The 113545-nt window shown below is 56.8% G+C and carries 104 protein-coding genes (2 of these 104 only partly in view); 52 read left to right on the top strand and 52 right to left on the bottom strand.

Going from position 1 to position 113545, the window contains the following annotated elements; genetic code table 11:
* A protein-coding gene (locus IEX74_RS23295; RefSeq protein ID WP_229755391.1) for an SDR family NAD(P)-dependent oxidoreductase crosses the window boundary here: on the bottom strand, nt 1-42 show its start. It extends 582 nt beyond the left edge of the window; only the first 42 of its 624 coding nucleotides appear in the window; the start codon lies at nt 40-42; its stop codon lies beyond the left edge, outside the window.
* A 335-nt stretch (nt 43-377) separates the two neighbouring features.
* On the opposite strand from IEX74_RS23295, the gene IEX74_RS20195 reads away from it, so the two are divergent.
* From IEX74_RS20195 to IEX74_RS20185, 3 genes are all read left to right on the top strand, one after another.
* Entirely contained in the window at nt 378-1079 is a 702-nt protein-coding gene (locus tag IEX74_RS20195; protein WP_188815850.1) for a hypothetical protein, read from the top strand.
* Nucleotides 1080-1197: 118 nt separating this feature from the next.
* Nucleotides 1198-2286, top strand: coding sequence for a sensor histidine kinase (locus IEX74_RS20190; protein ID WP_188815849.1), 1089 nt, complete (start codon nt 1198-1200; stop codon nt 2284-2286).
* A gap of 251 nt (nt 2287-2537) precedes the next feature.
* On the top strand, nt 2538-3323 hold the full coding sequence (locus tag IEX74_RS20185; protein WP_188815848.1) for a LytR/AlgR family response regulator transcription factor: 786 nt from the start codon (nt 2538-2540) through the stop codon (nt 3321-3323).
* A 7-nt stretch (nt 3324-3330) separates the two neighbouring features.
* Here IEX74_RS20185 and IEX74_RS20180 read toward each other — a convergent pair whose 3' ends face one another.
* The 3 genes from IEX74_RS20180 to IEX74_RS20170 form a co-directional block, all read right to left on the bottom strand.
* Entirely contained in the window at nt 3331-4104 is a 774-nt protein-coding gene (locus IEX74_RS20180) for a LytR/AlgR family response regulator transcription factor (RefSeq protein ID WP_188815847.1), read from the bottom strand.
* A 112-nt stretch (nt 4105-4216) separates the two neighbouring features.
* Entirely contained in the window at nt 4217-5242 is a 1026-nt protein-coding gene (locus tag IEX74_RS20175) for a sensor histidine kinase (protein ID WP_188815846.1), read from the bottom strand.
* Nucleotides 5243-5273: 31 nt separating this feature from the next.
* Nucleotides 5274-5927 carry a hypothetical protein gene (locus IEX74_RS20170; RefSeq protein WP_188815845.1) on the bottom strand — a complete coding sequence of 218 codons (654 nt, stop codon included), beginning with the start codon at nt 5925-5927 and terminating at the stop codon, nt 5274-5276.
* A 441-nt stretch (nt 5928-6368) separates the two neighbouring features.
* Here IEX74_RS20170 and IEX74_RS20165 point away from each other — a divergent pair, with 441 nt between their 5' ends.
* The 19 genes from IEX74_RS20165 to IEX74_RS20075 all read left to right on the top strand — a co-directional run bounded on the left by IEX74_RS20165 (nt 6369) and on the right by IEX74_RS20075 (nt 32391).
* On the top strand, nt 6369-6956 hold the full coding sequence (locus IEX74_RS20165; protein WP_188815844.1) for a Pvc16 family protein: 588 nt from the start codon (nt 6369-6371) through the stop codon (nt 6954-6956).
* Between the two features lie 5 nt (nt 6957-6961).
* Nucleotides 6962-7738: a hypothetical protein gene (locus IEX74_RS20160; RefSeq protein ID WP_188815843.1), complete on the top strand. Its 777-nt coding sequence runs from the start codon at nt 6962-6964 to the stop codon at nt 7736-7738.
* Between the two features lie 24 nt (nt 7739-7762).
* Complete coding sequence (locus IEX74_RS20155) at nt 7763-9553, top strand: phage tail sheath family protein (protein ID WP_188815842.1); 1791 nt, start codon at nt 7763-7765, stop codon at nt 9551-9553.
* A gap of 250 nt (nt 9554-9803) precedes the next feature.
* Nucleotides 9804-10238, top strand: coding sequence for a phage tail protein (locus IEX74_RS20150; protein WP_188815841.1), 435 nt, complete (start codon nt 9804-9806; stop codon nt 10236-10238).
* Between the two features lie 3 nt (nt 10239-10241).
* A complete protein-coding gene (locus IEX74_RS20145; RefSeq protein WP_188815840.1) occupies nt 10242-10691 on the top strand; it encodes a phage tail protein in 450 nt (149 codons plus the stop codon).
* Between the two features lie 3 nt (nt 10692-10694).
* Nucleotides 10695-10859, top strand: a complete 165-nt coding sequence (locus tag IEX74_RS20140; protein WP_188815839.1) for a DUF5908 family protein — start codon at nt 10695-10697, stop codon at nt 10857-10859.
* A 208-nt stretch (nt 10860-11067) separates the two neighbouring features.
* Nucleotides 11068-11784 carry a CIS tube protein gene (locus IEX74_RS20135; RefSeq protein ID WP_188815838.1) on the top strand — a complete coding sequence of 239 codons (717 nt, stop codon included), beginning with the start codon at nt 11068-11070 and terminating at the stop codon, nt 11782-11784.
* Nucleotides 11785-11944: 160 nt separating this feature from the next.
* On the top strand, nt 11945-13702 hold the full coding sequence (gene vgrG, locus IEX74_RS20130; RefSeq protein WP_188815837.1) for a type VI secretion system tip protein VgrG: 1758 nt from the start codon (nt 11945-11947) through the stop codon (nt 13700-13702).
* A 20-nt stretch (nt 13703-13722) separates the two neighbouring features.
* Nucleotides 13723-14019, top strand: a complete 297-nt coding sequence (locus IEX74_RS20125; RefSeq protein ID WP_188815836.1) for a PAAR domain-containing protein — start codon at nt 13723-13725, stop codon at nt 14017-14019.
* A gap of 1 nt (nt 14020) precedes the next feature.
* The gene (locus tag IEX74_RS20120) at nt 14021-14482 is read left to right on the top strand and encodes a GPW/gp25 family protein (protein ID WP_188815835.1); all 462 of its coding nucleotides are present in this window, start codon (nt 14021-14023) and stop codon (nt 14480-14482) included.
* Between the two features lie 20 nt (nt 14483-14502).
* Nucleotides 14503-17622, top strand: a complete 3120-nt coding sequence (locus IEX74_RS20115) for a baseplate J/gp47 family protein (protein WP_188815834.1) — start codon at nt 14503-14505, stop codon at nt 17620-17622.
* Nucleotides 17619-20318 carry a baseplate wedge protein gene (locus IEX74_RS20110; RefSeq protein WP_188815833.1) on the top strand — a complete coding sequence of 900 codons (2700 nt, stop codon included), beginning with the start codon at nt 17619-17621 and terminating at the stop codon, nt 20316-20318. Before IEX74_RS20115 ends, IEX74_RS20110 begins: the two co-directional genes overlap by 4 nt.
* A gap of 199 nt (nt 20319-20517) precedes the next feature.
* Complete coding sequence (locus IEX74_RS20105; protein WP_188815832.1) at nt 20518-23541, top strand: PKD domain-containing protein; 3024 nt, start codon at nt 20518-20520, stop codon at nt 23539-23541.
* Nucleotides 23542-23566: 25 nt separating this feature from the next.
* Nucleotides 23567-24949, top strand: coding sequence for a contractile injection system tape measure protein (locus IEX74_RS20100; protein WP_188815831.1), 1383 nt, complete (start codon nt 23567-23569; stop codon nt 24947-24949).
* Nucleotides 24950-24960: 11 nt separating this feature from the next.
* Nucleotides 24961-28344: an eCIS core domain-containing protein gene (locus IEX74_RS20095; protein ID WP_188815830.1), complete on the top strand. Its 3384-nt coding sequence runs from the start codon at nt 24961-24963 to the stop codon at nt 28342-28344.
* 39 nt (nt 28345-28383) lie between these two features.
* The gene (locus IEX74_RS20090) at nt 28384-29706 is read left to right on the top strand and encodes an ATP-binding protein (protein ID WP_188815829.1); all 1323 of its coding nucleotides are present in this window, start codon (nt 28384-28386) and stop codon (nt 29704-29706) included.
* Nucleotides 29707-29919: 213 nt separating this feature from the next.
* Nucleotides 29920-30408: an ankyrin repeat domain-containing protein gene (locus IEX74_RS20085; RefSeq protein ID WP_188815828.1), complete on the top strand. Its 489-nt coding sequence runs from the start codon at nt 29920-29922 to the stop codon at nt 30406-30408.
* Between the two features lie 72 nt (nt 30409-30480).
* Nucleotides 30481-30945, top strand: a complete 465-nt coding sequence (locus tag IEX74_RS20080; RefSeq protein WP_188815827.1) for a hypothetical protein — start codon at nt 30481-30483, stop codon at nt 30943-30945.
* Nucleotides 30946-31071: 126 nt separating this feature from the next.
* The gene (locus IEX74_RS20075) at nt 31072-32391 is read left to right on the top strand and encodes a family 1 glycosylhydrolase (RefSeq protein WP_188815826.1); all 1320 of its coding nucleotides are present in this window, start codon (nt 31072-31074) and stop codon (nt 32389-32391) included.
* 142 nt (nt 32392-32533) lie between these two features.
* On the opposite strand, the gene IEX74_RS20070 is transcribed toward IEX74_RS20075, so the two are convergent.
* Both IEX74_RS20070 and IEX74_RS20065 read right to left on the bottom strand, forming a co-directional pair.
* Entirely contained in the window at nt 32534-33394 is an 861-nt protein-coding gene (locus IEX74_RS20070) for a hypothetical protein (protein ID WP_188815825.1), read from the bottom strand.
* Nucleotides 33395-33438: 44 nt separating this feature from the next.
* The gene (locus IEX74_RS20065) at nt 33439-33885 is read right to left on the bottom strand and encodes an ABA4-like family protein (RefSeq protein ID WP_188815824.1); all 447 of its coding nucleotides are present in this window, start codon (nt 33883-33885) and stop codon (nt 33439-33441) included.
* A gap of 63 nt (nt 33886-33948) precedes the next feature.
* Here IEX74_RS20065 and IEX74_RS20060 point away from each other — a divergent pair, with 63 nt between their 5' ends.
* On the top strand, nt 33949-34785 hold the full coding sequence (locus tag IEX74_RS20060; RefSeq protein ID WP_188815823.1) for a hypothetical protein: 837 nt from the start codon (nt 33949-33951) through the stop codon (nt 34783-34785).
* A gap of 66 nt (nt 34786-34851) precedes the next feature.
* Here the strand turns inward: IEX74_RS20060 and IEX74_RS20055 are convergent, their stop codons facing one another.
* Nucleotides 34852-35994: an AMP-binding protein gene (locus IEX74_RS20055; protein WP_188815822.1), complete on the bottom strand. Its 1143-nt coding sequence runs from the start codon at nt 35992-35994 to the stop codon at nt 34852-34854.
* Nucleotides 35995-36162: 168 nt separating this feature from the next.
* Between IEX74_RS20055 and IEX74_RS20050 the strand changes: the two genes are divergently transcribed.
* Nucleotides 36163-36360: a hypothetical protein gene (locus IEX74_RS20050; RefSeq protein ID WP_188815821.1), complete on the top strand. Its 198-nt coding sequence runs from the start codon at nt 36163-36165 to the stop codon at nt 36358-36360.
* A gap of 363 nt (nt 36361-36723) precedes the next feature.
* On the opposite strand, the gene IEX74_RS20045 is transcribed toward IEX74_RS20050, so the two are convergent.
* From IEX74_RS20045 to IEX74_RS20000, 10 genes are all read right to left on the bottom strand, one after another.
* Entirely contained in the window at nt 36724-37146 is a 423-nt protein-coding gene (locus tag IEX74_RS20045) for a hypothetical protein (protein ID WP_188815820.1), read from the bottom strand.
* Nucleotides 37147-37333: 187 nt separating this feature from the next.
* Nucleotides 37334-38887, bottom strand: a complete 1554-nt coding sequence (locus tag IEX74_RS20040) for a lipase maturation factor family protein (RefSeq protein ID WP_188815819.1) — start codon at nt 38885-38887, stop codon at nt 37334-37336.
* 260 nt (nt 38888-39147) lie between these two features.
* The gene (locus tag IEX74_RS20035; protein ID WP_188815818.1) at nt 39148-39702 is read right to left on the bottom strand and encodes a hypothetical protein; all 555 of its coding nucleotides are present in this window, start codon (nt 39700-39702) and stop codon (nt 39148-39150) included.
* A 294-nt stretch (nt 39703-39996) separates the two neighbouring features.
* Entirely contained in the window at nt 39997-40365 is a 369-nt protein-coding gene (locus IEX74_RS20030) for a hypothetical protein (protein WP_188815817.1), read from the bottom strand.
* Between the two features lie 130 nt (nt 40366-40495).
* The gene (locus IEX74_RS20025; RefSeq protein ID WP_229755390.1) at nt 40496-41581 is read right to left on the bottom strand and encodes a tyrosine-type recombinase/integrase; all 1086 of its coding nucleotides are present in this window, start codon (nt 41579-41581) and stop codon (nt 40496-40498) included.
* Complete coding sequence (locus IEX74_RS20020; RefSeq protein WP_188815816.1) at nt 41578-41943, bottom strand: single-stranded DNA-binding protein; 366 nt, start codon at nt 41941-41943, stop codon at nt 41578-41580. The genes IEX74_RS20025 and IEX74_RS20020 overlap by 4 nt, the downstream gene beginning before the upstream one ends.
* Nucleotides 41944-42025: 82 nt before the next feature.
* Entirely contained in the window at nt 42026-42850 is an 825-nt protein-coding gene (menB, locus tag IEX74_RS20015) for a 1,4-dihydroxy-2-naphthoyl-CoA synthase (protein ID WP_188815815.1), read from the bottom strand.
* A 126-nt stretch (nt 42851-42976) separates the two neighbouring features.
* Nucleotides 42977-44812 carry a 2-succinyl-5-enolpyruvyl-6-hydroxy-3-cyclohexene-1-carboxylic-acid synthase gene (gene menD / locus IEX74_RS20010; protein ID WP_188815814.1) on the bottom strand — a complete coding sequence of 612 codons (1836 nt, stop codon included), beginning with the start codon at nt 44810-44812 and terminating at the stop codon, nt 42977-42979.
* A 248-nt stretch (nt 44813-45060) separates the two neighbouring features.
* Nucleotides 45061-46320 carry a chorismate-binding protein gene (locus IEX74_RS20005; protein ID WP_188815813.1) on the bottom strand — a complete coding sequence of 420 codons (1260 nt, stop codon included), beginning with the start codon at nt 46318-46320 and terminating at the stop codon, nt 45061-45063.
* Nucleotides 46317-46760 carry a hotdog fold thioesterase gene (locus IEX74_RS20000; RefSeq protein ID WP_188815812.1) on the bottom strand — a complete coding sequence of 148 codons (444 nt, stop codon included), beginning with the start codon at nt 46758-46760 and terminating at the stop codon, nt 46317-46319. The genes IEX74_RS20005 and IEX74_RS20000 overlap by 4 nt, the downstream gene beginning before the upstream one ends.
* 80 nt (nt 46761-46840) lie before the next feature.
* Here IEX74_RS20000 and IEX74_RS19995 point away from each other — a divergent pair, with 80 nt between their 5' ends.
* The 5 genes from IEX74_RS19995 to IEX74_RS19975 all read left to right on the top strand — a co-directional run bounded on the left by IEX74_RS19995 (nt 46841) and on the right by IEX74_RS19975 (nt 53974).
* Nucleotides 46841-47461 carry a histidine phosphatase family protein gene (locus IEX74_RS19995; protein ID WP_188815811.1) on the top strand — a complete coding sequence of 207 codons (621 nt, stop codon included), beginning with the start codon at nt 46841-46843 and terminating at the stop codon, nt 47459-47461.
* 204 nt (nt 47462-47665) lie between these two features.
* The gene (locus IEX74_RS19990) at nt 47666-49357 is read left to right on the top strand and encodes a pyruvate dehydrogenase complex dihydrolipoamide acetyltransferase (RefSeq protein WP_188815810.1); all 1692 of its coding nucleotides are present in this window, start codon (nt 47666-47668) and stop codon (nt 49355-49357) included.
* Nucleotides 49358-49598: 241 nt separating this feature from the next.
* Nucleotides 49599-52175: a TonB-dependent receptor gene (locus IEX74_RS19985; RefSeq protein WP_188815809.1), complete on the top strand. Its 2577-nt coding sequence runs from the start codon at nt 49599-49601 to the stop codon at nt 52173-52175.
* A 155-nt stretch (nt 52176-52330) separates the two neighbouring features.
* On the top strand, nt 52331-52870 hold the full coding sequence (gene hslV / locus IEX74_RS19980) for an ATP-dependent protease subunit HslV (protein WP_188815808.1): 540 nt from the start codon (nt 52331-52333) through the stop codon (nt 52868-52870).
* A gap of 132 nt (nt 52871-53002) precedes the next feature.
* Nucleotides 53003-53974: a deoxyhypusine synthase family protein gene (locus tag IEX74_RS19975; RefSeq protein ID WP_188815807.1), complete on the top strand. Its 972-nt coding sequence runs from the start codon at nt 53003-53005 to the stop codon at nt 53972-53974.
* A gap of 90 nt (nt 53975-54064) precedes the next feature.
* Here the strand turns inward: IEX74_RS19975 and IEX74_RS19970 are convergent, their stop codons facing one another.
* The 4 genes from IEX74_RS19970 to IEX74_RS19955 form a co-directional block, all read right to left on the bottom strand.
* Complete coding sequence (locus IEX74_RS19970; protein ID WP_188815806.1) at nt 54065-54901, bottom strand: oxidoreductase; 837 nt, start codon at nt 54899-54901, stop codon at nt 54065-54067.
* 130 nt (nt 54902-55031) lie between these two features.
* The gene (locus tag IEX74_RS19965; RefSeq protein WP_188815805.1) at nt 55032-55880 is read right to left on the bottom strand and encodes an SDR family oxidoreductase; all 849 of its coding nucleotides are present in this window, start codon (nt 55878-55880) and stop codon (nt 55032-55034) included.
* 280 nt (nt 55881-56160) lie between these two features.
* Nucleotides 56161-57000 carry an SDR family oxidoreductase gene (locus IEX74_RS19960; protein WP_188815804.1) on the bottom strand — a complete coding sequence of 280 codons (840 nt, stop codon included), beginning with the start codon at nt 56998-57000 and terminating at the stop codon, nt 56161-56163.
* 81 nt (nt 57001-57081) lie between these two features.
* Nucleotides 57082-57984 carry a helix-turn-helix domain-containing protein gene (locus IEX74_RS19955; protein WP_188815803.1) on the bottom strand — a complete coding sequence of 301 codons (903 nt, stop codon included), beginning with the start codon at nt 57982-57984 and terminating at the stop codon, nt 57082-57084.
* A gap of 119 nt (nt 57985-58103) precedes the next feature.
* On the opposite strand from IEX74_RS19955, the gene IEX74_RS19950 reads away from it, so the two are divergent.
* The 3 genes from IEX74_RS19950 (at nt 58104) to IEX74_RS19940 (ending at nt 59841) form a co-directional block, all read left to right on the top strand.
* Complete coding sequence (locus tag IEX74_RS19950; RefSeq protein WP_188815802.1) at nt 58104-58574, top strand: hypothetical protein; 471 nt, start codon at nt 58104-58106, stop codon at nt 58572-58574.
* A gap of 13 nt (nt 58575-58587) precedes the next feature.
* Nucleotides 58588-59013, top strand: a complete 426-nt coding sequence (locus IEX74_RS19945; protein ID WP_188815801.1) for a helix-turn-helix domain-containing protein — start codon at nt 58588-58590, stop codon at nt 59011-59013.
* Between the two features lie 66 nt (nt 59014-59079).
* Nucleotides 59080-59841 (top strand): SDR family oxidoreductase, encoded by a 762-nt coding sequence (locus IEX74_RS19940; RefSeq protein WP_188815800.1) that lies wholly within the window; start codon nt 59080-59082, stop codon nt 59839-59841.
* Between the two features lie 77 nt (nt 59842-59918).
* Here IEX74_RS19940 and IEX74_RS19935 read toward each other — a convergent pair whose 3' ends face one another.
* The 6 genes from IEX74_RS19935 to IEX74_RS19915 form a co-directional block, all read right to left on the bottom strand.
* Nucleotides 59919-61784, bottom strand: a complete 1866-nt coding sequence (locus IEX74_RS19935) for a tetratricopeptide repeat-containing sensor histidine kinase (protein WP_188815799.1) — start codon at nt 61782-61784, stop codon at nt 59919-59921.
* A 100-nt stretch (nt 61785-61884) separates the two neighbouring features.
* Entirely contained in the window at nt 61885-62688 is an 804-nt protein-coding gene (locus tag IEX74_RS19930; protein WP_188815798.1) for a response regulator, read from the bottom strand.
* A 538-nt stretch (nt 62689-63226) separates the two neighbouring features.
* The gene (locus IEX74_RS23395) at nt 63227-63352 is read right to left on the bottom strand and encodes a hypothetical protein (protein WP_262892048.1); all 126 of its coding nucleotides are present in this window, start codon (nt 63350-63352) and stop codon (nt 63227-63229) included.
* A 293-nt stretch (nt 63353-63645) separates the two neighbouring features.
* Nucleotides 63646-64107 (bottom strand): hypothetical protein, encoded by a 462-nt coding sequence (locus tag IEX74_RS19925; protein ID WP_188815797.1) that lies wholly within the window; start codon nt 64105-64107, stop codon nt 63646-63648.
* A 91-nt stretch (nt 64108-64198) separates the two neighbouring features.
* Complete coding sequence (locus IEX74_RS19920; RefSeq protein WP_188815796.1) at nt 64199-64735, bottom strand: 2'-5' RNA ligase family protein; 537 nt, start codon at nt 64733-64735, stop codon at nt 64199-64201.
* 24 nt (nt 64736-64759) lie between these two features.
* Complete coding sequence (locus IEX74_RS19915; RefSeq protein ID WP_188815795.1) at nt 64760-64954, bottom strand: DUF1572 family protein; 195 nt, start codon at nt 64952-64954, stop codon at nt 64760-64762.
* A gap of 171 nt (nt 64955-65125) precedes the next feature.
* Between IEX74_RS19915 and IEX74_RS19910 the strand changes: the two genes are divergently transcribed.
* Nucleotides 65126-67309: an AsmA family protein gene (locus IEX74_RS19910; RefSeq protein WP_188815794.1), complete on the top strand. Its 2184-nt coding sequence runs from the start codon at nt 65126-65128 to the stop codon at nt 67307-67309.
* 41 nt (nt 67310-67350) lie between these two features.
* On the opposite strand, the gene IEX74_RS19905 is transcribed toward IEX74_RS19910, so the two are convergent.
* Complete coding sequence (locus tag IEX74_RS19905) at nt 67351-68394, bottom strand: hypothetical protein (RefSeq protein ID WP_188815793.1); 1044 nt, start codon at nt 68392-68394, stop codon at nt 67351-67353.
* Nucleotides 68395-68649: 255 nt separating this feature from the next.
* Between IEX74_RS19905 and IEX74_RS19900 the strand changes: the two genes are divergently transcribed.
* From IEX74_RS19900 to abc-f, 4 genes are all read left to right on the top strand, one after another.
* Entirely contained in the window at nt 68650-70278 is a 1629-nt protein-coding gene (locus IEX74_RS19900; protein WP_188815792.1) for an amidase, read from the top strand.
* Nucleotides 70279-70439: 161 nt separating this feature from the next.
* A complete protein-coding gene (locus IEX74_RS19895; protein ID WP_188815791.1) occupies nt 70440-71564 on the top strand; it encodes a glycosyltransferase family 61 protein in 1125 nt (374 codons plus the stop codon).
* 284 nt (nt 71565-71848) lie between these two features.
* Nucleotides 71849-74821, top strand: coding sequence for a PAS domain S-box protein (locus IEX74_RS19890; protein ID WP_188815790.1), 2973 nt, complete (start codon nt 71849-71851; stop codon nt 74819-74821).
* Nucleotides 74822-75066: 245 nt separating this feature from the next.
* On the top strand, nt 75067-76959 hold the full coding sequence (abc-f, locus tag IEX74_RS19885; protein WP_188815789.1) for a ribosomal protection-like ABC-F family protein: 1893 nt from the start codon (nt 75067-75069) through the stop codon (nt 76957-76959).
* A 199-nt stretch (nt 76960-77158) separates the two neighbouring features.
* On the opposite strand, the gene IEX74_RS19880 is transcribed toward abc-f, so the two are convergent.
* Nucleotides 77159-77599, bottom strand: a complete 441-nt coding sequence (locus IEX74_RS19880) for a hypothetical protein (protein ID WP_188815788.1) — start codon at nt 77597-77599, stop codon at nt 77159-77161.
* Nucleotides 77600-77938: 339 nt separating this feature from the next.
* Nucleotides 77939-78433: a transposase gene (locus tag IEX74_RS19875; protein WP_188815787.1), complete on the bottom strand. Its 495-nt coding sequence runs from the start codon at nt 78431-78433 to the stop codon at nt 77939-77941.
* Nucleotides 78434-78692: 259 nt separating this feature from the next.
* Between IEX74_RS19875 and IEX74_RS19870 the strand changes: the two genes are divergently transcribed.
* Nucleotides 78693-80030: a type IX secretion system plug protein gene (locus IEX74_RS19870; RefSeq protein WP_188815786.1), complete on the top strand. Its 1338-nt coding sequence runs from the start codon at nt 78693-78695 to the stop codon at nt 80028-80030.
* A gap of 159 nt (nt 80031-80189) precedes the next feature.
* Here the strand turns inward: IEX74_RS19870 and IEX74_RS19865 are convergent, their stop codons facing one another.
* The 3 genes from IEX74_RS19865 to IEX74_RS19855 all read right to left on the bottom strand — a co-directional run bounded on the left by IEX74_RS19865 (nt 80190) and on the right by IEX74_RS19855 (nt 82512).
* Complete coding sequence (locus tag IEX74_RS19865; protein ID WP_188815785.1) at nt 80190-80732, bottom strand: hypothetical protein; 543 nt, start codon at nt 80730-80732, stop codon at nt 80190-80192.
* 73 nt (nt 80733-80805) lie between these two features.
* Nucleotides 80806-81906: a redox-regulated ATPase YchF gene (gene ychF / locus IEX74_RS19860; protein ID WP_188815784.1), complete on the bottom strand. Its 1101-nt coding sequence runs from the start codon at nt 81904-81906 to the stop codon at nt 80806-80808.
* A 264-nt stretch (nt 81907-82170) separates the two neighbouring features.
* On the bottom strand, nt 82171-82512 hold the full coding sequence (locus tag IEX74_RS19855) for a DUF3276 family protein (protein WP_188815783.1): 342 nt from the start codon (nt 82510-82512) through the stop codon (nt 82171-82173).
* 329 nt (nt 82513-82841) lie between these two features.
* On the opposite strand from IEX74_RS19855, the gene IEX74_RS19850 reads away from it, so the two are divergent.
* Entirely contained in the window at nt 82842-83756 is a 915-nt protein-coding gene (locus IEX74_RS19850) for a DUF58 domain-containing protein (protein WP_188815782.1), read from the top strand.
* A gap of 386 nt (nt 83757-84142) precedes the next feature.
* Here the strand turns inward: IEX74_RS19850 and IEX74_RS19845 are convergent, their stop codons facing one another.
* Both IEX74_RS19845 and IEX74_RS19840 read right to left on the bottom strand, forming a co-directional pair.
* Nucleotides 84143-84769 (bottom strand): DNA-3-methyladenine glycosylase family protein, encoded by a 627-nt coding sequence (locus IEX74_RS19845; RefSeq protein ID WP_188815781.1) that lies wholly within the window; start codon nt 84767-84769, stop codon nt 84143-84145.
* 18 nt (nt 84770-84787) lie between these two features.
* The gene (locus IEX74_RS19840; protein WP_188815780.1) at nt 84788-85441 is read right to left on the bottom strand and encodes a metallophosphoesterase family protein; all 654 of its coding nucleotides are present in this window, start codon (nt 85439-85441) and stop codon (nt 84788-84790) included.
* Nucleotides 85442-85873: 432 nt separating this feature from the next.
* On the opposite strand from IEX74_RS19840, the gene nhaA reads away from it, so the two are divergent.
* Nucleotides 85874-87016, top strand: coding sequence for a Na+/H+ antiporter NhaA (gene nhaA, locus IEX74_RS19835; RefSeq protein WP_188815779.1), 1143 nt, complete (start codon nt 85874-85876; stop codon nt 87014-87016).
* 38 nt (nt 87017-87054) lie between these two features.
* Here the strand turns inward: nhaA and IEX74_RS19830 are convergent, their stop codons facing one another.
* Entirely contained in the window at nt 87055-88095 is a 1041-nt protein-coding gene (locus IEX74_RS19830; RefSeq protein ID WP_188815778.1) for a threonine aldolase family protein, read from the bottom strand.
* A 107-nt stretch (nt 88096-88202) separates the two neighbouring features.
* On the opposite strand from IEX74_RS19830, the gene IEX74_RS19825 reads away from it, so the two are divergent.
* Nucleotides 88203-88664 carry a hypothetical protein gene (locus IEX74_RS19825; RefSeq protein WP_188815921.1) on the top strand — a complete coding sequence of 154 codons (462 nt, stop codon included), beginning with the start codon at nt 88203-88205 and terminating at the stop codon, nt 88662-88664.
* A gap of 87 nt (nt 88665-88751) precedes the next feature.
* On the opposite strand, the gene IEX74_RS19820 is transcribed toward IEX74_RS19825, so the two are convergent.
* Entirely contained in the window at nt 88752-89252 is a 501-nt protein-coding gene (locus tag IEX74_RS19820; RefSeq protein WP_188815777.1) for a metallophosphoesterase family protein, read from the bottom strand.
* A gap of 259 nt (nt 89253-89511) precedes the next feature.
* Here IEX74_RS19820 and IEX74_RS19815 point away from each other — a divergent pair, with 259 nt between their 5' ends.
* Both IEX74_RS19815 and IEX74_RS19810 read left to right on the top strand, forming a co-directional pair.
* Entirely contained in the window at nt 89512-90210 is a 699-nt protein-coding gene (locus IEX74_RS19815) for an NUDIX hydrolase (RefSeq protein ID WP_188815776.1), read from the top strand.
* 21 nt (nt 90211-90231) lie between these two features.
* Nucleotides 90232-90711, top strand: a complete 480-nt coding sequence (locus IEX74_RS19810) for a hypothetical protein (protein WP_188815775.1) — start codon at nt 90232-90234, stop codon at nt 90709-90711.
* Here the strand turns inward: IEX74_RS19810 and coaD are convergent.
* The 3 genes from coaD to IEX74_RS19795 form a co-directional block, all read right to left on the bottom strand.
* A complete protein-coding gene (gene coaD, locus IEX74_RS19805) occupies nt 90708-91175 on the bottom strand; it encodes a pantetheine-phosphate adenylyltransferase (RefSeq protein ID WP_188815774.1) in 468 nt (155 codons plus the stop codon). The two genes, IEX74_RS19810 and coaD, sit on opposite strands and share 4 nt — an antisense overlap.
* Before the next feature lie 61 nt (nt 91176-91236).
* The gene (locus tag IEX74_RS19800) at nt 91237-92118 is read right to left on the bottom strand and encodes a DUF3822 family protein (protein ID WP_188815773.1); all 882 of its coding nucleotides are present in this window, start codon (nt 92116-92118) and stop codon (nt 91237-91239) included.
* 266 nt (nt 92119-92384) lie between these two features.
* Complete coding sequence (locus IEX74_RS19795) at nt 92385-92885, bottom strand: NUDIX domain-containing protein (RefSeq protein WP_188815772.1); 501 nt, start codon at nt 92883-92885, stop codon at nt 92385-92387.
* A 200-nt stretch (nt 92886-93085) separates the two neighbouring features.
* Between IEX74_RS19795 and IEX74_RS19790 the strand changes: the two genes are divergently transcribed.
* The 4 genes from IEX74_RS19790 to IEX74_RS19775 all read left to right on the top strand — a co-directional run bounded on the left by IEX74_RS19790 (nt 93086) and on the right by IEX74_RS19775 (nt 96138).
* Nucleotides 93086-93445 carry a PaaI family thioesterase gene (locus IEX74_RS19790; protein ID WP_229755389.1) on the top strand — a complete coding sequence of 120 codons (360 nt, stop codon included), beginning with the start codon at nt 93086-93088 and terminating at the stop codon, nt 93443-93445.
* Between the two features lie 4 nt (nt 93446-93449).
* On the top strand, nt 93450-93983 hold the full coding sequence (locus IEX74_RS19785; RefSeq protein WP_188815770.1) for a hypothetical protein: 534 nt from the start codon (nt 93450-93452) through the stop codon (nt 93981-93983).
* A gap of 14 nt (nt 93984-93997) precedes the next feature.
* A complete protein-coding gene (locus IEX74_RS19780) occupies nt 93998-95413 on the top strand; it encodes an ATP-dependent DNA helicase (protein WP_188815769.1) in 1416 nt (471 codons plus the stop codon).
* A 197-nt stretch (nt 95414-95610) separates the two neighbouring features.
* Nucleotides 95611-96138 (top strand): DUF1573 domain-containing protein, encoded by a 528-nt coding sequence (locus IEX74_RS19775; RefSeq protein ID WP_188815768.1) that lies wholly within the window; start codon nt 95611-95613, stop codon nt 96136-96138.
* Between the two features lie 161 nt (nt 96139-96299).
* On the opposite strand, the gene IEX74_RS19770 is transcribed toward IEX74_RS19775, so the two are convergent.
* From IEX74_RS19770 to IEX74_RS19750, 5 genes are all read right to left on the bottom strand, one after another.
* Complete coding sequence (locus tag IEX74_RS19770; RefSeq protein WP_188815767.1) at nt 96300-96677, bottom strand: DUF423 domain-containing protein; 378 nt, start codon at nt 96675-96677, stop codon at nt 96300-96302.
* Between the two features lie 30 nt (nt 96678-96707).
* Nucleotides 96708-97397, bottom strand: coding sequence for a YggS family pyridoxal phosphate-dependent enzyme (locus IEX74_RS19765; protein ID WP_188815766.1), 690 nt, complete (start codon nt 97395-97397; stop codon nt 96708-96710).
* A 120-nt stretch (nt 97398-97517) separates the two neighbouring features.
* Entirely contained in the window at nt 97518-98570 is a 1053-nt protein-coding gene (locus IEX74_RS19760) for a vWA domain-containing protein (protein WP_188815765.1), read from the bottom strand.
* A gap of 83 nt (nt 98571-98653) precedes the next feature.
* Complete coding sequence (locus tag IEX74_RS19755) at nt 98654-99586, bottom strand: hypothetical protein (protein ID WP_229755388.1); 933 nt, start codon at nt 99584-99586, stop codon at nt 98654-98656.
* A 10-nt stretch (nt 99587-99596) separates the two neighbouring features.
* Nucleotides 99597-100499, bottom strand: coding sequence for a DUF58 domain-containing protein (locus IEX74_RS19750; RefSeq protein WP_188815763.1), 903 nt, complete (start codon nt 100497-100499; stop codon nt 99597-99599).
* Between the two features lie 37 nt (nt 100500-100536).
* Between IEX74_RS19750 and IEX74_RS19745 the strand changes: the two genes are divergently transcribed.
* Complete coding sequence (locus IEX74_RS19745) at nt 100537-100908, top strand: DUF4296 domain-containing protein (RefSeq protein WP_188815762.1); 372 nt, start codon at nt 100537-100539, stop codon at nt 100906-100908.
* An 11-nt stretch (nt 100909-100919) separates the two neighbouring features.
* Here IEX74_RS19745 and IEX74_RS19740 read toward each other — a convergent pair whose 3' ends face one another.
* The 6 genes from IEX74_RS19740 to egtB all read right to left on the bottom strand — a co-directional run bounded on the left by IEX74_RS19740 (nt 100920) and on the right by egtB (nt 107067).
* Entirely contained in the window at nt 100920-101270 is a 351-nt protein-coding gene (locus tag IEX74_RS19740) for a tRNA-binding protein (protein WP_188815761.1), read from the bottom strand.
* Nucleotides 101271-101393: 123 nt separating this feature from the next.
* Entirely contained in the window at nt 101394-101969 is a 576-nt protein-coding gene (locus tag IEX74_RS19735) for a DUF922 domain-containing protein (RefSeq protein ID WP_188815760.1), read from the bottom strand.
* A 67-nt stretch (nt 101970-102036) separates the two neighbouring features.
* The gene (locus IEX74_RS19730) at nt 102037-103407 is read right to left on the bottom strand and encodes an MATE family efflux transporter (protein ID WP_188815759.1); all 1371 of its coding nucleotides are present in this window, start codon (nt 103405-103407) and stop codon (nt 102037-102039) included.
* Nucleotides 103408-103490: 83 nt separating this feature from the next.
* A complete protein-coding gene (locus IEX74_RS19725) occupies nt 103491-104570 on the bottom strand; it encodes a pyridoxal phosphate-dependent aminotransferase (protein ID WP_188815758.1) in 1080 nt (359 codons plus the stop codon).
* 71 nt (nt 104571-104641) lie between these two features.
* Nucleotides 104642-105658 (bottom strand): L-histidine N(alpha)-methyltransferase, encoded by a 1017-nt coding sequence (gene egtD, locus IEX74_RS19720; protein ID WP_188815757.1) that lies wholly within the window; start codon nt 105656-105658, stop codon nt 104642-104644.
* Between the two features lie 107 nt (nt 105659-105765).
* Nucleotides 105766-107067, bottom strand: a complete 1302-nt coding sequence (egtB, locus tag IEX74_RS19715) for an ergothioneine biosynthesis protein EgtB (RefSeq protein ID WP_188815756.1) — start codon at nt 107065-107067, stop codon at nt 105766-105768.
* A 320-nt stretch (nt 107068-107387) separates the two neighbouring features.
* Between egtB and IEX74_RS19710 the strand changes: the two genes are divergently transcribed.
* The 3 genes from IEX74_RS19710 (at nt 107388) to IEX74_RS19700 (ending at nt 110267) form a co-directional block, all read left to right on the top strand.
* Nucleotides 107388-107684 (top strand): KGG domain-containing protein, encoded by a 297-nt coding sequence (locus IEX74_RS19710; RefSeq protein ID WP_188815755.1) that lies wholly within the window; start codon nt 107388-107390, stop codon nt 107682-107684.
* Between the two features lie 157 nt (nt 107685-107841).
* On the top strand, nt 107842-108912 hold the full coding sequence (gene menC, locus IEX74_RS19705; protein WP_188815754.1) for an o-succinylbenzoate synthase: 1071 nt from the start codon (nt 107842-107844) through the stop codon (nt 108910-108912).
* Between the two features lie 68 nt (nt 108913-108980).
* Entirely contained in the window at nt 108981-110267 is a 1287-nt protein-coding gene (locus tag IEX74_RS19700; protein ID WP_188815753.1) for an aspartyl protease family protein, read from the top strand.
* A 205-nt stretch (nt 110268-110472) separates the two neighbouring features.
* On the opposite strand, the gene IEX74_RS19695 is transcribed toward IEX74_RS19700, so the two are convergent.
* Nucleotides 110473-112209, bottom strand: coding sequence for a phospho-sugar mutase (locus tag IEX74_RS19695; RefSeq protein WP_188815752.1), 1737 nt, complete (start codon nt 112207-112209; stop codon nt 110473-110475).
* Nucleotides 112210-112658: 449 nt separating this feature from the next.
* On the opposite strand from IEX74_RS19695, the gene IEX74_RS19690 reads away from it, so the two are divergent.
* Nucleotides 112659-113545: the 5' portion of a Hint domain-containing protein gene (locus IEX74_RS19690; protein ID WP_188815751.1), read on the top strand. Its footprint extends 808 nt past the window's final position; the window shows 887 of its 1695 coding nt (coding positions 1-887); it begins with the start codon at nt 112659-112661; the stop codon falls past the right edge of the window.

Genomic DNA, 113545 nt, shown 5'->3' with positions numbered 1-113545 from the left:
CGTAATCACGACGACAGCATCTTGTAAAGAATCCGTTTTCATAGCAGGTAGGTTAGGGTGTGAGCCTGATTTAACGCTGAGCGGCGTGGGAGGTTAGCTGCGGCGCTTGGCGCTTATCTAATTAGGTGTCATTTCGACCAGCGAGAGTTCTCCCGCTAGTCGAAATGACGTTCTCTTGGTTGGCTTGGCCTAGCTAGATAGGCTTTTAGTTCTCCTGGCTGCGAACCTAGGTGCTTGCTTGCAAAGAAGCTAGGTGGCGAAATCAACGGTTCATCCGCCTTATCTGACGCTTCGGTAACTCAAAATTTCAGGGCGCGGCGGTGGGCTGCACCTTTGACTCAACAAAACGCCCTAACAAACCTAACCCGTTGAACGCCATGAAAAAGACCATCTTCCTGCTCGCCCTCGCCGCCGCTTCATTCTCCGCTTCGGCCCAAAAAAACAAAGCTGCTCAGGCAGCCACGACGCAAGTCGCACCCGCTGGCTACAACGATATGCTAGGGCCCACGATTAAAGAGCTGATGAGCACCGGCGACCCAGCCGAGCTAAAGAGCCTGGCTGGCAAAATGGAGCGCGCCGCTACCGTAGCGCCTGCCGATTGGCTGCCCCGCTACTACCAGGCCTATGCGCTGGTAATCAATGTTTTTCAGAGCAAGGAAGACGGCGACGTGAAAGACAAAACCCTCGACCAGGCCGAAGCTGCCCTGGCGCAGGCCCGCAAGCTAGGTGGCGAAGAATCGGAGCTGCTGGTGCTGCAAGCCTACATCTACCAGGCCCGGCTGGGTATTTCGCCCGTGCTGCGTTCTATGAAGTATTCCAGTATGGTAGAGGAAACGGTGGCTCAGGCCAAAAAGCTTAACCCCGCCAATCCGCGCGTGTACCTGGTGGAAGCCAACAACGCCTATTACACGCCCAAGATGTTCGGCGGGGGCGCCGAGGTAGCCAAGCCGTTGTATGAGAACGCCAAAGCTAGGTTTGCCGCCTTCAAACCTAGCAGCAACCTAGCGCCCAACTGGGGCGAGCGGCAGGTGCTAGGTCGGTTGAAAAGCTACGAAACGGCTTCGGCCGGCACAAACTGAAAACATCGAAACGAGGCGGAGCGCACGACCTAGGTCGTGCGCTCCTCTTTGTACTTCCGGCGAGATTGTCGCGGCGTCTAATTCTGGTTAACTTGTCCTTGTTCGTCTATCTAGCGCTATGGCCACGTCTCTATCTGCTCGCGACCGCGCGAACGAATCGACCTCACTTGGGAAGCATTATCCCCAAAATATCAAATGGTGGCGGAAGCTGGCGGGCATGACGCTGTTTGCCTTCGTGCTGACTTTCCTGTTTTGTCCGAAGTGCGGCATTTTCACCGAAGATTTTGTGGTGACGCTTGGCTATACGCTCTGCTACACCTATGGCTTATGGCTGGCGAATGAGTACCCCAATCGTCGGCTCAATCGCAATGCCGACTGGACTAAGAACCCTATCCGTAGTTTCCTGATTACGTTGGGCGCTTCCATGAGTGCCTCTCTGCTTGTCATTTCCTTGGTCAATGTTGCCTTTCTGGCTTTTTACCACCACCGCCCGGTAAGCGCTATTCGTTGGGAGAACTTTATCTTTCCCTTGCTGACTACGGTGGTTGTGTCGCTGTTTATGCACAGCCGCTCGTTTCTGCTAAGCTGGCGCGACGCCGCTATTCGGGCCGAGCGCATGGAGAAAGAATCGGCCGTGGCGCGCCTCGATTCGCTGCGCCGGCAGGTCGATCCTCATTTTCTGTTTAACTCCTTGAATGCCTTGACGTCGCTGGTGGAAGAAGACCCCACTCGCGCCGTGCGCTTCATCAGGCAGCTTTCCCAAGTGTACCGCTACGTGCTTGATAGCCAGGACCACGAAGTTGTGACGCTGGCTGAGGAACTGCGTTTCGCTGAGGCGTATCTGTACTTGCAGCGCACCCGCCTGGGCAACAGCCTGGAGGTGGAGCTGGACCTGCCGCCTACCGACGACCTGGAGAACTTCATGGTGCCGCCACTGGCCTTGCAGCTCTTGCTCGAAAACGCCATCAAGCACAACACGGCGCTGCAAAACCAGCCCTTGCGCATCCGCATCTACCTCGATGAGGCGAGCCATCAGCTTGTCGTAAGCAACACGCTGCGCCCGCGCCGGGTGGCGCCAGAAGAATCGACCGGCCTAGGTCTGAGGAACCTGGAATCGCGCTATGGTTTTCTCACGCAACACCCTGTGTCAGTGAAGAAAACAGACCATGAATTCATCGTGACGCTGCCAGTGCTAGAGTTGGTGTAGCGGAAAAAGCCAGGAATAATCGTCTGTCATCCTGACGAAGGAAGGACCTCCCTCTAAGGAAACCCAAAGCTTAAATCAACTCCTAAGCCCAAACCCACTGAGCAGGTAAAGGAATGGTTAGGCGAGAAGTGAGGGTTTATTGCTTATCAGAGGAAGGTCCTGCGCAAGCTCAGGATGACCGCTAGGTAGCCCTACGGCTTATCTTTACCACCCCTCTCAGACCTAGCTTTTACAAACCTATTTTGCTCCTTATGTCCCTAACGCTACGCGCTCTTATTGTTGAAGATGAACCACTTGCGGCCCGCCGCTTAACTGAGCTATTAAAAAAGCAGGAGTTGCCGGTGGAAGTCGTGGGCACGGCCGAGTCGGTGGCAGCGGCCGAGGCGTTTCTGCAAACGCTGCAACCTAGCCCCGATGTGCTGTTCCTGGATATTCACCTGGCCGATGGGCTGAGCTTCGAGCTGTTTGAGCGCCTGGAAGTGAAATGCCCCGTCATCTTCACCACGGCTTATGATCGTTACGCGCTGCGGGCTTTCAAGGTCAATAGCGTTGATTATCTACTCAAGCCAATTGACTCAGAGGAACTTACAGTGGCACTAGCCAAACTGCGCAGCTTGCGTCTCACGGCCACCGCACCAGCTTTCGATGCCTCATTGCTGGCCGAGGTGCTGCGCCAGGCGCAACCCAGCACCAGCTACAAAACCCGCTTCGTGGTGCGCGTGGGCGAACACCTGAAAGCCATTCCGACGGAGCAGATTGCCTACTTCTTCAGCCTCGAAAAAGCCACGCTGCTCCAGACCAAGGAAAACCGCCGCTACGTGGTGGATTACACCTTGGAGCAGCTCGAAAACCTGCTCGACCCGCGTCACTTCTTTCGCCTGAACCGCGCCTACCTAGCCCACGCCGACGCCATCCAGGACATTATCCACTACACCAACAGCCGCCTCCAAACCGTGCTGCGCCCCGTCAGCTCCGACGAAGCCGTACTCGTCAGCCGCGAGCGGGTGGCGGCCTTCAAAGCGTGGCTGGATCGGTGAACAGTAACTACCCTTCCAGCCAGCTTTTCAGCGCGTTGGCTTTCTCCCGACTCACCACCACTTCCTCACTGGGCGCCGGAGCCAGGTCTAGCTTGAGCTTGCCGTTGAAGTAGGGATGCAGACGTTGCACGGCTTGTAAGTGAGCGATAAACTGTCGGTTTAATCGAAAAAATTGCTGCGGGTCGAGCAACTTTTCGAGCTGCTCCAAGGTGTAATCCACCACGTAGCGGCGGCCGTCGGTGGCGGTTAGGGTTGTCACTTCGTTGCGGCTCTGACACCAAGCAATCTGCGAGGCGAGCAGGGGCAGAAGCTGCTCGCCGCTGCGCACCAGAAACCTAGCTTTATAGGCTTGATTCGGTCTGGGCAGGCTCTCGATTAGCCGTTCGAGCCGCTGGGCCGAATCGTCGGGAGCCGGAGCAGCCGGCGTGCGCCACTGGCGCAGTTTGGTGAGGGCCGTTTGCAATTCGGCTAGCTTCACCGGCTTCAGCAAATAGTCGACACTATTGGCCTTGAACGCTTGAATGGCATAGGCATCATAGGCCGTAGTGAAGATAACGGGGCTGCTAACGATGGCTTGCTCAAACACTTCCAGGCTCAAGCCATCGGCCAACTGAATATCCGAGAGAATAAGGTCGGGAGCAGGGTGTGCGGCGAGCCAGGTTAGGGTGCTGCTCACGCTGTCGAGCACGGCCACTACCTCAGCATCGGGGGCGGCTTGCTGAAGCAGGCGTTGCAGGCGCTCGGCGGCGGGGTATTCGTCTTCTAGCAGCAGGACGGTCATGGGGAAGTGATGGAGTTAAGCAGCAGAAGATTGTAGAGTAATAGAGAGACAGTTGTCGGTCAGTTAAGCACGAGCACTAAAATCCGGAAAAACTGCTCAGTTCCTCAGCCATTCACCCATTCTTTAAGAGGGGCAGGCGCACCCGAAACCAGCCTTCGTCCTTGCTGACTTCCACCGGTTGCGGCACTTGCAGCAGCTCGTAGCGGTGAATGACGTTTTGCAGGCCGATGCCCGTGCTTGAACCTAACCCCGCCGTGCGCGGACGCAATACGTTCTCCACCACCAAAAATGGCCCACTTGGCTCGTAACGGATAGCCAGGTGCAGCGGATGCTCCCGTGACGCCACGTTGTGCTTCAGGGCATTTTCGACCAGCAGCTGCACGCTCAAGGGCGCTACGTGCTGCGAAAGGGCTTCCGGGGGCACTTCCTGCTCCACCTGCAGGTTTTCCCGAAACCTGGCTTTTTGCAGGGCCACGTACGTCGCCACAAAAGCTAGCTCTTCGGATAGCGGCACGGTGGCTTTGTCGCGGCTGAGCAGCACGTAGCGGTACACGTCGGAGAGCTGCTCCACAAACTCCTGGGCGGGCGTGTTGTGCTCGTCGATCAGAGCCGAGAGCGTGTTGAGACTATTGAAGAGAAAGTGCGGATCGAGCTGACTTTGCAAGGCCTCCAACTGGCTCTGGACCCCGGCGCGGGTGAGCTGCTCGGTGCGCCGCACATTCTGCTCCCATTGCTGAAAAAAATACACGGCCTCGTAGACCGTGAGCACCACAACGGTAGGAATCAGGTTGAAGGTAGAAGCGCGCAGATTATCGGGCCAAAAAGCGGTGAAATACCTAGGTAGCAGCATCTGCAAAGGCAGGCGCAGCAGCATCGTGGCTAGGCTGGTAAAGAGCACCGACAACGCGGCTAGTACCCAGAGACGTTTGGCCGTTTGCTCTACATGCGGAAAACGGCTAAGAACCCACGCCCACAGCGTCCGGTTGCCGACCCACAGGAAAAAGGTGAAATACAGCGAGATACTCCAGTCAATAAGAAGCCATAGCGGCGACAGTGAGCCAAGCGCAGGCAGCGTGAACAGCGTGATAAGCAAGCTCAAGACGGGAATACCAATGAGGCGAAGACGACGGTCCTGCATGAAAGAGGGCTAAAGAAGCTGAAAGCCACGGCTAAGCTAAGAGCCTGACCAGGTGTCGTCGTTTGCGATACGCAGAAAACATGAAGGCCAAGGCTAGGCCCGAACACAGCAGCGAGGGCATAAACTGGCTATACGGCTTGTAGGCGGCCAGCACCGTACCTGTGAAGGCCGACAACAGCGCCGCGTAGGCGCTGGTCATCTTCCAAATGTGCTCGTAGAGCCAGGCGCCGCGCCGCCATTGCTGCTGCCAGCTAAAGCGGCTTAGGTCATAAATAGTCATGGTAATTAAGGTTCCCAAAGTGCTGTACATGACTACCGGTGACCACACCAGCTGAATGTGCGGCAACAACGCCAGAAAAGCGAGCCCACCCAACAGGAATACGCCCGAAAATAAGCCATCAGACAGCGTGGGGCCGGTGCTGCGGGTGCGTAGCGCACGAAAGCCGGAATAGGCCTGGTACACGCTTAGCAGCACAATCACGGTCAGAAAAGGCCGGAAGTTGAACACCGCCAGCCCCAGCACCGCCGTGGCGAGCACCACCGTCGTCAGCCCTATAAACCAGCGCCCAAAGCGTTGGTGCGCGGTGTTGCCTTTGGCCGTCAGGAGCGGCACCAGGCCGACCAGAAGCGCCAGCGTACCGAACAGCACATGTACTCCGATATTGAGGCGATGCAGGGTTTCCACGGGGCAGGGTTTGGCGTGTTCCTATTGTCAGGGCAAAATGACCTAGGTTTTGGAAGAGGGCACTTTAGCAAAGAAAATGGCCTTGTTACGAATCAAATTTCGGAAGGTAAAGCTCCTGGAACTACAGCAATTGGGGTGAAGCAGCAAGGCTAGCCGGCGAACCAGCCGGAGCGGAGGGGTGAGCCGAAGTTACAGCCGCCAATGATCATGCGCCGCGGTTTGCGCCAGCGTTGGCGGCACTAGGCCAGTCAGCTTGCAAGAGGGCCGTAGAAGCGCGAAACGCGGCTTCTGTCTATCGCAGTAAATCGAAGAGTATCACATGATTATGTGATTGTGCTGGGTAGAGGCTTGCTGTACTTTAGTCATACTATTCTTAGTGTGATACCTAGGTCGGCTGGTTGCCGGGTGAAGGGATACGGTCGATAGCTCAATTACAAACCGATGATCTACGAGGCATTAGCGATGATTTGCGCCGAGCTAAGAGCCTACGTCAAGGCCTTCGATGCAACGGCGAATGTAGACCTAGGTAGCATCTGCGCGCCCGGCGCCACCACCGATGCGCTGTTGCTGAGCCTCGTGAACGTGGAAGAGGAAAGCGCGCTAAAAAATAGCAGCCCGTACGTGCGCAACGCCACCGGCAGCTTCGATCTGGTAAACCCGCCGGTGTTCCTGAATCTGTTTGTGCTGATTGGCACCAGCTTCACTGACAATAGCACCTACGCCACAGCGCTGAAACGGCTGGCGTGGGCGGTGCAGTGCTTTCAGCGCAAAAAGGAGCTGAGCGTAGCCAATACGCCCACCGACAGTCTGCCGGACGAAGCGCTGCGGCTGCGTTTGTCGCTGGATTTGTACTCGCTTTCGTTTGAAAAAATCAACCAACTGTGGGGCACGCTCGGCGGCAAGCAGGTGCCGTTCGTGGTGTACAAGGTGCGGGTGGTGGAAGAGCAGGCCGAAAGCCAGTTTGGCAGCGGCGCGGCCATCACCACGATTGAGGGGCGAACCGAGATTATCAACCCCACCCTAAACTGACGGTTATGGCCATGCAACGCTTTGTGACGGGCTACGAAACGCTGTGCAGGGTACAGGTGATGCACCGCTACTTCCTGAACTTCGGCGCTACGCCTTTCGACCTAGCTAGCCCCACGCCCGCGCAGCAGAAAACCCTGGCCTTGGTGCGGGGCGACTACGATATCAGCAAGTTCTGGCGCATCGTGCCCGATGCGGCCACGCAGCTAGCCATGCGCAATGGCTGGATGGTGTTCAAAAACCTGCCCGACGGCTTTCGGGTGGGAATAATGGCGGCGGCTCATCAGTCCGTTGTGCCTTTGGCCGAGGGCCTTACGTTGATATTTGCCATTTACCAGGCTGACGCTTACTTCCCCCTGTACACCGACCTCGACCGCGCGGTGCTGGATGGCCTTGCCAAGCAAAACAGCGTGTTCCGTTGGCGCAACGTGCCGGGCAGCCTGCGCCTGAACGCCGACGAAACCATTCGGCCCGCCGACTTGGAGGCGCGACCCCCAACCACCGACCTAGGTAGCGGCCGCCCCATTGGCTTCATCGAGATTCAGCACCGGCCCGCCGACGGCAACAGCTTGCTGGATGAAGATGGGCACGTGCAAGACCTAACCTTCGAGGTGATTTTGCGCAACCGCTCCACGCAGTGGGAATACCGCGCCACCAACCTAGGTCAGTTTCCGCTGGTGCACTACGGGCGCATTGGCGTTGCCGCCGATTCCAAGCCCTTGCCTAATCCGACCCCCGCCACCACCACCGACCGGGGTACTCAGTTTGTCTCTACTATTTATTGACGCCTTCTAATCCCTTTCAAGCGTATGGCCAGCACCCTAAACCTAGCCTCCGTTAAGACGCCCGGCGTTTACATCGACGAGGTGTCGTTATTTCCGCCCTCGGTGGCGCAGGTCGAAACCGCCATTCCGGTGTTTATCGGCCCTACGCAAGACCACGTGAAGGATGGCCAGAGCATTCGCAACGTGCCCACGCGCATCAAGTCGATGGTCGAGTACCGACGCTACTTCGGCGGCAGCCCTGACCGGCAGGTGACGGTGCGGCTCGATGCTTTGAACAGCGTAAGCTCGGTCAACTTCGCCACGAGCCTCTATCTGCACGACAGCCTGATGATGTTCTTCGGCAACGGCGGGGAGAAGTGCTACATCATGTCGTTGGGCAAGTACACCGACGTGCTAACCCAAACGGAGTACATCAACGCCTTCGAGACACTCAAGAAGTTCGACGAGCCCACGCTCATCGTGCTGCCCGACGCGCTCAACCTGACGGCGGCCGGTGCGGTAGCCACGGTGCAGCAAGCCGCCATCGACCACTGCCAGTACATGCAGGATCGGTTTGCGGTGCTCGACGTGAAGGTGGCTGACCCAACGAAGATCGATCGGAACGACACCGACATTGACAACTTCCGCAACGGCGTTTCTAGTCACCTCAATTACGCTGCGGCCTACTATCCGTATCTGCGCACCTCGTTGCCGCTGACCATCAGCTTTGCCAACCTGACCATTAAAACCGGTCCTGACCCTGGCACGACCAAAACGCTCGATGAATTGCTGGACCCTGGCGCGGCCAAAGACCTAGCTACCGCCGCCAAGAACATCGTGACCGACCTAGGTGCCGTGACAGGTTTGTTGCCGGACATAACTGATTATCAAGCCGCCGCCAGTAAAGACGACAAGAAAACCTACCTGCTCGGTTTGCTGACGGCCTTCACCGGCGCCGCTGCCTTTACTGACCCGACAAACCAAACCGATTTCAACAACTATATCAAAGAAAGCGCCCCAGCTACCTCCGATGGTCTGAAGCTGACCGCCCTGCGTGATGCTACCAACGCCCTGCAAACCAGCAGCGGCAGCGAGTCGCCACAAGCCGCTTTCGACAAAACCTTTGAGCAGATCAGTACCTACATCAGCGGCTTTCTGACCAAAGTGCAGGCTAGGTTGCAAGCCAAGGAAGTAGAGATGAAATCGACGATTCCGCTGTACTCGGCCATGACCGCCGCAGCCGAAGCCATGGGCATCGTGCTGCCGCCAAGCGGCGCGGTGGTCGGCGCCTACGCCCGTACCGACAACGACCGGGGCGTGTGGAAAGCGCCCGCCAACGTGGGCCTCAACTACGTGCTAGGTCCCACCGTCCTGCTCACCGACAGCGAACAGGAAGACCTCAACGTGGACACCAACGCGGGCAAATCCATCAACGCCATTCGAGCCTTCACGGGCAAAGGCACGTTAATTTGGGGAGCCCGGACCCTCGCCGGCTCCAACAACGAATGGCGCTACGTGCCGGTGCGCCGCTTCTTCATCATGGTAGAAGAATCGGTGAAAAAAGCCTCCGCGCAGTTCGTGTTCGAGCCCAACGACGCCAACACCTGGGTGAAGATTCGGGCGATGATTGAGAACTTCCTAACGCTGCAATGGCGAGCTGGTGCCTTGGCCGGTATCAAAGCCGAGCACGCGTTTTTCGTGCGCGTCGGCCTAGGTCAAACCATGACTGCCCAAGACGTCCTCAACGGCTTCATGATCGTGGAAATCGGCATGGCCGTGGTGCGCCCCGCGGAGTTCATTATCCTGCGCTTCTCGCATAAAATGCAGGAGTCGTAGGAGCGTTCAGGCGGGGGCGCCTCACCCCCCGGCCCCCTCTCCGAAAAGGAGAGGGGGAGCCGAGAGGCAATGAGCAATGGACAATGTAGAATGAACAATTGATCATTGTTCACTGCTCATTGCAAATTGTCTAGCGTCTGGCTCCCCTCTCCTTTTTGGAGAGGGGCCGGGGGGTGAGGCGCCCCAGCAGAACGTCATAACTTTCATACCATCAGCCACTCACCAGCTCACTATTTCACCAACTCACCACATGGCAAGCTATCCATTACCGAAATTCCACTTTCAGGTGGAGTGGGGCGGCTCCAAGGTCAGCTTCACGGAAGTGACCGGGCTGAACGTCGAAACGGATGTGATTGAGTACCGCGACGGTGCCTCGCCGGAGTTCCACAAGATCAAGATGCCGGGCTTGCAGAAGTTTCCCAACGTGACGCTCAAGCGCGGCACCTTCCGCAGCGACAACGAATTCTTTAAGTGGTGGAACACGGTGGCGCTCAACACCATCGAACGCCGCGACCTGACCATCAGTCTGCTCAATGAGCGCCACGAGCCAGTAGTGGTTTGGAAGATCAAGCAGGCGTGGCCGTCCAAAGTCATGTCGGGCGATCTGAAGGCCGACGCCAACGAGGTGCTGATTGAAAGCATTGAGCTGGTGCACGAAGGTCTCAGCATCCAGAACGGCGACTAGCCTATGACTGGCCTGGTATATCCCCCAACTGGCTTTCACTTTCTGGTCGGTTTTGAGCTGTTTCCGCAGACGGTGCAAGATGTTCGCTTTCAGGAAGTGAGCGGCCTGAACGTGGAAATGCAGATGGAAAGCGTGAAAGAAGGCGGCGAAAACCGCTTTGAGCACCAGCTGCCGGTGCGTTCCAAGTACGCCGACCTCGTGCTGAAACGCGGCCTGCTGATCGGCTCGGGCGTGTACCAGTGGGCCAAAAACGCCTTCGAGGACTTCACCTTCCAGCCCGTGAACCTGATTGTCTCGCTCCTGAATGAGCAGCACGCGCCTTTGCTCTCGTGGCATGTGGTGCACGCGCTACCTAAGAAGTGGGACGTGTCGGCTTTCAACGCCGAGCAAAACACCATTGCCATCGAAACGCTCACACTTACCTACCGCTACTACAACACCATCAGAATCTGAAACATGCCTATTGTAATCAAGGAGTTAGTTATCACGGCGGTCGTTGATGGTAACGCGGATCAGCAAGCCACTTCGGCCGCCACGTCATCACCTGAAGCCCAGCAACAGATCATTCAAGCCTGCGTGGAGCAAGTGCTAGCTATTCTGGAAGAGAAGAAAGAGCGGTAAGACCTAGCAATACCTCGTGTCTCCTCTCTTGAACGTCATGCTAAGCCTGTCGAAGCATCTCTCCCGCTTCGTTGCAGTCGTCAGCACGCGAGATTTCTTCCGCTGATCGAAATGACGTTTAGTTGAAGTGGGAGAGATGCTTCGCTAGGCGGACGCCAGATGAGGCATGACAAACGGCCTTTTTGATAACCTGATTCACTAACCTCCCATGCTCGGCGAACTGAAAAAGATGACCCTGACGGGCTACCAGAACGACCGGTTCGACCAGCCGACGGGGGACGTGTACACGGCCGTTGTCAACCCAGAGACCTACACGCTCAACTACGAGATTCAGAGCAATCAGGAGCAGGCCAGCGGCACGAGCGCCAACCAACCGGCCTTCAACCGCATTGCGCCGCGCAAGCTGGAGTTTGAGTTTCTGTTCGATTCGACCGGCGCTTTGCAGCAAACGGGGCTAGCCCTGCCGCTCAGCGTAGGCACGAACCAAGGCGTGTGGGACCAGGTCGAGCAGTTCAAGAAGACGGTGTTCTATTACAACGGCAGCACGCACCAGCCGCCGTTCGTGATTCTGGAGTGGGGCAAGCTGCGCTTCAAGTGCAAGCTCGAAAAGGTGAGCGTCACCTATAAGCTGTTCAAGCCCGACGGCACGCCCATCCGGGCCGTGGCCAAAGCTAGCTTCGTCGAGACCACCAACGACGACCTGCGCGTGGCCCAGGAAAACGCCCGTTCCCCCGACCTAACCCACGTGCGCACCGTGCAAGCCGGCGACAATCTGCCGCTACTGTGCCACCGCATCTACGGCGACGCTACGCTGTACGGCGAGGTAGCTAGGGTCAACCACCTCATCAACTTCCGCACCCTCACGGTTGGTCAGCAGCTCTTTTTCCCACCAATTGAAAAGACGGTGAATAGTAAGTCAAAATAAAAGAACGGTCATGCTGAGCTTGTCGAAGCATCTCTACCGCTTCGTTGAGCTAGCATTAGAAATTACCACTGCACGCGAGATGCTTCGACAAGCTCAGCATGACAGCCTGATTATTCCCTACTTCTAGTTCACTCAGCCACTTCATCATTCAGCCACCCACATGCCCGAAAACCCGCGTACGCCTGACACCCCCGCCTCGCGCGACCTGCCCACCTTCACCGTGAAGGTTGAGGGCCAGGCCTTGGCGCGGGCTTATCAGGTGTTGGCGGTGCGGGTGCAGAAGGAAGCCAACCGTATCCCGACGGCGCATCTGGTGCTGAAAGATGGCAGCGCGGCCGCGGGCACGTTTCCGGCCAGCAACGCGGACCTGTTTGTGCCGGGCCGCAAGGTGGAAGTGTGGGCCGGCTATCACGAGAAAGAGCAGCTGATCTTCAAAGGCTTGGTTATCAAGCACGCCATTGAAGCCCGCACGACTGGCACCACCCGCCTGAACGTGACCTGCAAGGATGCTTTCGTGAAAACGACCCTAGCTCCCAAGCGCCGCTACTTCTTGGATAAGAAGGATAGCGAAGTAGCCGAGCAGATTGTGGAGGAGTACAGCGGCCTGACGCTGGATGCCACAGCCACCACCCCGAAGCACGAAGAACTGCTGCAATACGACGCCACCGACTGGGATTTCCTGGTGATGCGCGCCGAAGCCAACGGCATGCTGTGCCTGGTAGACGATGGCAAGCTGACCATCACCAAGCCCAAGCTAGATCAAGCGCCTGTCACCAAGCTGCAATTCGGTGCCACGGTGCTCGACTTCGACGCCGAAATCGACGCTCGCAACCAACTCAGTGGCCTCACCACAACGACCTGGGACTACAGCGAATCAGAGATGGCGAAAGCCGAAGCTGCCGAACCTAGCTTCAAGCAGCAAGGCAACCTCTCGACCGACGACCTAGCCGAGGCGCTCGGCACCAAGCTCACCCTGCAACACGGTGGCTACTTGCCAACTGGGGAACTGCAAGCCTGGGCCGATGCGACGCTGCTGAAACGGCGGCTAGCCAAAATCCGGGGACGCATCCGCTTCTACGGCAACGCCGACGTGAAGCCAGGCACGGTCATCAACCTAGCTGGCATGGGCGAGCGGTTCAACGGTGATGCCTACGTGACGGGTGTAAACCATCGTTTGGATAACGGCAACTGGACCACAGATGCGCAGTTTGGGCTCAACCCGCAGCCATTTGCGGCGGAAATAAACGTGAGTGCGCCCCCGGCTGGCGGCCTGCTGCCATCTATAGCCGGACTGCAAATTGGGGTGGTGACGGCGCTGGAAGGCGACGCGGCCGGGGAGGAGCGCATTGCGGTGCGGCTGCCGGTGCTTGATGCGGCGGGCAGTGGCAGTCGGGCTCGCGTGCTGAGCGTGGATGCCGGTAACCAGCGCGGCTTCTACTTCCGCCCAGAAGTGGGCGACGAGGTTGTGGTCGGTTTTCTCAACAACGATCCGCGGGAAGCCGTGGTGCTAGGTGGTTTGCACAGCAGCCACAATCCGATTCCTTCGCCCTTTAAAACCGCCGATGCGAATCCGAAGAAAGGCTACGTGTCGCGCAGCAAGCTGCAAGTGGTGTTCGACGACGAGAAAAAGAGCCTGACGCTGGAAACGCCGGCCGGTAACCTCTTCAAGCTAGATGATGAGGCGAAGAGTATTACGGTCCAAGATCAGCACGGCAATAAGATCGTGCTGAGCGACGCCGGCATTACGCTGGAAAGCATTAAAGACGTGATTATCAAAGCCGCAACGGATGTGAAAGTAACTGGCGTGAACGTGACGCACACGGCCCAAACCCAATTCAAAGCCAGCGGCTCGGGCACCGCCGAAGTGAGCAGCAGCGGCAACACGACGATAAAAGGGGCTATGGTTCAGATCAACTAACCTATTCAAGATCAACTACTATGGGACAGCTAGCCGCCCGCGCCAGTGATATGCATGTTTGCCCGATGGTAAATCCAGGCGGCGCACCCCACGTGGGTGGCCCGGTGCTGCCACCGGGCGCGACTAACGTGCTGATCGGAGGCATGCCCGCGGCCCGTGTCGGCGACCTGGTTACCTGCTCGGGTCCGCCAGATAGCATCATCAAAGGCTCGGCGACGGTCATGATTGGCGGTGCGCCGGCCGCCCGCCTCGGCGACACGACGGCGCATGGCGGAAGTATCGTAATCGGTTGTCCTACTGTGCTAATCGGCGGATGATATGGCAAACCTCGAAGCGAATTTCCTAGGTCGGGGCTGGAGCTTTCCACCCACGTTCAATCCCAATCTGCACCCGAAAGGCGTGGAGATGACGACGGGACTGGAAGACATTGAGCGGAGCTTGCAAATCCTATTGACGACGCGCCTGAATGAGCGCATCCTAGCCCCCGATTTCGGCTGCGACCTGCAAGATGCCGTGTTTCAGCCCCTGGATACGACCCTAGAAACCCGCCTCAAAGACCTCGTGAGCACGGCCATTCTGTACTACGAGGCGCGCATTGATCTGCTGAACGTGACGGCCACCGAACCCCCGCAACAACCTGGCTTGCTGCTGATTGAAGTCGAGTTCAAAGTGCGCGCCACGAACGCTCGGCACAACTTCGTCTACCCATTTTATAAGCAAGAAGGCACCGAACTCGCCCTCTCCAACGCTGGCCCTACGGCGACCCCTGTAGTCCGCTAACCTGACCCGTTTTCCGCCTCATGTCAACCAATTGCCCCGATACGAACCCGCTGCAACGGGAGGGCCTAAGCCAGCCACAACGCCGCCTTGCGGCGCTGCAACCGGCGTATGTCAGCCTCGACGAACGCTCGCTGGAGGACTTGTTGCAGTTTGCGAAGGCGTATGCGAAGGAGGCCAAAGTGCGGCTTTTTGACTTAGCGGGCACTCCGGACAATGGCGAAGCGTGGCGGGAGCTGATGAACTTCGAGAACTACGTGCAGCCCGCCGAGCTGGACAGCCGGAGCGACATCGAGCCGCATTTTGCGCTGTTTCTGACGTTCTTACAACTGTTTGGACACGCGCAGCAGCACCTCAACTCGCTCACCAAGCGCCACCTCGATTTCTACTACAAAGAGGTCTTGCAGCTCACCAACCAAGCACCCGTGCCCGACCGCGTGCACGTGGTGTTTGAGCTAGCCAAGAACGTGGCGGAGCAAATCGTGCCGGTCCAAACCGAGCTGGATGCCGGCCGCGACCCAAAGAAGCAGCCGCTGCTCTACGAGAGCACCGAAAACCGCACGGTCAATCAGGCCAAAATTGCTCACCTGCGCACCCTCTACGTGCACAGCGACCAGACGATTTACTACGCCCCCGCCGCCAACACCCAAGACGGCATTGCCAAGCCTCTCGACAAAGACGACCCCACTTGGAACGCCTTCGGGCCGAAGCGCAAGCCGCTCGTCAGCTGCGAGCCGTCCACGCCCGAAACCATTAATCTGCCGGAGGCGCAGCTAGGTTTTGCGCTGGCTTCGTCGATTTTACTATTGGCGGAAGGCGAGCGGACGATTACGGTAAAGCTAGCTTTAGCCCAGGCCGCGAGCTTACCCGCGGGAATCAAGTTGCGGACGCAACTGAGCGGGGCCAAAGCCTGGATTGAGGCTGGTGAGGTAGAACTGAAGAAAACCGGTAACGACCTCACGTTCACCGTCACGCTGCCCACCACCGAGAAGCAGGCCGTGGTGGCGTACAATGCGGCCTTGCTCGATGGCGGCTACGTCACGACGGCGCCGGTGCTGCGCTGCTACCTCAGCTGCTCCGCTGACTACGCCGCGCTACGGAACTTGACGCTGCAATCGGCTAAGATTGACGTGAGCGTGACGGGCTTAAAAAAGACCTTAGCGCTTGAAAACGACCTAGGTAGCGTCAATCCCGAAAAGCCGTTCATGCCCTTCGGTCCGACGCCGGTAGTCGGCTCGACGCTGTACGTGGGTAGCCCGGAAGCGGTAGCTAAGCCCTTAACTTCGGTGACGGTACACTTGCCCGAGTGGATCGGTAAACCTAGCTCTTGGAGCTCGTACTACAGCGCCTACGGCGGCAGCTACACGAATCAGTCGAATTGCACAGCTACGGCCACGCTGCAAAACAACAGCCTAACCGGCAGCCGCACGGCGGCGCTATTCAGCGCGTTTTCGAGCTTAAGTGTGCCAGACACCACGACCACGACTAGCGTGGGTTCGTCGTATCTGACAGGCTATTCGGGGTTCAGTCTCTACAAAGACTACGTGTTTTCGGGCGGCATCTTTCAGGCCGCGTCGCCGCAATTTTACCTTGCCAACAATCTTGCGCTGAGCGAGACTTCCGTCAGTGATAGTCTGCTGAAGATCAAGCTCAATCGCAGCTTCGGGCACAGGGCGTACCCGAAAAAGCTCACCCAAGCTATTCTCGCTGACCCGAAAGGCGACATTCCGAACCCGCCCTACACGCCAATGGTGAAGGAGCTGACGCTTGATTACCTAGCTTCCACCGGGGTCGTGCCGCTCACCTCCAAGAGTGCCGCTGACTTTACTGGCCGCGACCTTCAGCTATTTCATAACACGCCGTTTGGGCAAGCCGAGGAACACGCTTTCCTCAAGCAGAACCTAGCTTTTCTGGATAACACCTCGAAGAACAACGCCTTTCTGCTGCCCCAGTTAGCGCTAGGCGGTACGTTCCTCGTTGGTTTGCAGAACATTGGCGCTCTGGAAAGTGTCACCGTGCTCTTCCAAGTTGCCGAAGGCAGCGCCAACCCCGAGCGCGCCGTGGCAACAGTGAGTTGGAGCGTGCTGAGCCAGAATCAGTGGCGCCGCCTCACGGAAGAAGAGGTGCTGAGCGACGCCACCAATCACCTGCTGACTTCGGGCATCATCCAGTTTTACCTGCCTCCCGAAATCCGCGCCGACAACACGCTGCTCGAACCTGGCCTGGTCTGGCTCAAAGCCGAACTGCTGACCGCCGCCGGCAGCCCCGCGCCCATCGACAGCGTGAGCAACCTCGTGGCCCTGCACCCGCAAGCGAGCCTCGCCATCTTCCACGACCACGCCAACGACCCGAGCCACTACGACGCGGCACTGCCCGCTGACACCATCAGCAAAACGCGCCAGAGCCTGGCCGGGCTGAAGGCGGTGCACCAGCCGTACGCCTCGTTCGGTGGGCGCCCCGCTGAGCCGGATGCGGCCTTTTACACCCGCGTGAGCGAGCGGCTGCGACACAAGCAGCGCACCGTCACGATCTGGGACTACGAACACTTGATTTTGCAGTCCTTCCCCGGCGTGTATAAGGTGAAATGCCTGAATCACAGTCGGCTGGATGCTAGCTTTAAGCTGCACGAGCTAGCGCCAGGCTACGTGACGGTGGTGGTCGTGCCGGATCTGCGCATTGCGCATGCTATCAATCCGCTGGAGCCGAAAGTGGACCTGAATACGCTGGCGGCTATCCAGGATTTCTTACAGCATCATGCTGGTAAACTCGTTGGTATTCAAGTAGTCAACCCGGCTTATGAACGGGTGAAGCTGCACTTCAAAGTGGAGTTTCTGCGCGGCTATGCTTTTGCTACTTACCGCAAAAAGCTGCAACGAGATTTGCTCGCTTACCTCTCGCCCTGGGCCTTTGACACCAGCGCCGAAATTCCCTTTGGCGGCACGCTGACCAAGAGCGCGGTCATCAACTACATCGAGCGGCTGCACTACGTCGATTTTGTCACCGACCTGACCATGCAGCACTTCACCACCAACCCCACGGTGCGCGATGATAATGAGGTGATTACCGCCTCCGACGCCCGGGCGGTGCTCGTGTCCTGTAGCCAGCACGATATCCAACTCTTCACCGAGCCCTGCACGTCATGAGCGAAAGCATCACCATATCGACCGCGCCGCCGGAGTGGAAGGCCTCGGACTGGGAAGCGCTGCGCGAGGCGGGGCTAGCCTACATCGAGCAGTACGCCCACGCGCTCTGGACCGACTACAACCGCCATGACCCCGGCATCACCACGCTGGAGCTGCTGTGCTACGCCATTACCGACCTGAGCCAGCGTACGGCGCTCGATATCAAGAACTTGCTGGCTTCCTCCTACGGTAGCTCGGCCCAGATGCAAGCTAGCTTCCCGACGGTAGCGAAGGTGCTGCCCACGTGCCCCGTGTCGGAGCTGGACTACCGCAAGCTGCTGATCGATTTGAAAGGCGTGCGCAATGCCTGGCTGACGAAAGCCGCGCCGGCCCAAACCATTTATGTCAACGCAAAAGAGCCTGACCCGCACAAGCGCCTGAGTCGCACCCCGGTGCCGGGCAGTTCGCTTTCCTTCGATCTGAATGGATTGTACGACTTGAAGATTGACCTAGACCCGTACTTCATTGCGGCGAAAGTAGCTGCTGAAGTAGCAGCCGGCCACGCTGTCGATGAGGCGGCGGTCCGCAAAGCGGTGCTGGAGAAAGTCCGCAAAACGTACGTGGCGCACCGCAACTTGTGCGAAGACTACGTGCTGATTACGGAAGTGCCGGTGCAGAAAATCATGTTCTGCGCCGACATCGACCTAGCTCCTGAAGCCAACGTGAGCGAAGTCTACGCGCGGATTCTGCTGGCCGTGAACCAGTACCTAGCTCCGCCCGTGAAGCGCTACTCCCTGGCTGAAATGCAAGCCAAAACGGACGCCGACGGCAACCCGCTCACAATTGATCAGATCTTCGAAGGGCCGCTGCTAGAACACGGATTTATCCGGGATGAAGAACTGGAAGCTAGTGAACTGCGCCGCGTAGTGTACACCTCCGACCTCATCAACCTCATTATGGGGATAGAAGGGGTGAAAGGGCTGAAGAAGGTGCAGCTGAATGAGTTGATCGAAGAAGTGGACAAGCCTTGTTCGGAGTGGAAAACCAAGAATGCCGTGGGGCACCGGTGGTGCTTGCCGGTACGCGAAGGGTATCAGCCGCAGCTCTGTATGGAGCGAGTCGCCCTAGCTTTCTACAAAGACATTATTCCGGTCGGGAGCTTGGCGGATAAGAAGAAGGCGCTGCAAAAGCTCGCTGAGCTAGAGCAAGCCGCTTACCAAGCCAACCAAAAGCAGGTGAACGACTTGCCTGTGCCGGCCGGCGCCGTGTACGCCTTAAACGAGTACCGCTCCGTAGCCAATGACTTCCCGCAGAACTACGGCATCGGCCCCTACGGCTTGCCCGACTCAGCCTCGGTAGAGCGCCACAGCCAGGCCAAGCAGCTGAAGGCGTACCTGCTGTTTTTTGACCAAATATTAACCAACTACCTAGCTCAGCTGGCGAACCTGAAGAACTTCTTCGGGACGGATACTAAGATGCTGCAAACCTATTTCGGCCAAGTAGTTAGCACCCGAGACATGGTGGGCGTGGACGAGCTGTATGTGAACTATACCGATCTGCCCAACACGCTTGATGATGTGCTGGCCGAGCAGGAAGGTTACCGCGAAAACCCAGAACGCAAGAACCGTTTCCTGGATCATCTGCTGGCTAGGTTTGCCGAGAATTTCAATGAGTACGCGCTGCTCATGCACAGCCTGTACGGTGAGCGAAGCGGGCAGGAAACAGCTCAAGACAAAGCCGCGCTGCTCGAGGATTACCCCAACTTTTGCAGCGCCCGCGCCTACAACTACTGCGAGCCTGCCTGGGAAACCGACAACGTGGCCGGCGCTACGCGCCGCATTGCTAGGTTGGCAGGTATGCGCGACTTTCAAGCGCACGCCGCGGCCGCTCTCACGGTGCTGGAAGCAGTACCCGACACCACTGATCCAACGCAGTTTCGCTTCCAATTGCACGCGCCGGCATCGAGTGCGCCAAGCAAGGTCTATCTGGTTTCAGAGGAAGTGTTTGCCAGTAAAAAGCTAGCCGATAAGGCCATGCGTAAGGCCTTCAGCCCGGTGCCACGGCGGGAGCAGTTCTTGGTGGAAGGTGGTTCGGTGTGGCCCAACAACTACCTGCTGCGCGGCCTAGATGGTAACATCATTGCCGAGTGCCCACGTGTGTTCGTTGATGCCGAGGAAGCGTGGGCCGACATAGACGAAGCATTGGACGCGCTGGTGTACGGCGGCGAAGCGCTGTTTCTGATCGAGCACCTGCTGCTGCGCCCCGACCCGCTGAACCTAGCTGAAAGCTGGATGTCGGTGTGTGCGGAGCCTGATGGTACTTTTTGTGAACCACTCGACCCCTACAGCTTCCGCGTGAGCGTGATATTACCGGGCTATACGACCCGCTTCCGCAACGTGGACTACCGGCGCTACCTCGAAAAGATGATTCGGCTGGAACTGCCGGCGCACGTACTGGCCCGTATCTGCTGGGTGAGTCGGGAACACCTAGCCGAGTTCGAGCAGAAGCTACAGCAGTGGCTCGCACAGAAGGCTGCGGCCTGTGGCGTGAAGGACAACGCCGCTTACGCCACAGCTCTGAATGAGCTGATTAACATTCTAGAAAAGCTACACACCATTTATCCGCCCGGCGTGCTGCACAACTGCGACAATGCCGACGAGGAAAACCCCATCGTGCTGGGTCGCAGCACCCTAGGGTCAGTTGAAGAGGAAAAATGAACAGAGAATAAAATAAGAACGTCATGCTGAGCTTGCCGAAGCATCTCTACCGCAATAGTAATCCTGACGTGAGAGCGAAGCGGTAAAGATGCTTTGGTAAGCTCAGCATGACAGACGATTATAGCATGATAGCCGGCTTGGTTGCTTAGGTCTAAAACCTAGCTAACTATCTGCATTCCACCTCCAGCATTTCACCACCATGTTGAATCCATACCTATCCACCCTGCCCGCGCCTTTTGACCCGAGCAACTACGGGCTGACCGTGTTTCAGCCCGACATGGTGCTGACGGCCGACCAGCTCAACAAGCTCTTTGGCTTCTTGCTAGGCCAGGAGCAGCAAACCCGCACGCGGCTGATTGGGGTGGGCGTGGTGTGCGGCTTGCAAGCGGGGCTAGGGCAGGGGCGAGCGGGTGGCGTGACCGTGTCGGCGGGCTGCGGGGTGACGACGGAAGGCGACTTGCTCAGCATCGAAGCTAACACAACCTACACCCGCTTCGCACCTTATGACCTAAGCGCGCACCCCGTGTACGCGCCCTTTCAGGTAGTGCGCGGACTACAGCTCTGGGAAATCTTTCCGGAGTCAAAAGCTAGCCCGACACGTCCCGAGCCGGACACGAGCCCCTTAACCCAACTCGACCTAGCCGACAAAGTCGTGCTGCTGTACTTGGAAAGCGCCGTGAAAGCCGCCGACGAATGCACCGGCGTGGCCTGCGACAACAAAGGCGACGCCTACAACAACCGCCTGCATGTGCTGCTAGTGCGCCAAACCGATGCCGATGCCCTCATCGCCGCCGAGTACCGCGAGTTGGCGGCTGCCTACACGCGCCTGCCAGTGGTGGCTATGCCCCGCGTGCGCCTCGATGATCGGGGGTATGGGCCGTCGTTGCAGCGCTTCCAGAACTTCCTGAGTCGGGCGGCTACCACGTTTGGCAATGAGCTGAAGCAAGCGTATCAGTTGATCAAAGACGTGAGCGGTATTACCTCGCCGGCCGCATGGATCAAGCTGTTGCTCAGCAAAGTAAATAGTGTCAGCGAGGATGCGCGCAGCCAGTACGTGTACGACTGGCTCAAGGACCTACACGACGCGTATGAGGAGTTTCGGCAGGCTACGCGGCACTGGCTGGTGCTGTGCATGCCGCCCGAAACGGCTTTCCCCAAGCACCTGTTGCTAGGTGAGCTGGTGCTAGCTCCCAGCTTGTGTAAGCCGCAGTACCGGCACGCGTTCCGGCCTTCGCCCGCCGTGACGGAGGAGAAGGAAGCGCGCGAACGAGCCCTGGCTTTTTACCAGCGTATCGGCCAGCTGATTGAGAATTTTGAAGTGCCCGCCACGCGCACCACGCAGGCTTCGTTGAACGTGGCAGGCGCCCGCGCTGCGGTTTTTGCCACGCCGGCCCTCGGCATCACGCCCGATCAGTACCGCGCCGCGTTTATTGACAGGCGGGCTATGCCGTTCTACTACAAGCCCGAAACACGCACGTCTTGGAGCTACGCGCTAGCTAGGGTGTGCCGCACGCCGTGGGTGGCCTCGTATCATGCGCCGCTGGCTGGGGCGCCGCCGGAGGTGGTGCAGCCGTTTCGCTTTGGCATTGAGACTGTTCCGTTTTATCGGATTGAGGGTTTTCTCGAGGCGGGCTTGGTGCCAACCTTAACCAAGCTGCTGACCCTGCGGCAAGAGTACAACCTAGCTTTCGACGTGCTGGCCCTACGCGCCGACGCCAATCAGCGCTTGATAACCTTCGGTGAAACCTTCGACTTCGCCGACTTGCAAGCCGATTTCGACGATTTGCTGGCGCAGATTCATTGCCTGGAGAAAGAACTAAAAACGGCCGCACCTATTGCCTCGTTGAGTGTGGTGCTTCAGCTGCCGGAAGCTGCTTTCGCCAAAACGCTGGAGCCTTACAAGCGCATTCTGCTGACGATGAACAAGCAACAGCCACCGGCGCAGTGTATTCTGGATAAACTGCCGCTGCTGCAAAACCTGAATGCCGCTTACCACCGGCGGGGCACAGCCTTTGAAGATGCCCTGACGTTTGGGCCCTTTCTGCGCGCTAATCCGGGGCTGGAACACGGGGCCGGCGTGCCGCGGGGCGGCACGTTCGTGCTGGTCTACAAAGACAACGTCGGCAACGTACGAGGCGGCTCGCCGGCCGTAGTAGCCGATTTTTATCTTCCTTATATGCGGCCCGCCCGTGGCAACGGCGTGCAGTTTGTGCTACCCCAGCCGCCGCCCGGCATTGCGCTGCCCAAAACCGTCTTTTGCCTGAACGAAGAACCTAGCCTTATCGAAGTGGCGCCCCCCGGCGGCTCTTTCGATGACGCGCTGGTGACGCAAAAAGGCAGCAGCTTCTTCTTCAACCCTACGGTCGTCGGCACACACACACTGAAGTATCAAGCAACTGATAGTCAGACGGTTTCTATCGATGTGGAGGTGTTGCCGCTGCCGATACCTAGGTTCCGCTTTAGCGCACCGGCGCGGGCTGAAGTCGGGACCATTGCCTTCAATAACCTCAGCTCCGACGCCACGGAAGTAACCTGGGATTTTGGTGACGGCTCACCCACGGAAACCATCACGCTCAGCGACACCATTAATGGCAACACCCAGCACGTTTATCAGCTCAAGGAAGATGGCTCGGGCGAGTTCAACGCGACGCTGACGGCTTCCAACGGTGGCTGCAAAGCTAGGTCGGAGCCGCAAACCGTGACCTTCACGGCGCGACCCGTTATCAGGCTGGAGCTGAAGTCGCCGGTGATGTGCATGGGCGCCGACAACCAGGTGGCGGCGGACCCAAGAGGTGGGGAGTTTTCGTCGAAAACCTTGCAGGTCAGTGGCGAAGGGCAGTTCACGGCCACGCAGGAGGGCAAGCACACCATCACCTATAAGCTCGAGGGGGCCACCGCCAGCATCGATGTTTTTGTGCTGCCGGGCAGCTTCACCATCGAAAACACGCGCCTCAACCCCGACCAGCGCACCGTGCATTTCGAAGCCAACATCCTGACCCCGCCCGACGGCATTGCTTACGAATGGACGTTCAACAACAAGCCCATTACGCCCGCCGCAGTAGCCAAAATCGACAAGAACCGCAGTCGTTTCTCCTTCGACGCCGAAATAGCGCCCGTTTTCAGCACCAACATTCCGGTCGGCAATGGCCTGCTGGTGCTCACCATGAGGCAAGGCGAGGCAGCCCTTTGCGGGCCTGTTCGGGGGCAAGTGCAGGTAGGATAAGGTCAAAACAGATCAGCAAAAACGTATGTCTTCCACCAGTCCGCATATCATCTACCGCCTGGCCTTGCGCCTGCACCTCGTGGGCGCAGCGGATGGCCGTGCGGTGCAGCAGCGGGCCGAGCAGGAGCTGCAAAGCCGGCGTTTGCTGAATGCGCTTGACGAGGTGCTGTCGGAGGTAGGCCGGCCGGGCGAGTGGGTGGAGCTGGACCGGCTGGAAGTGGACCTAGGTACGCTGCAAAGCGCCGTGATGGAGCGCCAGCTCGCCGACCGCTTGCCCGCGCTGCTCCGCCTGAAGCTCCGGGAAGCTATTGCCGACGCCCGGTTGCAGGGCACGGCAGTTTGGACGGCGCAGATGAATGATTTTGAGCAGCTTATCTATTTTCTGACTAACGGCGTGCTGCCGTCTTCCGCCGCCGGGCTGCCTTCTATGCGGCAGTGGGAGCCGCAGCTCGTGGCGCTGGTGGGTGCGCTCAGCCCGGCGCAACAAGCTAGCTTACAGCAGACGCTCACGCTCCCAAGAGCCCGGCAGCGCCTGATCAATCAGTTTTCAGTTTTGCTGTGGCTGGCTATTGGAGCGGCCCTGGGAGCAGCGCCCCAGCTCCGACAGCTGGCAGAGCAGCTGCTGCAACTGCGGCAGCTGCCCTACGAAGACGCCGCGGAGCCGCTTGACAGCCTCATCTGGGAGCGGATTATACAACGGCTCAGCCATTCGGTGCCCATCGATTGGTCCGCGCTGCTAACCCAGCTGGCCGCCGTAAACGATGCTGCCGAATCCCGCAATCTGGACGCGGCCCGCAGCCTGCTGGCGGAGGTATTAGCGCCTGAAAACCTAGGAGATGCAAAGGCGGCTGCCACCGCACCACGCCGCGCCGCCAGTCCGGAAGACGCCTTATCCGACGCGGTGCAGTTCGTGGAGAATGCCGGCGTGGTGCTGCTGCATCCGTTTTTAGCAGCCTGTTTCGCAGCCTGTGGGTGGCTGGCAGACGATGAGTTTCGCAGCAAAACCGCGCAGATGCAGGCCGTGCGCCTCGTCCATTTTCTGGCTACTGGCAACAGTCAGGCCGCTGAGTATGAGCTGTTATTGCCCAAGCTGCTCTGCGGCGTGCCGGCGGCTGCGCCCCAGAACGCCCGCGTGCGGCTGCCCAGGCAGGCGCGGGAAGAAGGCACGGAACTGCTGAAGGCCGCCATCAACCATTGGCCGGCCCTGAAGAATACGTCGCCGACGGGGCTGCGTGAGGGCTTTTTGCAGCGCGAAGGCAAATTGGAGCACGCCCCCGACGGCAGCTGGACCCTCACCGTCGAGCAGAAAGCCCAGGACGTGCTCCTCGACCAGCTGCCTTATGGTTGGGGCCTGGGCGTGGTGCAACTGCCTTGGATGCCGAAGCGGCTGATGGTCAGCTGGGGCTAAACCGAACAGCCATGAGCAGCGCCTCGAAGCAACTCCAGCCGGCCCCCGCAGCAAAAGCGACGAATGCCGCCCCGGCCGCTACGCCGTTTTTTGCCCCAAGCGGCGGCGCAACGCTCCGGCGGCAGGCCACGGAAACGCCCTTTTTCAAGCCCTTTGTACAGCCAAAGCTAGCCGTCGGGCGCGCCGATGACGCCCACGAGCGCGAAGCCGAAGCCACCGCCGACCGCGTGATGCGCATGCCGCTGAACGGTGGCGCTAATGCGCGGACGCAAGCCCGACCTAGGTTGCAAGCCAAGGCCGAGGAAAAAGAGATTCGCCGGAAAGGCGAGGCCACTGCGCCGACTCCACCTAGGTCGTTTGAAACGCAGCTCGCGGCCAGCCAATCGGGAGGGCAGCCGCTCAGCCCCGTGGTGCGCCAGCAGCTGGAGCCGCGCTTCGGCGCCGACTTCTCGGCGGTGCGGGTGCACACCGATGCCCCGGCCGTGCAGATGAGCCAGCAGATTGGTGCTCAAGCTTTCACGTATCAGAATCACGTTTATTTCAATGCCGGCAAGTACGACACCGGCAGCTCCGGCGGCCAGCACCTGCTCGCCCACGAGCTTACGCACGTCGTGCAGCAGGGCGCGGCCGTGCAGCGGCAGGCTAGCTCGCCGGCCGTGTCGACGGCAGCGCCCGGTGTGCAGCGCCTGTTCGGCATCGATGTGGCGGGCCGCATCGATGGCTGGCTGGCGGCGCTGCCCGGCTGGCGCCTGCTCACGGTGCTGATCGGCTACAACCCCGTGCTGCAACGCAACGTGCCGCGCACCACCGCCAACCTCATCGAAGGCTTCCTGACCCTGGGTGGGCCCATCGGCTTGCTGCTGTTCAACAAGCTCCGCGATGAAGGCATCATCGCCCGCGCTGCCGACTGGATTGATGCGCAGGTGGCGTCACTCGGCATCTCGCTTTCCTATGTGCAGGGCCTGTTCAGTCAGGCGTGGGATGAAATGGGCATCAGCCTGGGTATCGACGGCAACATTGCCGTGGCGCATCGCGTGTTTGGGCCGCCGTTCAGCCGGATCACGGCGTTTGTGGGGCGCGTGGTGGCGCAGGTCGTCACGTTCCTGAAGGAAACCATCGTACGGCCCCTGAGCAACCGCGCGCGGCAGATGCGCGGCTTCCCGCTGCTCACCGTCATTATCGGCAAAGACCCGTTCACCGACGAAGTAGTGGACCGCAGCCCCGTCAACCTCGTGCGCGGCTTTATGAGCCTGATGGACAACGGCGAGGAACGCTTCCGGCACATGCAGGAATCGGGTGCCTTGCAACGCGCCTTCGATTGGTTTAATCAGGAAACCAGTAGCCGCAACCTGACCTGGGAGCGAATAAAAGGCACGTTCACGGCCGTGTGGGATACGCTCACGCCTGATGCCGTGCTGCACCCCCTGGAAACCATCGGCCGCATCGTGGGCCTGTTCACCGGCCTGGCCGCCGACATCCTAGGTTTCGCGGGCTCGGCTCTGATCAAGATGCTGGAACTCATCTTCGAGGCCGTGATGGGTGCCGGTGGGGCCAGGGTGCTGGCTATCTTGAAACGCTCCCGCAACACGTTCCTGGTCATCATCCGCGACCCGGTGCGGTTCGTGGGCAACCTCGTGCGGGCGGGGGTGCAGGGTTTTCGGCAATTTATGGGCAACGCCCTCACGCACTTGCAGCGCGGCGTAGTCGGCTGGCTGCTCGGGGCGCTGGAAGGTGCTGGCTTGCAGCTGCCGCGCGAGTTCAACCTGCAAGGCATCTTGTCGTTGGTGCTCCAGATCCTAGGTCTGACCTACCAGAACATCCGGGCCAAGCTGGTGCGCGCCACCAGCGAGCAGTTTGTGAGCCGGCTGGAACAGGTGTTTGATTTCCTGCGCATTCTCATCACCCAAGGACCCGCCGCAGCCTGGCAGAAAATCCTGGAATACCTGGGCAATCTGCGCGATATGGTGCTCGACGGCATTATCGGCTGGGTGCGCCAAACGGTTGTTGGCCAAGCTATTATCCGCATTGCCTCCATGCTGAACCCGGCCGGCGCGGTTATCCAGGCCATCATTGCCACTTATAATACGGTGATGTTCTTCATGGAGCGCATCAACCAGATCGGGGCCGTGGTCGAATCGTACGTCAACTCCATTGCCGCCATTGCGGCCGGCAACATCGGGGCGGCGGCCACGCGCGTCGAAGAAACAATGGGCCGCATGGTGCCCGTGATTATCAGCTTCTTAGCTAGGTTGCTGGGCCTAGGTGGCATTTCCAACACCATCCGCAACACCATTGCCCGCGTGCGGCAGCCCGTTGATCGGGCCCTGGATCGGGTGGTAACCTGGGTAGTGGCGCAGGGACGCAGATTGGTGGGCAGCGTAGCCGGCGGCAACACGCCGGGCGAGCGGGTCGATAATGCGCTGGCCGCGGCCGTGCCGATTGTAAACCGCTTTGCAGGCCGACCAGTCGCCAGTGCCGTGCTGATGCCGTTGCTAGCCGCAATTAAGTTGCGTTACCAACTAAGCTTATTGGAAGTAGTGCCCACCACCGAAGGCGTGTGGGCGGTGAAAGCCGCTGCCAGTCCGCCCAAGCAGCAGAACACGCAGGCGCAGGTGCAGGGTGCCGCGGGCGCGACGGCAACTGGGGTTGCTGTGCCCGTGGGGTCGTGGGTGGAGATTATCGCGACCAGCGCATTAGAGCAAGTAACTAATAGCAAAGCAATGGCTATCCGAAATCCGACAACAGGAGTAGAGCGGCTGGTAAACTTCACCACAGCTACCGCTAACGATGGAGTGAATACCTTGAAATATTCCAAAGAAGGAACCGTGTGGCGGCGTAGTGCCGCTTCCTTCAAGCACCCATCGAAGTACGTAGTACCGGTTGGAGGCGCAAAGTTCGAGCTGAAGCCTGCTTATCAGGGCAGCAGCAACATTCGCCCTTGGTTCTATCCAAGCATGAGCACACTGTACGCATCGCGACGCGACCCATTGCTGAATGGTAAATTCTTAGCAAGCGGCTTCACGGTTATTACCCCTGGTCCGCCCGTGCCCGAAGTAAGCGGTACAATCACGGGCAAGCTTGCCGATCCGCTAAAGCCAGCCGAACGCTTCATTAGTGAAGCAGCACACAGTGAGGAAAGATGGCATCCGAAGATTATCATCAACGGGCAAACCTATGCTTCCGTGCCCAAACGAGGGTCGGTCGACCATTTCCCCGATTCAATGGTATCGCACTGGAATAACGATGGGCGGCATCAAACACAGAACGAGCGTAAAAGCTGGTTCGACTCGGCAGCTGTGCGGCTCATTTCCGTTGAGCTGAATAGTAGCTTAGGTAACAAGGAGCCAGCGTACAAACCAGAAGTAGGGCAAAAGTTTAAAGGGAAAGATGAGTGAAAAGCGGAGTAAGCACCGACCGATTATCCGTCCAGCGGTATGACTGACCTGACCAAAACCTTCGAGTATCTGCATCAGCTGCTCGCCTGGCGACTAAGCCTTTTGGTGAACCCCGCAAACTCATCGCTGAATCGGCCCACGCCGCCGCTCTACGAAGCGGCTGCGGATGCGCCATTTGCTCAGTTCCTGGTGCAAACTCAGCCCAATGAGGAGGAGTTGGTTTATCTGAGCATGGCCCTGGTGCCGCATCTTCAACCCAGCTTCTTTGATGAGTTAATTGGGGAATATGCCCCGAACAGAGGCGAACTTCCTGAGTTTGGAGGTGTGCGGGGCACGAATCATCGTGGCCTCCTGCCTACAGGCGAAACCGTATTATTCGTGCTGGCCGGTACCAGCCTGACGCAGCGGCAACGCCTCTTGCCTTTGTTTAGCTCAGATCATCCGTTTGCTTATCATAAGATGCTCACCTTGGGAGAGGTGCCTGTCGGCGAGCCGCGCCTGAGCGGCCGGCTGATCCTCGACCCCGAGTACGTGGAGCTGTTCACCACCGGCCATGTTTCCACGCCGGCGCTCAGCCCTGGTTTTCCGGCCCAGCACTTACGCACCGAGCTGGCCTGGAGCGACCTAGTGCTGCCGCCCGGCACCCTGGCCCAGATCCGCGACCTGGAAAATTGGGTACACCACAACGAAACTCTGCGCGGCGAGTGGGGGCTAGGTGCCCGCCTGAAGCCCGGCTACCGGGCGCTATTCTACGGCCCGCCCGGCACCGGCAAAACCATGACCGCCAGCTTGCTAGGTAAGCACACGAGCCGCGACGTGTTCCGCATCGACCTCTCGCTGGTGGTGTCGAAGTACATCGGCGAGACGGAGAAGAACCTAGGTGGCTTGTTTGATAAAGCGCAGTCGAAGAACTGGATTCTGTTCTTTGATGAAGCCGATGCCTTGTTCAGCAAGCGCACCGACACCCGCGACGCCCACGACCGCTACGCCAATCAGGAAGTGGCCTTTCTGCTGCAAAAGATCGAAGAGTTTGACGGCCTCGTGATTCTCGCCTCCAACCTGAAAAGCAACCTCGACCCGGCCTTTGCTCGGCGCTTTCAGGCCATGATTCACTTCCCCATGCCCACGGCGGCCGAGCGGCTGGCGCTCTGGCAGAAAACCCTGCCGCCCAACGTGCCGCTCGCCGCCGATGTGGCCCTGGAAACGCTAGCCGCCCGCTACGAACTGTCGGGCGCGGCTATTCTGAACATCGTGCAGTTTGTAGCGCTGCGGGCGTTGGCGCGGCAGGCGCAGCTACTCACGCTCGAAGACGTGATGGACGGCATTCGCCTGGAATACCAAAAGGAAGGCAAGCTGCTGTAGTACGATGTAGCGCGAAGCTCCCGCTTCGCGTATCGTTGCACGAAATCGTTAGCTAAACCTAGGTTGTGCAGGCACAAGTCGTTCAACGATACGCGAAGCGGGAGCTTCGCGCTACATCGTGCTACATTGCTTGGCTGAATTGCCGGAACAAAGCCCGTCAATTTTGTTCTTGTTGCGTAATTGTATCAGAACCCCGAACCCCCGAACTCCAACATGTCTTTTTATTCCGCCCGACCTGAAGATCTGCTTTTTGACGCGGCCCGCAAGGGCGATGTGGCGTACCTCCAACACCTGCTCGAAGGCGGCATTGACGTGAACGTGCAGGATGGCCGCGGCTTCACCGCCCTGATTTTAGCCAGCTACGATGGCCACCTGGAAGCCACCAGGCTCCTGCTGGAAGCCGGCGCCGATCCTAAAATTCAGGATGTTAGCGGCAACTCTGCGCTGATGGGCATCTCTTTCAAAGGCTACCCCGAAATCGCTCAGCTGCTGATTCAGCACGGGGCCGACCTGAACGCCCGCAACGGCAACGACGGCACGGCCCTCATGTTTGCTACCCTGTTTGGGCGCAACAACCTGGTCAAGATCCTGGTCGAGGCTGGCGCCGACCAGACCCTGCGCGACCGGCGCGGCCTTTCTGCCCACGACCTAGCTATTCAGCAAGGCAACGAAGAAGCGTTGCAGTATCTTCAGGCAGAGTAACTGTCTGTAAGTAGGTTACTTACCTAGGTGCTTTGCCTCGTTTTTATTCCTTCACCTTCACCTCTGTCTGCTATGAAATCAACGTATCCGGCGCCGCGCGGCAACGTGCTCCTGCTCAGCTGCATGGACCTGCGCCTACTCGACGACATCGTGCGGTTTATGGACCGCGACAACCTCAACAACCGCTACGACCAGTTCATTCTGGCGGGCGCAGCCTTGGGTACGGACGTGAATGGACACTGGAACGACGCCTTCTTTGATCACCTGAAAGTGGCTTGTAAGCTACACAATATCAAGGATGTGTACATTATGGAGCACCGTAACTGCGGCGCTTACCGGGAGTTTTTAGGCGACGCCGGCGACTTCGACGATACCGACACGCGCCAGCACGACGAGCGCGAAGATCACCTGAAATACGCGCTCAAGCTGAAGGGAAAGATTCTGGCCTGGAGCACTGAAAACGACTACCCCCTGCAAGTGCGGTGCTTCCTGATGGATCTGCGCGGGCAGGTGGAGCTGCTGGAGCCCGCTGCCTAGCTTTAGGTACCTAGGTGCCGCTTCATGTTCGCTTAATCTAGGCTTCCTGCCTAGCCCGAAAAGAATACGAAGGTCGTTGCTGTGCTTGCTCGGCAACGGCCTTTTTCGTTTCCCTAATCGCCCCTTATGGTACCCCACTTCATCTTCGCCACCGGCATCGAAAACAGTTATCCAACCATTCAGGGCGGGAAAGTCCGGATGGATGAAATGGAGAAATGCGGCCACTACAGCTACTGGAAGCGCGATTTTGACCTGGTACAGGAGCTAGGTATCAGCTTCTTACGCTACGGGCCGCCCATTCATACCACCTGGCTGGGGCCGGGTCACTACGACTGGTCGTTTGCTGATGAAACCTTCCAGGACCTGCGCCGGCGCGACATTGTGCCCATCGTGGACTTGTGCCACTTCGGGGTGCCCGACTGGCTGGGTAATTTCCAGAACCCGGATTTTCCGGCGCTGTTTGCCCGCTACGCCCGCGATTTTGCCAAGCGTTTTCCGTGGGTGCAGCTCTACACGCCCGTGAATGAGATGTACATCTGCGCCGAGTTTTCGGCTCTGTTTGGCTGGTGGAACGAGCAGCTGACGAGTGACAAGGCGTTCGTCACGGCCCTCAAGTATATCGTGAAGGCCAATGTGCTGGCGATGCAGGCCATTGCCGGGGTGCGCCCCGATGCGCTGTTTGTCCAAAGCGAGTCGTCGGAGTACTTCCACGCCGAAAACCCCGCCGCCATCAAGCCCGCCGAGCTGATGAACGCCAAGCGGTTTCTGTCGCTCGATCTGAACTACGGCCGCCGCGTGGATTCGGAGATGTACGAATACCTGATGGACAACGGCATGACCCGCCGGGAATATCACTTCTTCCTGGAAAACAAGATGAAGCACCAGTGCATCATGGGCAATGACTACTACAAAACCAACGAGCACCGCGTGTCGGCCGACGGCAGCACCCGCGCGGCAGGCGAAATATTTGGCTACCATGTTATTACCAGCCAGTACCACGACCGCTACCGGCTGCCGGTGATGCACACCGAAACCAACCTCTGGCAGGGCCCCTGCGGCGACGAGGCCGTAAACTGGCTCTGGAAGGAGTGGGCCAACGTGCTGCGCGTGCGCAACGACGGCGTGCCCATTATCGGCTTCACCTGGTATTCGCTCACCGACCAGATGGACTGGGACACCGCCCTGCGGGAAAATAATAACAACGTGAACCCCCTAGGTCTCTACGACTTAGATCGGAATATCCGGCCCGTCGGGGAGGCCTACAAGCAGCTCATAGCTGATTGGGGTCAGGTGCTGCCCGCCCAAAGCGTGTGCCTGCAAGTGCCCATCGTGCTGCCCAGCGAAACCGACGAGCCCTGGGCCCAAAAGCAGCGGGAACAAGCTCGGCGCATCCGCACGAATCGCTCTACGGCTGACGCTAATACCGCGTCGGCAGCCTCCGTGTAGTGGTGAGATGGTGAAGTGGTGAGATGGTGATTTTTATAGATAATATTTTGATTAAGAAAGGCATAAATTGCTCACTGCTCACTGCTCACTGCTCACTGCTCACCACCTCACCACCTCACCACCTCACCACGTAGAGCGTTGGCTAACGTGCCCACAGCGGAATGCCTTGCAAGGCTTCCCAGAAGATAAAACCAGTCAGGGCGGCATACGTCAGGGCAAAAAGCCAGGTGCCCGCTACAGCACGGCGCGGCAGGTAGCGCCCGAGGAGCCAGCCAGCCAACGGCACCAATTGCAACGCGTGCAGCCCCAGGAAGTGCGCGATGCGCAGGTCGCCGGCGCGGGTGCTCCAACCTAGGCCCAGCAGGCCGGGGCCGCCGTCGGGCGTCCCGACGGTGTGCGCATTCTGGTGAATCATCATGCCGCCCATTGCGCTGCCAACCAGAAACAGCAGCACGCCTAGCCGCACGCCCCACACGTAAGCCACTGAACCGTGTGGCCGGTGCCGCCATACCAGAAATAAAGTCCAGATAATCAGGGCAGTATTCAGCATGATAAAGATGCCCATCAAACCAAATAGCAGCGCATTGAGCGGTGAGCTGATGTTATAGTGCGACGTAGTGCCGCGAACAGCCTGCACGTAGATAGCCGCAATTTCGACCATCAGCGCCGTCGCCACGCCCCAGCTGATGCGGCGCACGGCCCGCTGCGTAGCCGCCGGCAGATCGGCCAGCAGCCAACCTAGGGTCCAGAGGTAGATGGCGCCCGAAATAGCAAACTTCGCCGGCTTGATCCACGCGTTGGTGCCCGTTATTACCCGGTCATCGAAGGGCATGGCCAGCAGCGCAACCACCAACAATGCCACATGCAGCCAGGCTGGCCACGAAAGCACGGGGTTGCAGCGGTGCAGCACTACCAGCCAGCTGCCTAATTGCGCGAACGGAGCCGGCCAAGACTGAACTTGAGCAGAAGCGGAGGAGACAGTAGAAAATGTGAGCGTTTTCATAGGCAGTAGAGAGCGGAGAAAGGAGTGGAAAGGAACACGCAGAATTAATCGGCTGACGTAATCATAGCCGGGTACCAGCGGCGCACGATGTTGTACAGCAAAAAGCCAACGGGGCCGAACAGGAAGGTGAGCAGCAGCGCCGGCACCAGCAGCAGGTGCGGGACCCCGCGGCGTTGGGCGTCGCGGCTGGCCCAGGCGCCCACGGCCAGGTCGAAGCACAGGTAATGCACCCAGCCGGCCAGCAGCGCCCACGGATCATGGAACAGCGCTGCTACTTCCGCCAGTGAGCCAAACCCGCCTGCGTCGGCCTGCCCACCCAGGTAGTGGCTGAGAATGAGAACGGCGTAAACCACGGCCAGTCCCAGCGACCATGCGCCACTGATAATGAGGCGCTGCGTGACGCGCCAGCGCGGCGCAACGATCAGCAGAATCCACCCGAGTAGGGCGGCCTGGCTGGCATACGGAAACAGGCTTGCGGGCGTAAGTGTCATAACAGCAGAAGTTTGTTGCTGCTAAGCTACTCCGGCAACCTAGCTCGGGCACACTAAATCAAGGTGAAACGACACGGCGCAGGGGCGAAGTGCCGACCAGTATCGGGTGAAGCGCTGGGGGTGTTGGTTAACTTGCCGGCGCTGCCGTGCGTATTGCAGTGGCAGTTCCTTTCTATTGCCGTGCGTTATCTGTCGCTCAAATTCGTCCTGCTTGGCTTATTAGCCGGCTCACTCACGGCTACCGCGCAGGTAGCCGATTCGGTGGGACCGGGAGAAGCTCGCCACAACGGTATTGGGGTGCGACAGCGCCACCGCCGGATCGTGGCGCAATTCGATCAACGGTTTTCACCCCTGAACAGAAAGCTGGTCGGTATCAACGGATTCAAGCTAGGAGTAGAGTGGCGCGGCCGCCTGCGCGCCGGCCTTGGGGCATATTTGCTCAGCGGCGGCGTGCCCATCAGTGGTACCGTGCCGCTTGCTTTGCCGCCCGGAACGCAAGCGGAGCTGCGGTTTCGCTACGTGGCGGCGTATGGCGAATACGTGCTGATCGGCACGCCGCGTTGGGAGCTGAGCACGCCCACGCAGTTTGGCTTCGGGAGGGTGTTTGCCCGCTACCGTCTGCCCGATGGTAGTCAGCAGCAGTCCGCCATTGATCATATCTGGCTGGTTGAGCCATCGTTGGCCGGGCATATGCGCGTTTTCCGCTGGATAGGCGTTGGGGCCGGGGTCGGCTACCGTCAGATGCTTTTCCTGAATGGCAGCGAGGAGCGGGAGCTGAGCGGCTTTATCGTGCTGGGCCGGGTGAAGCTCTTCCTTGGCGACCTCTACAAGATTGCGCGCGGCCGGGAGCGGCTGCTGTCGCAGAAAGGCCTGCACCGCCGCAACTGGCGCGAGCGGTAGCGCTTTGGCTTCTGTTGCTCCGCCAGCAAGGCCGCACGATGATCGGCAACGAGCAGTAACCTAACCCTAGCTTTCCCGCGTCTTGTCGGGCTGCGATGCACCAGCCAAGGTGCGAATAGTTGTCAGCCGGTCGATCTTCCCGGAAGCCGTGGCCTGAAACTGCGGCACGTAGACGAAGGCGCGGGGGCGTTCGTAGCGGTCAAGTCGCTCAGCAAGTAGCTGTTGTAATGGCTGGTGCTCGGCTTCCGTCAGCGGCTCGCCTTCCAGAAAAGCGGTTACCTGCTCTCCCAAACGCTCATCGGCCCGGCCCGCCACGAAGGCCCGCCGGTTTGGCAAACCTAGCTCGGCCAGCGCTACTTCCAGCACTTGCTCCACTTTCTCGGCCTGCACCTTCACGCCACCCGAGTTAATCACGAAGTCGGCCCGGCCCAGCCACTCGAAAGTGTGCTCATCCACGAGGCGCACCCGGTCGTTGGTCGTAATCAGCTGGTCGTCCGTTACATCGGCGCGCACGGTAAGGCAGCCCCGCTCGTCCTGCGCCACCCGGATGCCGGGCAGCACCCGGTAATAAGGCGACGCCTCAGGCCCATTGATGCGGCGCAAGGCAATATGCGAGGCCGTTTCGGTCATGCCGTAGGTATGGTAAATCGGCACCGTGAGCTGTTGCAGCGCCTTTTCGAGCGTGCTTTCCACCGTGGCGCCCCCAACCAGAATGGCCTTCATTTGGTTGAGGCGCGGCGCGTAGCCGCGGTCCAGGAGCGTGCGCAGCTGCAAGGGCACAAATGAGGCAAAGTCAAACGCTGCCTCAGGCTCCACCAGCACCAGCGGGTTGGCATTCGGCTCCACGATGGTCAGGTGCATGTTCTGCTCCAGACCGCGCACCAGCATCATCAGGCCGCCCACCGTCTCGCAGTTCAGGCACACCAGCTCCCGGTCGCCGACCCCCAAACCTAGGTATTCGCAGGTGCGGCGCGCACTGGCTTCCAGCTGCCGCCGCCGCATCCGGATAAGCTGGGGCGTGCCCGTGGAGCCGGAGGTGCGCAGCTCAAACGCCAGGGCCCCGTTCAGCCACTCACGGCAGAAATCCAGCACCTTCGCCTCGTAGCCATTCAGGTCGGCCGGGGCGTCGAGCGGGTATTGTTGCAGGTCGGCGTAGCGGAATAGGCGGCCGTTGAGCACCAGAGAATCGGGCAGGAGGGGAGCAGGCATAAGCAGGACGGATGAGGAGGTAAATACGCGGCAATACAACCATAAGATTAGCTAATCTTCCCGCCTTGCCGTTAAGTTCAGCAAACGTTTGCATGAATTTAAAACGTTTGCGCTTGACTTTTTGAAACCAAATACTGTACATTAGGCCAGGATTAAATCACATTCGCCATGAATACTGCCAAGCAACTCCAAGCCGAATCAGTAGCGTCTGCTTCTGTTACTTCTTCATCTAAGCCAGCCGTTCTCTCGCAGGAAGCGGCGCAAAAAGCCCAGGCCAAAGCCTTGAAGAAGTGGCGCAAGAACGAACGGCTCCGATTCTTCTTTGGCTGGTGCTCCGGCTGTCAGGCCTACGGTTCCATTTTCTAGTACTAGCTCTTACCCGCAAAACCCACCCAGAGAAGCCCTGCTGCCAAGCGGGGCTTTTTGTTTTGCAGCGGTTGGTAGGAACGCGCCACGGCGCGTTCGTCGTTGAACGATGCCGCTTAGTACCTTCTGTGGGCACGTCGTCCGGACGAGAACGCGCCGTGGCGCGTTCCTACAGCCGCCTTTTTTAAGCCAGCTTACTACCAGCACGTCATGCTGAGCCTGTCGAAGCATCTCGCGTACAATGCTTGCTCCAATCGTTAAGGTTTACCATTGCACGCGAGATTCCTCCCGCTAGTCGGAATGACGTTCAACGTCAGCACGCGAGATTCCTCGTGCCTCGGAATGACGTTTAACGAGTTCTACTTACCGCAGCAGCCAGCGGCGGTATTTTTGCTCCGTCGGCACTGTCAGGAGGCAAAGGGCAAGCAGGAGCACGCCAAAAAATAGCGCATCCGGCCAGTTTCGACTGGTGTGATAGATCATCAGCGGCGGCAAACCTAGGATACCTAAAAAGCTGTTGCGCAGAATGATGCCGCTCAAATACAGCTTTCGATTTTGCTCCTCCGGCCGCCGAAGATTGGGCCGAATGCGTTTGGAAACCAGATACAGACACGCGCCCACCACAAGCAGCAGCAGGCTCAGGGCCAGAATAGCAGGCGCCGGGGAGGGCGCAGAACCTGTAACCCGCAAGCGGTGGCCCGTTGAAAAAACAAGTAGCACCATCAGCGCGGCCTGCACGGGGAACTGCGCAAAATGGATTCTCCGGATCCGTTGAATGGTGTTCATACTAAGCTGCTCCAGGCGCCAGGCATCATACCTAGGTGCTCAGGAAAGTAACTATTTCCTGGCTCAAAAAGGTGCTGAAATACGTAGCCCTGTAGCGTGGAAATCTGTTTCGCGACGAGTAGCGCAAGTGCCTAGGTATCAGAACTCGCGCTGCTCGTCGCGGAACAGATTTCCGCGCTACACTTCTTCACCGAATCCAGCCAGCGCCTTGCAGGTATTCCACCAGGCGCGGGTCCTGGGCCGATAAGGCCGGAATCCAGAGGCTAATCCGCTCCCGCTCCCACCAACGCCCCTGCGGATTGCCGGGCTTCGCGAAACGGTAGCGGTACAAAACGGCCCGAATGTAGCGCGGCGGCTTGCCAGGGAAAGGGTTATTGGCAAACAGACTTAACGTGCCCGCGTCGTTGTGCAGGAGCTTCCACACGAGGTTCAGCGTCCACGGATATTCATTAACCGACGCCATCGAGGCGAACCACATCTGCCAATCGAGCCGCAGCTGATACGGCGCGACTTGCGGCGACGGTTGGTCGAGCAGCACCGGCAGGCCTTTGTAACGGTAAGGCTGCCAGTGCGCCAGGTCATTGGGGTTCTCGTCCAGGGTGCCTTCAAACACTACATTCAGTCGCTCTTTTCCCACCGAACCAAACGCACCGTAGGTATTCACCAGATCCAGCGGGTCGAAGGACGTGTTCATGATCTGCCCCGGCGACACGATGTTCAGCGCGGGCTGAATGCTGAGAATGGCAATGACGGCCATGACGGCCCAGGCCGTCACCAGCATCGGCTTCGATTCTTCGGCTTGCTCAGCCGCGGCCTGCGCTTTTCGCACGAGCCGATTCGGGAGCAGCCTGGCCCAGAAGCCATCATCCAGACAAGCCAGCGCCGGCACGATGGTCAGCCAGTTCAGAAACGACAAGTTGCCGCTGAGAATGATGTTGAGCTGAAACAAGATCATCACCACGCCCGCAATGTGCCGCGCCAACCTAGGTCCGAAGGCAAACAGCGGCGCCACAATCTCGGCCAGCCAGTTGAACCACACCCCAACCTTCAGCATGATGCGCGGCAGGAAATGAAACCACCGGCTCAGCGGCCCCGGAATAGGTTGTGTTTCAAAATGATAGAAAAGCGCCGTGCTGTTGCGCCATACCTCATCCCCGCGCACCTTAATGAGGCCGGCACCTAGCATAATGCGGAAAGCCAGCCACCGGAATAGCACGATAATGGGCATGGGCGGCGCGTACCGCGGAAAGGGCCGCCCATCGAGCAGCGGGCAGAGGAAAATGGCCAGAAACCCGGTTTCAAGCAGCTGAATCTCCCAGCCGTAGCCGTACCATTCCTGCCCAACGTGCACAAGCGACATGTACAAAAACCAAAGCACCGCCAGCAGCAGCGCATTGGCAAAGCCCGCCGCCACCACGCAGGAAAGTACAAACCCAAGCCAGGCCACCGCCAGCAGCGCCCCATCCGAGTGTCCGAGCCAGAACACCGACGGCAGCCGCAGAAATCCCGCGCCGTCAGAACCTAGGGCGGCGCTCACCTGCTTCAGGAAAATGCCAACCGGCAGCAGCCCGTCGGCGCCGATCAGCGGCACAATCTGGTTCATGGCTACCAAAAAGGCCACCGCGTAGATAGCGCCCAGCAGGCGCAGAAGCACAAAGCGGGTGAGCCAGTAAGTAGGAGGGGCGCCTAGCTTTTGGGCAGTGCCCGGTGATACGCTGTCGGGTTGAGTTGTCACTTCCATTGCTTTTCTGCTAATGGAAGTTTATTACGTGCGTTGCTTTAGTAGTGGCGATTAGCGACGAGATATAATATAGCTGCTCTTAAAGCATAGTTCTGTTCACTCTATTAACGTTTTCGGGCTTTGCGTTCGGGCGGGTTTCGGAGCACAAACTGTCAAGTAAGCACTACACTTAAATAGAAGCACAACGCTCTAAGTTTGCACGTCACCCCGCCTGACGCAAAACCCGTGTTACCACCAGTGCTTCTTGTTTTCATAGTTTTTCAGTCTTTATAAATTGCAAGTCTTATTTGTCTGTATCCGTTGTTGTCGTTTCCAAACATAAATAAATACGCATTCATTCCGTCCGCTCGTTTAAATTTTAAGTCATCTCTAAAAGTCTCCTCCTTAATTTTTCCTTGTTCAATATTTTTTGAGATAGGTTCTCCAAATTCTTTAGTCAGTTTAGATGACAAATTATCAAAATTGTCCTGAAACGCTTTGAACTTTTTTGTATAATTTTCTTCTTTAAAAAAATCAGCATTCTTTTTTTGCAAGTCGTCCCATTGATAAAGGATTACTCTTACTAAACTGTCATTTACGGCATAAAAATATTCAGTTTCAAGTTTGAAATTCGGTCTCTCTTTGATTCCATAAATTTTTGGTGTCGCTAAAATATATTTGTTTTTGTTGGGGTAAATCCCTTCTTCAATTCCTATTAGATGGTCTGGTGTAATGTCTTTTGAGTGCTTTTGTCTTTCTAATTGTATTACCGTTTTAATGTCAAGTTTGCCAAATTCGTTAAACTCTTTGCTTTCAAATATTAGTCTGTTTGTCACACAGGAACTTAATACGAATAAGGTCAATATAACTATGTATTTTGTGTATTTCATTCTTTTCGTTGTCGTCTTAGCATTGGTGGTAACGTTAAAGTGTTTATGAAGTTGTGGTATTTAAAAAACGTCAGTTTCAATTAACCACAAAAGCAAAATAATGCTTAACGTCCCGCCACAATTTTATAAACGCACTGTTAGCGGCTGCCTTGCTCTCTCCCCTCGAAGCCTGACAAGAATAATATTGTTTCTCCTAAGCGGGACGAAACATTTATGAGAAGTTTCTTGACAAAGGTGATACTACCAATTTATCATTTTAATAAACTTATCAAATTTTTCAATTCCCATCTCGCCAGAATAAGTTCTTACAAATTCAGGGTCTTGAAATGGTAAAGCAAAATAATTAAACGTCCAACTGTTCTTGTCCAAATCGTAAGTTATATGTAATGCCTCTTTGCGATAGTCTATTGGATCGTATATGCTCACCACAAGTTTGTCCATTGAAGTTGAACCGAAAAGCCGTTCTGACAAACCTGATTTTCTAATATGCTTTACCAGTTCAATCAGTCTTAAATGCACTCCACTAAAATCCGTTGCAAAACGATTTTCTATATAGTCCCAACTTTGAGCTTTAGCATTCCAAGGATGATATTTATGTTTTGTCCACATAAGGTAGCCGCTAACATCTGTGTTTACGAAGGTTTATGGGTTTACGAAGGTTTGCAAACCTTCGTAAACCCATCTTAAAAGCGAAGTGAACCTTCGTTTACCGTACCAATATGGGATGGTAAACGAAGGTTTAGAGCCCCAAATTATCAAGTGGAGAAGCCGGGCGGGTGCGTTGGGCAACATGCGTATAAATCTCAGTGGTTTTGATACTGCTATGGCCAAGCAGGTCTTGGATAAGACGAATATCAGTGCCGGCTTCAAGCAAGTGAGTAGCATAGCTGTGGCGGAGCATGTGTAAGGTAACGGGTCGTTGAATGCCAGCCCGCTGGGCAGCTTGCTTTACTACTAACTGTAGGGCCCGGTCGCTGTAGCGCTCACCAACCTGCTGGCCTTCAAACAGGAATGTAAGTGGCCGGTATTGACGGTAGTAGTCGCGTAGCCAATGTAGCAATTGTTCAGATAAAGGCAACATACGGTCTTTTTTGCCTTTACCACCGCGTACATAAAGTACCATTCGGCTGGAGTGAATATCTTGTAAGGTCAGGTTTAGGACTTCGCTCAAGCGCAGTCCTAAACCGTAAGCTAGCATCAGCATACAGCGATGTTTGCTGTTTTCAGTGTGCAGTAGCAGGGCTTTTACCTCGTCTTTACCCAGCAGCTTGGGATTTAGTAAGGGGCGCTTTGGACGCGGAATTTCGTAGTATTGGCGAGGCTGACCTTCTACCTGCTCATAATAGAACTTGATAGCATTGATAAGCAGGTTCTGGTAAGCTTCAGAAATGCCGGTTGCGACCCGCTCAGCCATATAATCAAGAATTTGCTGGTGCGTGAGCGTGAGCGGTAGCCGGGGCGCGTGATAAACCAGGAAAGCCCGAAAAGCGGTATTGTAATTTCGCACCGTTTGGGAGCTATAACGCTTGAGCGCCAGCCGCTGTCCATAGCGCGCCAGCAGCTCGTTCTGCGGGGTAGGCGGTGGTAGCACTTGGGGAATAATGGGCAGCGGAGGCGCGGAGAGCGGGATACTCAACTGAGCGCAAGCTGCTTGCACCCGCTGCACCAACTCTGCTTCCATGGATAGCAGGTAGGCACGAGCCGTGGCATCGTAGCGCACCCCGGCTGCCAGCAGGGCGGCGCGTACCGGCGCATCGGCATACGGAAAGAATACCTGGTAATCGATGCCGGCGGAACGCACGCGTAAGGATACAGCCGTTTTCATGAAGCCACGGCGGATAGCGGCACGTCACCAGTTTTCTTATCGAGCATCAGCACCTGCTCCCCAATAACTTCCGTTACGTAGTGGCGGCGACCATCGGCATCGGCGTATTGGCGGGTCTTGAGCTTGCCTTCCACGTACACGAGGCTGCCCCGGCGCAGAAAGGCCTGCGCTAATTCAGCCAGGCCACGCCAAAGTACGATGCTGTGCCAGTCGGTGTGGGTGTGCAGCTGCCCGGCTTTGTCGCGAAAAGTTTCGGTAGTAGCCAGCGAAAACTTCGCTACGGCTATGTTGCCCTCCAATACCTGCACCTCGGGGTCCTTACCTAGGTTGCCGATAAGCGTTACTTTGTTTAATCCACGCATTCCTTTAAAATTCAAAAGGCTCCAGAGTCCTGCCTGACAGGAATATAGAGCCTTTTGAATTATTGCGCGAGCTACCAGCGGCCTACGGAAACTTCGGATACTTCGAGAAGTCGGGCGTGCGTTTTTCAAGGAAGGCGTTTTTGCCTTCTTTGGCTTCCTCGGAGAGGTAGTAGAGCAGCGTGGCGTTGCCGGCCAGCTCCTGAATACCGGCTTGGCCATCCAGCTCCGCGTTGAACGAAGACTTCAACATGCGCAAAGCTAGAGGGCTCTTCTCCAGAATTTTGTGGCACCACGCTACGGTAGTTTCTTCCAGCTTGTCGAGCGGCACTACTTTGTTCACTAAGCCCATATCCAGGGCTTCCTGGGCGTCGTATTGGTCGCAGAGGAACCAGATTTCGCGGGCTTTTTTCTGGCCCACGATGCGGGCCAGGTAGCTAGCTCCGAAACCGCCATCGAAGGAGCCGACTTTCGGGCCGGTCTGGCCAAAGCGGGCGTTTTCGGCGGCAATGGTCAGGTCGCAGACGACGTGCAGCACGTGGCCGCCGCCGATGGCCCAACCGGCCACCATGGCAATAACAGGCTTCGGAATGGAGCGAATCTGCTTTTGCAGGTCGAGCACGTTCAGGCGCGGCACTGTGTCCTCGCCCACGTAGCCGCCGTGGCCCCGCACGCTTTGGTCGCCGCCCGAGCAGAAGGCGCGGCCGCCTTCGCCGGTCAGGATGATGACGCCGATGTCGGTGCGGTTGCGGCAAATGTCCATTGCCTCAATCATTTCCTGCACCGTGAGGGGCGTGAAGGCGTTATGCACCTGCGGGCGGTTGATGCTGATTTTGGCGATGCCTCCGTGCTGGGTGAAGAGGATTTCGCGGAACTCCTTGATCGGGGTCCAGGTGATTTGTTCTGCCATATTGTTTGGCGTTTTAGAACTCTGCGAACCTCTGCGAAGCCTCTGCGGACCTCTGCGGGAACCCGTCGTTCAACGATGTTTCCCGCAGAGGTCCGCAGAGGTTCCGCAGAGGTTCGCAGAGTCGTTCTATGAATGTGAAGTACGAACTGCTGAGCGATAGTGCTCGAAAAACTCGGCGTTGGTGGCGCTGTCAGTGGTGATTTCCAACAAGGCCGCGCCGCCTTCGGCCGCAAAGAAAACAGGTAACGCCGATTCAAGTTCGGCGAAAGACGAAACCGTAAAATAACGCAGCCCAAAATCGCGGGCGGTATTCTCGGCGGTGAGCGGCTGGCGCGTCTCGAAGAACTCCTCTAGCTCCGGTTGCTGCCGCGGCCCGTCGATGATGCGGAAGATGCCGCCGCCGTGGTTGTTGAACAGCACCACGCGCAGGTTGGGCACGGGGTAGTTGTGCCAAAAGCCATTGCGGTCGTAGAAAAACGCCACGTCGCCGGTGAACAGCACCACCGGCCGCTCCGGCTGGGCCAGCGCTGACCCCACTGCGGTGCTGTTGCAACCATCAATGCCGCTGGTGCCGCGGTTGGCGAATACCTCCGTGTCGGGCTTGTTAGCCAAACCTAGGATGTTGGCGTAGCGCACCGCCATGCTGTTGGCCAAGTGAATCGCCGCCTGGCTCGGCACGAATTGCAAAGCCAAATGGAAGGCGCTGAACTCGTTGAACGGCTGCTTGGCAGCGTTGAAGAAGTTCGCCAGAAAATCGTCGGCCCAGCTTTCCGCCCGCTGCCAGGAAGCTAGGTAGGCGGGTGCAGCCGCGTGCGCCGCTGCGTCGGGAGGCGTGAGGAGCACGTTGGGGATAGGAACAGTTCGGTGCTGGGCCGAGCGCACGGCTGGGTTTGCCACGATTACCCTAGGTTCGCGGGCCGCAGGTTCGGCCAGCATCGCCTTGAAAAACGCCGCCGGCTCCATGCGAATGATACGGGTGAGCGACTTGAACGTATCGGCCACCGGACCGGCGGCCTGAATGTGCCAGTGCTGCTTCGGGGCGTATTCGCGCAAGTACAATTTAAGCGCCTTCGAGATGAGCGACTGCCCGAACGTAATCAGCAGCTCCGGCCGCAGGGCTTCTTTCTGCTCCTTGTCCGGCACGGCTAGAAACACATCCTGCCGCCCAATAGGGGCCAACTGCGCTTTCGACTCAGGCACCGCCGACAGGTAAATGTTGGCAATAACATCGCCCACAACCGGCACCTGATAATCCACGCCAAAGTGCCGCAACGCAGTCAGGAGCGCCGCATCATGCTGATACTGACCGGCAACTACTAAAGCCCGCGACGTTTGACCTAGCTCCTGGCGCAAGGCGGCTAGCTCCGTAGTAGGCAGCGTGGGCGCGCCCGGCTGCTCACGAATTACCTTCACTTCCTCAAAGTGAAACGCCTCCCCGGCTTTTGGGTAAAAAGGCTCCCGCAGCGGAATATTCACCTGCACGGGGCCAGCCGGAAACTGCTGAGCCAGGTTGATGGCTTCCGACACGATGCGGGCCGAGTGCCACTTGGCGTCGTGATGCGTGGTGTCGGCGGGGAAAGTGGCGGCGCCTTTGACGTGGTTGCCGTAGATATCCGTTTGGCGGATGGTCTGGCCGTCGAGCTGGTCGATCCACTCCGGCGGGCGGTCGGCGGTGAAAACGACGAGCGGAATCTGCTGGAAGAACGCCTCAGCCACGGCCGGCGCGTAGTTCAGGGCGGCCGTGCCGGAAGTGCATACCAAGGCTACCGCGCGCCGTTGCGCCTGCGCCAAACCTAGGCCGATGAAGGCGGCAGCCCGCTCATCGGGCACCGTGCGCACCCGCAACCTAGGGTGCCGCGCAAAAGCAATAGTAAGCGGCGCGCACCGTGAGCCCGGCGACAGCACCACATCCGTAATGCCATGCTGCGCACAGATTTCCGCAATGTTATAAACAGCCTGCATTTTCAGTTGATAATTATCAGTTACCATTTAACAGCTGAGTACTGCTGTTGGATGAGGAATAAACAAGAACGTCATTCCGAATAGAACGTCATGCTTCATCTGGCGTCCGCTTGTCGAAGCATCTCGCGTGCAATGCTAACTCTAATCGGCAGGTTTACCAGCGCAACTCAAGCACGCGAGATTCCGCGCTGGGCTCGGCATGACGTGCTTGAGTTGCCTTACGGAGTACTCAGATGCTCTACACGAAGTCACTCCGCCTTGCCGCCCAGCACTGCCCCGACGGTAGCTAGCTTCAGCTCCGTTTCGGTCCATTCGCGCAGCGGGTCGGAAAAGGCCGTTAGGCCAGTGCCGGCGTACAGAACCGCCTCATCTTCACGTAGCTGCAAGCAGCGCAGATTAACGAAAACCCGCGCCACGCCCGGCTGCGGCAGATTCACGGGGCCTAGGAAGCCGCTGTAGTACGCCCGATCATAGCTCTCGTGGGCTTGCAGAAAATCCAGGGCGGCCTGGCGCGGCATGCCGCCCACGGCCGAAGTCGGATGCAGCAGGCGGAGCATGTCGGTGGCGAGGGTAGGGTGGGGCACTTGGCGCAAGGGCACGGCAAAATCGGTGCGCAGATGCAGCAGCTGCCCCGCTGCCGCCGTGCGCGGACCAATCTCATCGTAGTCGCGTAGTCGCAACTGCTTGAAACAGCTCACGATATAGCGCGCTACCAAGGCTTGCTCCTCGATTTCCTTGCCCGTCCACATGGCTGTTTGCGGAGTGAGGTCAGGGGTGAGCGGCTGGGTGCCAGCCAGCGCCATTGTGCGGAACACACCTTCCTCATCCACTTCCACCAGCTTCTCGGGCGTGGCACCCAGCCACGTACCCGCCGAGGGCGTGCTCACCAGCGACACAAACGCCGACGGATAACGGCGGTGCAACTCTCCAAAAGCCACCAGCACGTCGAAACCCAGGGGCAGCACCCGCCGCGCCGCCCGCGACGATACTACTTTGCGAAGGTGACCTTGCTCGATGGTTGCTACGGCTTTGCGCACCAGCGCGGCGTATTCGGCCCGCGTGGCGGTGTGCGGCACCGGCTGCGGGCTCACATGCCAGGGCAGCGGCGTGGAAGAGGACGGTGGCGCGGTGCTCAGGAAGGAAAGTAGCGCCTCTACTTGCGCCTCGCCGGCTTCATCCAGGGAGGTACTTACGTGCAGCTCAGCGGGGTTGGCCGTGTCGAAAAAGACGTCGGCGGGCAGAAACAGCGCCGGGTTGTGGTCGGAGTCGCGGAAGGGGAAGAAAGCGAAGCCGGCCGGCGCCTTCGGCTCCAGAATGGGCGTGAGGCCCGCAAAGGCGGCCTCATCCGAAAAGCTCAGGCAAAGCTGGGCCTGCTGAGTATTAGGCAAGCGCCAGAGTGCCACGGGTAAGCTGTGTTGCAGCGCAAAAGCTAGGATTTGGCGCAGCTGAATGCGAAAGTCGGGTACTTCGCCCGGCCAAGCGACGGCGCGCAGTGGCGGCTTCTTCATGCCGCGGAGCTAGGTTTAGCGGGCAAGTCGATGACAGCCATCGTAATGCGGCTGAGGCACACCAGCGCGCCGGTTTCCTCGTGGGTGATGCGAATTTCCCAGATCTGCGTGCTGCGGCCGATATGCACGGCCGTCGCTCGCCCGACTACGTAGCCCGAGTGTACTCCTTTAATATGGTTGGCGTTGATTTCCAGGCCCACACACGCCTTTTTCGTTAGGTCGACTTGCAGCGCTGCGCCGATGCTACCCAGGGTTTCGGCCAGCGCCACCGACGCGCCGCCGTGCAGCAGGCCCATAGGCTGATGCGTGCGGCGGTCGACGGGCATGCGGCCGACCAGGTACTTGTCGCCTACTTCGGTAAGCTCGATGCCGAGGTGCTCACTGAGCGTATTGCGCGACCACTCATTGAGTTGGGCAAGATCGTGGGTGGGAAAATTCATGCTAAAAAAACAAGGCAACTAAGACTTTTCCAGCGTAAAACCGCTAGTTTGGAACCTTGTTCAGCAAAGCTAGCGGGAAAGTGAGCGTCAAAAAAATCTACCTTATCCGGCACGGACAAACGGACTTCAACGTGCGCGGTATCGTGCAGGGCAGCGGCGTCGACTCCAGCCTGAACGAGACCGGGCACCGGCAGGCCGCGCGTTTTTTCGCCGCTTATAAACATGTCAAGTTTGATAAAGTTTACACCTCCACGTTGCAGCGCACGCACCAGTCCGTGCAGGGCTTCCTGGACCTAGGTCTGCCGCACGAGCAGCACGCCGGTCTGAACGAGATTAGCTGGGGCGCCCGCGAAGGCACCCGCATCACGGCCGAGGAAGATGCTGAGTATCATGAAGTTTTGCAGGGCTGGAAGCAAGGCATCACCAACCTAGGTTTGCCCGGCGGCGAAAGCCCTGACCAAGTGGCCGCCCGTCAGCGCCTTTTCATCGAGCTGATGCTGTCGCGCCCCGAGGAAGAAACCATTCTGGTGTGCATGCATGGGCGGGCGATGCGCGTGCTGCTGTGTCAGCTGCTCAACTATCCGCTCAGCTGCATGGATTCGTTTGAGCACCGCAACCTGTGCCTGTACAAGCTGCACTACACGGGTTCCATGTTTGCGGTGCACAGCTTCATGGATACCATGCATTTACAGCCGACCTAGGTAAGGCTGAACGTGCTTTTGTAGTAGAACAACGACCTAGGTCCGGTAAATTGCGTTCATTGGGGCAAACGGCGCAGCCAACGAACGTGCCGTGGTGCATTCCAGCAAGCAGGGTAGGATTTGCCCCCTATCTACGTGTACTTTGGTTTGCTTGCCCGGAAATTCGGGCTAATTTTGACGCCTCAACTCCAACCCAAGAAGCAAATGGCCGAAATCATAAAAATGCCCAAAATGAGCGACACGATGACCGAAGGTGTCATCGCGGCGTGGCTCAAGAAGGTAGGTGACAAAGTGAAATCCGGTGATATCCTAGCCGAAGTCGAAACCGACAAAGCCACGATGGAGCTGGAAAATTATGAGGATGGCACCTTGCTTTATATCGGGCCGAAAGAGAAAGACTCGGTTCCGGTAGATGGCGTGCTAGCCATCGTGGGCAAAGAGGGAGAAGACATTTCCGGCCTGCTCGGTCAGGCAGGGGGTGGCGCTGCACCAGCGGCAGCTCCTGCTCCGCAAGCCGCGGCTCCTGCCCCCGCTCCGGCAGCTCCCGCGCCTGCACCAGCCCCGGCTGCTGCGTCCGCTCCGGTCGCCGCTGCTGGCAACGGTAAAAAAGCCACCGTCATTCGGATGCCCAAAATGAGCGACACGATGACCGAAGGCACCATTGCTGCGTGGCTCAAGAAAGTAGGCGATAAAGTGAAATCGGGCGACGTACTGGCCGAAGTCGAAACCGACAAAGCCACGATGGAGCTTGAGAACTACGAAGATGGCACCCTGCTCTACATCGGACCGAAGGACGGCGAAGCTGTTGCGGTAGATGGCGTGCTGGCTATCATCGGCGAAGAAGGCGCTGACGTGCAGGCCTTGCTCGGTGGCCAATCGGGTGGTGCTGCGCCGCAGGCTGCTCCGGCTGCTGAAGCCCAGGCTGCACCCGCGGCCGCCGCTGCTTCTGAAGCGGCTACCACGACGCAATCGGGTGGCCGTCTACTGGCTTCTCCGCTTGCCAAGAGCATTGCCAAAGAAAAAGGTATTGACCTGAGCCAGGTGAAAGGCACCGGCGAAAATGGCCGCATCGTGCAGCGCGACGTGGAGAGCTTCCAGCCCTCGGCTGCTCCCGCTGCCGCGCCGCAAGCTGCTCCTGCCGTAGCTCCGGCTACGCAGGCTGCTCCCGCTGCCGAGGCTCCCAAAGCTGCTACGCCAGCTCCCGCAGCCGCCGAAGGCACCTACACCGACACGCCGGTGTCGCAGATGCGCAAGGTCATTGCCCGCCGCTTGTCGGAGAGCCTGTTCACGGCTCCGCATTTCTATCTGACGATGGAAATCCTGATGGACAAGGCCATGGAGGTGCGCACGCAGCTGAATGCGCTGTCGCCCGTGAAGCTGTCCTTCAACGACTTGGTTATCAAAGCGTCGGCTGTTGCGCTGAAGCAGCACCCGGCCATCAACTCGTCGTGGCTCGGCGACAAGATCCGCCAGAACAAAGTGGTGAACATTGGCGTGGCTGTGGCTATCGAAGATGGTCTGCTGGTGCCGGTTATCCGCAACGCCGACGGCAAAGGCCTCTCGGCCATTGCTACGGAGGTGAAAGACCTGGCTGGCAAAGCCAAGTCAAAGAAGCTACAACCCTCGGAGTGGGAGGGTAGCACCTTCACCATCTCGAACCTAGGTATGTTCGGCATCGAGGAATTCACCGCCATCATCAACCCGCCGGATGCGTGCATCCTGGCCGTGGGGGGCATCAAGCAAACCGCCGTGGTGAAGAACGGCCAGCTAGCTATCGGCAACGTGATGAAAGTGACGCTCAGCTGCGACCACCGCGTAGTGGACGGCGCCAGCGGCGCTGCCTTCCTCCAAACGCTGAAAGCGCTGCTGGAAGATCCGATGCGCATGCTCATCTGAGCCTAGCTTCGAAAGGTGATTACAAAAAAAAGCCAGCCTGTAAGGGTTGGCTTTTTTGTTTGTCATGTACTTCTGAAAAGTCAAATCAGAGCTAGCTATTAAACCTGGCTCTAACCCAGACCTAGGTTTCTCCTGTGTAGTCTTTCTGATAACCCTGTGCTTTTATTGCTTTATTGGGAAATAATAGTGCTCTTGCTTATCGAAATCATAACAACTACGCCACTAACTATTCTTTGACACGATGAACAAACATTTACTACTAGCACCCTTGTGCTGCGTGATTAGCGTGGCTGCCTGGGGGCAAGGTCAGGTCTTAACCGGGCAAGTGCTTGACCCTACGGGCCGGCCGCTCGTCGGAGCGACGGTGGTGGAGAAAGGCACCAACAACGGCACCGGCACCGGCGGCGACGGCCGCTTCACGCTGAAAGCCCGTACCGCGCAACCTAGGTTGGTAGTCAGCTCTATTGGCTTCGCGCCGCAGGAAGTAAGCGCCAATGGCGGCTCGCTAACGGTGCGCTTGGCGGAGGCTAGCACCAGCCTCGGTGGTGTGGAAGTCGTAGGCTCGCGCAGCCAGAACCGCTCCATCACTGATTCGCCCTCGCCGGTTGACATCATCGACGTGCGTACCGTGACCACCAAAACCGGCCAGCTGGATGTGAATCAGCTGCTGCAATTCGTCGCGCCCTCGTTCAACTCCAACCGCCAAACGGGCTCCGACGGCGCCGACCACGTCGACCCGGCTAGCCTGCGCGGTCTAGGTCCGGACCAAACGCTGGTGCTCGTGAACGGCAAGCGCCAGCACCAATCGGCGCTGGTGAACCTGTTTGGCACGCGCGGCCGTGGCAACACCGGTACCGATCTGAACGTCATTCCGGCGGCGGCTATCGAACGCATTGAGATTCTGCGCGACGGGGCCTCGGCGCAATACGGCTCCGATGCCATTGCCGGCGTCATTAATATCGTGCTGAAACGCTCGGTGAAAGAGCTCACCGCCAACGTGAACTACGGCGCTTACGACGCCAAATACCGTTTCGATGATCGAGATTTTGACGGTGGGAACTTCAACGCCAATGTCAACTACGGCGGCGCGATAGGGGAGAAGGGGAGCTTCATCAATGCTACCCTTGACTACAACCGTCGCGAGCATACCCAGCGCGCCAACGTGCCCGCGCCCGACGGACGACTCCGCCGTGAGTACGGTGACCCACGCGTGACCAACACCTCGGCGTATGTGAACTCTAAGTTTGCGCTGAGCGATAAGGCGCACATTTATGTATTTGGCGGGGGTAATAAGCGCCACGGCGACGCTTACGCCTGGACGCGCTTTGCCGACGACGACCGCAATGTGCCGGCCATTTACCCCAATGGTTTTGACCCGATTATCACCAGCGACATTTGGGACGTGTCGGCAGTAGCCGGCGTGCGCGCAACCCTGGGCGGCTGGGACCTAGACCTGAGCAACGACTTCGGTTCCAACCGCTTTGACTACGGCGTGCGCAACTCCCTGAACAGGTCGCTTGGCGAAAGACCTAGGATCACAGAGTTTGATGCCGGCGGCTTTCAGTTGCAGCAGAACGTAGTAAACCTAGGTCTGACGCGCAACTACAAAACCGTATTAGAAGGTCTGAATCTGGCTGCCGGAGCCGAGTGGCGCCGCGAAAAGTATTCGTTGTTTGCGGGCGAGGAGACCTCCTACGCCAACTACGACCCTGCCGGAACACCCGATTCGCTGCGCCAGGCGGCTGGCGCGCAGGGTTTTCCAGGCTTCCAGCCTAGCGATGCCATCAAAGCCACGCGCGATAATATTGGCATCTACGCCGATGCGGAGCTGAACGTGACCGTGCGCTGGCTGCTGGGAGCTGCGTTGCGCTACGAGCACTACAGCGACTTCGGCAGCACCCTGAACTACAAGGTAGCCACGCGCTACAACCTGACCGATTTCCTGACGGTGCGCGGCACGTACAGCACCGGCTTCCGGGCGCCTTCCTTGGCGCAAATAAACTTCAACTCGACCGTCACCAACTTTATCGGCGGGCAGCCGGTGGAAGTACTACTGGCCCGCAACAATAGCCCCGTCACGCAGAAGCTAGGTATTCCGAGCCTAAAGCAGGAAACCTCGAACAACGCTAACATTGGCATCACGAGCCGCATCGGTTCCAACTTGAGCTTAACGCTTGATGGCTATTACATCAAAGTGAAAGACCGGGTGGTGCTTACCACGCAATTCTCGGCCGATGACCCGGTTATCGGCACCGATTTGCAGGCGTTGAATGTGGGCCAGGCGCAGTTCTTCGCCAATGCTGCCGACACCCGCTCGCTGGGCCTTGATGTGGTGCTGAGCCACACCGCGACCCTAGGTACGAGCCGCCTCAACTCGACACTGGCCGCCAACTTCAACAACTTGAAAATCGATCGGGTGCGGACTTCCGGCCGCTTGGCCGGGCGGGAAGAGGAGTTCTTTGGTGCCCGCGAACAGGCGTTTGTGAAAGCTTCAGCACCGCCATCGAAGATCAATCTGACCTTCGATTACCAGGTTGGGCACTTCGGAACATTGCTGCGCTTTGTGCGCTTCGATAAAGTGACGCTCATTGATTGGAATGGTGACCCCAATCAATACAAGACCCGCATCACAACAGACCTGACCCTGAACTACGCCATAACCAACAACTTACAATTCATCCTAGGTAGCTCCAACTTGTTCAACCGCTATCCTAGTTTCTTCAATCCGCAGTACACCGAAACGGGTGGCGCCTGGGATCCGGTGCAGATGGGATCGAACGGCCGATTTTACTTTGCTAAATTGCAGGCCCGATTCTGATCATTCAACATTTACCAGTTACCATTTATCAGTTAGCAACTGACCGTAAACAGGTGGTTGAGCTTGCCTTAGGGTTAGCTTGGTCACCTGTTAACCGTTAGAGGTTGATTTGTAAAGGCCACTTGATAGATGTTAAATGTTAACTGATAAATGAAATGATGAAAATACGCTCAACAACCGTTCTTGGCGTGCGCCACAACGGGGAAATTGCCCTCGGTGCCGACGGTCAGGCCACGATGGATAAGCATGTGGCCAAGAGCAATGTACGCAAAGTGCGCAAGCTGCAAAACGGCAAAGTCGTGACGGGTTTTGCCGGCTCCACAGCCGATGCCTTTATGCTGCTCGATAAGTTTGAGGAGAAGCTTTCCGGCTACGGCGGTCAGCTCCGGCGCGCGGCCATCGAGCTAGCCAAAGAGTGGCGCAAAGACCAATACCTGCGCAAGCTGGAAGCCATGATGGTGGTCTGCGACAAAGACGAGCTGCTCATCATTGCCGGCTCCGGCGACGTGCTCGAACCTGACTCCGACGTAGCCGCTATCGGTTCCGGCGCCATGTACGCCCAAGCCGCGGCCCTAGCCCTCAAAAAGCACGCGCCGCACCTCACGGCCCGCCAAATGGTGGAAGATGCCTTGCACATTGCGGCCGACATCTGCATCTACACCAATCACAACCTCATGATTGAGCAGCCGTCTTAACGAGCTGTTTGGTAAGCAACCTAGGCTGAATTGTTCATTATGCATAATCTCTAGTATAGAGAGCAAACAATGAACGATTTAGGGCTACTAATTGATTATAATCCGCACACCCATCAATAGAACAACGAGTCGATGCAAATCACGAACTTCCTGAAGCACCACTACCGCCACTTCAACGCCGCTGCCCTCATCGACGCGGCCGAAGGCTACAACAAGCACCTCGCGGAAGGTGGTAAAATGATGATTACCCTAGCCGGTGCCATGAGCACGGCCGAAATGGGTATTCAGCTGGCCGAGCTAATTCGTCAAGATAAAGTACATATCATCAGCTGCACGGGCGCTAACCTGGAAGAAGACATCTTCAACCTGGTGGCGCACGACTTCTACGAGCGAGTACCGAACTACCGCGACCTGACGCCCGCCGACGAGCACGCCCTGCTCAAGCGCCACATGAACCGCGTGACTGACACCTGCATTCCGGAAGAGGAAGCCATGCGTCGTATCGAGCACACGGTGCTGAAGTTCTGGGAGCAAGCCGACCAAGCCGGTGAAGCCTACTTTCCGCACGAATTCTTCTACCAGATCCTGAACTCGGGCGAGCTGGAGCAGTACTACCAGATTGATCCCAAGAACTCGTGGATGCTGGCTGCCGCTGAGAAAAACCTACCCATCGTGTGCCCCGGCTGGGAAGATTCCACGCTCGGCAACATATACGCGGGCCACGTAATCTCAGGCGACATCAAGAACGTGCACACCATGAAGACGGGCATCCAGTACATGATGTATCTGGCCGATTGGTACACCGAACAAGCCACGCACGACAGCACTGTGGGCTTCTTCCAGATTGGTGGCGGTATTGCCGGCGACTTCCCGATCTGCGTAGTGCCGATGTTGCACCAAGACCTAGGTCGTCACGGCGTACCGCTATGGGGCTACTTCGCCCAGATTTCGGATTCGACTACCAGCTACGGCAGCTACTCCGGCGCCGTGCCCAACGAGAAAATCACGTGGGGTAAGCTAGGGGAGAACACGCCGAAGTTCATCATCGAATCGGACGCCACGATTGTTGCGCCGCTGATTTTCGCGATAGTGCTTGGGCAATAAGTAGCCTAGGTTATATAACTAAAAAGCCCGCCGCTGAGTCTCAGCGGCGGGCTTTTCTTTTGTAGCGACTTAGAACCTCGAAAAGCAATTCTAAAAATCAGTCGGCTCGCCTAGGTAAGCGAAGTCGTCGATTTCTTTCAGCATGGCCTGGAGCTTCTGGCGAGTCATCTGGTAGGCGAAGCCACCGAGCAGCAAGCGCATGGGTGGATTGGGCAAGCGCACGAGCTGGTACATAGCTTCGGCGGCCTTCACCGGGTCGCCGGTCTGGTTTCCGCTGCGGCCCAGTGAGGCTTTCAAGCCTTCGCCCACAGTGCTGGCGTAGTCAGCAATCTTTGTATCGGTGTAGGTAGCCGAGGGACCCGCCCAATTGGTGCGGAACGGGCCGGGCTCCACGTTGGTGACGTGAATACCTAGAGGTTTGAGCTGCGCGGCCAGCGACTCGCCTAAGCCTTCCAGCGCAAATTTCGAGCTGTTGTAGATACCCGCGTGCGCCATGCCGATCAGCCCACCCACGGAGCTGATATTCAGAATATGGCCCGACTTCTGGGCCCGTAGGTGCGGCAGCACGGCCCGAACGAGACGCAGTGGCCCAAACACGTTCACGTCGAACTGACGCTGCGTTTCCTCTTCTGTAATTTCCTCAATGCTGCCTAGCGAACCGTAGCCCGCATTGTTCACTATCACGTCGAGGTGGCCAAAGGTGTCGAGCGCTTGCTGCACGGCAGCCGTTACGTGCTCGGCATTGGTGACGTCGGCCAGTACACCTAGGCTTTGTCCGGGGGCTTTTTGGGTGAAGGCAGCCACTTGCTCGGGCTGGCGGAAGGTAGCTACCACTTTGTCTCCTTTTTCGAGCAGCAGGGTAGCCAGGGCTTCGCCTAGGCCGGTTGAGGCGCCGGTTATAAACCAGATTTTTTGTGTTTCAGGCATGAGTAGGTCGTGTGAAATAATGCAGTAAGACGCCAAAACAGACCGAATGGTTTGGGGCTAGGTTTCGTTCTTCAGGACGTCAGAAAGCTGTGTCAGGCTACGGAAGGCGCTTTAATCGCCTAGGCCTAGGTTATGCTTCCACAAAGCCAGTAGCTGTAGCGGGTTCCTGCCACTGCTGCATCTCGTGCTGCACGGTCGCAATTTTTTGTTCGGCTGTCTGGTAGGCGTCCTCACCTAGGAACAAATGCACAGGTGGGTTTTCGGCTTCGCTTACCTGAATCAGAAGTGCAGCTGCTTTTTGCGGGTCGCCGGGCTGGTTGCCGTTGATCTGCTCTTCGTGCATCGCCTGCGAGTCGCGCACGGACTGGTAGGCGTCGATGGGTGCTTGAGGCTTGCCCATAGAGCCAGCCGACAGGAACTCGGTGCGGAAGTAGCCGGGGTACACCACCGTGGCATTCACGCCAAATGGTTTCACTTCAGCGGCATACGATTCCGTGAGGCCCGCCACGGCGAACTTGGTGGCGCAGTAGATGCCCCAGCCGGGGAATGCACCCGTGAAACCGCCAATGGAGGAGATGTTAAACACGTGCCCCGCGCCTTGTTGGCGCAGGTGCGGCGTCGCTTCACGTATCACGTTCAGCATACCGAACACATTCACCTCAAAGTTGTTGCGCGCTTCCTGGTTCGATAGTTCTTCCAGCGCACCAACCTGGCCGTAGCCAGCATTATTCACCACCACATCCAGCCCACCTAGGGTGCGGATGGTTGTTTCTAGGGCTTGCCGCACGCTGGCCTCGTTGCCGAGGTCCATGTGCAAGGGCAAGAATTGATTGGTGTTAAGCGGCACAGCGCGTTTTAGCTCCTCCACATTGCGAGAAGTAGCCGCTACTACGTAGCCGGCGGTTAGTAGCTGTTGAACCAGGGTCAGACCTAGGCCCTTGGAGGCGCCGGTCACGAACCAAATCTTCTTGGTAGTCATCGAATGAAAGATCTTGCGAGTAGGAAAGGGAGTCGCTTAGCGCTAGTTGGGCAAATAAATAGAGCATAATAGTTGAGGTAGAAGGTTGACGTATCGGGAGGGCGAGCAGATGCACTGCTGAGCTTATGGCTCGTTGAACGGCTGACGCAGCACACCATTTGATTGTGCCACGCTACTTAGTAGACGAACAACATAGGCATTTGCTTGATACCAACGCGTGAATTTTGTGTTACCTCCAACTACTTCTTCATAACCTCACCCCTAGATGCCCCACTGGGTTTTAAGCATCGAAGCCTGTAGAGGCCGTGAGCGGTTGCCAGGTTTGGAATTCTTGCTGGAGAGTGTCGAGTTTGTGTAAGGCGCGTTGGTAGGCGTCTTGGCCGAGGAGCAGATTAATAGGCGGGTTGGTTTCGGCAGCTAGCTGGATGATGGCCGCGGCGGCTTTGTCCGGGTCGCCGGCTTGGGTGCCGTTCATTTGCAGGTACTTCTCGTGCGAAGCCTGCACCGCTTGGTACGCCTCAATGGGCTGCTGAGCTAGGCTCAATGACTCAGTCGTTAGGAAATTAGTGCGGAAAGCGCCCGGCTCCACCACCGTGACCTTAATGCCGAAATTCGCCACATCGTGGGCTAGCACTTCCGAGAAGGCTATCATTGCAGATTTTGTAGCCGCGTAAATCGCCCAACCCGTCGCTCCTGCAATGCCCGCTATAGACGAAATGTTGATGATGTGGCCGGCACCAGCTTCACGTAAATGCGGTAGTACTTTCCGGATGACGTTCAGCGCCCCAAACACATTCACGTCAAAAGCTTGCCGGGTTTCGGCGTCAGTTAGCTCTTCGATGCTGCCGCCAATGCCGTAGCCAGCGTTGTTCACGACTACATCTAAGCGCCCGAAGGTGCTGATGGCTTGTTCGATGCCTTGCTGCACGCTCGCCTCATCAGCTAGGTCAACTTGCAGGGGCAGGAAAGCAGGAGAGGTGGTGTCGACGGCTTGCGCGAGGCTAGCTAGGTTGCGGGAGGTGGCGGCTACTTGGTGGCCTTCGCTCAGAAGGCGCTTTACCAACGAAAGCCCTAGGCCTTGAGAGGCACCAGTAATAAACCAGATTTTGGGGTTGTTCATCGTTGCTCTGTTTGTACAGTGCAAAACTAGAACCCATCAAAGGCTAGGAGCTTGCCCGGTTCAAACAGATACTTGCGAAAATCAAACAACGCGCATGGTGGAAGGCGCAGTGCCCGCGTGTTTCCTGAAGAAGTTGCTGAAGTGAGCCGGCTCTTCAAACCCCAGGGAGTAGCTAATTTCGGCCACGTTCCAGGCAGTGTGTTTGAGCAGGGCGTGGGCCTCCTGCACGAGCCGTTCTGCAATGAGCTGGGTGGTAGTTTTGCCGGTTACATCCTTCAGTGCCCGGTTCAGATGGTTGACGTGCACGGCGAGCTGGGCGGCAAAGGCATTAGCATTGCGCAGTTTTACTTGCTGGCCCGGCAGCTCAATCGGAAATTGGCGCTCTAGTAGTTCTGTGAATAGCGACGCAATGCGCGTAGCGGCGTTGCTATCGTGGTAAAGGGTGGAGGCGGGTTGCAGCTTTATAGCACCGTGTACCAGCTCAAAGACGTAGGCGCGTAGCAAGTCGTATTTGAAAGCGTAATCGGAATCTATTTCCGCAAAGATCTTTTCGAATAGCTGCTTCGTGGTAGCTAGCTGCTCATCGTTCAGGAAATAAACGGGCTGACCACCGGGCTTAAACACCGGCAGATCCTGGGGCAGCACCGTCATGTGTCGTTGCAGAAAGGCTTCGGTGAAGATGCAGAAGTACCCGGTTTGATTATCGTCGAGAGGCTCCCAATGATAAGGCACCAATGGGTTAGCAAACAGCAGCGCATTGCCGTTTATCTCTACCGTTTTGTCGGCGTAGTGGTACTTGTTGTGCCCGGTAACGAGGGTTATCTTGTAAAAGTCTTTGCGGCTGTAGGGCAGCGCGCAGGCGTTCGGTCCCACGTAGTCATCGAGCCGAAATACGTTGAAGTGCCCGATGTCCTGTTGAAGGTTTTCGGGCATCCAATGGATCTTGTGCTTGTAGAAGTCTTCGAGGGTCTGGGTCTTTGGCATAACCCGAAGTTATGTAAATCAAACGAGATAGGGCTAGGTTGCTTCAAGCTAGGTATGTGCTTTCACAGACCCTAGCTTTGCTGTACATTAGACCTAGCTATTGAAATTAATAATAAAGTATGGGTGTCTGGAGCTTCTTGTTTGGTGAAAACATCCGTGTAGAAGATGAGTATTTTGGAAGCTTGTTGCTTTTAGATGCAAAAAAACCTGAAGAGAGTTACTTTGAAGGCTGGCGAGTTTTTGCGCCGACTGGTCAAGAAATTGAGCTAGGTATTACTGGTAATCTACCAGGACCAACAACCGGGCAAAGAGAGTTCTACCGGCAGGTAGAAATGGAGTATCTTGTTCTCGTGCCTGCTATACAGAGCCTTATTACAGAACGAATTAGAAAGTATAAGCCTGATTTTACAATCCAAGATTTCACAAAAGAATTTTGGCCCGTTTACCTCTCAGTGCCTGCTCTTAATAACGAAGAACAGAGTGCAGAGTGGGAGTTAGGGTTTGAAACTGTCCACGACAAGAATCATATGTTTATAATATATATATCTGTGAAAGGCTTCTTGCCTTATGATATTTCTATGGAAGGTTAACTCAGTTCATCATATGCCCGCAACTACCATCCCCAAGAAAATTCTAGCCCGCCAGCACGAGATAACCGCCGATTTCACCCGCCTCGTGCACGCGCACGTGGATGATTTAGTAGCCGGCCGTGCCACGGAAGCCCTTGAAATCCGCGACTTTGCCAGTCAGCTTTGCATTCATCCTACGCACCTCAGCAACACGCTTAAGCTAACCACCGGCGAAGCGCCTTGTGCTATTTATGAGCGTAAACTAGTAGCAGTTTCCAAAGAGCTGCTGCTCGACTCGCGCTTGTCGATAGCAGAAGTAGCGGCGCGCCTCACCTACGATCCGTCCAACTTTACCAAGTTTTTCAAGCACTTCGTGGGTGTCACGCCCAAGCAGTTTCGGGAACAGACGTGGGCGGAACAGCGGGCCGCCGCATCGGAACTAGTCACCATTATTTCTTAACTACTCACCAGAACCTAGGTCAGCTCGTGCGCCATCTTTGCAGGGTTAACTTTAACACGCAAAACAATGAGCACAACCAAAATAGCATTAGTAACCGGTGGCAGCCGTGGCCTTGGCAAAAACATGGCCCTGAACCTAGCCCAAAAAGGCATCAGTGTAATTCTGACCTACCACACGAAGCAGGCCGAGGCTGAGGGTGTTGTGGCCGAAATCAAGAACCTAGGTCAGCAGGCTGTGGCCCTGCAACTCGACGCCTCCGACGTGAAGACCTTTGGTGGTTTCTTCGAGCAGGTAAAGACCGCCTTGCGCGACACTTTCAACGTCGACAAGTTCGACTTTCTCATCAACAACGCCGGTACCGGCCTGTACGCGCCCTTTGCTGATACCACTGAGGAACAGTTTGATCAGGCGCTGAACATTCACTTCAAAGGTCCGTTCTTCCTGACGCAGCAAGCCTTGCCCTTGCTCAACGACGGCGGCGGTATCATCAACATTTCGTCGGGCCTGACGCGCATCGTTTACCCCGGCTCGTCGACCTACGCCAGCATGAAGACGGCGATGGAAACCCTGACCAAGTACCAGGCGAAGGAGTTGGCCGACCGCCGCATCCGCGTAAATATTGTGGCTCCGGGCGCTATCGAAACCGACTTCGGCGGTGGCCGCACGCGCGACAACAAGGAGATTAACAGTCACATAGCCTCGCTCACGGCGATGGGTCGCGTGGGCCTGCCCGACGACATTGGCCCTGTAGTAGCCTTCCTCTGCACCGACGAAGCCCGCTGGATCGACGCCCAACGTCTCGAAGCCTCAGGCGGGCAGGCCATCTAAACCGGCAAGCTAGGTTTCGTGCGACCATTGCAACCCTGACAGGACTTCAAGCCCTGTCAGGGTTTTGCGTTATCAACCTAGGTGGCGGCGTGCGCTGGTACGTGTTGCGCGATATGCAGGCGAAACAGCGTGCCGGTGTCGTCGCTCAGCTCAAACGTGCCGCCGATCTGTTCGGTCAGGGAGTCAATCAGGCGCTTGCCAAACGAGCCGGTAGCCTGCTGCCATTGCCACTGCGTCAGGCCGGGGCCGTTGTCCTGCACTTCCAGCAGCAGCCCGCCGTAGCTAGCTTCCGGGTCATGACCTAGGTAGATGCGCAGGGCCGGCTGCGCCACCTTGTGGTAGGCATGCTTGAAAGCATTCGTTAATAGTTCATTCAGAATCAACCCCAGCGGCAAAGCTAGCTCTACGTCGAGCATCGCTTGTTCGACGCGTACCATCGAGTTGAACGTCTCTTTCTCACGCCCATAAGCCGTCATCAGGCTCTCGACCAAGTCCGTGATGTAGCGGCGCATGTCGACGGTTGTCACGTTGTCGGACTGGTAGAGGCGCTGGTGAATCAAGGACATGGCCTCCACGCGCTGTTGCCCTTCGCGCACGGCTTTGGTGGCCATCTCGTCGGCCAAACGGTTGGACTGCAACCGCAATAAGCTCGACACAATAGCCAGGTTGTTCTTCACGCGGTGGTGCAGCTCCTTCATCAGCATCGTCTGGCGAACGGCCTGCTCGCTCATGTGCCGGTTGTTTTCCAGAATGGTCTTGTTGGTAATCTGGAGCTGGGCATTGGTGTGCTGAATGGTGCGATACTGCCAGAGCATGACGCCGAGCAGTAAGCCAAGTATCAGAGCACCAATACTTAGCATTATTAACTGCCGCACCTTGTGGGCGTTGTCTTCGTCGAGGCGCAGAATCTGTGCTTCCTTCTTTTCGGAGGCATACGCGGCTTCGAGCTTGGCCACGGCCTGGGTCTTTTCCAGGTTCAGCAGCGAATCCTCGCGCATTTTCCATTCGGCCATCAGGTCCATGGCGTGCGCGGGCTGGCCAGCGGCGCGGTAAGCTAGGTAAGCGGCTTCCAGCGAATTAACTAAGCGGTGCGGGTCCCGAATAGCCCGGCCCAGCGCCAGCGACTTATCCGCTGCGGCCAGGGCCTGCGCGTAGTCGCCCTGCTTGCGGTAGGTCCAGCTTAGGTTGCGGTAGGCGTGTTCCAGCCCGGTCAGGTTATTTTCCACTTCATACAGCGGAATGGCCTGCTCCAGGTACCAAACCGCTTTCGGCAGATCCTGATTGGTGTCCATGAGCAGCTGCGCGTAGTCGGCGTAGCAGACCGGCAGGGAAGAGGGACGGGAGTAGTGTTGCTGCGCCATGGGCATGGCCCGCAGGTAGCAGGCCGCCGCCGAATCAAGCTGACCTAGGTCGCGGAAGATAATGCCGGCGCTGATATAAGCTCGGTTCAATTCCGGAAAGTAGGGACCTTTGCGCGCAAACTGCCGCGCCAGCTTTGCATAGTCTAAGGCTTTGCGTGTAAGCAACTTTACATGCTGCGCGTCGCCCATACGCTTGTAGGTCAAGGCAAGTGCGTTGTAAACAGCCGCAATATTCCGCGCGCGGTTTTTCGCTTCAAACATCGTTAAGGCCTTTTGGCTGAACCCTAGGCTCGCCTCAAACTCGCCCTTGTTGCGAAGCGCCGAGCCGAGCAGCAAATAGCCCTGTGCCTCCCCATAGGAATAGTCGAGTTGGCGCGATACCCGAATGATGTGCCGGCTGCGGGCTTCCGCCGAGTCGTTGTTGATGGACAGCAAGCCTTGTGCGGTTGCGCACCATTGCTTTACCCGGATGGTGTCGGAGGGGCCCGCGGCGACAGGAAGCGGAATTGCACCTAGGTTCTGCCAGTGCGCGAAGGTAAGTAGCAGAACAAGAGCGCTGAAGGCGCGGAATAGATAGCGCATAAACAGGCCTGACCGTAGCCGATCTTTGGAGGGAAAGTAGGCATGGTAGGTGCGTGGGGCGGGGGTGGCGCAAGTAGCAGGCAGGTGTTAGCGACGCAGCTTAATGAAACTGAAAATGCCGCAGAAACGCGTCTTTGTACTGGCGGCCAAGTGGCACGGCCTGATCGCCCAGCATGGTTTCGGTATCGTTGAACGACTGAATGTGCTGAATATTGACGGCGTAGGAGCGGTGTGTGCGCACCAGTTGCGAACAGTTCAGCCGCTCTAGCACCGTGCTGAGCGTGAGGCGCAGCGCGTACTTGCGGGCTGGCGTCACGAGAGTGGTGTACGTGTTGTTGGCTTCCAGTAACAGGATGTCTTTGAGCGGGATACGCACAAACTGGTAGTTGTCTTTGATGAAAACGTACTCACCCAGCTGAAGGATCGTCTCTCGCGAAAGCACCTCTCTGCTGCCGCTCGGTGGCGCAGTGGCCGAAGCAGCGGCTGCTATGTTCTCTGTCGCCGGCGGCGCTGTAGCCTGTTGGTGGGTAAAAGCTCGCAGTGCCACTTCTATGGAAGCGCGCAGGCCAGCGGTAGTGGCGGGTTTGGTGAGGTACGCGGCCGGTGTCGTTTGCAGGGCACGGTCTAGGGTGCCTTTATCGGAAAGGGCTGTGAGATAGATGATCGGGACCGGACGCAGGGCCAGCAGCCTCGTTGCAGTTTCAATACCATCCCAATCACCCTTGATGTTGACATCACAAAGCAGCAGATCGACTTGGTTCTTTTGAAATAGCTCCAGCGCCCGCCGCCCGTTGCTGGCTGTGCCCACCACTACGTAGCCTTCCGCTTCGAGAGTATCGCACAAGTCCATGGCGAGAACGGCTTCGTCTTCTACAATCAGGATATGAACACGATGGTCGGCCATAAAGTAGATAGCGTAGATAGGTAAATCAGAATTCTAAAGTAGACTATTTAGCTTACAAGTACTGGTGTACTTATCTAAAGTAAACTTCTTGCCTGGATTATCCAAAATCAGGCGCGCTGCCATACCAAATTCCGGTATCTACGCACCATACCTAGCGGCTCAAACTCTTTTTCGAAAGCGACTCAGGCAAGAGTGGCACCTTTGACAAGTGCTTCTGCGCTACCACGCACACCTGCTTGACCAACCTAGCTTTGGGCTCAAAGTTAGGCTTGGGCGCGTGCTCACCAGGAGCTACTCTCAGCAAAAGAGCCTAGCAGCATTATTTATTGATCGACAATTATTTACTGCTGTAAATGACCCAGGTTCAGTGGAAGTCAACCTCCCGGAATACGCACGAAAAAGCCTCACTGATAATCAGGAGGCGTTTCATGTAGCACCGGGCTACATACAGAGCATGAAAAAGTAGATGTTGCTTGCCAGTGCGTGATAATTTAAGAATGGTGCTGTAAATACTTGCTTGTAGTTAATGACCAAAAAGTTAGCAGCGCGCTGTGAGCCTTGATTTTTTGTATTCTTCCAGGTTCTGACGTAATGCTTCCAGCACGCGACCATACTGATGCTGCGCATCAAGGGAGGTTTCTAACTTACGCAGGTGAGAGTCCATGAGATGACAAAACTCATCCCGGGAGAAACGAGATTTAGCTACTGACTTTTGCACGATACGTAGATGTGTTGCAGGTGAGAAACTCAGGTTAGATGATAGAGTGCAGCAAGTTTACGTATTGATTATTTAAATTGTTATACCTGAATATCTATAATGATCAATACGTTTGGTAATAATGCTAAACCAATCTATAAAATGCAAATAAAACTGCTAATGTAATTTCTTAAAGATAATTACTTAGTGATAAAATGCAAGCGCTATGCCGTATGGCCATACGGCATAGCCCTTACGGCTTAGAACCGGAATAACGGGCGCGCCGGGTTCCAGATGCCCCACGGAATCATCAGTAGCACCAGTACCAGCGCAATCGTAAACCAGACAAAAGCTAGCTTGTGCTTGCGTACCGGCTCGGTAGCTTTCTTCGATAATGACCGGCCTACCTGCGCACAGATCACCGCCAGAATCATAACCGTGATGTGCTCGACGCCCCAAAAGCGCGTAACGGGATTTTTCATGGCCGCGCCGCCTGCTTCCATCGCTTTCAGGCCTAGTGGGCTGAGACCTAGGTATAAAATCAGGCCGAGCAGGAGTTGTAGGTGCATACTGCCCACAAAAGAGGCTGCCATGCCGTTGTCGGCACCTAGGTAGGGCCGTCGGCCCTGCCAGCCGCCAAGGGCACGGAACACGGCAATTAGGCCAAAAATGAGAACCAGCCAGCGCGTCCAGGAGTGCAGGAGAAGTACGGTGTTGTACATAAGCAGAAAAAAATGGTAGGTGAGGGCTCAAAGGTCGGAGTCAGGCACGAGAAAACCGCCGCCGTTGGGCAATGCGTCAAGCGTTGACTACCTAGCTTGAAAATTTAAATCGCTCTTCGCACACAAACTGAACGCCTTCCTGCCGCAGAATAGCGATGTTGTTGATGGTAATTTTGAGGTTGTACGTTTCCTGATTAAGAAACTGAAGGACAGGCCCTAGCAAGTCGGGAGTGGTGTCGTGCAGCGCCAGTGAGATGTGCGGTAGCCAGCAATCGGGGCTGCTGAACTTATCAGTGCGCAGGCAAAGCGGGGCCGTGGCTTCCAGAATGCGGTGGTGCAGTTGGTTGAGTTCATCGGAGCGCAGTACCGGAATGTAGATGACCGGATTTGGCCCCGGAAAAACCCCTAGGCCCGTGGTGTGCACCGGAAAGGGCGCAGTCGTAGCGGCAATGCTGTGCAACACCTCTTTCAGCGACTCCAGCTTGCGCACCCCAGCCAACTGGTAGGTGATGTGCGGATCGGGGGTGGCCTGCACATCATCAAGGCCGAAGTCCGTCTCCAACCGTTTGATAATCTTATTAATACGCCGGGCGTGAGGGGGGCTTAGCAGAGAAGTGATGGCGAGCATGAATGGCTTTACTTGAAAACGCTACTAGTGGTTGGGCTGGCGCTGAACTTCGCGCGTAAACTGCTCGCTCTGGCCCCGCGTAATGCTAAGCGTCTGCCATGCGTAGCCACGCAAGTACTTGGCCAGCTGATCTAATTGGCCAGTATGGTAAGCGTAGCTCACAAAGCTATGGCGAAAGAAGGCGAGAACTGCCTGCGCAAGTAGGTCGGGAGTAGTCATGGCAGTACTACTTGTGAGATAGATGACCAATGAAATGCTATGCTAGCGGGGTCTAATGTTAGGATAATTGCTGAAAAGACAAGAAAGCGCTGCTACAAGCCTGGTTCAAACGCCTATTCTAAAATCCTTCTTGTGTGGCCTGCGTTAAGGGAAGCTCATTACGATTCTGCCTTGTCTACGCTCCTTCCTGCTTCGCCTTCTGCTGAAATCAACACGACTGCTCAGCCAAGCAGGAGGTGGCTGCGGTGGCTGCTTGCCATTGTGTTGCTGCTGATCGGACTGCTCACGGCAGCTTCGCTGCTGCTGGACCCGTGGCTACGGCGGAAGCTGGAAGAGCAGGTTGCGGAGCGGTCGGAGGGGCGCTACCGACTCCGGCTGGAAGCGCTGCACACAAGCTGGTGGCGCCGCTCAGTGCGGTTGCAGGGCGTGCATCTACAGCCCGGACCGGCAGCTAGGTTTGAAGGCGCCGGTGCTGCCTGGCCGCGTGTGCAACTCGATATGGATGAGCTTTTTGTGACCGGTATTGGCCTCGGAGCATTGTTGCGGCACGGCGTAATGCCCATTCATCGGGTTTTGCTGGATGCACCTAGGGTACGCGTGCTGGCGCTACCAGCTCGTACGGCTGCTGAACCCAGTAAGCCGCTGCACGAACAGTTGCCTTTTCAGCTCCAAGGCATTCGGCTAGGTTCGCTGGAACTGCGGCGGGTGCAAGCTAGCTATGGTGCCGGCAAGCAACCCCACGCTTCTCTACGGCGCGGCGACTTCACTGCCCACGACATTCTACTTAGTGCCGCGGGCGCAACGGATACCCAACGAATAGCCTACGCGGCAGCCGTGGAAATCCGTTTGCAAGGCGTAAAAACAACCGTTCAATATCATAACCTAGGTTTGACGGCCGCGCAGTTTTCTTCGCGGGCGCACCGCTTAACGCTGGATTCACTGCGGAGTGAGCCCCTGCGCGTGGGCGCTCCAGAAGGCGCGATGCGGGTGGCTTTGATGCTGCCCCAAATGGCTCTGACGGGCTTGAAAACCGCAGCCTTGCAGCGTCGTCAGTTCCGGGCTGATTCATTGGTTTTCGAGCAGCCGCGCATCACCTTTAAGCCGCCCACCGTGCCGCCGCCTTCGCTGGATAAGCTCCTGGCACCTTACTTGGATCGGTTTCAGCTCGCGCACGTAGTGGTGCGGCAAGGTGCAGGACGCGTAACCGGCATTGAGCGCCGCCCTAGCGTGCGCGATATAACACTGAGCGGCCACGGGCTGCGCGTGGATGCAGTAGGCGCGCACGATCCAAAGCGCATTCTCTACGCCCAGGCGTGGGAAGTGCAAACCGGCCCCGGCGCGCTGCTGCTCGATGCTCCGTATTACCGGTTGACTTATCAGCGGCTCCGGATAGCTACGCGGCAACGATCGTTGGAAATCAAGGATATATCACTGGTGCCTACCTTGTCGCCGGCGGCGCTCAACCGGCGGAAGCACCACCAGGCGCCGCACCTCACCGTGCGTTTGCCCTACCTAGGTGTGCAAGGCTTCGACTACGCGGCCCTAGCTAACCGCAAGGCGCTGCTCATGCAACAACTCGTCGCGCGGCACCCACGCATTAAGGTGGCCGGAGATGGTCGTTTCCCACTGAACCCGCAGGCTTCAATCGTCACGCCGGATGCGCTCGGACGGCTGCCTTTCCGGGTGGATGTGCGCCGGCTGCTCATTACCGATTGCAACATGTACTTCACCTACTTGGCACCGACCACCAAAAGGATAGGCACCATGAGCCTGAACCGGATGCGGGGTACAATCACCAACTTTACCAACGACCCGCGCCACATGACGGCAACTCATCCGGCAATGGCGCGAGCTTCCGGTTGGTTGCAAAACCGGTGCTACGTGCAGGCCACCTTCTGGCTCCCGTTGCTCGACCGCCGAGGCACGCATCGAATGGTAGGCAGCTTTGGGCCGGCGCCCATTGCCATGCTCAACCCCATGACGCAGCCTTGCCGGCTAGTGAGCTTCAAACAGGGGCAAATCCGGCGCGTGTCCGTGCGAATGCTGGCCGACCGTCGCCACATAGAAGGCGTGATGCAGGCGCAGTACAGCGGTTTACAGCTAACCTTTCTGGCCAAAGATGGTGGTGCCGACCACAAGAACCTGTTTTCGAAAGTGAAATCAAAGGTGGTGAATGTGGTCGTGATTCGGGACCAGAATCCGCGCCGGGGGGAGCTGAAGCCCGGCAGCATCCAGAGCCGCCGCGACTTACGCCTGTCGGTGTTTTCGTTGTGGCGACAAGGCCTAGTGAGCGGAATGCTCAACAGCATCGGGGTGCCCGCAGGAATGGCGCAGAAATTCAGTGAGATGCAGTAAGAACCTAGCTCCCTGGCACGACAAACGACTGCCGACTTCGGCTAAAACTTCACCTTCTGAATAGTAAATCCGGTTGGCGGTGTCTGGTTGTTTTGCAACGAGTTCAGGCCGGAGTAAAGCACATAAGCTTCGAAGGCCGTGCGGCGGGCTAGAGTGGTTGGGTAGGCATTGTTGGGGAGAGCCGAGAACGTACCTAGGTTGGTCGCGCTTTTCCAGTTGTCGGTGCTATAAAGCCGGAAAACCTTGTTCTGCTTGTTAGATACCACCAGCAGGGTGGAATCCTGGAACAGCATTCCGTCGCCGCCACTTAGATCCTGATCAACAGCAACTTGGCTGATGGCTCCCGCTACCTCGCCCTTCACTTCTATTTTCAGCAGCGTGCCCGTATCCGATTTAATGACCAGTAAATAATTGCCGTCGCTGGTCGATTTGTGCACGATGCCATTCATGCCAAAGACGTCCGCTGCCGATGGCGCCAGCAGCGTGTCGCCTTTTGCGAAGATAGTAACCCGGTTCTGCGAGTTGATGCGGTAAATAACTGGCGAGAAGCTGTCTGTCACATAGGCGGTGCCAGCGTTATCCAAAGCTATATCGTTGGCAAAGTGTGGCCCACCTTTACGGAACTGGTCGCTGAGGTTCAAGTAGCCATCTTGTACCCGGATACCGGTGTTACTGTTAAAAATTACTACCCTAGCTAGCTTGCCTTTTGTACGCGTTTTGGAAAGCGCGGTATTGTAGCCGGGGTCTGACACGGCCACCAGCAGCCGGTCGCGGGTAGGATCGAGGCTCAGACCAACGCTGGAAATCAGGCTGGTATCCCGAATAAAGACCCGGTAAATGCCGTCATCCTGCACCCGACCGATGGTGTTACGGGTCTGGGAGCCAGCCAGAAACGTGTTGTTTTGCGCGTCAAACTGTACTCCTTCCGGGTACAAGCCCTGTACGCTTTCATCAACAGTAATCGTATCCTGATGCTTTAGCGATAGGTCGTCGGTGTCGTCGGTGCAGCCAGATGCTACCAGCAGCAGACTTCCCAGGAGCAGACCTAGGGTGAGAGAAGGACGGAAAAGCGACGAAACAGACATTGGGCAGATAAAAGTCTTGACTTACAGAGGATTTAAGCAGCGAAAACATAGCCTGCATACGCCGATGGTAGCTCGTTTTGCTGAAAACCCAGGTAAAAATAGCACAGCCAGCGGCAACCCCGCCCCAAACCAAGGTCGGCAGCGCTAGGAAGCGCGGCGCTATCGAAACGACCAAGCAAGGAGAAAATTGGCTCTGTGGCGTCCTAAGCTAGCTGCGCAAGGCTGGAGCGCCTATCTTACCAGCAAAAAACCAGCATGGATAGAAGACTATTTCTGCGCAACGGTGGGCTGACAGGCCTTGCCTTGTCTACTCTTTCTCTAAGCGCCTGCTCCACGGAAGCCAAACAAGACGAGAACTCGGAAGCTAGCCCTACCGACACGCCCGACGCTTTTGAGCTGAACGAAGTCACCATCGGTGAGCTACAAAATAAGATGAGCAGCGGCCAGCTAACCGCTCGCGCTATCACGGAACTGTACCTGAAGCGCATCGAAGCCATCGACCAAAAAGGACCTAGGTTGCAGGCTGTTATCGAAGTCAACCCCGATGCTCTGGCCCTTGCCGACGCTCTTGATAAAGAGCGCAAAGCCGGCAAGGTGCGCGGCCCGTTGCACGGTATTCCGGTGCTCATCAAAGACAACATCGACAGCGGCGACAAGATGCAGACCACGGCCGGCGCCCTGGCTTTGGCCGGGCATAAAGCTGCACAGGATGCCTTCATTGTTAAGAAGCTACGCGAAGCCGGAGCCGTGCTGCTGGGCAAAACCAACCTGAGCGAGTGGGCCAACTTTCGCTCCACGCGTAGCACCAGCGGCTGGAGCAGCCGCGGGGGCCAGACCAAGAACGCCTACATCCTCGACCGTACCCCGAGCGGCTCCAGCTCGGGCTCCGGAGTAGCAGTGTCGGCCAACTTGTGCGCCGTGGCCATTGGCACCGAAACCGACGGCTCGGTGGTGTCGCCGGCCTCGTGCTCGGGCATTGTGGGCATTAAGCCAACGGTGGGTTTGCTGAGCCGCACCGGCATCATCCCGATTTCGGCCACGCAGGACACAGCGGGCCCGATGGCGCGCACCGTGCGCGACGCTGCTATCCTACTCGGTGCCCTAGCCGGCGTCGACCCAGCCGACGCCGTGACCCAGGAAAGTGCCGGCAAAGCGCAGCCGGATTATACCAGGTTTCTGGATGATAACGGCTTGAAAGGCAAGCGTATCGGCGTAGAAAAAGGCCACCTGAAAGGCGAATCAGACGCGGTGCCGTTGTTTCAGCAGGCCGTTGCGCTGCTCAAAGCGCAGGGCGCGACCATCGTGGAAGTGGACGTTGAGAAGCAGACCGACTCCTTGGGTGAAGCCGAGTACAACGTGTTGCTTTACGAGTTCAAGGATGGGGTGAACAAATACCTGGCGGGTGCCAATGCGCCGGTGAAAACGCTTCAGGATGTTATTGCTTTCAATGCCCGGAACAAGGCCAAGGCCATGCCTTTCTTCCAGCAGGAAATTCTAGAAGCTTCGCAGAAGCTCGACGATCTGGCTAGCCCGAAGTACCAGGCGTTCCTGCGCAAATCGCACAATGGGGCCCGTCAGGCACTCGATGGCGTGCTCAGCCAAAATAAGCTCGACGCCATTGTTGCCATCACCAATAGCCCCTCGCCCTGCATTGATCTGGTCAACGGCGACACCTGGAAAGGTCCCGGTTTCTCTTCGCCCGCAGCCATGGCCGGCTACCCGCACATTACCGTCCCGATGGGGCTGGCCCACGGGCTGCCGGTTGGGTTATCCTTCGTAGGGCCAGCCTACGCGGAAGCTAGCCTGCTCACGCTGGCTTACGCTTATGAGCAAGCCTCGAAGCAGCGTACGGCGCCAACGTTTCGGGCTCCGCTGGTAGGATAGATACTGTACCTTGCTGGGCGGAAAGCTAGGTTTTCCTTTCGTCCAGCAAGGTGCTAAAAGCAAACTGCATCGGACACGTTATCTTGCGTACTCATTAAAGAGCCACTTTAAGCATAAGAGCGAGGTTCTTCAGGGTAAATAATTGCATTTCGAATATAGCTATGATGAGTGCGGGTAAAAATGCTATAAGTTCTGCTGTCAAAAAATTATCAGATGCGCTTCCACCCTGGAAGAAATTTGTTGCGTTGCCAATGCTTGAGGCAACAAAATTATACACGTATACGCCAGCTGTTAATGATAAGGAGCTTCCTGAGCAATTACATTACTGGTTCAGGCAAGAAGTGCAATTACCAGCGCGTTCTATATTTATTCTGCATGATATTTACAGTACCTTTAATGGCGTTGCATTTAAAAACTTTCAGATTTTTATTCCCAGCCTGGCTGGGGCTTGGGTGAAAGAATTATTTGCTTATACTTTTCTGCTGAAGCAATGGTACGGTAAGCATATCGTATTGCCTGAAACTGAAGATGGTATTGCACTGGTATATGACCAGTGGTCTTCCCATAATAATTATTATCACTGGCTGGTCGATTGTTTGCCACGGTTATTAGTCTTACGGGAAAAGTTTCCTAATCATCTGCTGCTCCTGCCGAAATCTGCGGCTGGCTTTATCAAAACCACAGCCGCTATCTTTGGCTTCGATCGGTTTTTTTTTATTGATAAAGATGAAATATTGAAAGCGCATAAGTTTATTATTCCTCAACATACAGCGCATTCTCTTTTTCATGATCCGGTACTGATTAAGCGAGTTCGGGAGGAAATTATAAATGGACTGGGCAAAGCAGTCAAGCAACCTAGCCGGCGGTTGTACTTATCCCGCTCGCGCCAACCGAAGCGCCGCCTGATGAATGAAGAAGCATTCGTTGAGGCTTTGGCGGCGTATAATTTCGAGGTAATTCACTTCGAGGATTTCTCGTTTGAGCAGCAGGTAGCCTTAATGCAGCAAGCGGAGGTGGTAGTGGGCGTGCATGGCGCCAACATGACGAATATCCTGTTTATGCAGCCTAGCTGCACGGTGGTGGAGCTGCTGAATATTCACTCCGTAAATCCGCTTTATTTCCGTCTGTCTTCTTACCTGGAGCTACCTTATTATGCGCTGCCCTGCGAGCAGGTGGAGGACAAAGCTTTTGGGGAAGATGTTGGAATAATGCCCGCCGCCAACGACTATCATCTAGTGGCAGACCTAGGTAAGATGGAGCGCATTCTGGTATCTATCTTCGGGTAATCTGGGGCGCAGCAGCAAGTGGCGAAAGCGGCAGATCAGGGGTTGGCTGCTCGGTATCCAAGCGCCCAAAGCTAGGTTTCGCCGGGTCTTACTGTGCTTGCGGGTAGGAGCAAGGCAGTCAAGATCTACGGTGTCTATTGGCTTCCGGTGGTGATACTGCTCCGCTTCGCGTACTTGGGTTAGAACTATGCCGGGCCACTAAGCTTACTGGTACAGTGCTTGTAGCGCTACCCCTGAGCGGTGCAGGTTATCTTACTGCTTTTGCTTATTGTGCTGTCCGATTTATGAGTATCTCTATTCCGGCCCCGGCGTTTGCCGCCCTGGCAGACCACTTGCCCTGGGGCATGATGTGCGTTAGTGCCGATGGCCGGGTTGAAGCCGTTAACAATCACTTTCAGAGCCTGTTTGATTTGTCGGCTGATTGTGTTGCCCAGAAAAATGTGTGCGTGCTGGAGCTGGCAAAGCGGATGCAGCATCTGTTTCAAGACCCGGCAGCTTTTCTGCTGCGCATGCGGGAGCTGCATGCGCAGGGGCAAACGGTACGCAATGAAGAAGTGTTTCTGGCCGACGGGCGCGTCCTAGAACGGGATTATATTGTGCAAAATGAGCAGGCGGCTGACTGCCTGATCTGCTACCGCGACGTGACTGAGCGCTTCCGGCGGGAAGCAGCTGCGCGCGCGCGCACTTACATCCCGGAGCAGAATCCGAACCCGATTCTGCGTCTGACGGGACTAGGAGAAATGCTGTATGCTAACCCCGCTGCCGTCGAGTTGTGGCAACTGCTATCTACGCAGGGCACCAGTACTTTGCGCCACGAGCTGTTGCCCCTGGTCGCAACGGCGCTGCGGACGAAGGCGTCGCAGCAGCACGAAGCTGCCCTTGGTGGACGCTACTATATGCTTACGGTCGTAGCAGTGCCCAATGAGGCTTGCGCAACTTTATATTTCACGGAAGTGACGGCATGGCGGCGAGCCGAGCAGCAACTAGCGCAGCAGCAGGAGTTCTACGAAACGATTCTGGACCAGGTGCCGGCGGGGGTTATTGCCTTCGATGCCGAACACCGCTACTTATACGTAAATCCAACCATTGAGCCCCAGCCAGCCGTGCGTAAGTGGCTGATTGGCAAGGATAACTTTGAATCAGCTAGGCGGCGTAATCGCCCGCGGGCAATGGCGGAGAAGCGCCAGACCTTGTTTGAGCAAGCTTTACGTGAGCGGCGGGAAGTGACTTGGGAAGAAACAATTGGATCGCGCTACTTTCTGCGGCGCTACAGGCCCGTTTATCGACCCGACGGCACGCTGCGCATGGTAGTAAGTTCGGGAATTGATATCACGGAACGGCAGCAGGCGGAGGAGAGGTTCGCTGAGCAACAGGTGTTTATCCGTCAGATTGTCGATACCATTCCTAGCATGCTAGGTGTGTTCGACCAGGAAAATAATCTGGTATTCTCAAACACTGCTTTTGAAATCTTCTTTCAGGGGCGAAGAGAAGCCCGTGCCCGGGGGCAGGAAAGCTCCACTCAGGCCGCCGAGCTGCAACAGCTACAGGAGTGGAACCGGCAAGTGTTGGCAACCCAGCAAGTCATCCAGGCTGAAGTAGCCCTGACTATTCCGGATGTAGAAATCAGGCATTTTCAGATGGATAAACGCCCGCTGTTGCTGCCAGATGGGGGTGTGCAGGTGCTCACGCTCCACACCGACATCACCGAGCTGAAGCATACCCGGCAATATGTGGAGCGTCAGGCCAAGCAGTACCGCGACCTGATGAACTACACGCAGGCACTGATCTGTACGCATGACTTGCAGGGTGCTCTGCTTTCGGTCAATCCGGCATTAGCCGCGTTGGTGGCGCAGCTGCCCGAAGCGCTGGTGGGGCATAGCCTGGCCGAGTTCTTGGTTGTCGATCAGCAGCCGCATTTTCAGCCATACCTAGCCTCCATCGCGGAACACGCCGAAATGCAGGGAGTGATGCCGCTGTACGTGGCTGATGGTCAGGCGTGTCGCTACATCTTGTTTCACAACCGCTTGGTGGCCGAGGCAAATGAGCCGCCCTACGTCATTGCCTACGGGCAGGACATTACGGAGCGGGTGCTGGCCGAGCGCGAACTGAAGCGCGCTAAGCGGGCCGCTGAAGCCGCCGCGCAAGCGCGGGAGACGTTTCTGGCCAACATGAGTCACGAAATTCGTACGCCTCTAAATGGGGTGCTTGGTATGGCGGGGCTGCTCGCTGGCACCACTCTCACCGAACAGCAGCACGAGTACGTGGCTATTATTCGCAACTCGGGCCGGCACTTGCTCGGGGTGTTAAACGACGTGCTAGATGTGGCCAAAATCAGCTCGGCCAAACTGGAGCTGGAGCATACGCCCTTCGACCTAGGTACTACGCTGCGCAACACTGCCCAGACCCTCGCTTTTCAGGCTGCCGAAAAAGGGCTGGAATTCGTGCTGCAATTGCCCGAGGTGCCGCAACCCCAGATTGTTAGCGACCCTTACCGCCTGAGTCAGGTGCTGCTCAATCTGCTAAGCAATGCCCTTAAGTTCACGGCGCGCGGCAGCGTCATGCTGGTCAGCCGGGTGCTGGCCGAAACCGCTTCCACGCTCACGGTCAACTTTCAGGTGCGCGACACGGGGCCCGGCGTACCGATGGACAAGCACGAAACCATCTTCACGAGCTTTTCGCAGGCGCACTCCGATGTCACGCGCCGTTTTGGCGGCACCGGCCTAGGTCTGACCATTAGTAGCGGGCTAGTTAAGCAGTTAGGTGGGCATTTAGTGATGTGCAGCGACCGTGGGCAGGGCTGCACCTTCAGCTTTACCCTCATCTTCGATAAAGCAGAAGAAGCCCCAACAGATACCGCCCCAGTCCTGGAGCGGGAAAAACTGCGTGGGTTAAAGGTGTTACTGGTTGAGGATAACCCCATTAACCAGATGTTGGCGCAGCTTATCCTGGAGAATAACGGAATGCAGGTTGATCTGGCTCCGGATGGTGCCACGGCCCTGACGTACTTCCGCGAGCGGATCTACGAGGTCATTCTCATGGATATTCACTTGCCTGATATGAGCGGGGTAGATGTGACGACGATCATCCGGAAAGCCCCCGATCTGGCGCGGGCGCACACCCCCATCGTAGCCCTGACCGCCAACGCCTTCCTCGCCGACAACGAGCGGTATTTGGCCGCCGGTATGAATGATTGCCTGGCGAAACCATTTGAGGAAGAGGACTTACTACGCAAGTTGCTGGCCGTGCAGGTAGGCTAGGTTTGTTGCAGGAGGTGGTGTGAGAGTGTGTTGAAAGCCTGCCCATCATGAGTTCAACAGCAAATACATAAGGCGGCAGCTTTCTAGTAATAATCTTTAAACCGCCTATAGCATTATTTGCTAGTATATCTTGTTGTTATCAAGTGGTCAGACAGTTGGCTCCATGCTTAGATAAGCGAGACTGGAATTTCTCTTCCAACCTCAGCCAGATAGGTCGTACCTTTGTATTCTCATAGCAAAGTAGGATGATTTCCATTAACGATTTAGACTTCCATTTTGGCTCGCGTACGCTCTACGACAAAGCCAACCTTCACATAAAGCCCAAGGATAAAATCGGCCTGATTGGGCTGAATGGCCGGGGCAAATCGACGCTGCTGCGCATCCTGGTGGGCGAGTACAAGCCCGATGGCGGCAGCATCAGCATGAGCAAAGAAGTAAGCCTAGGTTTTCTGAACCAGGATTTGCTCAGCTACGACTCCCACGAAAGCATCTTGGTAGTCGCCATGCAGGCGTTCGAAGAAGCCCTGCGCCTCCAGAAGCAGATTGATGAGGTGCTGCTGAAGTTTGAAACCGACTATACCGACGACCTCGTCGATAAGCTGGCCGACTTGCAGGAGCGCTTCGAGGCGCTGGGCGGCTACACCATGCAAGCCCGCGCCGAGGAAATCCTGGAAGGCCTAGGTTTCACGACGGAAGAGCTACAGAAGCCGCTGAAGCTGTTTTCGGGCGGTTGGCGTATGCGCGTGATGCTGGCCAAAATCCTGCTTCAGCAACCCTCGCTGCTCCTGCTCGACGAACCGACTAACCACCTGGACTTGCCCAGTATCAAGTGGATTGAGAACTATCTGGCCGGCTACGAAGGCGCCGTTATCATCGTATCGCACGACCGGGAATTCCTGGACCGCACCACCAATACCACGGTGGAGGTGACGGGTGGCAAACTCGTGCCTTATGCCGGCAACTACAGCTTCTACCTCGAAGAAAAAGAGGAGCGCAACCTGATTCAGAAAGGCGCTTTCGAAAACCAGCAGGCCCAGATCAAGCAGGCCGAGCGCTTTATTGAGCGTTTCAAAGCCAAAGCCAGCAAAGCCAAGCAGGCCCAAAGCCGCATGAAAATGCTGGACAAGCTGGAGCGCATCGACGACGTAGCTGGCGACGACGCCCGCGTGAACATCAAGTTCAACTTTACGGTGCAGCCAGGTCGCCACATCCTGCGCATGGAGCATGTAGGCAAGAAGTACGGCGAAAAAATCATCTTCCGCGACACGCATGTACACATTGAGCGCGGCGACAAAATCGCGCTGATCGGCGCCAATGGCAAGGGTAAATCGACGCTCATGCGCCTGGTGGCGGGGCAGGAAGCACCTTCCAACGGCAACCACCAGCTAGGTCATAACGTGATTATGGCCTTCTACGCTCAGCACCAGCTGGAGTCGCTGAACGTGGACAACGAGATTATTCAGGAGATGAACGAGGCCGGCTCGCGGCGCAATGAGATGGAGCTGCGCTCGGTGCTAGGTTCATTCCTCTTCACCGGCGACGAGGTTTACAAGAAAGTCAAGGTGCTGAGCGGGGGCGAAAAAAGCCGCGTGGCCCTGGCCAAAACTCTGATTTCGGAAGCCAACTTCCTGCTCCTCGACGAACCGACGAACCACCTGGACATGCAGTCGGTGAACATCCTGATCCAGGCCTTGGAGCAGTACGAAGGCACTTACATCGTCATCAGCCACGACCGTTTCTTCGTAGAGAACGTGGCCAACAAGATCTGGTTTATCGAAGATTACCAGCTTAAGGAATACCCCGGTACCTACGAGGAGTACGAGCTGTGGCAGGAAGATCGGGAGAAGGCCGCCAAAAAAGCGGCCCTGGCCGCGCCTGCTCCGGTTAAAGCCGCTGCTCCTAAAGCAGAGCCTGCCAAACCGGCGAGCAGCAACAGCAGCTCCAAGAACAGCCGGGAGCTAACGGAAGTAGAAACTCGTATTACCAAACTGGAAAAAGAGCTAGCCCAGTATGAAGCTCAGCTAGCAGACCCCAGCACCTACAACAACGCCGCTCAGTTAAAAGACGCGACCCTGAAGTTTGAACAGGTGAAAAAAGAATTGGCTGCCCAGACGAAGCGTTGGGAGGAGTTGGTGTAAAAGCTAGGTTTTGTGGTTTAAATAAAACCCTCGCCGGACGAAAACATTGCTGTTTTTGTTTGGCGAGGGTTTTGTTATAACGGTTAAAGCTGTGAGTAATGCGGGATATAAAACCAATCCTGCTATTTCTAATATTGAAGTGATTAAAAAGTGTAAAACATGATACCTGCATTTCAGTAGAAATGAGTTTTAGCTAATGCTATATGTGGATCCTTTTCTTGGATGCTAACTTATTGCTACGATCCCACTTCGCAACTTTATGGCTTGTCTTAGTGACAAAGTCTTGTTTTGAAATTTCCTTCTTTTGAATAGCTAGAGCTACATTTGTTTCTAAAGTGTCCAAGACTTTTATCTGATAATATGAATTATTATGATCGTTTATAATGCTTTTAGTCCAGATAATCTGGCTATTTGAGTCGTGAAAAACCGAATCGCAATTTTCTGCTAGCACGAAATAAATTTCTTTAGTTTTTTTAAATACTAATAGCATTTCATTAGAATCAATTTGTTTTTGCAATAGGATATTTTTAAAGATTTGTACTTCAATTTCAGTCCCGTCATTTTCTAAATAACTGCAAGAAGTGACCGTAAGTAGTATTAGTAAATAGCCTCTTGCAATAGATGTCAGGAATTTTCTCATTAGTTAGTTATCTCGAAAGGCTTGTGGTTTTTCTTAGGATTATATATAAAATCTGTATTGCTGCTACTCAAATCTTACGCGGAGTAGCGACAATCCGTCCTTCGTAAGGCAATGTGTCATTACTGCCAACCGTAGCTTGAATCGACAACAGGTTGGCTGGTAAAGATCAGGTTGTCAAGCAGCGAAGCAGGGCGCTGAGCAACATGGGTATAAATCTCGGTCATTTTAATGCTGGCTTCTGATCGTACTATTTCTATTTTGTGGACTGTTGAATAATAGCGGTTACCTGATGATAGCCGACGCGAGTCGTTCAACGCGGCGCGAAGCGGGAGCTTCGTGCTACAGTTCGTGCCAGTAGGTGTAGGGCCAGAGTTGCCAATCGTCGGTTAACCTAGCTTTTACCGGGTTTTCCAGCACGTAGCTGATGATGCGTTCCATTTCACCGGCATCTCGAATAATGTGGTCGTAGCTTTCGCGCTGCCAGAATTGCCCGGCTCTGCCCAGCAGCGCATTACTCTTGCTGGCCGAGTAGCTTTTGATGGACTGTAAGGTGCGCAACAGGGGCGGGGCCGCGTCGGGGAGCGTAACGACGAGATGCACGTGGTTGGGCATGATGCAGTAGCAAACGAGGAAGTAGCCGTAGTCATCATAATAATGCAACGCCTCGGCTGCGACGTTGGCAATAGCGGGGTTGCGCAACCAAGTCGGGCCGGCGGTGGCTTGATCGAGCAGCTTGTCGAACCGGCCGAAATAGCGTCTCTGCCGGGCATACAAGTCTTCCATGGTGTGCTGTTTATCTAACTGTTCCCACTCGGTTCGTAGGGTGTCCAGCACGGCGTGGGGCAATGAGCCGGTTAGCCGGAAGGTGATAAATAAGTTTTTCGCCTGGTGGCAAACGGTGCGGCAAATTGCGCCGATAATAGGTTAAATCCGTATCTAGCATAGAGATTAAGAGAGCTGCACAGAACAGCCGTAGCGCGAAGCTCCAGCTTCGCGCATCGTTGAACGATGTCGTTGCTGACATCTACAATAATGCCGTTCTGTGCTGTCGTTCAACGATGCGCGAAGCTGGAGCTTCGCGCTACATTCGCTTATGCTGCACTTTCGCTACCTAGCTTTATTCTTGCTGGCCACTGCCTGCGTACCGCTCGGCACGCCTATCACCGACCCGAACGCTGCCCGCCAGCCCGGCCAGCAGAAGCCCCCGGAATATTACGCCGACCGCGCCCTGCGCTATCAAGATTATACTTACGACCCGAATGTGCGCTCGGTGCAGTGCTACGTGTACACGGGCGTGAACACCGAGATTTTTCAGCCCCCCATTGTGCCGCTAGCCCAGGAGCAGCCCATTCGGTTGGAGTTCGACTTGGTGAACGTCGGTTCGCAGCGCCTGACCGCCAAGCTCATTCACTGCGACGTCGATTGGAAGCCGTCGGTGCTGACGGACATGCAGTTTCTCAGCGAGATAAACGAGTTTCTGCTGACCAATTATAAGACGTCTATCAACACCAAAGTGCCTTATTTTCACTACACATTGCAGGTGCCGCGCGTGAGATTGAGCGGCAATTACTTGCTCGTGGTGCAGGGGCAAGGGGGCACGCCGGTGCTGAGCCGACGCCTGCTGGTGTATCAGAACAATGTGGAAGTGAACCTAGCTCAGGGCATTCCGGTGGCCGGGGCGGAGCGCTACACCTTGCAGCAGGTAGACTTCGGCATCCGCTACAACGGTATGGAACTGGTAAATCCTTCGCAGGAAGTGAAGGTGATTTTGCGCCAGAACTTTCGCTGGGATAACGCCAAAATTGGTCTACGGCCCACCTTCGTGCGCGACGCTGAACGGCGCTTAGATTACCAATACTTCAACTTCGAGAATGCCTTTCCGGCCAGCAGCGAGTTTCGCTTTTTCGACACACGTTCGTTGCGGCAGCTAGGGGTAGGAATGGCGCACCTAGATCAGGCCGCCACGCCGCGCGAAGTAATTCTGACGCCCGAAGGCTCGCGCAACGGCCAGAGTTACACTCAATACCAGGACATCAACGGTCAGCGGGTGTTCGACAACCGCGAGTACGGCAACGGCGAAACCAACGGCGACTACGCCAACGTCACCTTCCAACTCCACGCTGAACAGGCCGCGCCCGGCCCGGTCTACGTCTTCGGTGCCCTCACCGACTGGCAGTTGAAAGATGAGTTTCGCCTCACCTACGATGCCGCCACGCAGCAATACACCTGCAAGGCGCTGCTCAAACAAGGCTACTACAACTACTACTACGTGGTAGGCAAGCAAGGCGCCGCCCCCGATGATGTGTACTTCGAAGGCAGCCACCAGGAAACCGAAAACCAGTACGATCTGCTGGTGTACTACCGTCCGCCCGGCACCCGCGCCGACTTGCTGATCGGGTATAAGGCTATTGATGTAAATAGCCGTCAGTAATGGCGAATAAAAAGAAGAGCCGGATTTATTTCCGGCTCTTCTTTTTATTATTGGTTAGCTAGCTGTACATTAGATAATTTGAACTGAAATTCTGCTGGAAAAAGCTAGGTTGTTTAATTATGAAATTGAAGCTCTTGAGCTTTGTGAGACGCTATGGTATCAAGGTAGTTGAATAGGTAGAAGTTGGCCCATATTTGAGTAAAATAAAGTTTCGATCAGGACTGCGTGAAAAAAAGTACTTGTGCCACTGTATATGGTGTCTATCTCAGTGCGATGTATAATAATATTCTTACTGTCTCTTTCGTAGAAAGGCTTAGATAAGATACCTAGGTCTTTAGCGGAATTGTACCAACTATTGAACTTGATATTATCTATGATGCTAGTTTCAGCCGAGCTGATAGTTTTTACAGGATAATCATCCCGGTTGAAGTTGCTGAAAGTGCATAAAACATTGTTGAACCTTATGATCAAGAAAGGCCATTCTTCAGAGTTATAGCAAAATTCTTTATTCCAGACAGCATCCAACTCAATAACCATAACTAGTGAGTTGTCCATTTCAAAAAAGGTAGTATACCATTGAGAATCATGCAGTGTTATCTGCTCTAATAAAACAGGGAAAGTAGTGCGTGTTGATTTATCCCAGGAGAAGGAATCATTTAATATGTGCTTACCCAACCATTTTGGGTAAATATCCTTGTTCATATTATATATAGCTAAAACAAAAACGCCCCGACCAACCGGCCGGGGCGCATAAGTTACAACGGATTATCAGCAATTACACATTAAACCGGAAGTGCATAATGTCGCCATCCTGCACCACGTATTCCTTACCTTCTACCGACATCTTGCCGGCTTCTTTAATCTTCGCTTCTGACTTGTATTCCTGGTAGTCAGCTAGCTTAATTACCTCGGCGCGGATAAAGCCTTTCTCAAAGTCGGAGTGGATGACGCCGGCAGCGGCAGGCGCTTTGTCGCCACGGTGCACGGTCCAGGCGCGGACTTCCTTCACGCCGGCGGTGAAGTAGGTGATGAGGTTGAGCAATTCGTAGGAAGCGCGGATGAGGCGGTTCAGGCCTGATTCCTTCAAGCCGTATTCTTCCAGGAACAATGCCTTTTCCTCGGGGTCGTCCATCTCGGCAATCTGCGACTCGATGGCGGCAGATACCACCACAATCTGAGCGTTTTCGCTTTTTACATGCTCGCGCAGGGCGTCCACGAACTTATTACCGTCGCTCTGAATGCTAGCTTCGTCTACGTTGGCTACGTAGATAACGGGCTTGATGGTAAGTAGTTGCAGATCTTCCACCGCCTCCAGGTCGTCTTCGTTGGCGGCCAGCGAGCGGGCGTTGTTGCCGGCTTCGAGGTGATCTTTGAAGCGTTGCAGCGACGTAACTTCCTTCTTGGCTTTGGCATCGCCGCTCTTGGCCGAGCGCTCCGACTTAGCCAGCTTCTTATCGATGCTTTCCAGGTCTTTGAGCTGCAACTCGGTGTCAATCACATCTTTGTCGAACACCGGATCGACGCCGCCGGCTACGTGCACGATGTTAGGGTCGTCGAAGCAGCGCACGACGTGGATGATGGCATCGACCTCGCGGATGTTGGCCAGAAACTTATTACCTAGGCCTTCACCTTTGCTGGCGCCTTTCACGAGGCCGGCAATGTCGACGAACTCGACGATGGTGGGCACCACGCGCTCGGGCTTCACGATTTCTTCCAGAATCTGAAGCCGCTCGTCAGGGACGGTGATGACGCCCACGTTGGGCTCAATGGTGCAGAAAGGATAGTTGGCCGATTCGGCCTTGGCATTCGAAAGGGCGTTGAACAAGGTGGATTTGCCCACGTTCGGCAAGCCCACAATTCCGCAGCGGAGACCCATAAAGTGAAATGATGAGTTGGTGAAATGGTGAGTTGGGCTACTGGCGCCAATTCGGGTGCAAAGGTACGGCTGTTTTTCGGGGAAAGCGCAGGATAATAAATAGCTGGCTTTCGCGGCACGTTGCCCGGCGCTAACGAACTAAGCCGGCTAGCTATTTTGCGGCGCCTGCTTTGAGCTTACTGACAAAAAATAGCGCGCACCTACCTAGGTAAGTGCGCGCTACATATGAAAAGCGAGTAAGGATTTGCTTCGATAGGCAGAAGACTAGTAGTTATCGTCGCGGCTGCCGCCGTTGTAGGGCTGATCGTCGTTGTACTGGCGCGGGCGGTCGAGCTCGGCTACTTCCTCGGGAGAAAGCAGCTCTTCGCGCACATAATCAACGGCATCCTGCAAGGCATCCACGAATTTGGCGAAGTCCTCTTTGTAGAGGAAAATCTTGTGCTTCTCGTACGAGAAGGTGTCGTCGTCGCGCAGCTTGCGCTTGCTTTCCGTGATGGTAAGATAATAATCCTGGCCGCGCGTCGCTTTCACGTCGAAGAAGTACGTGCGCTTCCCGGCTTTAATGCGTTGAGAGTAGATTTCTTCCTGATCTTGACGGTCTTCCACGGGTCCTACAGTCGATTGGTTTTTTCTAAAAGGGTCGAATTTCAAGGCAAAATACAACGCTGAATCGGGATATAAAAATTCAGCAGTTTAGTTTTTGGCAACAAGTGCGTGGTGTTTTTGTTAAGCACTAGCTGCGGAAGGCTAGGTTGGGTACGCTCTACCTGGCTTTGCAAATCGCGCCGCGGCTGGCTGACTTCCAGTAAATTGCCGCGTGAAATGGTGGGAGCGGAAGAAGAGAAGGAGTAGATTGCCCTAGCAATCATCAGCACTGTTGCCTAGCTTCGAGGGCTGACACCGCAGCAAGCCGTATCACTTAGTTCGTTTCTATTATGTCTCAGCCGCTCGACCTAGCTGCCGTTCGTTCGTTTGAAAACCTGGAGTTCCTGGCGCGCCAGCTTGTCGAAGGATTTATCACGGGCTTGCACCAGTCGCCGTACCACGGCTTTTCGGTGGAATTTTCGGAGCACCGCCTGTACAACCCCGGCGAAAGCACACGCCACCTCGACTGGAAAGTGCTGGCCCGCACCGATAAGCTGTTTGTGAAGCGCTACGAGGAGGAAACCAACCTGCGCTGCCACCTGCTGCTCGATGTGTCGCCGAGTATGTATTACCCGGCGCCCGGCCACGATAAGCTGCACTTCGCGGTGTTGTGCGCGGCGGCCATCACCACGCTCCTGCAAAAGCAGCGCGACGCGGTGGGCCTGGTCACGTTTGCCGATCAGATTGAGCTGCAAACGCCCGTACGCTCTACCAGCACGCACCGCCACACGCTGCTGCTCACGCTGCAACAGCTGCTGGAGCGCCCCGCCACCCGGCGCGTTACGGATGTGGCCAAGGTCATTCACCAGATAGCCCAGCAGATTCCGAAACGCTCGTTGGTGGTGCTGTTCAGCGACATGCTAGGTAGGGCGCCGGAAGAGCAAACGGCGGCGCTAGCGGCCTTGCAGCACCTGCGCCATCAGCAGCATGAAGTGCTGCTCTTCCACATCATGGACCGCGCCACCGAAGCGGATTTCGACTTCGCCGACCGGCCGTATTTATTCGAGGATGTAGAAACTGGCGAGGAAATCAAGCTCCAGCCCTCGCAAGTGCGCGACCAATACCGCGCCGCCATGCGCCAATATGAGCAGGAGCTAGCTTTGCGCTGCGGGCAGTATAAGATTGACTTCGTGCCGGTTGATACCCGCGAGCCGTTTGATAAGGTGCTGTATGCGTATCTGGTGAAGCGGGGGAAAGTGCGGTAAGCTTGGCAATTTAGGTTGCAAAGTAGCCTCAGTGGGGCGACACGAACCTAGGTCAGTGTCGCCCCACTGGGACTTAAGGTTCCTTGAGGTCAATTATCTACCAACATGCCGCCCCGCTGGGGCTACTTACATAGCAGGCCAAGTTCGATGTACTTCCGTCATCAACTGCTCAAGATCATGCTTAATATCGTCAGAGGATAAGTTTGCCTGTTGCTTTGTTTGCCTGACAGCAAGCCCTAGCTCGCCCCACATTTCTAGGTTGCTTCCCCATGCAGTTGTTCGCCAACTCCTCAATCCAGTGCTAGACAAGTTTTCGGCAGCTAGCTTATTGCAAAGCATATCAATAAAACAGAACAACTCTTCCCAATCCTTAAAGGCGCTTTTCATTACTTTACAGGCGTATTATCCAACGACCGCCACAAGTACTTCGAAGCTAGGGTGCGGTAGGGACGCCAGGCTTCGGCAATCTGAGTCATGCGGGTGAGCAGGGCGCGGCCGGTTTCTTCCAGGCCGTAGAGGCGGCGCATAGCGTTTTGAATACCTAGGTCGCCTTCGGGAAAAACGTCGGGCTGATCGAGGGCAAACATCTGAATCATCTGGGCCGTCCAGCGGCCAACGCCACGAATACTGGTGAGGTGGCGCGTCAGGCCTTCTTCGTCGAGGCTGCTGATGTGCTGGAAGTCAAGCTGGTCGCGCTGGGCAAAGTCGGCGATGGCGCGCAGGTAGCCCGCTTTCTGGCGCGACAACCCCACGGCCCGCATTTCCTCATCCGACAGCGCCAGCACGGCTAGCGGCTCGGGGTAGCCATCGGGCGCAAACAAGCTCTCAAACTTTCGCCAGATAGCGGCCGCCGCTTTGGTCGAAATCTGCTGGCTGACAATGGCCCGCAGCAAGGCCAGGTAAATATCCTCGTGGGCGCTGGGCTGAATAGGCCGGCTTGCGTCGAGCACGGTCGCCAGCACTGGGTCGACTTGGTGCAGGTGGAGCAGGGCGGCTTCGGCAGAAGTAGACATGCGGCAAGCTAGGAGAAATTAGCTGATATCAGCGGCCTCCACCGGAATAGCCACGATCTGCAAAATCTCGCCCTCGGCTGTGAGCTTTACGCCGGTCAGCACGCGACCTAGGTAGGCGCCCGTGTCGATGCTGAGGGTGTGCGAAAGACGGTCGAAGAGCGGCAACCCGTTGGGCGTGGGCGTGTGGCCAATCACCTGAAGCTTACCAACATTGCGCAGCGGACCGCGCCGCCACAACACGCCATCCAGGTTTTCTTCGTCGTAGGGGTCATCTGTATCGGCCAGGCCGGCGTGGCTGACGACTACGTGGTCGTTTTCCCAGATCAGGGGCCGCTGCGCCAGCCAGCGCAGGTGCGGCTGAAGCAGCGACGGTTGCTGGTCGTATTGATGCACTGTGGTGCGGCCGCCCCAGTTGAGCCACTCCGGAAAAGGTCCGTCCGAGCCGTAGTGCCGGATCATGCCCGCTTCGTGGTTGCCGCGCAGGAACACGGTTTGGCCGGGATAATCGGCGTGCACTTCCATCGCCATAGCCACTGTTTCAGGGGCAAAATTGCCGCGGTCGACCAGGTCGCCGACCTGAATCAGGAGTTCTTCCTGCGGTTGCCAGTAGCGCAGCAGCGCCTGGAACGTGTAGTAGCAGCCATGCACATCGCCGATAAGAAAAAGATTCATGAACAGTAAAGCTAGGCAGCGCATCGGCCAGAAGGGGCTAGGCTGACCAAGAATGATTTAATGAGAAGGAGAGGATGCGTATTCAGCACGGTGCTGAGCCGCAGCTGTTTCACCAAAGGGTCAATGGTGAGGGCTTGTACCGCGATGAAAAACAACTACTACATAAGTAATGCCTACAATCAGACCGCACAGCAAGCTGGCTGCAAGCACAAGGTTAATGCTACGAAAAATCTGGCGAGCAAGCTGTTTGTGCTTTTAAAACTTTAGCTAGGTTGCTGACAGTTCGGTGTCAAAACCTAAACTTGTCACTGATAACAAAAGGAGGCAGCCGGTACTTCATACGCTTTTTCAAGCGGTTGGGACAAGCCATTGAGGCAGCTACCATTGCCTGAAAACGAACCTTTGTGGCTGATACCGGTATCTTTACCCTTGATGCTACTACGAAGAATTATCGCTCCTATTCGGGACTTGTCAGAAACGGGTAAGCTTTCAGGGCTTTTGTTGCTGCTGGCAACGGCCGTGTCATTAACCATCAGCAACACAAGTTGGGGTGACGCTTACCATCACTTTTGGGAATTTCAGCTAGGTATGCCGCCGTTGGAAAAGAGCGTAGAGCATTGGATCAACGACGGGCTGATGGTCGTGTTTTTTTTCCAAGTTGGCCTGGAAATTAAGCGCGAGGTACTCTATGGCGAACTGACCGACTTGCGCCACGCCATGCTGCCGGTTATTGCGGCGATAGGCGGCGTTGCCTTGCCTGCGGGGGTGTATCTGCTTTGCGCAGCCGGCACGCCAGCGGCGCACGGCTGGGCCGTCCCGACGGCCACTGACATTGCCTTCTCGCTCGGCATTCTGTCGCTGCTCGGCGACCGGGTGCCGTTTAGCCTCCGTATTTTTCTCACCGCTCTAGCCATCATCGACGACCTAATGGCGGTGATTATTATTGCCGTGTTTTATACGTCCCAATTGCACCTGCCGTATCTGCTGGGTGCCGCGGGCGTATTTGCAGTGCTGGTTGGCTGTAATAGATTGAAAATAATGACCTTGCCTATCTACTTTGGGCTAGGTATTGTGCTGTGGTTTTGCGTGTTGAAATCGGGTATTCACGCTACTATTGCGGGCGTGCTGCTGGCCATGACCATCCCGACTGCAGCTATCGAGCGTCTCGAAGCGGCGTTGCACAAACCCGTTAGCTACCTCATTCTGCCGGTGTTTGCGCTGGCGAATACCGCCATCGTGCTTTCCGCCGACTCATTTAGCAACCTGCTGTCGCCGCTGGGGCTAGGGGTAGGGCTAGGTCTGATGCTGGGCAAGCCGCTCGGAATTTTTGGTGCCACCTGGCTTGCCGTCCGCTCTGGTTTGTCGTCGCTGCCAGAAGGAATAACGTGGCTGAAGCTCCTGGGGCTAGGTTGCACGGCCGGCATCGGCTTCACCATGGCCATTCTCATTGCCAACCTTTCTTTTACGGAAGTAGCGCAGGTCGATTTGGCGAAGCTGGCTGTTATCATCGCCTCCTTCGCGTCGGCGCTGCTTGGAATGGCCGTGTTGTGGGCGGCCACTAAAGCAAGCGAATAGTAATAATTGCTGCTTCTAGTGGCCGCCCGCTACCAGGGCTAGGCTGGCACCGATACCGACGCTAAGGCAGCTTCAACGCGCTGAAGCATAGCATCATCGAAGTCGAGGTGCGTGACGAAGCGGATCATCTGCGGACCGAAGGAAGACGCGCGGATACCTTGCTCTTCTAAGTGTTGCAGAAACGCCGTTTCGGGCAGCTCGTCGGCCAGGCGGAAAATAACGAGGTTGGTTTCGGCGGGGAGTACCTTCGCCACGTACGGCTGCGCGGCCAGCGTGGCGCTCAACTGCTGCGCCCGGCGGTGGTCGTCGGCCAGGCGGTCTACGTTGTGCTCTAGGGCATAAAGACCAGCGGCAGCCAGGTAGCCCGCCTGGCGCATCCCGCCGCCCATAGCCTTACGGATGCGCTTCGACTTCTGAATCAACTCTTTACTGCCAAGCAGCACCGAGCCAACCGGCGTACCTAGGCCCTTAGAAAGGCAAACCGAAATCGAGTCAAAGTACTGGCCGTAGTCCTCGGCCTTCTGGCCGGTAGCAACCAACGCGTTGAATACACGGGCACCATCCAGGTGAAGTTTCAGGCCATGACGGCGCGTTACTTCGGCAATCTGCTCGATGCTTTCGAGCGAGTAGCAGCTGCCACCGCCGCGGTTGCTGGTGTTTTCCAGGCACACGAGGCGGGTAGGCGGGTAGTGAATGTTGTTTTTGTCGCGGATAGCGGCTTCCACCTGCGCCGCCGTAATCCGGCCCCGGTCGCCGGGCAGCAGGGCCACGGAAGCGCCGGAATTAAACGCAATACCGCCAACTTCCCACAAGTAAATGTGCGCCGTCTGGTCGCAGATTACTTCCGTCATGGGCTCGGTTTGGGCCTTGATGGCGATTTGGTTGGTCATGGTGCCGGAGGGGCAGAACAGGCCGGCTTCCAGGCCAAAGCGGGCGGCGGCGGTTTCTTCCAGCTCCCGTACGGTGGGGTCTTCTCCATAAACATCGTCGCCAACGCGGGCGTGGAACATGGCATCCAGCATGGCTGGCGTGGGGCGCGTGACGGTGTCGGAGCGCAGATCAATGATAGGTTCGGGCATAATGGCTGAGGGTAAGGCCGAAAGAGAAGATAAGCGTATGTTTCGCGATTCAAAAATAAGACTTACTTTTGCCCTCCATTTACAAATCGACTTAAACCGACCCGGATATGAGCACTACTCGCCTCAAGCGGAAGCACCGCAAGAACATTGCGCGCGCCAACAACAAGCAGCGTATCATCAAGCAACTGCTTCTGACCCCCGTTCTGAAGAACGTGGACCTAGATGAACTGAAGTCACGCTTCACCACAACGGGTGCTAGCTCTGCTGCTACTGGCGTAGTTGCTTCTGTTAAAGAAGCTGCTACTTCGGCAATCGACAAGGTGAAAGAAGTTGCTGCTGATGTAGTTAACACCGTAGCGCACTCCGATGTAGTGGAGAAGGCTAAGGAAGTAGTAGGCGACCTGGTAGAGAAAGTGCAGCCTGCTGCCACTTCGACACCTTCGCAAAACGAAGAAGCTAAAGTAAACCAGACGGGTTCCGAAGGTTTCGACGAAGCCGAAGCCATCACCAAGCCCGTGAACGAAGACGGCCAGGAAGGCGATAAGCCGAAGCCCGAAATCGCTCTGTAGAGCGGCCTGCCACCGGTGTCGGTCGGCTATAGAAAGCAAAAAGCGCTTTTCTTGTGAAAGAAAAGCGCTTTTTGCTTTTCAGGCTCCTCACCCCACCCGCGGACCTAGCTCTATAGCCTGCAACTGCTGAACCTTGCCTGCGGCTACCTCGAAGCGCAGCAGCGTCCGGACCTTATGAAAACCGTGGCGGCCGGCCGCGCCAGGGTTCAGGTGCAGCAGGTGCAGCTTCGGGTCGGGCATCACTTTCAGAATGTGCGAGTGCCCGCTGATGAATAAACCGGGACGCTCCTGCGCCAGCAGCAGCCGGGCGGCCGGGCTATAGTGGCCCGGATAGCCACCGATATGCGTCATCAGCACCTTCAGGCCTTCAATCTCGAAGCTCTGCACCAGCGGCTCGGTTTGGCGCACGTCCTGCCCATCGATATTGCCGTACACGCCGCGCAAAGGAGCCAGGGCTTTAAGAGCATCCACGATGGCGGCTGTGCCGAAATCGCCGGCGTGCCAGATTTCGTCGCAGCCGGCTAAGTGGTGCACGATGCGGTCGTCGAGGTAGCTGTGGGTATCGGAGAGTAGGCCTATTTTTTTCATGTAGTGGTACGCCGTTAAGTAAATCGCCAGGACAAACGTCTACGTGGAACCGGCAAACAACAACATTTTTCTTGGGCAGCCGACTTTCGCGCTGTGCGCCTTCATTCTATTTTCATTTCTCATTGCCACCAGTACAACTCAACCGGCCGCAACGCGTATCTTGCCCGACCTAGGCTAATTTCCGTTTGCCGATATTTATGCTGTGTTTTGCGGCATAATCTGTTCCCTTCCCCCATTTGCCCTCAGATCATCCTGCGCGATGAATGTTTTTATCAATGATATCCCGCTGATTATCAAAAAGAACAGCGAGAAGGTGTACAAGCACCGCTACGACCTGATTCTGAATCCGGAAGACGAGTTTACGTCCAAGGATTTGATCGGTGATGTGCTGATTCGCGACGTAACCGATGGCTTTATCGACCGGCTGCTGCGTCTGATGGAGGTGAAAAAGCTCAAGAAGCTGAAGTCGCTGACGCTGCTGGCCCGCAAAAAAAAGCGGCTTATTCTGCACCTGAAGGATCAGTTCCGCATTGTGAAAGCCGCCGGTGGCCTTGTGGTGAAGGATGGAATGATTCTGATGATCTACCGCCTAGGTATGTGGGATTTGCCGAAGGGCAAGCTCAAAAAAGAGGAGGATCCCGGCACCGGCGCCCTGCGTGAAGTTGAAGAGGAGTGCAGCATTACCGTGGTATTAGGCGAAAAGCTGCCAAGCACCTGGCATTCCTATGCTTACAACGGAAACAAGATCCTGAAAAAAACCAGCTGGTTTATCATGCAGTGCCTCGACGACTCGCTGATGAAGCCACAAGCCGAAGAATCGATTGAGGAAGTGCGCTGGATGACGCCCCAGGAAGCACTGAATGTACTCGATGAGTCGTATGCTTCTATTGCGTTGGTGGTGCGGCACTACCTGAGCGAACAAGCTGGCACTGATTCTGCGAAGGAAGCTGCGAAATAACTCCCTTCGGCGGAGTTGCCTATGCGTCGACTCTACTATCTGCTTGTTTTACTGGGCTTGTATGAGCTGGCGGCCTGCACTGGCCGTTCAACTGTCGGGGAACGGCGTGTGTCTGCCGTAGTCCACGCGCCCGCCGCGCATACGCCTTTCAACCTTCCCTCATTGCTAGGTTGCACCATCGATCAGGTGCGCCAAAAGCTAGGTTCGCCGCTCGAAACAGCTGAGCAGGACCTAGGTCCGGAGCCAACTGAGGCGCAGAAGCACACGCCCGCCGGCGAAAACTGGAATAACACGTTCAAGAACAAGGGCACTACGTTCATCGTGAGTTTCAACGCCAACACGCGTAAAGTGCACGATATTATTGTGCTCGGAGATGATGAAGATGAGCTGATGCAGCGCAGCAACCTGACGCTAACGGCGCTCAACTACATCGTGGTGCCCGTGCTGAATCCGGAGAATACCAACAAGGTGCTAGGCGTGCGCATGATACCGCGCAGCTAGCCAGCTGCGTAAGGTGGTAGCTTGAACGGCACAAAATCATCGACTGGGCCACCAAAGCGGTGAATCTCGCGGATAATGGTGCTGCTGATGGCTGCCAGTGCCGGCGACGTAATCAGAAACACGGTTTCCAGCTCGGGGTTGACGTGCCGGTTGGCTTGCGCAATCGTGTTTTCGTATTCGAAATCAGTGGTGTTGCGCAGCCCGCGCAGTAGAAATCGGGCTCCAGCTTGCTTGGCAAAATCAGCAGTCAGCCCTTTGTACGCCTGCACCGACACGCAGGGCTCATCCTGAAATACCGACTCAATCAGTGTTATCATCTCCTCGACAGGTAGATAGCGGGTTTTGCTGCTGTTGTTGCCGATGGCAATAATCACCTTATCGAAAAGTACCGTGCCGCGGCGCACCACGTCGAGGTGCCCATTGGTGAACGGATCAAAGGAGCCGGGAAACAGCGCGATACGCATAGAAGAGTGACTGAGTGACTGAGTGGCTGAGTGTGTATCTGAACGACTTCACTCAGTTACTCTATTTACATAAGTGAAGGCTATACAGCTCGAAGTAGCGGTAGTCAAATACGTCGTTGAGGCGGTAGCTATAAGCTAGGTCGAAGGGGCGCGTACCGAAACGAACGTTGCGGACGTATTTGCGCAAAATGGTAAATAGCTCAGAGTCAAGCAGCAAGTCACCCCACACGACGATGCTGTCCTGATCGGGGTTGAGCTGTAGCTCCTGCATCACCAGGATGGTGTAGTAGATAAAGTCTTCGGCGCTGCTAAAAGGGAATATATTGCAGAATTCCAGCCGTTTGCCCTGCACGGCTACCAGCGTTAGCTCCTGCGGATTGACATGCAGGTACAGCTGCCGTGGCGCCGATTGCTTGCTTTGGTGAACGATGCCTTCGATCAGGGCGCTGGTTTGGTGCAGCAGGCAGCTGGTAGAATAGCTAGCTTGCAGCCAGGCAGATAAAGACTTTTCGGTGGCAAAAACACTCACCATATCGAGTCCGGTATGCTCGTAGTAGTGCAATGTTTCCTCTGCTAGCTGCAAACCGTGGTGCAGCCGCAGATAGGTCGCTTCATCGCCGGGGCGAAAAAGTGGGGCGGGCAGCAGCGTAAAGTCGCGATTCTGCACCGCTAGCCGCACCTGCTGCCAACCGGCCTGCCTTAGCAGCTCGTGCTCAGCGGTCAGGGCTTGGAGCTGTGCTGCCAGCGACGAAGTAGCCGTTACGGCATAATCTTCCAACAGCACAAATTTGTTGCGCTGCACTTCCGCCAGACCTAGGCGTATGCCGGCTGGGCCGGCTGTAATGTAAAGATTATAGGCGCTCGGGTTAGCTGGGTCCAGCGTTTCGTCGCGGAAACGGTGCTGGACAACAGGTACGGAAGCAGCAGAATCAGAGAAGGGCACAGGGCAATCGGGAAAGAGGCGGTACGGAATAGGGCCTCAAAGGTACGAAGTTAGCTTCTAGCTGTTGGCTGTTAACTGTTCCGGTGGAGGACGAAACGCTGTAGGAACGCGTCACGGCGCGTTCTCGTCCGGGCGGCGTGCCCAGAGTAGATACTAAGCGGCATCGTTCAACGACGAACGCGCCGTGGCGCGTTCCTATAGCGCTTCGTCCTCCACCGATGCTATCACAAAAAGCTAACAGCCAATAGCTAACAGCTAACAGCTAATCACAGCCGAAAGCGAATTTGGGGAATATAAAGATCGTCGGGGCTGATGATGTGGCGCAGCACGGGGTGCACCTGTTGGGGCGGCAGCTTCACGAGCTGGCGTGTCGGCAGAAAAGCTAGCTTCGTGAGGAGCTGCGCATCGGCGGCGTGTTCGGGGTCGGTGCCGAGCTGAGGCAAAGCCTGCGGATCGGTTGGCGTTACGGCAAAAAATAGCTCCAGCGCTTGTAGCTGGTCGCTGCCGAACTCGTGCAGGTGCAGAAAGCGACCGGGTATAATAGTCAGGCCGGTTTCCTCCCGAAACTCCCGTTGCAGGCACTCCTGCACTGATTCGCCAAACTGCCAGCCCCCGCCCGGCGGCGACCAAAACAGCGCACCATCGGGCAGCAGCCCACGATGGGCGGTAAGCAAAACAGCGCCATCGTGCACGAGCAGACCGCATACGCGCACCCGCACTTGATTGGTGTAAGCACCTAGGAGATTAGAGGTAAAGGGGGTGGACATAGGTGTGGTTTGATTGATCGGGAGCGGTTGTTGGTGGGCTGATTTGCTGTAAGTGCTAGACTATTCTTCTGCTAATCGATTAGCATATCAGCACATCAAGAATCAGCCTGTTACTTTTGTAGATGCCTCCTACGCAAAACTCCGCCTCAACGCTAGATTTAGCAACCCGAATTCGGCAAAAGCTCACCATGCAGCGCTTCATGCATCTCGTCGGCGCCGACCTGACCACCATTGAACCCGGCCGGGTGGAAGCAGAGCTAGCTTTGGAGCAAAAACATCAGCAGCACCGCGGCTTTGCCCACGGCGGCCTGGTCGCCACAATGGCCGACTTGGTAGCCGGTTTCGCCGCCGTCACGCTCGTGCCCGACAACTATGGCGTCGTAACGGCGGATTTACGAGTTTCCTATTTACACCCAGGCGTAGGGGAGAAGCTGCGCGCCGTGGGTTGGGTGCTGAAAGCCGGCCGCCGCCTGCACTTCTGCGAAGCCGAAGTCTGGTGCGATGATAAAATGATTGCTAAGGCTTCTGCGACAATGGCCGTTGTGGAGCCCGTTCAGTAGAGATATGGGAGAAGAATGGGAATACTTTATCTCTTGGTATAAGCTTGATAGAGAGGATGGCTATCTTCTGTGGAAAACGGGTGATGCTACGGATGCTATTTATACGGACGCCGATGGTCGCATTCCTTCTTTCGGGTCTATTTCTCAGATTACGGAATTCGCCAAAGAGTCAGGAATAACTTTAGTACATGAAGAGCCCAGACTTCAAAATCTAGATTGGGCTAAAAACTGGTTGAAAAATCCTAGAGTTTTCATTGATTGTAGGGCTTGTCTAACAGCATGGAATTTCTTTCTGGATGTAGCAGAAGGTACGAGCAGAAGATTTGCAGGCCAAAGCGGTGAGCGAAGGCAAGCGTGGCGTGGAAAAATCTACGACAAACTATTCTTCGGCACATCTACCGGCATGCTGCTGGCGCCTCCCGAAACTCCCCCTTACAAACCTAGGTGGAATAAAGACGAGCGAAAATTTATCGCAAAAGTCTTAACGCAAGGAATGCAAATCTTCCGCCGGTATGTTTACTGGGTTGAGGAAGTTTAACATCATACTATTTCATGCTTACAGTCCGCACTCCTTCGCTCCGCGACTACTTCCCCTTCGAACCCACCCAAGACCAATCGGCCCTTTTCCAGCAACTCGATGCTTTTCTGCGCGACGAGTTGCCGGGACGCAAGGCGTTTGTGTTGCGGGGCTACGCGGGTACGGGCAAAACAACCGTGGTGAGTGCCTTGGTGCAGTGGCTGCACCGCATGGGCCGCAAATACACGCTGATGGCACCCACCGGCCGCGCGGCCAAGGTGATGAGCGCTTATTCGGGTGTGCCGGCCAGCACCATTCACAAGAAGATTTACCGCCAGACCAGCGGTACGCCTTCTGAGAAGCTGTCCTTCCAGCGTCAGCCCAACCGCACGGCTGATATGTTCTACATCGTCGATGAGGCTTCCATGATTTCGGATGAGAAGGCATTCGGCGAAAACGGCCTGCTTGATGATTTGATGGGCTATGTGTTTGAGAAGCCTACCAACCGCCTTTTGCTCATCGGCGATACGGCCCAGCTGCCGCCGGTGGGTCAGCTGCTCAGCCCCGCGCTCGACCCTAGCTTGCTGGCCCATCGTTTCCATGCGAAGGTTGATTCGGTGGAGCTGCGCCAGGTAATGCGTCAGGCCGAAGAATCGGGTATCCTGATGAATGCTACGGTGTTGCGCGATGAGCTGCGGGAGGAAAAGCCGGAAATTCAGTTCTTCACCAAAGGCTACCCCGATATCTTCAAGATGAACGGCGACAAGCTGGAAGACGGCTTGCGCTGGGCCTACAAGCACTTCGGCCACGAAAACACGACCATCATCTGCCGCTCCAATAAGAACGCCAATCAGTACAACCAGTACATCCGACGAATCTTGTTTGATGCGGAAGATGAAATAGAAGCCGGCGACTACCTGATGGTGGTGCGCAACAACTATTTCTGGCTGCCGAAAGATTCGGAAATGGGCTTTCTGGCCAACGGCGACTTCGTGCAGGTAACCAAGATTGTGCGGCGCACGGAAGAGTTTGGCTTCCACTTCGCCGATGCCAGGGTGCGCTTCGTAGACTACCCCGACGAGCCCGAAATCGAAGTGAAGCTGCTGCTCGACACGCTGCACACCGAAAGCCCCGCCTTACCCGCCGACCGCAGCAACGCCCTTTACCAAGCCGTGAGCGAAGATTATGCGCACCTAGGTACGAAGCGCGAGAAAAGTGCCGCGTTGCGCAAAGACCCGTTTCTGAATGCCTTGCAGGTGAAGTTTGCCTACGCCCTGACCTGCCACAAAGCCCAGGGCGGCCAGTGGCAGGCGGTGTTCGTCGACCACGGCTTCCTGAAGGACGACATGGTGAATTCTGAGTTTGCGCGCTGGCTCTACACGGCCATTACCCGCGCCGCCGAGCGGTTGTTCCTGCTGAACTTCAATGCTAAGCTGCTCAGCGATTTGTAGTCGAGCCAGGTTGACGCGAACAAAGCGCGCTAACCTAGGTTGTGCAGAAGATCAGATTTTCGGGCGCTAAGGAATTTAAAATTCCGTTAGTACCTTACTACCTCCAAAACCGAAGCAGAAGCGCGAAGACAGCGCAATCTGCCTATCGCCGCAAACACGTATTTTTGTCAAACACAATTCTTTAACGTCTTCACCCCATGAAAAAAGCACTTGTTCTGGCCCTGGCGCTCTCGCTGGCTGGTTTTGCCTCGCAGGCTCAGACGGCAGCCGTGAAACCTGCTAATGCCACCGACAAAGTAGCCGGTCCTCAAATCCAGTTTGAAACGGATAAGTTTGACTTCGGCACCATCAAGCAGGGCGACATTGTAGACCACACGTTCAAGTTCAAAAACGTAGGCACGCAGCCGCTCGTGATTTCGAACATCGGTGTAAGCTGCGGCTGCACCACCCCCGACTGGACGAAAGAGCCCGTGATGCCCGGCAAAACCGGCACCGTAACGGCTAAATTCAACAGCGCCGGCAAAATGGGCATGCAGAACAAAGTGCTGACCATCGAGTCGAACTCGGCTGCTGGCAACGCCATGGTTTCGCTGGTAGGCACGGTTGCCGATGCTACTACGGCCTCTGTAGCTCCCGCTGCTAAGTCCTCCGACATTGATGCTGCCGATGGCAAGCAGAAGGTGAAAGCCACTGACAGCAAAATCAAAGCAAAGAAGAAGTCGTAATTGACTGCTTTTGCTGAGCCTAAACAAGAAGAGCGACCTAGCTAGGTCGCTCTTCTTGTTTTATCTGTCATTGCGAGCAACGCGAGGAATCTGAGTTAGGACCTAGGTTGCTAATCCAGATTCCTCGCGCTGCTCGCAATGACAGTTAAACGACAGTTCTACTACAATTGCCGCGCAGCCCAAAGCAGCGCAATCCAACCCGCAATCAGCGCCAGCCCACCGATAGGTGCAACGGCACCTAGCTTGGTAATGCCGGTGAAACACAACGTGTAAAGCGAGCCGCTGAACAAGATTACGCCGATCAGCCACATCCAGCTGACGGTACCTAGCTCGCGCATCTCGGGTTTTGCTTGGAGCAGTATGCCCACAGCCAACAAGGCCAGTGCATGATAAAACTGATAGCGCACAGCGGTTTCAAACGTATCAAAGCGGCCGGAAGCTTCCAGCATAGGGCGCAAACCATGGGCGCCAAAGGCACCGATTCCCACACCTAGGGCACCAAGAAGAGCAGCAATTTGGATGATAGCACGAGCAGTCATGGGCAAGAGAAAGAGAAGTACAACAAAGCGCTAAGACGCCGCAGTGGCATAGTTGCGGTGCCCAAAAATAGCGCTGCCGACGCGAATGAGCGTGCTGCCTTCCTCGATGGCTAGTCGATAATCGGCACTCATGCCCATCGAAATTTCTCGGAAAGTCTCAGCATCAGCGAAGTAGCTAGCTTTCAGCTTTTCAAAGTAGCCACGTAATTCCTGAAACTCGCGGCGGAGTTGCGCCTCGTCATCGGTGTTGGTGGCAATGCCCATCACGCCGGTGATGCGTAGGTGGTGCATGGCGCGGTACGCCTCCGATTGCAGGATTTCTTCTGCTTCGGGAAGCGAAAAAAGGCCGGTTTTGGTTTCCTCATCGGCAATGTGGAACTGCAAGAAACAGTTGATGATGCGGTCGTTCTTGGCGCCTTGCTTCTCGATTTCCTGCAACAGCTTCAGGCTATCGACACTCTGAATCGTGTGCACGAACGGCGCAATGTACTTGACCTTGTTCGTTTGTAAGTGGCCGATGAGATGCCACTCAATATCGGCCGGAAGTTCAGGCTGCTTGGCTGCCATTTCCTGCACTTTATTCTCCCCAAAGAGCCTGGCTCCGGCCTCGTACGCCTCACGGAGCAGCTCCACCGGGTGCGTTTTGGTGACGGCTACGAGGCGGCAGTTTGTGCCCTGAAGCTGCGCTTCGAGGTGGTGAATGTTTTCGGCTATGGACATGAATTTGAGGTGCTAATATGATGATGAGATAATGTGCTGATTAGCATAAGTGTGGTAGTTTGGATTGATAATACATTCAAAAAACAGCACATCATCTCACCAGCACATTATCTCATTAAGTCAGTCTTCCAGTGCGTTTGTGAGAAACGTGTTCTTCAAGGCTAGCCACACGAGCCACAAACCTACGCACCAGAACAGGTAAAGACGGTAATAGTCTTTTGTGTTGCGGAAGCGCGTCTGCTTGATTTCAGACTTCTCGTACTTGTCGATCTGGCGGAATACCTGGCGCAGGGCATCGTTGTCGGTGGCGCGGAAAAACTGGCCTTCGCCGGCCTGGGCGAGCTGGCGCATGGTGGTTTCGTCGAGGCGGGTTTCTACGAAGCGGGGGCGGCCGTTTTCTTCGGTGCCGTAGGGCACAATGCCGTCTTTGCCCAGGCCAATGGTGTAGAGCTTCAGGCCGTAGGCGTGGGCAAGCTGCGCGGCCGTTAGTGGGTCGAGGTTGCCGGCCGTGTTTTCGCCGTCGGAGATGAGGATACAGATCTTGGAGCGGCTGCGCGAATCGCGCAAGCGGTTGGTTGCTACGCCCAAGGCCGAGCCGATAGCCGTGCCATCGTTCGGAATCATACCTAGCTTAAGGCCGCCGATACTCTCGCGGAGCAGGTCGTAGTCGGTGGTGAGCGGCACGACCGAGTACGCATCGCCGGCGAAGACCACCAGCCCAAGCCGGTCGCCTACCCGCCCGTCGGTAAACTCCCGCGCCACGCGCTTGGCGGCCTCCAGACGGTTGGGGCGTAAGTCCTGCAATTCCATTGAGCCCGACACGTCCAGCACCAGCAGGATGTCCACGCCCTCACCGGTTTGCACCACGCGCTCATCGGTGCGTTGCGGGCGAGCCAGGGCAACTATACCAAACATGAGGCTCAGAAACAGCACCACATTGGGCACGAAGCGAAGCAACGCGCTCCAATCGCGGCGCACCTGTCCGGCCACGAAAGCCACCGCCAGCCGCGGCCGACGACGGTAGCTCAGCGCCCAACGCCCGAAGAACAGCAACGGCAGCAGCGGAATGAGCAGCAACAACCGCGGCGCTTCCCAGGAGTAGCTCGTGAGCGTGGCATAACGCAAGCTATCCACCAGCGGACCTAGGAAATGTTGCCAAATCTGTTCGAGCATAGCGTAACTGAGTAACTGATTGACTGAGTAGTTGTGCAGCAACTACCAGTAACTGACAATTGGTAACTGGTAGATGATACCTGTTAACTGGTAACGGGTAACTGATAACTGTCAACCGTTAACTGATACCGGCGTTCGGCGAAGTTGCGGAGCAGGGTAAAAGCTAGGTCTGTTTCCTCCTCGTCCTCCACCAGCTGATTCGCATAGATAACCTTATCGGCAACACGCAAGGCGCGATTTACATCCGGGTCGTTCTGGTAGAGCGCCACGATTTCCTTGGTTGTCAGGCTGTTGATGCCGTTATCTTCCAGGCCGGTCAGATAGTTTTTCCAGAGCGTAATGGCGCGTTCCATGTTCGTGAGGGAGCGGGAAAGCGTAAAACGCTCCACATGGCGCGCGTATTGGGCCAGGAAATACACGTGGTTTTTGCGCATTTTGTAGCGCTGATAACGCTTGCGCAAACGCCGGCCAAAACCTAGCCCCAGCCCGGCGGCTATCAGCGCCACCACATCAACCACGGCCAGCAGATACGGATAATTGAAGTCGGAGGCGACGGGTTGCAGGGTCGTATCCTGTTGCAGCACGGGCGGCTCATTAGGGCTGACGAGCGGCGCCGTACGCAGCAGGCGCACGGCGGCCGGCGACGTGGCAACGGTAAGCGTATCCTCCCCGCGCAGAATCGTGACGGGCAGACTCAGCTGCTGGACCGAGTCGAGGGCGAAGGTGCGCAGGTGGTAGATGGCGCGGTCGAGGCTGCGGCCTTGCCGCGTGCGCGTGGGCTGATACGTTTTGCCCACAAACTCGAACGGCTTGAAAGTCGCTGTTGAATCGGGGAAAACAACTTCCAGGCTAGGTGCGTGCTGCAATGTCAGCTCATAATCAATGACTTCACCCACGCGCACAGTCGGCCGCAGAAAACGACCTTGTGGCTCATTCGCACGCACTGGTGCCTGCGCCCAAGCGGGTAAGGTGATGAGCAAAAGCAGCCCTGGCAAGCTCCAGGATTTCAGCATCACGATTGCCACCTTAGCTACGGCCACTGCGTTGATTGCGCCGCCGAAACAAACTCACCAGCTGCGGCACGTAATCGGTGTTGGTGGTAATGGAAACGAACTCGGTACGGTGGCGGCGGCAGATCTGCCCGATTTGCTCGCGGTTCTGCTCGTAGGTAGCCCGGTAGCGCGTGCGAAACGCTTCGGAAGAGGTATTCACCCACACGGTGCGCCCGGATTCCTGATCGAGCAGCGGAATAATGCCGAGCGGCGGAAATTCCCGCTCGCGTTGGTCGAGCAGCTGCACCACAATCAGGTCGTGCTTGCGGGCCAGCATCGTCAGCTCCCGCTCGTAGTTGACGTCAATAAAGTCGGAAATCAGCAGCACGATGGTGCGACGCTTGAGCAAACCTAGGGCCTGCTTGATGCCCGCCCTGACCGCCGTGCGGGGTGAGCGGGGCTGCAACTCAAACAGCCGCTTGATAAGCGCATACGCATGGCGAATGCCTTTGCCGGGCGCCAAATACAGCTCTTTCTGATCGGAGAACGCCATAATACCTAGGCTGGCATCTTGGCGAGTGGCCGTAAGCGCAAGCAGCCCGCAGATTTCCCGGCCCACGTCCAGCTTTTGCCGGCCTTCCGCCCCGATCTTCTGCGAAGCGCTGACGTCGAGCAGCAGCATAACCGATTGCTCGCGCTCCTCTTTGTAGGTTTTCACGAACGTGCCGTGGCCCTTGCTCGATACAGCCCAGTCGATGGCGCGCACCTCGTCGCCGTACTGGTAAAGGCGTACGTCGTCGAATTCCAGCCCGGTGCCTTTGAACACGGAGTGAAAATCGCCTTGCAGCTGCGCATCCACTGTTTTGATGATGCGTATTTCCATTTGCCGCAGCTTGCGAACTAATTGCTGAAGCGGAGTGCCGGGTTGCGTATTCATTAGGACTAAGCTACGGCTTCTGGCTAACTTTGCTGCTGTGAAAAACCTTCGTTCCCACCTGCGTCTTACGTTCGCCCTGTCGCTGACTGTATTGCTGATGCAGTGCCAGCGCCCCGAGGAGCCGGTGCGCCCCGCGCTGCTGCTGCCCAAAGAGAAGATGGCGAGCTTGCTGATAAACCTGCATATTGCTGAGGCACAGGTGGAAGCGTCGCGCCTCGCGCCGGATTCAGCGCGGGCCATGTTCAACCAGCTGCGCCGCGACCTATTCTGGCGCTACGAAACCACCGATTCGGCCTTCTACCAGAGCTACCGCTACTACGCCGTCCACGACAAGGACTTGGATAAGATTTACGGCGACGTTATCGACAGCCTCTCGGTGCGGGAAACCAAGCTGGGAGAAAAGAAGTAAGCCGCTGAAAGCTAGGCTAGTCGGCTGCCATTGGGTACCGGTGAGGCCAGCGTAGCCAGCACAATATGGCCATCAGCATCGGGTGCGCCGGTCACGAGCACTTCGGAGCGGAAAGGGCCAATCTGCTTCGGTGGAAAGTTGACCACGCACAGCACCTGGCGGCCCACCAGATCGGCGGGCTGGTAGTGGTGCGTAATCTGGGCGCTGGAGCGTTTCTGGCCAATTTCCGGACCTAGGTCGATGAGCAGCTGATAGGCTGGTTTGCGCGCCTGCGGAAATTCGCGCGCTTCCAGAATAGTGCCTACGCGCAGGTCAACGCGCTCAAAATCAGCCCAGGAAATAAGATTAGAGGAGTCGGCCATAAAATGTAAAAACGCGCCACGGCGCGTTCGTCGTCTGGTTATTTGTTTGAGCAAGCAAGCGCAAACATACAACCTAGGTCGTATGACGACGAGCACGCCGTGGCGCGTTCCTACCTAGCTTAACTACTTCACGGCAAACTGGGCCAGCTGATTGAGCTGGTTCTGGATGTTCACCTCCCAGCCGCGCTGGCGGTCGGTGGTGAGGCCGTGGTTGGTTTCCTGGTCGTAGCGGGCTTCTTCGCGCTGCCACTCGGCAAACACGGCGTTCGACATATTCTTAAAGCGCGGCTGCAAATGCTCACAATCGAACTTAGCCAGACTGATCTTCTGGCGCAGCTTCCGGGCGTACAGCTCCGTGATGTCGAAGTGAAGCTGCTCGTGGCGCAGCAGGTTCGGGGTGGCCTTGCTCGGGTCGCGCACCCACGATTCGGTCGGAATAAAGATGGCGCGCACCGTGGAGGCAAACTTAAAGTCCTGACACGCCGCCTGCACGTCGATATTGGCCGAGGTGAGGGCCGCCAGCCGGTCGGAAGGCGTGGGCTTGCTCTTGAAGTCGGCCCAGGTCAGCGGCCGGTTGGCCGACCAGGTGAAGGTGCCCGGCGTGGCGTCATTTGCGGCGGTAGCCTGCGTGCCCTGGCCCGGACCCTGAAACAGATGACTGGCGAGAAGGAGCGGAGTTAGAAAAGAGAAAAAAGACATGAAAGGCGCGGATAAGAAGGACTAGCAGATAGAAAAACATCGGCTAACCCATAGCAAGAATAACGCCTTAACGCCTGACTACGGCTGCTTCGTTCATTGGGGCCGCTACGGCGCTGTGCTGCCGGAAACGCCACAGCAGCACCACCGCTACAGTCGTGAGTCCGGCCAGTAAGCCAATCCAGACGCCCACGCTACCTAGCTTTAGGCCAAAACCTAGGCCATAGCCCAGCGGCAGCGCCACGGCCCAATAAGCAAGCAGCGCCACCACTGAAGGCACCTTCACATCTTCCAGGCCGCGCAGTGCACCCAGGCCTACCACCTGCAAACCGTCGGAAACCTGAAACAGCGCCGCAATGAGCAGGAGGGTAGCTGCTTGCGCAACTACCGCCGGATCGTGGTTGTAGAAATGCGGCACGAAATGACGGCCACTGATCAGAATCAGGCCCATGCTGCTCATGAAGAGGAAGGCCAGCAGATAGGCCGTAAAACCTGCCTGACGGGCGCCCGCCGCATCACCTAGCCCCCGCAGATTGCCGACCCGGATCGTAGCGGCGGCAGCAATGCCACTAGCCGCCATGTAGGTGACGGAGGCAATGTTGATGGCAATCTGATGCGCAGCCAGCGCGGTGGCACTCAGCCAGCCAATCATGATGGCCGAGAAGCTGAAGGCTCCCATTTCGAACATCATCTGCACGCCAATGGGAAGCCCGAGGCTCAGCAAGCGCCGCATGGTAGCGCCGTGCAGCCGAAGCCAGCTGCCTGCCGCTTCGCGGTACGGACGTAGTCGCTCGGCACGCAGCACGTAAGTTGCCATGAGTAGCGCCATGAGCACGCGCGCAATCAGCGTCGCCCAGGCTGCGCCTATCATGCCGAGCGCAGGCGCCCCGAAGTGCCCGAAGATCAGCGCGTAGCAAAGCAGCGCGTTAACGATATTGGCCATAATGGAAAGCAGCATGGCCTGCCGCGTGAGACCTAGCCCCTCCGCAAATTGCCGAAAGCCCTGAAACACCATTAGCGGCAAAAACGACAGAAAGATCACCCGCACGAAGGGCGCGGCCAGCTGCACAACGGCGGTGGGCTGGTGAAAATAGGGGAGCATGGGCGCGATAAGCAGCCCTAACACGCCTAGTACCAGGCCCGCCAGGCTGCTCAGCAGCACGCCATTTACCAGCAGCTGACCCAGGCGGGGCAGGTCGCGCTTGCCATCCGCAGCGGCTACCAGGGGGGTAATTCCCATCGAGAGACCCATCCCCAGCACCATCACCACGGTACTGAGACTGACGCTCAGCGACACGGCCGCCAGCGGGACCGTGCCTGTTTGACCCACCATCACGCTGTCGCACACGTTGACAAGTACGTGTCCTAACTGGCTCAGAATGACTGGGTAAGCCAGTAACAGGGTTGGTTTGATGTGTGAGCGAATAGCAGCAAAAGGCATAATAACCGGAGTGGATGGAAGCGCAAAGGTACGATGCCCGGCAGCAAGCCAACCTAGGTTGTGTGCCGGCCCGACCACCTGGATTAGCTTGCTGCTAACGTTCTGTGTAGGCGACGGAAGGCTTCCCGCAAATCGGCGGCGGGAACGGCGTAAGAAAGCCGCGCAAAACCGGGGGCTCCGCAGCTGGCACCATCAACCACGGCTACGCCGGCCGCCTGCAAGCGGCTTACGAATGCTGCCGAGGCGACTTCGGGTGACTTCTGCGGATCGAGGTAAGCCGTGAAATCGGGGAAGGCGTAGTACGTGGCTTCCGGGTGGGAACAGCGGACGTTCGGCAACGTGGCCAGGCCGTCGAGCAAAATGGCGCGATTTGGGGCAAGCTGGGTGAGCAGGTTGTGCGCAATGGTCGGGGCGGCTTCGGTGGCAGCCAAGGCCGCCAGCTGCGTAGGAATCGGCACAGCAGTCGCGGTGGCAAACTGCCAGGCCGCGCACGCCTGCGCCACATGCGCAGGCGCCACCAGGTAGCCCACACCCCAGCCGATAAGCGCCAGCGACTTCGAGAAGCCATTGACAACCAGATGCTGACCGTGCGGATCGTCCCACTCCAGCAGCGAGGGCACTGGTTCCGCACCGAACGTAATCAGGTTGTAAATCTCATCGGAGAGAACAAACAAGCCAGGGTGCTGCCGCGTGACAGCCAGCACGGCATCCAGCTCGGCGCGATGGTACACGCGGCCCGTCGGGTTGTTTGGGTTCGACAGCAGCAGCACGCGGGTGCGAGGCGTGATGGCCGCCTGAAGCGCCGCTGGGGTTAAGGCATAATCATCATCGGCGGCCAGGGCTAGAGGGCGCACCACACCACCAGCCTGCTCAATTAGCTGCCAGAACCCGAACCAGTTAGGTGTGGGTAGCAGCACTTCATCACCGGGGCGGAGCACGGCTTTCAGCAAAGCAAAAAGCGCCGCTTTGGTGCCAGCCGTCAACACAATCTGCTCCGGCGCCACGGAGCTGTTTGGGTAGCGCGCCGCCAATGCTTCCCGCAAAGCGGGCAGTCCTGCTATGGGCGACACGGGCAACACGCCGCTTTGCAGGCTAGTCGTAGCCGCCGCAACCGCTGCGGCCGGAGGCGTGAAGTTGCCGTAACCCGAAGCCAGGCTGATCATTTGACAGTTACCAGTTACCAACTATCATTTAAGAGGAGGAGCGCTGCGACCCTTGGCGAGTGTTAATCAACCTAGACTGTGGGCGTTAGAATTACGTCAGCGAAATAATCCTGGGCATCGGTGAAGAACTCCGCGACGCGGAAACCGGCATCCGTAGCTAGGTTTTGAATCTGGGGAGCCGTGAACTTGTAGGAATTTTCGGTGTGAATAATCTCCCAGGCGGCAAACTGAAAGCCAGCTTTGAGGGCAGCAATCGGTACCATTTGGGCTCGGGTGCTGACCAGAAAAGAGCGCACCACGCCGGCCAGCGGATCATAGTCGGTGTAGTGCTGCCAGTTGGCTAGGTCAAACTCAGCACCTAGCTCACGATTGAGTCGGGTAAGCAGATTGAAGTTGAACGCGGCCGTAACTCCCTGGGCATCATCGTAGGCAGCGCGGATGAGGCGCGGGTCTTTCTGCAAATCAAAGCCGATCAGCAGGCGGTCGTCGGGGGTGAGGGGCTGAGCTAGGTTTTGGAGAAACACCAGGCGCTCCGCGGGTAGAAAGTTGCCGATGTTTGAGCCAAGAAACAGCACCGCCTTGCGGCCAGGTTTAGTGGCCATCAGCTGCAGGGCTGCCACGTAGTCGGCCACCACCGGCTCTACCTGCAAGCTAGGTAGCTCCTCGCGCAAGCTCGCCGCTAAGCCGTCGAGCGCCGCCGAGGAAATATCCACGGGAACGTAGCGAAAGTCGGTGCCCGCCGCGAGAAGGTGACGCAGTAAGATCTTGGTTTTTAGACCGTCGCCGGCACCTAGCTCGATCAGGTAAAACGGCGCGCCATCGGTCGGCCGGAGCGCGGCGGTGATGGCCTCGCAGTGCGTGCTCAGAAGCTGGTATTCGGTGCGCGTCGGGTAATACTCCGGCAGCGCCATGATCTGCTGAAACAGCCGGCTGCCTTCGTCGTCGTAGAAGTACATGGACGACAGCGTCTTGGGCGAGCGGCTGAGCCCTTCGGCAACGTGGCGGGCTAGGTCAGTGATTTGCTGATCGGTTGAGGTGCTAATCTGCTGATGCGTTGGCGTGCTGACGTCCGAAGAAAATAAAGACATAGAAAACATGTAGAGGAAAGCAGATGAGTAGCTGTCTTAGTCCGGGTTCATGCTTTCGAATAGCAGTTCGGTAGACCAGCACATTAGCACATTAATCAATCAACAAATTACCGCGCCAGGCGGATGCCGGTGAACTGCCAGCGCTTGTCGGCGTGGAAGAAGTTGCGGTACGTCAGGCGGATATGGCTCTCGGGGGTGGCGCAGGAGCCGCCGCGCAGCACCAGCTGATTGATCATGAACTTGCCATTGTACTCACCCAGTGGGCCTGCGGCGCGCTCGTAGCCAGGGTAGGCGTGGTAGGCCGAATACGTCCATTCCCAACAGTCGCCGAGCAACTGGTGACACGCGGCAGGGTCAGCGTCAGGGGCCAGGGGCTGCGGGTCGTATTGGGCGCTTTCCACAAAGGTGCCAGCGGCCGAATCGGGTTTGAAGCGGCGGGCGGCTATTTCCCATTCCTGCTCGGTGGGCAGGCGGACCCCGGCCCAATTGGCGTAGGCATCGGCTTCGTAGAAACTAACGTGCGTTACGGGTGCGGCCATGTTCACGGGTTGCAGGCCGTGGTGCGTGAAGCGGAACCAGCGACCTTCTTTCTGCACCCAATATAGAGGAGCCAGCCACTGCTCGCACTGCACCAAATCCCAGCCTTCGCCGAGCCAGTGGCGGAAGTCACGGTAGCCGCCAGCCTCGATGAATTGCAGGTACTCGCCATTGGTCACCAAGCGGTTTTGCAGGGCAAAGTCGGCTACGTAGGTTTCGTGTGGGGCCTGCTCATTATCAAAGCAGAACCCATCGCCTGCGTACCCAATGCGGTAAACCCCGCCCGGCACCGGCAGCCAGGTAGCCGCAGGCGCCGGCAATTCAGGAGCTAGGTTTGCGGGCGCTGGCAGGTATTCGGGTGCCAATGGATTGGTGCTGAGAATGTATTTGATATCGGTAACCAGCAGCTCCTGATGCTGCTGCTCGTGCTGAAGACCTAGCTCACAAACGGCCGCAAAAGAATCAGGTAGCTCGGCGGCACGGCCCAGCAGGCGCTGCATGTGCTCGTCCACGTAGGCGCGGTAGCGGTACACGTCAGCCAGCGCGGGGCGGGAAAGTGTGCCGCGGTCGGCGCGATTTACGCGGCTGCCGAGGGAGTTGTAGTAGGAGTTGAACAGGTAGGCGTAGTCGGGGTGGAATACTTCGTAACCCGGCTGATACTCGCGCAGCAGCATGGTTTCGAAAAACCAGGTGGTGTGGGCCAGGTGCCACTTCGGCGGGCTCACATCAATCATGGGCTGCACCACCGTATCCTCAGGCAAGAGGGGCTGACACAACCGCTCAGTTTGTTGGCGTACGGTCTGGTAGCGACCTGAAAGCGAAGCAGCTACTGGAGAGGTAAGCGCCGGTGCCGGCGCAAAGGAAACAGCCATAGGAGAAAGACAAGAGGGGGAGTACAGGTGTAACTACAAAAGCAACATCGGGTTTGGGCTACCCTACGCAAAAGTGCGGGTCGCGCACTGGGTATTTGACGCAACTGTTTTATTTACAAGACCCTAGGTCTGTCGAATTGTTCAGTCTGAGTATTTATCGCGCCAAAGTAAGCTCAACTACGGAGTAAACACTAGGTACTATATGGTATTTTAAGTTAGTAGGTGCTTTTAATGGCTGCCACCGTCATCTAAGCCGCTAACTTGACCGTTAGAAAGCCAAAAGGCATTCAGCTCCGAATTTCCACAACCTACAACAAGCTATGATTACTAACGGACAGAACCAGCGCGGAGGTACCTCGGCACAACACGCAGAAGCCGGCCGGAAAGGCGGTCAGGCTAGTGCAAAGGGCGGTCAGACCAGCCCATCGGGCAAGAGCCTTCGTGGCTTTGCCGCTATGGACCCAGCCGAGCAGCGTCGCATTGCCAGCGAAGGCGGCAAGGCATCGCACGAGAGCGGCCGTGGTCATCGGTTTACATCAGAAGAAGCCCGTGCTGCCGGCCGTAAGGGGGGCCAGGCAAGCCGCGGACGGGGCAACCAGGGCGGTGCTACCCGATAGCTCCTTCTGATGTAACGGCGACTCTTCTTGAGGTCGTCGACTTATAAACAAGCCTCCGCGCCATGCGCGGAGGCTTGTTGTTTTTAGGGGATGACGCAGTAAAACCTAGGTGCTGGCTTTCGTATACCTTGCAAGCAGCTATTTTACTGCTTTGTTTATGCTCGTGCTTTCTTACTCCAGGCGCGTATTGCGCTTCAACTTTCCCGCCCGCACCTCGCGCGGCGCACTTACTGAACATACTGCCTACTACCTGCGTCTGCACGACGACCAGGAGCCCGCCCGCGTCGGCTACGGCGAAGCGGCACCGCTGACAGGACTCAGCCCCGACGACCGCCCTGATTTCGAGGCGCAGGTACAGGCGCTATGTGAGGAATTCAATCAACAGCAGCTAGCTGACTTCCCGTACGAATACGCGCACCGCTTCGTGGGCGCAGAGTGGCCATCCTTGCGCTTCGCCCTCGAAGCGGCCTTGCTCGATTGGCAAAACGGCGGCCGCCGCCAGCTTTACGATACGCCCTTTAGCCGTGGCGAGGCCGGCATTCCCATCAACGGCCTGGTGTGGATGGGCGATGCCGCGTTCATGCACCAGCAGATTGAGAAGAGGCTGACGGAAGGCTACTCGTGTCTGAAGCTGAAAATCGGTAGCCTCGATTTTGACACCGAGCTTCAGCTGCTGGCTGAGATTCGGGCGGTGGCGGGGCCGGAGCGCCTCACGCTGCGGGTAGATGCCAACGGCGCCTTCGCACCCACCGAAGCTAGGTCGAAGCTGGAGGCGCTGGCGCGTTTTGAGCTGCACTCCATCGAGCAGCCGATCCGGGCCGGGCAGCCGGCCGCTATGGCGGCGCTGTGCCGTACCTCGCCCGTGCCCATCGCCCTCGATGAGGAGCTGATCGGCGTGACCGATGCAGCGGCGCAGGAGCAGCTGCTGGATACGATCAACCCGCCGTTTATTATTCTGAAACCGACCCTGCTGGGAGGGCTCGTGGCTGCTCAGCGCTGGATGAAGCTGGCCGAGGAGCGCGGAAGCAGCTGGTGGCTGACCTCGGCCCTGGAATCGAACATCGGCCTGAATGCGGTGAGTCAGCTGGCGAGTGCCTACGTGCAGTCCGACTTTCCGCAGGGCCTAGGTACGGGGCAGCTCTACCATAATAACCTAGCGGCGCCGCTCCGGATTGAGGCCGGGCGGCTGCACTACGCCCCGCAGGAAACCTGGGAATTACCCGCCTGATTCAGAGCTGGAACCGGGCGTACGTTGTGGGCGTTTTTTAACTAACTTCCCCACCCATCCCACCCTGTATGCGTCCTTGTTGGCCGTTTGCGCTGCTGGCGCCGAGCTTCTTGCGGCGCGGCCTGCTACTCAGCGCCCTGCTCGCGCTGAGCAGCTGCTTCTTCGTTAGCGTTGCGGCGTATGCGCAACCAGCAGCTTTTCGTTTTGTAAAAGCCCGCGCCCACAAGACCAAGGTGCCTTTTGAGCTGCAACGCAATCTGATTGTGGTGAGCGCCATGCTCAACAGCAAGGGGCCGTACAATTTTCTGCTGGATACGGGCGTCAATATTTCCCTTATCACCGATCCACGCCTGCACGAGGAGCTAGGTTTGCGGCAGGGCGAGCGGTTTCGGGTAGTGGGGTCGGGGAGCGAAGGCGGCCTAGATGCCTTCAAGACGGATAGCGTCCGGGTGGTGATACACGGGGTTGAAGCGGCCGCTCTCACATTTCTGGTGCTTTCCGACGACGCCCTCGACCTATCCGGCTACGTGGGGATGCCCATGCACGGCATCATCGGTAGCGACCTGTTCAGCAGCTTCGTGATGCGCATTCACCCGCTGTCGGGGCAGCTCGACCTCTACGACCCGATTCACTACCGTACGCCCCGCAGCCGCCGCTGGTCGGCGTTGCCGCTCACGCTCGAAGGCGGCAAAGCTTATCTGCACACTGAAGTTGCTGTAAACGATACCGTTAAACTACCGCTGAAGCTCGTGCTCGACACCGGCGCGGGCCACGCGCTGTCGCTCGAAACCAAATCAGACCCGCACCTAATCGTGCCGGCGCGGCGCCTACGCTCGCAGCTGGGTCGGGGCCTGAATGGCTTCATCAACGGCTACCTAGGTCGGGTGGCGAGCTTGCAGCTGGGGCAGTATCAGGTACGGTCCCTGCTCACATCCTTCCCCGACGCCGACCAGGTGCGCGCCGAGGTAGCGCGCAATGGCAACATCGGCTTTGAGCTGCTGAAGCGCTTTGAGCTGATCATTGATTATCCGCACAACCGCTTGATGCTTCAGCCCAACAGCTTATTCCGCGACCCATTTGAACACGATATGTGTGGGATGGAGCTGCTGGCCGCCGGCCCGAACTACCGCCGCTATTTCGTGCTGCGGGTAGAACCTAGCTCCCCCGCCGACCAGGCAGGTTTGCGGGCCAACGACGAGATATTGTCGGTTAATCTGCTGCCTACCGCCGGCCTCACGCTTACCCAAATGAGCCGGCTGTTTCACTCCGCCGACGGCCGGCAGCTCCTGCTCATCGTTCGGCGTGCCGATGGCGAGTTGGTTACAACGGCCGTGCGGCTGAAGCGGCAGATATAGAGTCTGTTACGCCCCTGGAACGTCATCCCGACGCAAGGAGGAATCTCGCGTGCTTCGTTAGCCCGTCATGTCGACCAGCGGGAGACATGACGGGCTGTTGTGGGACTGAAACCTAGCTTTTTAAGCTGCACAGCTACACAAAAAAGGAGCTTGGTTTCATCAACCAAGCTCCTTGCAAACTAAATAAACGGAAGAAGACAGCTTCTTACTTTAGCTGCATATCCTCGATGATAGCATTGATGCGGTCCGAAAGCTTCTTGTTCACCATATCAAAGTCAACGGCCGAGGCGAGCGGGTGCTTCACGCTGAAATAGAACTTGATTTTAGGCTCGGTGCCCGACGGGCGAGCCGAAATCTTGCTGCCATCTTCGGTGATGAACTGTAGCACGTTCGACTTCTCCAAACCCGTTGGGAACTGCTCGCCTGTGTGCAGGTTGCGGATGTGACCTAGGTCGTAGTCGCGAACTTCCACGACCGGCGAACCCGCGATGGTAGCCGGCGGGTTGGCGCGCAGGTCGCGCATCATCTCCTGGATTTCTTCGGCGCCGCGCTGGCCTTTTTTGGTCAGCGAAATGAGGTTTTCCTGGTACAAGCCGTAAGTGGCGTACATCTGCACGAGCGCCTCATACAGCGTCTGGCCTTTGTCTTTGGCCACGGCCGCCATCTCAGCAATCATGGCGCAGGCCGAAATAGCGTCCTTATCGCGCACGAAGTCGCCGATCATGTAGCCGTAGCTTTCCTCGCCGCCTCCGATGTAGGTTTCGCGGCCTTCCAGCTCACGGATGATGCCGGCAATGTACTTGAAGCCGGTGAGCGTCTGGTACGACTTCACGCCGTGCGCCCGGCCAATATCGCCCAGCACGTCGCTCGTCACGATGGTGTACACGATGTAGTCCTGGTCGGTCATCTTGCCGGCCTGGGCGCGGGCTGAGAGCAGGTAGTGCGTGAGCAACGCGGCCGTCTGGTTGCCGTTTACCAGCACCCACTCACCTTGCTGGTTTTTCACACCAATGCCCACGCGGTCGGAGTCCGGGTCGGTAGCAATTACGAGGTCGGCATCCAGCTGTTTGGCCTGGTCGAGGGCCATCTGCATGGCTACTTTCTCCTCCGGGTTCGGCGACTGCACCGTGGGAAAGTTGCCGTCGGGCGTGGCCTGCTCCTGCACGATGTGCACGTTGGTGAAACCAAAACGCTGCAAAATCTTCGGTACCAGCGTAATACCGGTGCCGTGCAGGGGCGTGTACACGATCTTCAGGTCGTGCTGGCGCTGAATAGCAGCCGGATTGATGCTTAGCTTCTCTACCTCGCTCAGGTACGCCTCATCAATGTCGGCGCCGATCATGTGAATGCGCGACTCATCGGCTGCAAACTTCACCTCATCAACCGAGTGTATGTTGTTGACTTCTTGGATAATGTTCTTGTCGTGGGGCGCTACTACCTGGGCGCCGTCCTGCCAGTATACTTTGTAGCCGTTGTACTCCTTCGGGTTGTGCGAAGCCGTGATAACAACGCCGCTCTGGCAATGCAAATGGCGGATGGTGTACGACAGCTCAGGCGTAGGCCGCAGATCCTCAAAGAGGTAAACCGTGATGCCGTTAGCCGAGAAGATGCCCGCCGTGATGCGCGCAAACAGCTTGCTGTTGTTGCGCGAGTCATGGGCAATGGCCACTTTAATCTCCTGGTTTGGGAACGACTTAAGCAGGTAGTTGCACAAACCCTGCGTGGCCATGCCCAGCGTGTAGCGATTCATGCGGTTGGAGCCCACGCCCATGATACCGCGCAGGCCGCCGGTGCCGAACTCCAGGTTGCGGTAAAACGCATCGTTGAGGGTGTCTTCCTGATTATCGGCAAGCATCTGCCGGATTTCGGCTTGGGTGTCGGCGTCGTAACTGCCGTTTAGCCAAGTATTTACTTTCTGCTGAATTTCAGGGGTGAGGGCCATTGTACAGGAATCAAGGATTGATTAGGAGGGTAAAGAAAACAAATAATGCCAGCAAACCATGCCGGTGACTATCTGTGCTTACGTGTGCTACGAAAAAGAGCTTTCCGGTGTGGAAAGCTAGGTGCAACATTAAGGATAATTTCACATTATATCATTGTAATAGAATATTCTATGTCTGCCGAAGTTTGTTGAGCAACAGCCTTTAAGAACCAAGAGCAAAACGCATTCAAACCTAGGTATTGATGCCTACAATGCCGGCAAAGCAAGAGGCTGCGCGTGGTAGCGGCGACGTTTTGAGTAGTAGTTATAGCTTCCGTAGAAAGCTAGGTGTCACATACATATGCGATTGAACGGCGTCTGTTTTTTGCCGCACTTGCAGCCGCAAAAGCTGCTTGCTGCTGATCGTTGAACCAAGCTGGCAGCAAGTACATCTTTCACATTTTGTTGCTATGCAATCCACACACCGTCTCGTCAACTTCCTGTTCTTTCTCATGGCCTTACTGCTGGCGTTGTTGCCCATTGCAGCCGCGTTTGCGCAAAAGCCCGTCAAAACCGAAATCATACCGCTGTTCGATAAGGTACCAGCGCCGCCCACGGTCCCCAATTGCACCCTGAAGCTCCCAGCGGGCTTTGCTGACTTAGAGCGGCAGGTGGCACAGCTTAGCCAGACCATCGCCAGCAGCCGCACGGCAGAACAAAGCAAGGAAGAAGCTGACATGAAGGCTGTTAGTCAGCGGGTAACAGAGGCCGGGGTGGAGAACATGAGTGAGGCCCAAAAGCTAGCTTACATGCAGCAGGCCGCCAATATACCCGGCAGTAATGCGCAAGCGGTGCAGCTGGCCCAGCAGATGCAAGACCCGGCCTTCACCGCCAAGTTTTCGCAAATGAGCGACGTGGAAAAGGCGCAGTACCTGCAGAAGCAGATGGCCGCGCCCGGCTCCACGCAGCAGCGCATGGTGAATAATCCCGCTTTCCAGGCCGCACAAGCCGATTTTATGCAGCAAATGCAAAACCCTGGCTTTCGGGCAGCATGGGAGAAGAAGTCGGAGGCCGAACAGGATGCCTATATGCAGCAACTCATGCGCAAGCACGGCCTCGATGAAACGCAGCTCAAAGCCGTGGCTGGCCCTGCCAAAACCACTGCTCCGCTGGCTCCGCTTGTGGCTACCGCCGCCATGGAAGCCAACGCGAAGCTGGCCGGAATCATCGCCGCAGAAGCCAACAGCCCGGATGCTTTTTTGCGCTTACAGCAGCAGCTACAAGCTAGCCTCGAAGCCGTAAGCAAAGAGGCCGCCGCACGTCCGCGGGTAGAGGCGCGCGAAGGAGACTGCCAAGG

It is taken from the genome of Hymenobacter cavernae (genome assembly GCF_014641455.1).
Taxonomy (GTDB): Bacteria; Bacteroidota; Bacteroidia; order Cytophagales; family Hymenobacteraceae; genus Hymenobacter; species Hymenobacter cavernae.
The sequence above is the reverse complement of the archived record's forward strand: the minus strand, read 5'-3'. Positions and strand labels throughout refer to the sequence as shown.

Excerpts from the sequence above, each read along its gene's own strand:
- IEX74_RS20020 (WP_188815816.1), bottom strand. The coding sequence starts at position 41,943 with ATGCGTGGATTAAACAAAGTAACGCTTATCGGCAACCTAGGTAAGGAC.
- IEX74_RS19725 (WP_188815758.1), bottom strand. The coding sequence starts at position 104,570 with ATGATCAGCCTGGCTTCGGGTTACGGCAACTTCACGCCTCCGGCCGCA.
- IEX74_RS23395 (WP_262892048.1), bottom strand. The coding sequence starts at position 63,352 with ATGGACTCTCACCTGCGTAAGTTAGAAACCTCCCTTGATGCGCAGCAT.
- IEX74_RS20025 (WP_229755390.1), bottom strand. The coding sequence starts at position 41,581 with ATGAAAACGGCTGTATCCTTACGCGTGCGTTCCGCCGGCATCGATTAC.
- IEX74_RS19840 (WP_188815780.1), bottom strand. The coding sequence starts at position 85,441 with ATGAATCTTTTTCTTATCGGCGATGTGCATGGCTGCTACTACACGTTC.
- IEX74_RS19970 (WP_188815806.1), bottom strand. The coding sequence starts at position 54,901 with ATGCCTGAAACACAAAAAATCTGGTTTATAACCGGCGCCTCAACCGGC.
- IEX74_RS19920 (WP_188815796.1), bottom strand. The coding sequence starts at position 64,735 with ATGCTCGCCATCACTTCTCTGCTAAGCCCCCCTCACGCCCGGCGTATT.
- IEX74_RS20050 (WP_188815821.1), top strand. The coding sequence starts at position 36,163 with ATGAATACTGCCAAGCAACTCCAAGCCGAATCAGTAGCGTCTGCTTCT.
- IEX74_RS19890 (WP_188815790.1), top strand. The coding sequence starts at position 71,849 with ATGAGTATCTCTATTCCGGCCCCGGCGTTTGCCGCCCTGGCAGACCAC.
- IEX74_RS19975 (WP_188815807.1), top strand. The coding sequence starts at position 53,003 with ATGCAAATCACGAACTTCCTGAAGCACCACTACCGCCACTTCAACGCC.
- coaD (WP_188815774.1), bottom strand. The coding sequence starts at position 91,175 with ATGCGTATCGCGCTGTTTCCCGGCTCCTTTGATCCGTTCACCAATGGG.
- IEX74_RS19735 (WP_188815760.1), bottom strand. The coding sequence starts at position 101,969 with ATGTCTTTTTTCTCTTTTCTAACTCCGCTCCTTCTCGCCAGTCATCTG.
- IEX74_RS19845 (WP_188815781.1), bottom strand. The coding sequence starts at position 84,769 with ATGTCTACTTCTGCCGAAGCCGCCCTGCTCCACCTGCACCAAGTCGAC.
- IEX74_RS20190 (WP_188815849.1), top strand. The coding sequence starts at position 1,198 with ATGGCCACGTCTCTATCTGCTCGCGACCGCGCGAACGAATCGACCTCA.
- IEX74_RS19900 (WP_188815792.1), top strand. The coding sequence starts at position 68,650 with ATGGATAGAAGACTATTTCTGCGCAACGGTGGGCTGACAGGCCTTGCC.
- IEX74_RS19870 (WP_188815786.1), top strand. The coding sequence starts at position 78,693 with ATGCTGCACTTTCGCTACCTAGCTTTATTCTTGCTGGCCACTGCCTGC.
- IEX74_RS20160 (WP_188815843.1), top strand. The coding sequence starts at position 6,962 with ATGGCCATGCAACGCTTTGTGACGGGCTACGAAACGCTGTGCAGGGTA.
- IEX74_RS19785 (WP_188815770.1), top strand. The coding sequence starts at position 93,450 with ATGGGAGAAGAATGGGAATACTTTATCTCTTGGTATAAGCTTGATAGA.
- IEX74_RS19895 (WP_188815791.1), top strand. The coding sequence starts at position 70,440 with ATGATGAGTGCGGGTAAAAATGCTATAAGTTCTGCTGTCAAAAAATTA.
- IEX74_RS20040 (WP_188815819.1), bottom strand. The coding sequence starts at position 38,887 with ATGGAAGTGACAACTCAACCCGACAGCGTATCACCGGGCACTGCCCAA.
- IEX74_RS19790 (WP_229755389.1), top strand. The coding sequence starts at position 93,086 with ATGCATCTCGTCGGCGCCGACCTGACCACCATTGAACCCGGCCGGGTG.
- IEX74_RS19695 (WP_188815752.1), bottom strand. The coding sequence starts at position 112,209 with ATGGCCCTCACCCCTGAAATTCAGCAGAAAGTAAATACTTGGCTAAAC.
- IEX74_RS19770 (WP_188815767.1), bottom strand. The coding sequence starts at position 96,677 with ATGACTGCTCGTGCTATCATCCAAATTGCTGCTCTTCTTGGTGCCCTA.
- IEX74_RS20055 (WP_188815822.1), bottom strand. The coding sequence starts at position 35,994 with ATGCCTGCTCCCCTCCTGCCCGATTCTCTGGTGCTCAACGGCCGCCTA.
- egtD (WP_188815757.1), bottom strand. The coding sequence starts at position 105,658 with ATGTCTTTATTTTCTTCGGACGTCAGCACGCCAACGCATCAGCAGATT.
- IEX74_RS20195 (WP_188815850.1), top strand. The coding sequence starts at position 378 with ATGAAAAAGACCATCTTCCTGCTCGCCCTCGCCGCCGCTTCATTCTCC.
- IEX74_RS20110 (WP_188815833.1), top strand. The coding sequence starts at position 17,619 with ATGAGCGAAAGCATCACCATATCGACCGCGCCGCCGGAGTGGAAGGCC.
- menD (WP_188815814.1), bottom strand. The coding sequence starts at position 44,812 with ATGCAGGCTGTTTATAACATTGCGGAAATCTGTGCGCAGCATGGCATT.
- IEX74_RS20000 (WP_188815812.1), bottom strand. The coding sequence starts at position 46,760 with ATGAATTTTCCCACCCACGATCTTGCCCAACTCAATGAGTGGTCGCGC.
- IEX74_RS19820 (WP_188815777.1), bottom strand. The coding sequence starts at position 89,252 with ATGAAAAAAATAGGCCTACTCTCCGATACCCACAGCTACCTCGACGAC.
- IEX74_RS19950 (WP_188815802.1), top strand. The coding sequence starts at position 58,104 with ATGGGTGTCTGGAGCTTCTTGTTTGGTGAAAACATCCGTGTAGAAGAT.
- IEX74_RS19850 (WP_188815782.1), top strand. The coding sequence starts at position 82,842 with ATGTCTCAGCCGCTCGACCTAGCTGCCGTTCGTTCGTTTGAAAACCTG.
- IEX74_RS19815 (WP_188815776.1), top strand. The coding sequence starts at position 89,512 with ATGAATGTTTTTATCAATGATATCCCGCTGATTATCAAAAAGAACAGC.
- IEX74_RS19960 (WP_188815804.1), bottom strand. The coding sequence starts at position 57,000 with ATGAACAACCCCAAAATCTGGTTTATTACTGGTGCCTCTCAAGGCCTA.
- IEX74_RS20070 (WP_188815825.1), bottom strand. The coding sequence starts at position 33,394 with ATGAAAACGCTCACATTTTCTACTGTCTCCTCCGCTTCTGCTCAAGTT.
- IEX74_RS20120 (WP_188815835.1), top strand. The coding sequence starts at position 14,021 with ATGGCAAACCTCGAAGCGAATTTCCTAGGTCGGGGCTGGAGCTTTCCA.
- IEX74_RS19710 (WP_188815755.1), top strand. The coding sequence starts at position 107,388 with ATGATTACTAACGGACAGAACCAGCGCGGAGGTACCTCGGCACAACAC.
- IEX74_RS20085 (WP_188815828.1), top strand. The coding sequence starts at position 29,920 with ATGTCTTTTTATTCCGCCCGACCTGAAGATCTGCTTTTTGACGCGGCC.
- IEX74_RS20045 (WP_188815820.1), bottom strand. The coding sequence starts at position 37,146 with ATGAACACCATTCAACGGATCCGGAGAATCCATTTTGCGCAGTTCCCC.
- IEX74_RS19990 (WP_188815810.1), top strand. The coding sequence starts at position 47,666 with ATGGCCGAAATCATAAAAATGCCCAAAATGAGCGACACGATGACCGAA.
- IEX74_RS19780 (WP_188815769.1), top strand. The coding sequence starts at position 93,998 with ATGCTTACAGTCCGCACTCCTTCGCTCCGCGACTACTTCCCCTTCGAA.
- menC (WP_188815754.1), top strand. The coding sequence starts at position 107,842 with ATGCTCGTGCTTTCTTACTCCAGGCGCGTATTGCGCTTCAACTTTCCC.
- IEX74_RS20095 (WP_188815830.1), top strand. The coding sequence starts at position 24,961 with ATGAGCAGCGCCTCGAAGCAACTCCAGCCGGCCCCCGCAGCAAAAGCG.
- ychF (WP_188815784.1), bottom strand. The coding sequence starts at position 81,906 with ATGGGTCTCCGCTGCGGAATTGTGGGCTTGCCGAACGTGGGCAAATCC.
- IEX74_RS20140 (WP_188815839.1), top strand. The coding sequence starts at position 10,695 with ATGCCTATTGTAATCAAGGAGTTAGTTATCACGGCGGTCGTTGATGGT.
- IEX74_RS20145 (WP_188815840.1), top strand. The coding sequence starts at position 10,242 with ATGACTGGCCTGGTATATCCCCCAACTGGCTTTCACTTTCTGGTCGGT.
- IEX74_RS19795 (WP_188815772.1), bottom strand. The coding sequence starts at position 92,885 with ATGTCCACCCCCTTTACCTCTAATCTCCTAGGTGCTTACACCAATCAA.
- IEX74_RS20090 (WP_188815829.1), top strand. The coding sequence starts at position 28,384 with ATGACTGACCTGACCAAAACCTTCGAGTATCTGCATCAGCTGCTCGCC.
- IEX74_RS20155 (WP_188815842.1), top strand. The coding sequence starts at position 7,763 with ATGGCCAGCACCCTAAACCTAGCCTCCGTTAAGACGCCCGGCGTTTAC.
- hslV (WP_188815808.1), top strand. The coding sequence starts at position 52,331 with ATGATGAAAATACGCTCAACAACCGTTCTTGGCGTGCGCCACAACGGG.
- IEX74_RS20115 (WP_188815834.1), top strand. The coding sequence starts at position 14,503 with ATGTCAACCAATTGCCCCGATACGAACCCGCTGCAACGGGAGGGCCTA.
- IEX74_RS19765 (WP_188815766.1), bottom strand. The coding sequence starts at position 97,397 with ATGTCCATAGCCGAAAACATTCACCACCTCGAAGCGCAGCTTCAGGGC.
- IEX74_RS19935 (WP_188815799.1), bottom strand. The coding sequence starts at position 61,784 with ATGCGCTATCTATTCCGCGCCTTCAGCGCTCTTGTTCTGCTACTTACC.
- IEX74_RS19865 (WP_188815785.1), bottom strand. The coding sequence starts at position 80,732 with ATGAACAAGGATATTTACCCAAAATGGTTGGGTAAGCACATATTAAAT.
- IEX74_RS20175 (WP_188815846.1), bottom strand. The coding sequence starts at position 5,242 with ATGCAGGACCGTCGTCTTCGCCTCATTGGTATTCCCGTCTTGAGCTTG.
- IEX74_RS20105 (WP_188815832.1), top strand. The coding sequence starts at position 20,518 with ATGTTGAATCCATACCTATCCACCCTGCCCGCGCCTTTTGACCCGAGC.
- menB (WP_188815815.1), bottom strand. The coding sequence starts at position 42,850 with ATGGCAGAACAAATCACCTGGACCCCGATCAAGGAGTTCCGCGAAATC.
- IEX74_RS19880 (WP_188815788.1), bottom strand. The coding sequence starts at position 77,599 with ATGAGAAAATTCCTGACATCTATTGCAAGAGGCTATTTACTAATACTA.
- IEX74_RS20075 (WP_188815826.1), top strand. The coding sequence starts at position 31,072 with ATGGTACCCCACTTCATCTTCGCCACCGGCATCGAAAACAGTTATCCA.
- IEX74_RS20185 (WP_188815848.1), top strand. The coding sequence starts at position 2,538 with ATGTCCCTAACGCTACGCGCTCTTATTGTTGAAGATGAACCACTTGCG.
- IEX74_RS19985 (WP_188815809.1), top strand. The coding sequence starts at position 49,599 with ATGAACAAACATTTACTACTAGCACCCTTGTGCTGCGTGATTAGCGTG.
- IEX74_RS20125 (WP_188815836.1), top strand. The coding sequence starts at position 13,723 with ATGGGACAGCTAGCCGCCCGCGCCAGTGATATGCATGTTTGCCCGATG.
- IEX74_RS19740 (WP_188815761.1), bottom strand. The coding sequence starts at position 101,270 with ATGGCCGACTCCTCTAATCTTATTTCCTGGGCTGATTTTGAGCGCGTT.
- IEX74_RS19925 (WP_188815797.1), bottom strand. The coding sequence starts at position 64,107 with ATGTACAACACCGTACTTCTCCTGCACTCCTGGACGCGCTGGCTGGTT.
- IEX74_RS19830 (WP_188815778.1), bottom strand. The coding sequence starts at position 88,095 with ATGCCCGAACCTATCATTGATCTGCGCTCCGACACCGTCACGCGCCCC.
- IEX74_RS19825 (WP_188815921.1), top strand. The coding sequence starts at position 88,203 with ATGAGCACTACTCGCCTCAAGCGGAAGCACCGCAAGAACATTGCGCGC.
- IEX74_RS20180 (WP_188815847.1), bottom strand. The coding sequence starts at position 4,104 with ATGACCGTCCTGCTGCTAGAAGACGAATACCCCGCCGCCGAGCGCCTG.
- IEX74_RS20005 (WP_188815813.1), bottom strand. The coding sequence starts at position 46,320 with ATGAAGAAGCCGCCACTGCGCGCCGTCGCTTGGCCGGGCGAAGTACCC.
- IEX74_RS19775 (WP_188815768.1), top strand. The coding sequence starts at position 95,611 with ATGAAAAAAGCACTTGTTCTGGCCCTGGCGCTCTCGCTGGCTGGTTTT.
- IEX74_RS19750 (WP_188815763.1), bottom strand. The coding sequence starts at position 100,499 with ATGAATACGCAACCCGGCACTCCGCTTCAGCAATTAGTTCGCAAGCTG.
- IEX74_RS19955 (WP_188815803.1), bottom strand. The coding sequence starts at position 57,984 with ATGCCAAAGACCCAGACCCTCGAAGACTTCTACAAGCACAAGATCCAT.
- IEX74_RS20150 (WP_188815841.1), top strand. The coding sequence starts at position 9,804 with ATGGCAAGCTATCCATTACCGAAATTCCACTTTCAGGTGGAGTGGGGC.
- vgrG (WP_188815837.1), top strand. The coding sequence starts at position 11,945 with ATGCCCGAAAACCCGCGTACGCCTGACACCCCCGCCTCGCGCGACCTG.
- IEX74_RS19810 (WP_188815775.1), top strand. The coding sequence starts at position 90,232 with ATGCGTCGACTCTACTATCTGCTTGTTTTACTGGGCTTGTATGAGCTG.
- IEX74_RS19905 (WP_188815793.1), bottom strand. The coding sequence starts at position 68,394 with ATGTCTGTTTCGTCGCTTTTCCGTCCTTCTCTCACCCTAGGTCTGCTC.
- IEX74_RS19915 (WP_188815795.1), bottom strand. The coding sequence starts at position 64,954 with ATGACTACTCCCGACCTACTTGCGCAGGCAGTTCTCGCCTTCTTTCGC.
- IEX74_RS19940 (WP_188815800.1), top strand. The coding sequence starts at position 59,080 with ATGAGCACAACCAAAATAGCATTAGTAACCGGTGGCAGCCGTGGCCTT.
- IEX74_RS20030 (WP_188815817.1), bottom strand. The coding sequence starts at position 40,365 with ATGTGGACAAAACATAAATATCATCCTTGGAATGCTAAAGCTCAAAGT.
- IEX74_RS19760 (WP_188815765.1), bottom strand. The coding sequence starts at position 98,570 with ATGCTCGAACAGATTTGGCAACATTTCCTAGGTCCGCTGGTGGATAGC.
- nhaA (WP_188815779.1), top strand. The coding sequence starts at position 85,874 with ATGCTACTACGAAGAATTATCGCTCCTATTCGGGACTTGTCAGAAACG.
- IEX74_RS20135 (WP_188815838.1), top strand. The coding sequence starts at position 11,068 with ATGCTCGGCGAACTGAAAAAGATGACCCTGACGGGCTACCAGAACGAC.
- IEX74_RS19700 (WP_188815753.1), top strand. The coding sequence starts at position 108,981 with ATGCGTCCTTGTTGGCCGTTTGCGCTGCTGGCGCCGAGCTTCTTGCGG.
- IEX74_RS20080 (WP_188815827.1), top strand. The coding sequence starts at position 30,481 with ATGAAATCAACGTATCCGGCGCCGCGCGGCAACGTGCTCCTGCTCAGC.
- egtB (WP_188815756.1), bottom strand. The coding sequence starts at position 107,067 with ATGGCTGTTTCCTTTGCGCCGGCACCGGCGCTTACCTCTCCAGTAGCT.
- IEX74_RS19930 (WP_188815798.1), bottom strand. The coding sequence starts at position 62,688 with ATGGCCGACCATCGTGTTCATATCCTGATTGTAGAAGACGAAGCCGTT.
- IEX74_RS19945 (WP_188815801.1), top strand. The coding sequence starts at position 58,588 with ATGCCCGCAACTACCATCCCCAAGAAAATTCTAGCCCGCCAGCACGAG.
- abc-f (WP_188815789.1), top strand. The coding sequence starts at position 75,067 with ATGATTTCCATTAACGATTTAGACTTCCATTTTGGCTCGCGTACGCTC.
- IEX74_RS20065 (WP_188815824.1), bottom strand. The coding sequence starts at position 33,885 with ATGACACTTACGCCCGCAAGCCTGTTTCCGTATGCCAGCCAGGCCGCC.
- IEX74_RS20100 (WP_188815831.1), top strand. The coding sequence starts at position 23,567 with ATGTCTTCCACCAGTCCGCATATCATCTACCGCCTGGCCTTGCGCCTG.
- IEX74_RS20165 (WP_188815844.1), top strand. The coding sequence starts at position 6,369 with ATGATCTACGAGGCATTAGCGATGATTTGCGCCGAGCTAAGAGCCTAC.
- IEX74_RS19730 (WP_188815759.1), bottom strand. The coding sequence starts at position 103,407 with ATGCCTTTTGCTGCTATTCGCTCACACATCAAACCAACCCTGTTACTG.
- IEX74_RS19965 (WP_188815805.1), bottom strand. The coding sequence starts at position 55,880 with ATGACTACCAAGAAGATTTGGTTCGTGACCGGCGCCTCCAAGGGCCTA.